The sequence below is a fragment of the Roseiconus lacunae genome (assembly GCF_008312935.1).
GTDB lineage: Bacteria > Planctomycetota > Planctomycetia > Pirellulales > Pirellulaceae > Stieleria > Stieleria lacunae.
The window spans coordinates 1-115,343 of record NZ_VSZO01000012.1 but is presented as its reverse complement, the minus strand read 5'-3'; the positions used below and the strand labels follow the sequence as shown (position 1 = coordinate 115,343).

Annotated in this window: 79 protein-coding genes and 1 pseudogene (1 of these 80 running past the window's edge); 47 read left to right on the top strand and 33 right to left on the bottom strand. The window is 56.2% G+C overall.

Annotated elements, in window-relative coordinates:
• The 3 genes from serC to FYC48_RS16740 form a co-directional block, all read left to right on the top strand.
• Positions 1–541, top strand: the 3' portion of a protein-coding gene (serC, locus tag FYC48_RS16750; RefSeq protein ID WP_149497883.1) for a 3-phosphoserine/phosphohydroxythreonine transaminase. It extends 572 nt beyond the left edge of the window; only the last 541 of its 1,113 coding nucleotides appear in the window; the start codon falls outside the window, past its left edge; it ends in the stop codon at positions 539–541.
• A 127-nt stretch (positions 542–668) separates the two neighbouring features.
• Complete coding sequence (locus FYC48_RS16745) at positions 669–1,847, top strand: phosphoglycerate dehydrogenase (protein WP_149497882.1); 1,179 nt, start codon at positions 669–671, stop codon at positions 1,845–1,847.
• A 10-nt stretch (positions 1,848–1,857) separates the two neighbouring features.
• The gene (locus FYC48_RS16740; protein WP_149497881.1) at positions 1,858–3,039 is read left to right on the top strand and encodes an FG-GAP repeat domain-containing protein; all 1,182 of its coding nucleotides are present in this window, start codon (positions 1,858–1,860) and stop codon (positions 3,037–3,039) included.
• 101 nt (positions 3,040–3,140) lie between these two features.
• Here the strand turns inward: FYC48_RS16740 and FYC48_RS16735 are convergent, their stop codons facing one another.
• Entirely contained in the window at positions 3,141–3,641 is a 501-nt protein-coding gene (locus FYC48_RS16735) for a hypothetical protein (protein WP_149497880.1), read from the bottom strand.
• A 2-nt stretch (positions 3,642–3,643) separates the two neighbouring features.
• On the bottom strand, positions 3,644–4,570 hold the full coding sequence (locus tag FYC48_RS16730; RefSeq protein ID WP_149497879.1) for a hypothetical protein: 927 nt from the start codon (positions 4,568–4,570) through the stop codon (positions 3,644–3,646).
• Between the two features lie 349 nt (positions 4,571–4,919).
• On the opposite strand from FYC48_RS16730, the gene FYC48_RS16725 reads away from it, so the two are divergent.
• Both FYC48_RS16725 and flhF read left to right on the top strand, forming a co-directional pair.
• The gene (locus FYC48_RS16725; protein ID WP_149497878.1) at positions 4,920–6,971 is read left to right on the top strand and encodes a flagellar biosynthesis protein FlhA; all 2,052 of its coding nucleotides are present in this window, start codon (positions 4,920–4,922) and stop codon (positions 6,969–6,971) included.
• A 42-nt stretch (positions 6,972–7,013) separates the two neighbouring features.
• The gene (gene flhF, locus FYC48_RS16720; RefSeq protein ID WP_149497877.1) at positions 7,014–8,300 is read left to right on the top strand and encodes a flagellar biosynthesis protein FlhF; all 1,287 of its coding nucleotides are present in this window, start codon (positions 7,014–7,016) and stop codon (positions 8,298–8,300) included.
• A 92-nt stretch (positions 8,301–8,392) separates the two neighbouring features.
• Here the strand turns inward: flhF and FYC48_RS27835 are convergent, their stop codons facing one another.
• Entirely contained in the window at positions 8,393–8,557 is a 165-nt protein-coding gene (locus FYC48_RS27835; RefSeq protein ID WP_160149579.1) for a hypothetical protein, read from the bottom strand.
• A 76-nt stretch (positions 8,558–8,633) separates the two neighbouring features.
• On the opposite strand from FYC48_RS27835, the gene FYC48_RS16715 reads away from it, so the two are divergent.
• The 5 genes from FYC48_RS16715 (at position 8,634) to FYC48_RS16695 (ending at position 14,915) form a co-directional block, all read left to right on the top strand.
• Positions 8,634–9,434, top strand: coding sequence for a FliA/WhiG family RNA polymerase sigma factor (locus tag FYC48_RS16715; RefSeq protein ID WP_149497876.1), 801 nt, complete (start codon positions 8,634–8,636; stop codon positions 9,432–9,434).
• 383 nt (positions 9,435–9,817) lie between these two features.
• Positions 9,818–11,551, top strand: a complete 1,734-nt coding sequence (locus tag FYC48_RS16710; RefSeq protein WP_149497875.1) for an SMP-30/gluconolactonase/LRE family protein — start codon at positions 9,818–9,820, stop codon at positions 11,549–11,551.
• Between the two features lie 49 nt (positions 11,552–11,600).
• Positions 11,601–12,836, top strand: coding sequence for a glycosyltransferase family 4 protein (locus tag FYC48_RS16705; RefSeq protein ID WP_149497874.1), 1,236 nt, complete (start codon positions 11,601–11,603; stop codon positions 12,834–12,836).
• A gap of 147 nt (positions 12,837–12,983) precedes the next feature.
• A complete protein-coding gene (locus FYC48_RS16700; protein WP_149497873.1) occupies positions 12,984–13,931 on the top strand; it encodes a serine/threonine-protein kinase in 948 nt (315 codons plus the stop codon).
• A gap of 6 nt (positions 13,932–13,937) precedes the next feature.
• The gene (locus FYC48_RS16695; protein ID WP_149497872.1) at positions 13,938–14,915 is read left to right on the top strand and encodes an acetyl-CoA carboxylase carboxyltransferase subunit alpha; all 978 of its coding nucleotides are present in this window, start codon (positions 13,938–13,940) and stop codon (positions 14,913–14,915) included.
• 378 nt (positions 14,916–15,293) lie between these two features.
• Here the strand turns inward: FYC48_RS16695 and FYC48_RS16690 are convergent, their stop codons facing one another.
• Positions 15,294–15,893, bottom strand: coding sequence for a CvpA family protein (locus FYC48_RS16690; protein ID WP_149497871.1), 600 nt, complete (start codon positions 15,891–15,893; stop codon positions 15,294–15,296).
• A gap of 241 nt (positions 15,894–16,134) precedes the next feature.
• Between FYC48_RS16690 and FYC48_RS16685 the strand changes: the two genes are divergently transcribed.
• Positions 16,135–16,878, top strand: coding sequence for a metal-dependent hydrolase (locus FYC48_RS16685; RefSeq protein WP_149497870.1), 744 nt, complete (start codon positions 16,135–16,137; stop codon positions 16,876–16,878).
• Between the two features lie 130 nt (positions 16,879–17,008).
• Here FYC48_RS16685 and dtd read toward each other — a convergent pair whose 3' ends face one another.
• The gene (dtd, locus tag FYC48_RS16680) at positions 17,009–17,452 is read right to left on the bottom strand and encodes a D-aminoacyl-tRNA deacylase (protein WP_315853782.1); all 444 of its coding nucleotides are present in this window, start codon (positions 17,450–17,452) and stop codon (positions 17,009–17,011) included.
• A gap of 155 nt (positions 17,453–17,607) precedes the next feature.
• On the opposite strand from dtd, the gene FYC48_RS16675 reads away from it, so the two are divergent.
• Complete coding sequence (locus tag FYC48_RS16675; RefSeq protein ID WP_149497868.1) at positions 17,608–18,525, top strand: DUF1559 family PulG-like putative transporter; 918 nt, start codon at positions 17,608–17,610, stop codon at positions 18,523–18,525.
• Positions 18,526–18,647: 122 nt separating this feature from the next.
• Here the strand turns inward: FYC48_RS16675 and FYC48_RS16670 are convergent, their stop codons facing one another.
• Entirely contained in the window at positions 18,648–19,868 is a 1,221-nt protein-coding gene (locus FYC48_RS16670) for an argininosuccinate synthase (RefSeq protein WP_149497867.1), read from the bottom strand.
• Positions 19,869–19,981: 113 nt separating this feature from the next.
• Between FYC48_RS16670 and larB the strand changes: the two genes are divergently transcribed.
• The 7 genes from larB (at position 19,982) to FYC48_RS16635 (ending at position 27,987) form a co-directional block, all read left to right on the top strand.
• The gene (gene larB, locus FYC48_RS16665; protein ID WP_149497866.1) at positions 19,982–20,866 is read left to right on the top strand and encodes a nickel pincer cofactor biosynthesis protein LarB; all 885 of its coding nucleotides are present in this window, start codon (positions 19,982–19,984) and stop codon (positions 20,864–20,866) included.
• A 51-nt stretch (positions 20,867–20,917) separates the two neighbouring features.
• A complete protein-coding gene (locus FYC48_RS16660; RefSeq protein ID WP_149497865.1) occupies positions 20,918–21,889 on the top strand; it encodes an NAD(P)H-hydrate dehydratase in 972 nt (323 codons plus the stop codon).
• A gap of 281 nt (positions 21,890–22,170) precedes the next feature.
• A complete protein-coding gene (locus tag FYC48_RS16655) occupies positions 22,171–23,157 on the top strand; it encodes an ABC transporter substrate-binding protein (protein WP_149497864.1) in 987 nt (328 codons plus the stop codon).
• On the top strand, positions 23,154–24,632 hold the full coding sequence (locus FYC48_RS16650) for a sugar ABC transporter ATP-binding protein (RefSeq protein ID WP_149497863.1): 1,479 nt from the start codon (positions 23,154–23,156) through the stop codon (positions 24,630–24,632). The genes FYC48_RS16655 and FYC48_RS16650 overlap by 4 nt, the downstream gene beginning before the upstream one ends.
• Positions 24,633–24,671: 39 nt before the next feature.
• Positions 24,672–25,736 carry an ABC transporter permease gene (locus FYC48_RS16645; protein ID WP_149497862.1) on the top strand — a complete coding sequence of 355 codons (1,065 nt, stop codon included), beginning with the start codon at positions 24,672–24,674 and terminating at the stop codon, positions 25,734–25,736.
• A 299-nt stretch (positions 25,737–26,035) separates the two neighbouring features.
• Positions 26,036–27,001 carry a bifunctional riboflavin kinase/FAD synthetase gene (locus FYC48_RS16640; RefSeq protein ID WP_149497861.1) on the top strand — a complete coding sequence of 322 codons (966 nt, stop codon included), beginning with the start codon at positions 26,036–26,038 and terminating at the stop codon, positions 26,999–27,001.
• On the top strand, positions 26,998–27,987 hold the full coding sequence (locus FYC48_RS16635; protein WP_149497860.1) for a DHH family phosphoesterase: 990 nt from the start codon (positions 26,998–27,000) through the stop codon (positions 27,985–27,987). Before FYC48_RS16640 ends, FYC48_RS16635 begins: the two co-directional genes overlap by 4 nt.
• A gap of 175 nt (positions 27,988–28,162) precedes the next feature.
• Here FYC48_RS16635 and FYC48_RS16630 read toward each other — a convergent pair whose 3' ends face one another.
• On the bottom strand, positions 28,163–30,130 hold the full coding sequence (locus FYC48_RS16630) for a membrane or secreted protein (RefSeq protein ID WP_149497859.1): 1,968 nt from the start codon (positions 30,128–30,130) through the stop codon (positions 28,163–28,165).
• 249 nt (positions 30,131–30,379) lie between these two features.
• On the opposite strand from FYC48_RS16630, the gene purB reads away from it, so the two are divergent.
• Positions 30,380–31,828, top strand: coding sequence for an adenylosuccinate lyase (gene purB / locus FYC48_RS16625; RefSeq protein ID WP_149497858.1), 1,449 nt, complete (start codon positions 30,380–30,382; stop codon positions 31,826–31,828).
• Positions 31,829–31,838: 10 nt separating this feature from the next.
• Here the strand turns inward: purB and ppk1 are convergent, their stop codons facing one another.
• The 3 genes from ppk1 to FYC48_RS16610 all read right to left on the bottom strand — a co-directional run bounded on the left by ppk1 (position 31,839) and on the right by FYC48_RS16610 (position 36,422).
• Positions 31,839–34,103: a polyphosphate kinase 1 gene (gene ppk1, locus FYC48_RS16620; RefSeq protein WP_315853780.1), complete on the bottom strand. Its 2,265-nt coding sequence runs from the start codon at positions 34,101–34,103 to the stop codon at positions 31,839–31,841.
• A 74-nt stretch (positions 34,104–34,177) separates the two neighbouring features.
• Positions 34,178–35,254 (bottom strand): c-type cytochrome domain-containing protein, encoded by a 1,077-nt coding sequence (locus tag FYC48_RS16615; protein ID WP_149497857.1) that lies wholly within the window; start codon positions 35,252–35,254, stop codon positions 34,178–34,180.
• A 571-nt stretch (positions 35,255–35,825) separates the two neighbouring features.
• A complete protein-coding gene (locus tag FYC48_RS16610) occupies positions 35,826–36,422 on the bottom strand; it encodes a hypothetical protein (protein WP_149497856.1) in 597 nt (198 codons plus the stop codon).
• Positions 36,423–36,927: 505 nt separating this feature from the next.
• Here FYC48_RS16610 and FYC48_RS16605 point away from each other — a divergent pair.
• The gene (locus tag FYC48_RS16605; RefSeq protein WP_149497855.1) at positions 36,928–37,890 is read left to right on the top strand and encodes a 3'-5' exoribonuclease YhaM family protein; all 963 of its coding nucleotides are present in this window, start codon (positions 36,928–36,930) and stop codon (positions 37,888–37,890) included.
• Positions 37,875–38,612 carry a 7-cyano-7-deazaguanine synthase QueC gene (gene queC / locus FYC48_RS16600; protein WP_200836628.1) on the top strand — a complete coding sequence of 246 codons (738 nt, stop codon included), beginning with the start codon at positions 37,875–37,877 and terminating at the stop codon, positions 38,610–38,612. Before FYC48_RS16605 ends, queC begins: the two co-directional genes overlap by 16 nt.
• Before the next feature lie 35 nt (positions 38,613–38,647).
• Here queC and FYC48_RS16595 read toward each other — a convergent pair whose 3' ends face one another.
• The 18 genes from FYC48_RS16595 to FYC48_RS16510 all read right to left on the bottom strand — a co-directional run bounded on the left by FYC48_RS16595 (position 38,648) and on the right by FYC48_RS16510 (position 70,225).
• Positions 38,648–40,837 (bottom strand): hypothetical protein, encoded by a 2,190-nt coding sequence (locus tag FYC48_RS16595; RefSeq protein WP_149497853.1) that lies wholly within the window; start codon positions 40,835–40,837, stop codon positions 38,648–38,650.
• Complete coding sequence (locus tag FYC48_RS16590; protein WP_235034292.1) at positions 40,834–41,880, bottom strand: prenyltransferase/squalene oxidase repeat-containing protein; 1,047 nt, start codon at positions 41,878–41,880, stop codon at positions 40,834–40,836. The genes FYC48_RS16595 and FYC48_RS16590 overlap by 4 nt, the downstream gene beginning before the upstream one ends.
• Positions 41,877–45,011 (bottom strand): hypothetical protein, encoded by a 3,135-nt coding sequence (locus tag FYC48_RS16585; protein ID WP_149497852.1) that lies wholly within the window; start codon positions 45,009–45,011, stop codon positions 41,877–41,879. The genes FYC48_RS16590 and FYC48_RS16585 overlap by 4 nt, the downstream gene beginning before the upstream one ends.
• Positions 45,011–47,188: a hypothetical protein gene (locus tag FYC48_RS16580; RefSeq protein ID WP_149497851.1), complete on the bottom strand. Its 2,178-nt coding sequence runs from the start codon at positions 47,186–47,188 to the stop codon at positions 45,011–45,013. The genes FYC48_RS16585 and FYC48_RS16580 overlap by 1 nt, the downstream gene beginning before the upstream one ends.
• A complete protein-coding gene (locus FYC48_RS16575) occupies positions 47,185–49,221 on the bottom strand; it encodes a BatA domain-containing protein (RefSeq protein WP_149497850.1) in 2,037 nt (678 codons plus the stop codon). Before FYC48_RS16575 ends, FYC48_RS16580 begins: the two co-directional genes overlap by 4 nt.
• Positions 49,218–50,096: a DUF58 domain-containing protein gene (locus FYC48_RS16570; RefSeq protein ID WP_149497849.1), complete on the bottom strand. Its 879-nt coding sequence runs from the start codon at positions 50,094–50,096 to the stop codon at positions 49,218–49,220. Before FYC48_RS16570 ends, FYC48_RS16575 begins: the two co-directional genes overlap by 4 nt.
• A 19-nt stretch (positions 50,097–50,115) precedes the next feature.
• Positions 50,116–51,129, bottom strand: a complete 1,014-nt coding sequence (locus FYC48_RS16565) for an AAA family ATPase (RefSeq protein ID WP_149498190.1) — start codon at positions 51,127–51,129, stop codon at positions 50,116–50,118.
• 289 nt (positions 51,130–51,418) lie between these two features.
• Positions 51,419–55,630 carry a hypothetical protein gene (locus tag FYC48_RS16560; protein ID WP_149497848.1) on the bottom strand — a complete coding sequence of 1,404 codons (4,212 nt, stop codon included), beginning with the start codon at positions 55,628–55,630 and terminating at the stop codon, positions 51,419–51,421.
• 48 nt (positions 55,631–55,678) lie between these two features.
• Positions 55,679–56,209, bottom strand: coding sequence for an RNA polymerase sigma factor (locus FYC48_RS16555; RefSeq protein WP_149497847.1), 531 nt, complete (start codon positions 56,207–56,209; stop codon positions 55,679–55,681).
• A 294-nt stretch (positions 56,210–56,503) separates the two neighbouring features.
• Complete coding sequence (locus FYC48_RS16550) at positions 56,504–58,570, bottom strand: arylsulfatase (RefSeq protein WP_315853779.1); 2,067 nt, start codon at positions 58,568–58,570, stop codon at positions 56,504–56,506.
• Positions 58,571–58,707: 137 nt separating this feature from the next.
• Positions 58,708–59,199 (bottom strand): YraN family protein, encoded by a 492-nt coding sequence (locus FYC48_RS16545; protein WP_235034290.1) that lies wholly within the window; start codon positions 59,197–59,199, stop codon positions 58,708–58,710.
• A gap of 243 nt (positions 59,200–59,442) precedes the next feature.
• A complete protein-coding gene (gene rplS / locus FYC48_RS16540) occupies positions 59,443–59,796 on the bottom strand; it encodes a 50S ribosomal protein L19 (RefSeq protein WP_149497845.1) in 354 nt (117 codons plus the stop codon).
• Positions 59,797–59,849: 53 nt separating this feature from the next.
• Entirely contained in the window at positions 59,850–60,539 is a 690-nt protein-coding gene (trmD, locus tag FYC48_RS16535; RefSeq protein WP_149497844.1) for a tRNA (guanosine(37)-N1)-methyltransferase TrmD, read from the bottom strand.
• A gap of 50 nt (positions 60,540–60,589) precedes the next feature.
• Positions 60,590–61,021, bottom strand: coding sequence for a 30S ribosomal protein S16 (gene rpsP, locus FYC48_RS28650; protein ID WP_149497843.1), 432 nt, complete (start codon positions 61,019–61,021; stop codon positions 60,590–60,592).
• A gap of 52 nt (positions 61,022–61,073) precedes the next feature.
• Positions 61,074–62,549: a signal recognition particle protein gene (gene ffh / locus FYC48_RS16525; RefSeq protein WP_149497842.1), complete on the bottom strand. Its 1,476-nt coding sequence runs from the start codon at positions 62,547–62,549 to the stop codon at positions 61,074–61,076.
• A gap of 361 nt (positions 62,550–62,910) precedes the next feature.
• Positions 62,911–66,360: an alpha/beta fold hydrolase gene (locus FYC48_RS16520; protein ID WP_149497841.1), complete on the bottom strand. Its 3,450-nt coding sequence runs from the start codon at positions 66,358–66,360 to the stop codon at positions 62,911–62,913.
• A 114-nt stretch (positions 66,361–66,474) separates the two neighbouring features.
• Positions 66,475–68,733, bottom strand: coding sequence for a ribonuclease R family protein (locus tag FYC48_RS16515; RefSeq protein WP_149497840.1), 2,259 nt, complete (start codon positions 68,731–68,733; stop codon positions 66,475–66,477).
• 19 nt (positions 68,734–68,752) lie between these two features.
• The gene (locus FYC48_RS16510) at positions 68,753–70,225 is read right to left on the bottom strand and encodes an aldehyde dehydrogenase family protein (RefSeq protein ID WP_160149578.1); all 1,473 of its coding nucleotides are present in this window, start codon (positions 70,223–70,225) and stop codon (positions 68,753–68,755) included.
• 353 nt (positions 70,226–70,578) lie between these two features.
• Here FYC48_RS16510 and FYC48_RS16505 point away from each other — a divergent pair, with 353 nt between their 5' ends.
• The 4 genes from FYC48_RS16505 to pnp all read left to right on the top strand — a co-directional run bounded on the left by FYC48_RS16505 (position 70,579) and on the right by pnp (position 76,643).
• A complete protein-coding gene (locus FYC48_RS16505) occupies positions 70,579–72,633 on the top strand; it encodes a protein kinase domain-containing protein (protein WP_149497838.1) in 2,055 nt (684 codons plus the stop codon).
• Between the two features lie 158 nt (positions 72,634–72,791).
• On the top strand, positions 72,792–73,469 hold the full coding sequence (cysC, locus tag FYC48_RS16500) for an adenylyl-sulfate kinase (protein WP_149497837.1): 678 nt from the start codon (positions 72,792–72,794) through the stop codon (positions 73,467–73,469).
• Positions 73,470–73,591: 122 nt separating this feature from the next.
• Positions 73,592–73,861, top strand: a complete 270-nt coding sequence (rpsO, locus tag FYC48_RS16495) for a 30S ribosomal protein S15 (protein WP_094418212.1) — start codon at positions 73,592–73,594, stop codon at positions 73,859–73,861.
• Between the two features lie 541 nt (positions 73,862–74,402).
• Complete coding sequence (pnp, locus tag FYC48_RS16490; RefSeq protein ID WP_149497836.1) at positions 74,403–76,643, top strand: polyribonucleotide nucleotidyltransferase; 2,241 nt, start codon at positions 74,403–74,405, stop codon at positions 76,641–76,643.
• Between the two features lie 259 nt (positions 76,644–76,902).
• Here the strand turns inward: pnp and FYC48_RS16485 are convergent, their stop codons facing one another.
• Both FYC48_RS16485 and FYC48_RS16480 read right to left on the bottom strand, forming a co-directional pair.
• Positions 76,903–77,922: an esterase/lipase family protein gene (locus tag FYC48_RS16485; protein WP_235034289.1), complete on the bottom strand. Its 1,020-nt coding sequence runs from the start codon at positions 77,920–77,922 to the stop codon at positions 76,903–76,905.
• Between the two features lie 222 nt (positions 77,923–78,144).
• Positions 78,145–81,426, bottom strand: a complete 3,282-nt coding sequence (locus FYC48_RS16480) for a DUF11 domain-containing protein (RefSeq protein WP_149497835.1) — start codon at positions 81,424–81,426, stop codon at positions 78,145–78,147.
• A 242-nt stretch (positions 81,427–81,668) separates the two neighbouring features.
• Here FYC48_RS16480 and FYC48_RS16475 point away from each other — a divergent pair, with 242 nt between their 5' ends.
• Entirely contained in the window at positions 81,669–82,766 is a 1,098-nt protein-coding gene (locus FYC48_RS16475; RefSeq protein WP_235034288.1) for a lactonase family protein, read from the top strand.
• Here FYC48_RS16475 and polX read toward each other — a convergent pair.
• Together polX and FYC48_RS16465 are read right to left on the bottom strand one after the other, a co-directional pair.
• Positions 82,763–84,481 carry a DNA polymerase/3'-5' exonuclease PolX gene (gene polX / locus FYC48_RS16470; RefSeq protein WP_149497833.1) on the bottom strand — a complete coding sequence of 573 codons (1,719 nt, stop codon included), beginning with the start codon at positions 84,479–84,481 and terminating at the stop codon, positions 82,763–82,765. The two genes, FYC48_RS16475 and polX, sit on opposite strands and share 4 nt — an antisense overlap.
• Positions 84,482–84,902: 421 nt before the next feature.
• Complete coding sequence (locus FYC48_RS16465) at positions 84,903–86,873, bottom strand: YML083C domain-containing protein (protein ID WP_149497832.1); 1,971 nt, start codon at positions 86,871–86,873, stop codon at positions 84,903–84,905.
• A gap of 616 nt (positions 86,874–87,489) precedes the next feature.
• Between FYC48_RS16465 and groL (FYC48_RS16460) the strand changes: the two genes are divergently transcribed.
• The 18 genes from groL (FYC48_RS16460) to FYC48_RS16375 all read left to right on the top strand — a co-directional run bounded on the left by groL (FYC48_RS16460) (position 87,490) and on the right by FYC48_RS16375 (position 110,151).
• Positions 87,490–89,196, top strand: a complete 1,707-nt coding sequence (gene groL, locus FYC48_RS16460) for a chaperonin GroEL (RefSeq protein ID WP_149497831.1) — start codon at positions 87,490–87,492, stop codon at positions 89,194–89,196.
• Between the two features lie 132 nt (positions 89,197–89,328).
• Complete coding sequence (gene groES / locus FYC48_RS16455; RefSeq protein ID WP_149497830.1) at positions 89,329–89,625, top strand: co-chaperone GroES; 297 nt, start codon at positions 89,329–89,331, stop codon at positions 89,623–89,625.
• 40 nt (positions 89,626–89,665) lie between these two features.
• Positions 89,666–91,285, top strand: a complete 1,620-nt coding sequence (groL, locus tag FYC48_RS16450; RefSeq protein WP_149497829.1) for a chaperonin GroEL — start codon at positions 89,666–89,668, stop codon at positions 91,283–91,285.
• 161 nt (positions 91,286–91,446) lie between these two features.
• The gene (gene dnaJ, locus FYC48_RS16445) at positions 91,447–92,562 is read left to right on the top strand and encodes a molecular chaperone DnaJ (protein WP_149497828.1); all 1,116 of its coding nucleotides are present in this window, start codon (positions 91,447–91,449) and stop codon (positions 92,560–92,562) included.
• 36 nt (positions 92,563–92,598) lie between these two features.
• Positions 92,599–93,198: a nucleotide exchange factor GrpE gene (grpE, locus tag FYC48_RS16440; protein ID WP_149497827.1), complete on the top strand. Its 600-nt coding sequence runs from the start codon at positions 92,599–92,601 to the stop codon at positions 93,196–93,198.
• A gap of 327 nt (positions 93,199–93,525) precedes the next feature.
• The gene (locus tag FYC48_RS16435) at positions 93,526–93,819 is read left to right on the top strand and encodes an FmdB family zinc ribbon protein (RefSeq protein ID WP_149497826.1); all 294 of its coding nucleotides are present in this window, start codon (positions 93,526–93,528) and stop codon (positions 93,817–93,819) included.
• 24 nt (positions 93,820–93,843) lie between these two features.
• The gene (locus tag FYC48_RS16430) at positions 93,844–94,413 is read left to right on the top strand and encodes an isochorismatase family protein (protein WP_149497825.1); all 570 of its coding nucleotides are present in this window, start codon (positions 93,844–93,846) and stop codon (positions 94,411–94,413) included.
• 371 nt (positions 94,414–94,784) lie between these two features.
• On the top strand, positions 94,785–95,390 hold the full coding sequence (locus tag FYC48_RS16425; protein WP_160149577.1) for a zf-TFIIB domain-containing protein: 606 nt from the start codon (positions 94,785–94,787) through the stop codon (positions 95,388–95,390).
• A 108-nt stretch (positions 95,391–95,498) separates the two neighbouring features.
• Positions 95,499–96,701, top strand: a complete 1,203-nt coding sequence (locus FYC48_RS16420; RefSeq protein ID WP_149497823.1) for a TIGR03032 family protein — start codon at positions 95,499–95,501, stop codon at positions 96,699–96,701.
• A 259-nt stretch (positions 96,702–96,960) separates the two neighbouring features.
• Positions 96,961–101,049, top strand: a complete 4,089-nt coding sequence (locus FYC48_RS16415; protein ID WP_149497822.1) for an ELWxxDGT repeat protein — start codon at positions 96,961–96,963, stop codon at positions 101,047–101,049.
• A 72-nt stretch (positions 101,050–101,121) separates the two neighbouring features.
• Positions 101,122–101,616 carry a hypothetical protein gene (locus FYC48_RS16410; protein ID WP_230773177.1) on the top strand — a complete coding sequence of 165 codons (495 nt, stop codon included), beginning with the start codon at positions 101,122–101,124 and terminating at the stop codon, positions 101,614–101,616.
• 288 nt (positions 101,617–101,904) lie between these two features.
• Entirely contained in the window at positions 101,905–102,609 is a 705-nt protein-coding gene (locus FYC48_RS16405) for a hypothetical protein (RefSeq protein ID WP_149497821.1), read from the top strand.
• Between the two features lie 13 nt (positions 102,610–102,622).
• A complete protein-coding gene (locus FYC48_RS16400; RefSeq protein ID WP_149497820.1) occupies positions 102,623–103,468 on the top strand; it encodes a sugar phosphate isomerase/epimerase family protein in 846 nt (281 codons plus the stop codon).
• A complete protein-coding gene (locus FYC48_RS16395) occupies positions 103,465–103,842 on the top strand; it encodes a histidine kinase (RefSeq protein ID WP_149497819.1) in 378 nt (125 codons plus the stop codon). The genes FYC48_RS16400 and FYC48_RS16395 overlap by 4 nt, the downstream gene beginning before the upstream one ends.
• Before the next feature lie 309 nt (positions 103,843–104,151).
• On the top strand, positions 104,152–104,922 hold the full coding sequence (locus FYC48_RS16390; RefSeq protein WP_149497818.1) for a PIG-L deacetylase family protein: 771 nt from the start codon (positions 104,152–104,154) through the stop codon (positions 104,920–104,922).
• A 284-nt stretch (positions 104,923–105,206) separates the two neighbouring features.
• Entirely contained in the window at positions 105,207–107,738 is a 2,532-nt protein-coding gene (locus FYC48_RS16385; RefSeq protein ID WP_235034287.1) for a DUF1592 domain-containing protein, read from the top strand.
• A 2-nt stretch (positions 107,739–107,740) separates the two neighbouring features.
• Positions 107,741–109,060 (top strand): DUF1552 domain-containing protein, encoded by a 1,320-nt coding sequence (locus FYC48_RS16380; RefSeq protein WP_235034286.1) that lies wholly within the window; start codon positions 107,741–107,743, stop codon positions 109,058–109,060.
• Complete coding sequence (locus FYC48_RS16375; RefSeq protein ID WP_149497815.1) at positions 109,057–110,151, top strand: formylglycine-generating enzyme family protein; 1,095 nt, start codon at positions 109,057–109,059, stop codon at positions 110,149–110,151. The genes FYC48_RS16380 and FYC48_RS16375 overlap by 4 nt, the downstream gene beginning before the upstream one ends.
• Before the next feature lie 511 nt (positions 110,152–110,662).
• On the opposite strand, the gene FYC48_RS16370 is transcribed toward FYC48_RS16375, so the two are convergent.
• Complete coding sequence (locus FYC48_RS16370) at positions 110,663–112,834, bottom strand: glycoside hydrolase family protein (protein WP_160149576.1); 2,172 nt, start codon at positions 112,832–112,834, stop codon at positions 110,663–110,665.
• A 479-nt stretch (positions 112,835–113,313) separates the two neighbouring features.
• Between FYC48_RS16370 and FYC48_RS16365 the strand changes: the two genes are divergently transcribed.
• Positions 113,314–114,144 carry an alpha/beta hydrolase gene (locus FYC48_RS16365; protein ID WP_230773184.1) on the top strand — a complete coding sequence of 277 codons (831 nt, stop codon included), beginning with the start codon at positions 113,314–113,316 and terminating at the stop codon, positions 114,142–114,144.
• Positions 114,145–115,047: 903 nt separating this feature from the next.
• Positions 115,048–115,343, top strand: a pseudogene (locus FYC48_RS16360) (hypothetical protein); the annotation flags it as partial.

The following is a 115,343-nucleotide window of genomic DNA, read 5'->3' as shown; positions in this document are numbered from 1 at the left end:
CATCAGTAAATACGGCATGGTGTATGCCTGTGCCCAAAAGAATGCCGGGCCGGCTGGCGTCACCGTGGTTGTGATCCGCAAGGACTTGTTGGAAATCGGTAGTGCCTCGCTGCCGGGTTACCTGCAGTACAAGAATCACGCCGAAGCCGACTCGGAATGGAACACCCCGCCGACGTTTGCGATCTGGGTGCTCGGTAAAGTCGCGCGTTGGTTGACCAACGACATCGGCGGCTTGGAGGCGATGGAAAAGCTGAATCGTGAGAAAGCTGGCTTGCTTTACAACGCGATCGATTCATCCAACGGTTTCTACACCGGCCACGCAAAACCCGAATGCCGTTCGTTGATGAACGCGACCTTTGTTCTGCCAAATGATGATTTGCAATCGAAGTTCTTGAGCGAAGCTGCCGACAACGGTCTGGTTGCTTTGAAAGGTCATCGTAGTGTCGGTGGCATTCGGGCGAGCATCTATAACGCGATGCCCAAGGAAGGTGCTCAAGCGCTGGCCGACTTTATGACTGCGTTCGCCAGCAAGAACGGTTAGTGAACCTGAGTCGTGTTCTTTGCGACTCTTTGCAGTAGAGACAGGATTGTCAAAGCGGCCCCCGACGCTTTGGCAATCGTGAAATGTTTAGACCCCCTTGTTTTGCCACCGAACACCCCAGTACGCGATGTACAAAATCCTCACGCTTAACAATATCTCCGTCAAAGGACTCGAACGACTCCCGCGTGAGAAATACGAGATCAGCAGCGACACGAGTTCACCCGACGCTGTCATGTTGCGTTCGTTCAAGATGCACGACATGGAGATCCCTGAAACTGTCAAGGCGATTGGTCGCGCCGGTGCCGGGGTCAACAACATTCCCGTCGACAAGATGACGAAGCGCGGCGTCCCGGTCTTCAACGCGCCCGGTGCGAATGCCAATGCGGTTAAAGAATTGGTCCTCGCCGGGCTGCTGATTGCGACGCGAAACATCTATCCGGCTATGAAATTTGCCGAGACTCTCGAAGGAAACGACGCCGAAGTTTCGACCGCGGTCGAATCGGGCAAAAAGAATTACGTCGGATCCGAACTGCATTCCAAAACGTTGGGTGTGATCGGTCTGGGAGCGATCGGCATTCGCGTCGCCAATGCGGCGAGCGCTCTGGGCATGAAAGTTGTCGGCTATGATCCGCTGATCTCGGTCGAAAACGCCTGGAAGCTGTCACGTAATATTCAGCAAGCGATGAGCCTCGATCATTTGTTTTCTCAGTGCGACGCCATTTCGGTCCACGTTCCATTGCTTGATGCGACCAAGGGTTTGGTCAGCAAAGAGCGGATTGCGATGATGAACGATGGCGCGATCGTCGTGAACTTGGCCCGTGGCGGAATCTGCGATGACGACGCAGTGCTTGCGGCGCTCGAAAACGGCAAGCTCTCGTCCTACGTTATCGATTTTCCGACCAGCAAACTGCTGCGTCATCCGAATGTGATCGCGTTTCCACACCTGGGCGCTTCGACCGGCGAAGCCGAAGAAAATTGCGCGGTAATGGTTGCCGATCAGGTTCGTGATTTCCTCGAAGACGGCAGCATTCGCAATTCTGTGAACTTCCCCGAGGCCGTCTTGCCACGCGGCGGTTCCGGGTCGCGTGTCACGATTGCCAACGCGAACGTGCCGAACATGGTCGGCCAGATCTCCGCAATCTTGGCAAAAGCGAATTTGAACATCGCTGACCTGCTTAATAAGTCACGCGGTGAATTGGCTTATACTATTATCGACCTTGATGGAACCATCGAAGAATCTGCATTGAACGACCTTCGGGGCATCGAGGGAGTTCTTTCGGTTCGGCATTTGCCTCTGAAAAAATAGTGAGATAATCATGCGTTCGATCACGCTCGGCTTGTTGGCAGTTGTCTGTCTTGTTCAGTCGCCGGCCGAGGGTGAGGATAAAACGCAGGTTAAAACGGCGCGAACGCCCTGGCCTAGGCATACGGTTGATGACCGGTTCCAGGGTGCCGACGGCGTTCGCCTTGGTGACTTCGATGGTGACGGCCACCTCGATGTTGTCACCGGCTGGGAAGAATCCGGAGTGGTTCGTCTTTATCTGAACCCCGGGCCCGATCTGGCTAAGCAGCCCTGGCCGGCGGTCACGGTCGCTGCCGCGGCGTCCCCCGAAGATGCGGTCCCCGTCGATGTCGACGGCGACGGGAACTTGGACATCGTTAGCTGCCACGAAGGCAAGCGACGGCAAGTTTTGGTGCACTTCAGCAACGTCAATGATCCGGCAAACCCAGACGATTGGCTGTCGCAGGATTCCTGGACGACCGAATCGTTTCCATCGCTCGACGGCGTGATGTGGATGTATGCGTTGCCGTTTGAAGACATTGATGGGCGACGGGCAATCATTGTCGGCGGGAAAAGTAAACAAGCGAGTTTGTCGTTGTTGCTATCGCCGACCACGAAGGATTCTCGGGATCTCGGTCGGTGGGAAGTGATTCGCATTCGTGACGTCGCTTGGACGATGTCACTCCACGCGATCGACATGGATCACGATGGCGATCAGGACCTCGTCTTCACCGATCGCAAAGGATCAAAAAGCATGGCAGGCTGGTTGGAGCAGCCGGAGGATCCAAGGCAGACTTGGCGCGAACATCCGATCGCGGGGCAGGGCAGGGAGGTGATGTTTTTGTCCGCGACACGTGATCGTTGGTTGATTCCAACTCGACGAACGGACTCGCTTGATTGCCGTCGCGAAGGAAACCGCTGGATCGTATCGACAATCAAACACCCACCGCAAATTGAGTTTGGCAAAGCGATCGGCGTCTTGCCGAGCGGTCGATTACTGCTTTCTTCAAACACCAAGGCGAGCCGGTACCCCGATCGCCCCGGCCTTTGGCTTCGTGATCTGGATGGTCAGTGGTCAGTGGTCGATCCGACGCGGGGCGTGAAGTTTGATCGGTTTGAGATGATTGACCTCGACGCCGACGGTGACTTGGATGCAATGACTTGCGAAGAGCGTCAAAATTTCGGCGTCGTCTGGTATGAAAACCCAGGCCTCTAAAGACGCTCTTGTGGGTAAAAGGGGAGGGCGTTGAGAAACAACCATCGGGAAGACCATTCGCCGGCGAATGGTCTCTCGGTGGAGTTGAGGCATCGCCGACACTACTTGAACTGTTGTTTGACGTAGTGCAAGAACGAACCGATCAATAGTGAGATGCCCAGTAGAATCGATGCGACCGTGGTGGTGATCAGAAATGACTGAAGTGGCCCGATGGGTTTGCTGTAGTCATCGTCAAACGGAATGCCCGCCAGTTCGAGTGCGATAACCCCAGCGAATACTTGGATGATCGGAAAGAATTGTGAAAACGCAACAATGCTACCGCCAAGTAACACACGCACCGCTAACCCCGGGAGTGCGACGCAGCACCATAGCCCCAGCCCGTAAAGAATCGTGACCGCAGCAAGGATCCCTCCGGTACCGCTCCACGAGACGAGATTGACTGCCATCAGCGCTGGGACAATCATGTTCAGCGGTAGAATGACCGTCCACGTGACCAAACATGTCCGACGAGTGCGTAGTGCTTGTTCCTCGAGTGGCAACGCATCCGCAACCGAGTTTGTTGTCTGTTTAATTTCGGGCGGAGCTTGATAGGGATTTTGCATCGTCACTCAGGATCATGGTCAAGGATCTCTTTCATTTGATCGGTCGTGATCCCTTGATGCAAACGAGTTGAGACGAAGTTGCGTTCCCCAGGATGGTTTAAAAAGTTTGGCAGATGCCAGACTTCACGATCGCGATGCTTTAACCACAACTCTTGAAAGGCCAACGATCCGGGGGCGAACTTCCAGCGCAATCCGTCCGAAGTCTGGTGGCATTCAATCAGCAGGGTAAGTTCCGGATCGGTGCCGAGTTGATTAGTGAAGATAAACAAGGCCCCGTCGATGACATCGGAATCGGACTTCTTTAATGCGTCGCTATCCAAACGAAAAACGGCGTTGGGCAATAGTTTTAGTGGGTGGATCTCACCGGTCTTGGCGGATCGTGTTTGGGCGGTGAATTGTTTCGCGAGTCCTCGCATTTGCAGACCACGTTTTCGAAGTGCGTTCGTGTCGGAGTCGGCGACTGGATTGGGAGCGCCCGGAATCGCTCTCAGTTCTACGCCCGGTGGTGACCACATGACTCCCCAATCCGAACGACTGGAGATCGGTTGGGGCGGTGTTTCAACGAGAGCTTGGAATTCTTGGTAAACCTCGTGTCCATTGGGAAGCGGAAGCGAAAGCACACCGCCGGCAACAATGGCCCGACCTTGATAAGTCCAGACATAGACATCTCCCGAGTTCGGCGCTTCCGTGTTTCGATACCCCTGATAATCCAGCCCAGTCCATGTGAGGACGGGGGATTCAAGTTTCAATCGCTGCTTTCCGTTTGGATCGAGTGCGAATCCAATCTCTTTTGCTCGGTGTCGATAGAACTGCTTCAGTGTCTCGTAATCTTCTTTGGGGCTTTGTCCCCAGGTGATTGAATCCAAGATCATCACAGAAAATAGAACTGCGAGTGATCCAACGACTAATCGAGCACGCTGCGTCATCATTTGTATTCCAAACCGGTGAAGACAATCTGTCTGATCCCGTGGCACTATAGGGTAGCTCAGCAGCGGACGCAAATTCCCCGGGGTGCACGTCGACGAACGCGATCAAACCGAGACTTCGCTGGGGGATGAAGGCAGAGTGGACACACCCATCTGCTGGAAGGTCAAATCCAAGCACTTATCGAAACGGAGCATCAATAAAAAAAGCGTGAAACAGATCGTGAAACTGGGGTGTCGGTGAAAGGCGGATGAATCTTGAATCGAAAGGCAACTTTTTTGTACTTTCGCAGACTCCCTTGTGGAGAGGACCGCCGATCGGTGCCATGCCCCACTCAATCATTGACGTTCCTCCGTGACCGACTTGCAACGTTTTCGTCCACTGCTGCTGCCAGGCTTTTTGATGGCCTGTTTGGTGGTCATTCTGATGCCGCTTCCGGCGGCGGTGATGGACTTGCTACTTGCCGCGAATATTGCTTTAGCTGTGGTCATTTTGTTGACCGCAATCCATGTCAAATCGCCTCTTGAATTCAGCGTGTTTCCCACCGCGCTGTTGGTGACGACGTTGTCGCGGTTGGTACTCAATATCGCCACGACACGGATGATCCTGACGCACGCACCGACGGATAAGGAAGACGCCGCCGGCGGTGTGATCCGCATGTTTGGTCAGTTTGTCGCGGGCGACAGGGTCGAGATCGGCCTGATCATCTTTTTGATCCTCGTGGTCGTTCAGTTTGTCGTGCTTACCAAAGGAGCGACACGAATCAGTGAAGTCGCCGCCCGCTTCGCACTTGATGGGATGCCCGGTCGGCAGTCCGCGATCGAAGCGGACGTAAACGCCGGTGCGATCGATTCAGATGAAGCAGCCCGGCGTCGACAAGCCCTCGTCGCCGAAGCCGATTTTTACTCCGCGATGGATGGAGCAGGGAAGTTTGTTCGGGGGGATGCGATCGCCGGTTTGGTCATCACGGTGATCAATATCGTTGGCGGTCTGTATTTGGGAATCTTTGTTTCTCGGATGGGGCTGGCCGAATCAGCCTCTGTATTCACCAAGTTAACGATCGGTGACGGATTGGTCAGTCAGCTTCCTTCGCTGTTGATTTCCTTAGCCGCCGGCATGTTGGTCACACGGGGCACGCGTTCGGATAACTTGCCAGATCGTTTCGTCAGCCAGATGTTTAGCAACTCGACGGCGATGGCAGTCGGCGGCGGCTTTGTTCTGCTATTGACCATTACGGGATTGCCAATCATCCCGTTGTTATTGCTCGGCGGAGGCCTGTTGTTCGTGGCTTGGACGTTGTACAGCAAGGAAGTCGATGCAGAAAAACAACGTTCGATCGCGAGTGAAACAGAAAACGCATCGACGACGGCGAACCAAAAGCGAGTGGAGGATTTCTTAAACGTTGATCCTTTGGAAGTTGCGATCGGATTGGGATTGCTACCGCTTGCCGATCCGGCACGTGGGGGCGACTTGATGCAGCGAATCTCGGCGTTGCGGAATCAGATGGCGGCCGAAATCGGAATTGTGCTGCCCAAGGTTCGTGTTCGAGACGACGCGACGTTGGGCGAATTGGAGTACGAGATCCGCTTGTTTGGTGACTTTGTTGCTCGCGGACAATTGCGAACCGACAAACTTCTGGCGATTGCGGACGGCAAGATCACCGGTTCCATCGAGGGCGAACCCGCCGAAGGCATGGGGCATCCCCAAAACGTTTGGATTTCACCGACAATCCGAGAGCAAGCGTTGATCTATGGGTACAAGACCCAGACCGCTCCGGTGGTGTTGACCCATCAGTTAGAAAACGTCGCTCGCGTGTATGCGGATGAATTGTTGTCGCACGATGCGACCGGACATTTACTTGACGAATTGCGGCAAATCGCACCCGTTTTGGTCGACGAATTGGTTCCTGATCGGGTCAAAACTGCCGACGTGCAAAAGGTCTTGCAGGGTCTGCTGCGTGAATCAATTCCCATCCGTCAACTTGGGATCATCCTTGAAGCGATTGGGGACGCCGCCGATCGTGACGCGGACACCGATCAGCAAATTGAATCGGTCCGGCGACGGCTGGCACGGACCTTGTGTGTGCCGCTCCGTGACGAAGCGGGCGTCCTGCATGCGATCGGGTTGGGAGAATTGTCCGGCGAATGGAACAAAACGAAAGACGTCACTTGCGACGCGATTCGCAGAGGCGTTATGACGTTAATCGAGCGAGGTCATCCTCCCGTCGTCGTGGTCGCCCCGACCATCCGTCGACGCATCAAGGCAATGCTGGATGCGGCCGGTGTCTGGGCACACGTTTTGTCAACGTCGGAAATCACCGACGACACCCAACTTGATCTGATCGCTATCTCGACCCAGCAACCAAATCAACAACGCCCCGTCACATCGGCCGGGCAAGCTGCGTAAGTCAGCACTGAATCGTTCGTTTCACCTTCCATAGAACCACCGATGGAATCGAAAACCTTTCGAGCCGCGAACTTGCAAGCTGCGTTGGAGGAGATCCGAGAAGAGCTCGGTCCCAACGCATCGGTACTAAGTACGCGCCATTGTCGTGATGGCTGGAGAGGATGGTTAGGACAGAGCTACGTCGAAGTAACGGCATCACGTGACGGCGTCGCACATGATGGGCTGTCGATCGCACAAGATCCGGATTCAGAATTAGACCTGGGGACCCAGCACAGAGTATCGCAGTTTCAGCCGACCATAGGACCGAGAGCAGGGCAGGGGAGTGCGATCCAATCGAGTAGTCTGGAAGAAGTGCAGCGGCAAATCGATTCACGCCAAGTCAACGCACCGTCGGCGAGCGTAACCGGACCACGATTAAGCTTAACGGCACCTACCGATTCGGGCAGGGTATCGCTGCCTGCGTCCGGCACCGAGCGTTCATCCACCATTCATTATCGAACGGAATGGGATCCGCTTTCGGAGTACCGTTTCAAGTTGATTTCGTTGGGCGTCGAACCGAACATTGTCGATCGCTGGATCAACGCGACCGGCGGATTCGTCAGCGGCCTTGGCGGTTCAGGAATGACGTCGTGGCTGGATCAGCTCAAACAAACGGTCAGTCGCGAGATATGCATTAACGGCCCGATCGCGGTTGAATCTGGGGACCGCCGGATCGTTGCCTTGATCGGTCCGACCGGGGTCGGCAAGACAACGACGGTCGCGAAACTGGCCGCCGGGTTTCGAATGAATCACCAGCACCGCGTCGGCCTGTTGACGATCGATACGTTTCGAATTGCGGCGATCCAGCAGCTACAGGCGTATGCCCAGATCATGGACCTGCCGATGCAGGTCGTCGAGAGCGTCGAGCACATGCCGGAGGCGATCGATCGACTCGGTGATGTGGACTTAATCTTGATCGACACGGCGGGACGCAGTCCGTCCGGCGACGTTCACATCGAAGACCTCGCACGTATTTTGAACGTCGCTCAGCCCGACGAAACGCATTTGGTGATTAGCGCTACCAGCACGGCTTCGGTCGTTCGGTCGGTGTTGGATGGATTTTCCATCGCTCAGCCCACCGCAGCGGTCTTGACGAAGCTGGATGAAACCCCGTACACCGCAGGTGTTCTGTCGGCGATCGCTCGCTCGATCGATGGGCCGGGGATTCCGGTCAGCTACATCACCAATGGCCAACACGTCCCCCAGGACATCGCTGCCGCGACGGCAGAGACGTTGGTCGAGCGTTTGTTGCCCTCCCCGATCCAATGGACCCAAATGGAAGCCGCTTAAATGATTTTTTAAGCTCAACATCAACCCAACCGACAACCGATATGGAAAATGTCGAAGGCTGGAAACTCAGAAAACGACTTGAGTGGTTTTTTTCAGAGTCCACCTTCGGCGACTAGGCAGACAGAAACGCGAACTGGGACAAGGAAGTCTCGATAGATCGTCGCCAATCCATGGCCTGTTTGCCCCACCGTGCTGATGGTTCGCAGTCCTTCGCCGTTGTCCCCTGCTGACAAATCCAGCTTGGGAACGCGAGTCACCGGCATACCAACCTAAAAAAGCCTAGCCGCCGTCGATGCACCATCGTCGGCAAAAGAAAAGTTCACGGAGGATTGGATGCCAGCCGCAGTTTCAACGGACGATGAAATCCTTGAGGTTTGGAAACAGTTCAAGCAAACCGAAAAGGATGCGGACCAATACGAACCTCTTCGCAATCGATTGGTCGAACGATACATGCCCTTGGTTCGCTACAACGGCGAGCGAATTTGGCAACGTTTGCCCGACGGAGTCGAACTGGATGACCTGATCAGTGCAGGCATTTTTGGTTTGATGGATGCGATCGACGCCTACGACATGGATCGTGGGGTCAAGTTCGAAACCTATTGCGTGCCTCGGATTCGAGGCGCGATGCTTGACGAACTTCGGACGATGGACTGGGTGCCACGTCTGGTTCGTAGCAAGGCGAGTAAGCTCGCCGTCGCCAAGAAGCAACTGGAAACCAGGTTCGGTCGACCGGCAACGATCATCGAACTTTCCGAGCACATGGAACTTTCCGTTGCCGAAGTCGAAAAAATGGAGTCCGATGCGAACGCCGTCGGTGTCGTTTCTCTCAATAAGAAATGGTACGAAACGGATAGCTACAAAGACGTCCGTGAAATCGACATCCTGGAAGATAAAAAGGGTGAAGACCCAACCCGTCGCGTTCAAAAGAACGACCTGATGCGGTTGGTCACCAAAGGGCTCAACCGAAACGAACGGTTGATCATCATCCTGTACTATTACGAAGAACTGACGATGAAAGAGATCGGCGCCACGCTGGACCTTTCCGAATCACGCGTCAGCCAAATGCATACCTCGATCGTCAATCGGTTGCAAAACCAACTCGGACGTCGGCGTGTCGAATTCGGGACCGCCTAACTCCGGCCGTCGCAAATTCAACGACCAAGGGCTTCGATGTTTCATCGGAGCCTTTTTTCGTTGGTGCCAGACTGTTGCCAATATTTCCGTCTGACATTCGCCGCGCGGTGTCAGTCACGGTGATACTGCGAAACACGTGTTCGCGTCCGGCTGCAGGTCAACCAAGCCGATCGTTCGATGTGGACCGAGCACTCGCTCTGCCGGTGATGGACTATGATGTGGCGAGTGCTGCGTAAAAACTAGAGTCAATCGAATGGCGTGAGTCACGGTTTTTCTGAAATCGCCGGGGTTAACACCGATTGGTCGAAGGGCGGAACTCGAGAGTTCGGTCAAGACGAAGCACTCATGCTGTTGATGCCTCCTTTCCCCACTAAGGTCCATCTATGTCTCGCCTCGCATTGGGCTCAAGCCTCCTAGCCATCTTCGTGGTGGTAAGTTCGGTTGATTCTGTTGCCAATCAGATTCCTGTGATTCCGGCTGATGCCGAATTGAAGTTAGTCGATGATGATTTTGAACTCGCCGACGGTGCAGCTTGGGACGGGGCAGGGCAGTTGTTTGTTCCGGACGTCAAGAAGAAAACACTGCGTCTGTACAACTTGCGAAAGCCAGATCAAAAACCAAAGGTGATGCTCGAAGGCGTGGCGATTTCCGGCACTGCTTTTCAGCTCGGACGGTTGTACCTTTCCGATAATCCAGGTGCCCGCATTGCCTTCCTCGATCGTCCTTTTTCCGGCGGCAAACCGAAAACCCTTGCTCAGTTCAAAGCTGACGAACGGCCCAATGATTTGACCGTCGATGCGCACGGCAACGTTTATGTCACGATGACTCGTCAGGGAACCGTTCGCCACATCTCGGCGGACGGAAAGTTTCAAGATGTGGCTACTGGATTGGTAGCCCCCAACGGGATTGCCTTGTCCCCTTCGGGAAAGACCTTGTATTGCTCTTCGGCCCGGACCGGCGTGATCTATCGCATCGATCTAGACAAGGACGCGCCCGCCGATCAATCCGCACAGCCATGGGCGCAGCTTCCTGAAACGGACGACGGATTCCGTGGTGACGGGATGTGTGTTGATCGCGCCGGCAATGTCTATGTCACCGGTGCCAAGGCGGTTCATGTCTACGACGCGTCCGGCAAATCCATCGGTAGTATTCAGCCTCCACAACGACCGATCAATGCCATTGTTGCGGGTAACACGGGGCAATCGCTTTACCTCAGTACCTTCGGCGGTTTGTATGCCGTGGACGTCGGCGGGATTGCTGTCTCGCCGAACCCACCGATGCATGGAGATCAAGACGCCCCGACGTCGACGGCAATCGATGAAAGTATCAAGACGAGCCTGAATGTCGTTTATCACCGAGATGGGAATCGAGAGTTGTTGATGGACGTGTTCGAGCCCCAATCGGTCGAGGCACCAAGGCCAGCCATCGTGGTCGTCCACGGTGGTGGGTGGCGCAAGGGGGACAAGACCAAGTTCCGGGCGCTCGCACTACGGCTGGCGGAACTCGGCTATGTCACGGCAGCGATTGAGTATCGTTTGGCCGGTGAAGCTCATTTCCCCGCCGCCATCCGAGACTGTAACGCGGCGACGGCCTACCTTCGCAAGCATGCCGATCGGTTTGGAATCGACCCGCTGAAAATTTCCGCGGTCGGCGGGTCAGCCGGAGGCCACTTGGTCGGCCTGATGGCGGCCGGCGACGCCAATGATCAATTAAAGCATCGCGACAATCGCGATGATGACACATCCTTGGCCGCGGCCGTCGTGCTCGCCGGTCCGCTCGAAATCGCAAGCGGATCGGTCGCCGATCGATCGCTTGAGAATCCTGATGCTTCCAATTCGGTAGCCTGGTTGGGAGGCGATGTCAATGAACAGTCCGCGCTATATCATCTCGCCGATGCGTTTGAGCAAGTCGACAAAACGATGCCTCCGACTCTGTTTATTAGCGGAAGCAAAGACAACCCGTCACGAAACGAAAAGACCCGTTCAAAGATGAAGGCTCTCGGCCGTCCGACGGGCTTGGTGATTCACGAAAACGCCGCGCATGGGCATTGGAACCGTCCAGATTGGATTCAAACGGTCGTGACCGACATCGATCAATTCTTGAAACGACATCAATAATGTTCGCGTTATTTGAACGACAGAGACTTCGATTGTTAGAGGCGTTGTCTTGCGCGTAGCTCACGTTATCACACGAATGATCATCGGCGGGGCGCAAGAAAATACTCTTTTGAACTGCTTGGATTTGATTCACGAACATGACGACGAAGTCATGTTAGTGACGGGGCCAGCGCTCGGACCCGAGGGTGACCTGTTGGAGCGTGGCGGATTTGCCAACGCCCGCGATCGATCGCCATCTGGCGTATCGTCAGAATTGCCGCAGGCAGCTTCGTGGGGCAGGGCAGGGGAGTTAGACATTCGACTGCTGCCCGACCTGCGTCGAAACATTCATCCGTCAATGGATTGGTCGGCTTATCGATCGATTCGTAACACGCTTCGTGAGTATCGGCCCGACGTGGTTCATACGCACAGCGCCAAGGCGGGGCTGCTGGGACGCCTCGCCGCGTGGTCACTGAATGTGCCTGCGGTGATTCATACGGTTCATGGGGCCCCGTTTCATGATTTTCAACCCAAGTTAGCGAAGTCTTTTTTCCAACGATGTGAACGGTATGCCGCCCGACGCTGCCATCGCATCGTGTCCGTTGCCGATGCGATGACCGATTTGATGGTCGAGGCCGACGTTGCGCCGCGCGAAAAATTCACGACCGTTTATAGTGGGATGAATGTTGATCCGTTCGTTCATGCCAATGAGCGTCGCGACGCGGTCCGGCAACGCTATGGCATTGACGATGATCACGTGGTGGTCGGAAAAGTTGCGAGACTGTTTCATCTCAAAGGTCACGATGACTTGATCACGTCGGCAAAGCAGGTGATCGAGCAATGTCCGCAAGTTCGTTTTCTGTTGGTCGGAGATGGCATTCTTAAGGAATCGTTGGAGCAGCGGATCGACGAAATTGGTTTAAAGGAGCACTTTATCTTCACGGGGTTGGTTTCCCCCGAAACGGTGCCGGAACTGATCGGGGCGATGGATGTGCTCGTTCACACGTCGTTGCGCGAGGGACTCGCGCGGGCGCTGCCTCAGGCCCTGATCGCCGGAAAGCCGGCCGTCAGTTTCGATGTCGACGGGGCGAGGGAAGTGGTCATCAGCGATGAAACCGGGTACCTAATTCCGCCTCGTGATTGCCGGCAGCTCGCGACATCGTTGATCCGGCTGGCTCAAGATGCTGAACTGCGTCAGCGGCTGGGCAGGGAAGGGCAGTCGCGATTTACCGAGCGGTTTCGGCACCAAGCGATGACCCGCCAGATTCGGGGCATCTATCAAGAAGTCCTCAACCGGCGAAATTAGACTCCCGGCGGCTGGAAATCTCGCGAAATACCGGCTTTTTACAGTTTCACCCTTTCCGCCGTCGTTGTTGCGACCTTTTCCCAGGGCAGGGCGGTGAACTATGATGACGAGCCGGAATCACGCACGAGCTTTTCGCACCGAAATCTAATGACAAAGACCCGAGACTTCTTCGGCCCCTATCGCCTGGCCCGACTCATCCGTTCCGGCTCCACCGCCGAAGTCTGGGAAGCGATCGACGAAAATGACAATCAGCGCTACGCGCTAAAAATCTTGAAGGGATCGGTCGCCAAGGACAAAGGCGAAGTCAACTTGCTCAAGCACGAGTACAACGTCGGGCAAGACCTGCAGAACAGCCCGCGGATCATTCGGATCCTTGACCATCTTTATGCCAACGAGCGACCGTTCTTGGTGCTCGAACTATTCAGCGAATTGAACCTCAAACAGGCGCTGCGCCGCGGCCCGGATTCACTCGCCTACATGCTCAACAAAATTATCGAGCAGGCCGGCGAAGGGTTGTACTACATGCATACCCGAGGTTGGATTCACTTGGACGTCAAGCCGGATAATTTTTTGGTCAGCCGCGACGGCGAGACAAAACTGATTGACTTCACGATCAGCGAGAAAAAGAAAACCGGACTCGGAAAACTGTTCCACCGAGGTGGGCTCGCCAAGGGAACTCGCAGCTACATGGCTCCCGAGCAAATCCGCAGTAAGGTCTGTGACGAGCGAACCGATATCTATTCGTTTGGATGTGTCTTGTTTGAAATGGCGACCGGAAAGCCACCGTTCACCGGAGACACACCGAACGATTTGCTCAACAAACACCTCAACGCCCAAGTACCTAGCCCGATCGCTTACAACAACAACGTCTCAAAAGACTTTGCCGATATTGTCAAGCGAATGATGGCGAAGTCGCCAGGTAGTCGTCCCCAGTCGATGTGGGATGTACTGAAAGAAGTTCGCTCCATGGAGCTTTGGAACAAACGGCCTCGCAAGCCCGAAGTCAGCGTGTTTGACCACTTGCCAGGCATTCGCGGTGCGGACGATATGATCCGCAAACCAACCGCCGATGAACTCGATCCCGAACAGGACTAACAATAAATGGCCGGACCCGGATTAGATTTTGAATTGGAAATTGCGGAAACCGAAAACCGCATCAATGTGCTCGAACGGCAAACCGATCGCAACGAATCTGCCGAGGCAGAGTTGCGATCGCTGCGTTTGGATTTGGTCAAGCAATTGCGCGACGTTTACTCGGGGTTGGATCCCTGGCAAACGGTGCAGGTGGCGCGACACAAGAATCGGCCTTATACGGCAGACTATTTGAATCTGGCATTCGATGACTTTGTCGAATTGCATGGCGACAAGCACTTCGGTGATGACCGCGCGATGTTGTCCGGATTTGCCAAGCTGGATCGCTTCAAGGTCATGGTGCTCGGACACCAGAAAGGTCGAACGTTCAAGGAACGTGCCGCGTGCCACTTCGGCTGCGCCCATCCGGAAGGCTATCGCAAGGCGATGACGAAGATGCGGTTGGCGGAAAAGTACAAACTGCCGTTGATCTGCTTCATCGATACACCCGGAGCCTATCCGGGCGTCGGTGCCGAAGAACGAGGACAGGCTCAGGTGATCGCCGAAAGCATGTTCAAGATGAGCCAGTTGAAGACTCCGATCATCTGCGTCGTCATCGGCGAAGGTGGGTCCGGCGGCGCACTCGGAATTGGCGTCGGTGACCGGATCGCGGTTTTGCAGCACGCCTATTACAGCGTCATCAGTCCCGAAGGCTGCGCGGGCATTTTGTGGAAAAGTCACGAGCACGCACCGCGAGCCGCGACGGCATTGAAATTCACCAGCGACAATCTGAAGCGATTGGGTGTCGTCGATGATGTCATCGAAGAACCGCTCGGTGGGGCACATCGTGACCATCACCAAATGGCGTCGCGTTTGAAGTCGTACCTGGCGAAGACGCTCGCCGATCTGGAGACCAAATCGGTCGACGAGTTGCTCGATTCACGCTACGAAAAATTTCGTCAGATCGGCGTGTTTATGGAAGGGCAAGCTGAGCTTGCCGAGGCGTGATCGTGACGTTTGCTTGGTTGTCGACAACCAAGCAATTGCAGCCCGCGCTTGGTTGTCGACAACCAAGCCGCAGGGGCGGTCGCGTTGTTTTTCGTGATCTGTGTGTCCGGCCGTTTAGCGGCTGAGTATTCATTCCAGTGTGGCGTCTTAGGCCAGCCGAGGTCCATGCGTTTGGCTCGGCAGCGAAGCAACGAACGACCACCGTGGATGGTCGCAGGTCGGTTAGGAATTGGCCAAACCGGTCAAAACCGCCCTATTTGCAACGTCCGATAATCACTCTTATGTTGTATTCGCAGTGCGATTTTTCCCGTATTTGAGCAAGTTCGTGCGCCGATCGCCTGTTCCGCGCCGGTGGATTTTGCTGTGCCCTGCGTCTGTTCATCGCATCGCCGACTGCGTGACGTTTCGCTGAATGGTTGCCGCAGATTGTGCGGCCGACTGTGTCGCGTTGGGTTGCTCGGGAGCGTTTTCGAATTCGGCGTCGAATCGCTCCAAGTACGGTTGCAAAAAGTGATGGACTTCCGGAGGGATCACCGATTCGCTGCGGTCTAGATTCCGAGCGATGAAGCGTCCGCTGTTGCTGGCGACGATTTGTGATCGGATCGCGTCGCCCATTAGCGTGACCGCGAACAGCGTGATCAGCGTGCAGTACAGCGCTCCTTTAATTAGTCCAAACAATGCGCCGATTTGACGATCGAATTCTTTAAGTCGCATTCGGTCGATCGTCTCACGCACCATGTTGAATGCGACCCATATCACCAGCGATGTGCCAATGAACAGAATCAACATCGCCAGGAATAGATCCCAAGGCGGCTCGGCCTCGATCGATTGACTCAGCGGCTCGCGAAATCGATACGCAACGAAGTAGCTGACCACAATCGACGAGATCGATGCTAGTTGCCATGCAAATCCCTTCACGGCGCCAAACAGGCCCGCGCCGACGAGGATTGCTAGCATGACATAGTCGTAGGGTTGCATCGATCAATGGGCTCCTGCCAATGGGCTCCAGGGGGCGGCCTGAAAGCTGGCCCGAGAGAAAGTTGGCTCGAGTGTCGATTTTGTAGCGGTCACGTCGATCCTTATAGTCGATCGCCGAATCGGGGCGAAGATCAATCGCGATATCGCTCTTGGCACAAGCGGCGGCGACGCGTTACATACGATTGCCCAGTTTTAGATTCGTTTCGATCGTTCCCGAATTTGCCAGAATTGATTTGCTAGCGTGGCTGATTTTAAAACGCACATCACCGCCAGCACCGCCGTCGGAGCCGCTTATGGCTACTGGGGCGTGACGAGTCAATCGATGACACTTGAGACGAGTATTTTGGCTGGCGGTCTTTGTTCGGTCAGCGGCATGTTGCCGGACTTGGACAGTGACGGCGGGATTCCGCTTCGCGAGATCAGTATGTTCGCCGCGGCGGTTATCCCGATGATGATGCTCAATCGATTTCGGGACTTAGACTTGTCGCATGAATCGATGGCGCTAGCGGCGATGTTGATTTACGTTGTGATCCGATTTGTCGCCTTTGAATTTTTCAAACGCTTTACCGTCCATCGTGGAATGTGGCATAGCATTCCGGCGGCCGCTTCGGCGGGATTGATCGCCTACTTGGTGATGCCATGTCCTAGTAATGCCGAGCGTGCCTATAAAGCCGTCGCTGTTGTCGTCGGCTTTATGGTTCATCTGATTTTGGACGAGATCTGGGCGGTCGAAGTCGGCGTCGGGCGATTGAGGACGAAGAAGTCGTTCGGAACCGCATTGAAGTTTTTGGGGACCAATCCGCTGGCCAACGTCATCGTTTACGCGATGTTGTTTGCGCTGATCTATATCGCTGCCAGTGACAATCAAATCGCCGGGCGTTTGCGTGAGCGGGCTCGCTATGATTTGACCGAGCAAGATTCATGGTCGGCTCCTGGTTGGCAGCCACCGATGTTTCGTGCGAGTCGACCGCAGGATTATCGTTAGCGATCGGTCAACATCTAAAATTAGGATGAGCTGATTGATGTTCGCCACGGTCTCGGTGCAACAACCGGGGCTAACGTCCGTCGGCTGATGGGGCACGTCCGGATTTGCGAACCGCCCTGCCCTTCTCCGCTTACGCATCCGCTTCGCGGTCGAGCAGCATGGTGACCGGGCCGTCGTTGATCAGTGAGACCTTCATATCGGCGGCGAAGATTCCGGTTTGGACTTCGATGCCATGCTTGCCGATCGCATTGACATAATGTTCGTAAAGCTGTTTGGCGACTTCGGGTGCGGCGGCGGCCGTGAACGCGGGGCGCCGCCCTTTGCGGCAGTCACCGTAAAGAGTGAACTGACTGATCGCGAGTACGCCACCGCTGACATCGGCGAGGGAGCGGTTCATCTTGCCCGCGTCGTCTTCGAATACGCGTAACTGGACGGTTTTGTCTGCCATCCACTCGATGATTTTTTCATCATCGCCGTGGCCGATTCCGACTAAGGCGACGAAGCCATGGTTGATTTGACCGACGATTTCTTCGTCCACTTTGACGGACGCTTCGCTGACTCGCTGCAATACCACTCGCAAGGGTCTGTTCCTCTGTCACGTTGATGTTGGGCGTACGGCCGATCGAACACGAAGTTCCAGCTGGGCCAAAGCACGGCGCTTCAAGAAGGTTATACTGTGAGGCAGAAGAATGGACCCCGGATACACGCCCGTTTTTACTGACGACATCGATGCCTTATCTGTTTACCTGCCCTCATTGCTCCGCCAAAACTCAGGTAGAGGATCGTTACAGCGGGCAGTCGGGCGAGTGTTTTACCTGTGGCGGTGCGATCGAAATCCCGGACTTTACCGGCGCGGCCAAACATTCTGCTACTGACATGCCATTGAGACCGGCGGCGCGATCGATGGGGAAGTTGATCGCGGCAGGCGTGGTGCTGCTGCTGCTTGTTTCACTGGTGTTTGTGATCGTTCAGTTCGGCGGCAGTAGTGTGACACGGTTGGCCGAAGTTCGTAAGCAACGGGCATCGCTCAGTAACCTTGAAACGATCGCGGCGGCGATGAACGCTTATGCGGCGGACTACGGTGTTTATCCACCGCCGATGATACGCAACGCCGCGGGCATGCCGATGCATTCATGGCGAGTACTGCTGTTGCCCTATCTCGGCGAGCAAACGATGTACGACGGATTTGATTTAGGCAAGCCGTGGAATCATCCCACAAATATTGATGCGGCCTACATGATGCCGGAGGTTTATTTGCACCCGGCGGATGATTCCACAATCATCGGGCGGGCAGGTTATTACATGGTCACCGGTAAAGGCACCTTGTTTCCGCCGCAGGGGCCGCTCGGCCCGGAAGATGTCACCGATAAGCCGGCGCAAACGATTCTGTTGATCGCCGGCGCGGCGCCCTCGAATCGGGCCGGCGGTGGTTGGACCGAACCGCTCGACTACGATTTTGCCAAGATGCGAGGCGTGATTAATGGGAACCTGGGCGTCGAACCAGGGGGGATGATCAAGAGCGGGGTGACGGTGGTGACCGTCGACGGGCGTGGGCATTTTTTACCCAACGAGATGCCGCCGGCGACGTTCAACGCGCTGGTGACGCCACGCGGTAACGAGCCGTTGGCCGACGATACGTTGGATTGACACGCCTGCCGGCCTTGTAAGCCTACCGCCTATTAAAAAACGCCGGCAGCTATTCGGCTGCCGGCGGTCGACTCGATCGGATGATGGGCATCGTTTGCCGGATCGCAGCTCAATGCTACCGCTTAATACTGTCGCGGTGTGATGCGACCTTGGACTCGGCTCGGCAGACCTTGGATTCGCAAGAAACCTTCGGCGTCGTCTTGGTTGTACGACCCGCCACCTTCCATGGTTGCGATCTCTTCGTCGTAAAGGCTGTTCGGGCTCTTGCGTGAGTCGACAGAGATGTTGCCTTTGTAGAGCTTGAGCGTTACTTCTCCGGTGACCGGCGTTTGTGCTTGTTGGATGAACGACATCAAGGCGTCCATCTTTGGCGTGTACCAGAATCCGTAATAGACCATCTCGGCGACTTCGGGGGCCAGGCGATCACGCAGGTGCATCAGGTCGCGGTCCATCGCGAGTTGTTCGATGTACATCAGCGCGTCGTAAAGAACGGTCATGCCGGGCGATTCATAAACACCGCGGCTCTTCATTCCGACGAAGCGGTTTTCGACCATGTCGATCCGTCCGACACCATTGCGGCCGGCGATCGTGTTGAGCTGCTCGACCATTTCGAGTGCGGAGACTTCTTTTCCGTCCAGCGTGACCGGAACGCCCGACTTGAAGCCGATCGTGACCGATTCGCTTTTGTCAGGAGCTTCTTGTGGGCTGACGCCCATTCCGAAGTCGACCAGTTCGACACCATTGACGTCCAGTTCTTCCAACTGGCCGGCTTCGTAGCTGATGTGCAAAACGTTTTCGTCGCTGCTGTAGGGTTTGGCGGTCGACGCTTTGACGGGGATGTTTTTCTTTTCGCAGTAATCGATCAATTCCGTTCGGCCGGGGAAGGCTTCACGGAATTCTTTGATCCGCCAGGGGGCAATGATTTCGACGGTCGGGTCGAGGGCTTCGGCGGCCAGTTGGAAGCGACATTGGTCGTTGCCCTTCCCTGTCGCACCATGGGCATATGCTTTCGCACCGACTTCGCGAGCGACTTGCAAGCAGATTTTGCTGATCAGCGGTCGCGCGATCGAGGTGCCGAGCAGATAAATCTGTTCGTACTTGGCTTGCCAAGCGAGTACGGGGAAGGCAAAGTCCCGGCACAATTCCTCGCGGACATCGATTAAACGCGCCGACGCGGCACCACAAGTCCGAGCTTTCTCCATGATTGCGTCGCGGTCTTCACAAGGTTGACCGAGGTCGACGTACACCGCATGGACCTCGTATCCCTGGTCTTGAAGCCAGCCCAGAATGACAGACGTATCCAGTCCGCCGGAGTAAGCGAGGACACACTTTTTGGTCGACATGTACTTTGATCCTTGATCGAAACGATGAAAACGAGCTCGTGGTACGATAATTGCCTCCCTATTGAAGCATCGACGCCGCCGATTGCCAGCCCCCAACGAAGACAACCTGACGAATGCCCCACCGATCCGATGTTTCCACCGACGACTTGGCCGCCCTGCTTGCCGGCGTCGCTACCGGGAAGACGAGCGTCGAAACGGCGGTCTCGCGGTTGACCTCCCCCCCGGGCAACCTCCAGCTTAGCTCGGCGGACACTGAATCGGCGGGCAGCGGAGTCTCGCTCCCGCTGACATTGGACTTGGATCGCCAGCGCCGATGTGGGTTCGCCGAGGTGATCTATGGGGCTGGCAAACCGGCGGAATTGATCGCCGAAATCATGCGTCGGCAGCGACAGGCCGGCCAAGATTCGCTGGCGACCCGAGTGACCGATGAAACCGCAAAGGCGGTCGCCGAGTTTATTCCCGAGGTTCGCTACAATCCTGACGCACGATGCTTATTGGCAGGTGCCGCCGCCAACAAGACGCCGAGTCCTCTGGACATGTCGGCTACACGGTTGGTTCGTCACGTGGCCGTGGTCACCGCCGGTAGCACCGATGCACCGGTGTGTGAAGAAGCAATCGAAACCTTGCACTGGATGGGGATCCCGTTTCGTTCTTTTAACGACATTGGCGTCGCCGGACCGGATCGGTTGCTTGCCGCGGTACCGGAATTACGACAAGCCGCCGCGGTCATCGTTATCGCTGGAATGGAAGGTGCGCTACCGGCCGCGGTGGGAGGACATCTTTCTGTGCCGGTGTTCGCGGTTCCGACCAGCGTCGGTTACGGCGCGACTTTAGGCGGACTGACCCCATTGATGGGCATGCTTAGCTGTTGCTCGTCCAATGTGGCCGTTGTCAATATCGACGCCGGCTTCAAAGCGGCCTATCTGTCAGGCTTGGTCGTGAAAAGTCCTGAATTCAATCGACCCGAGAACCGAAACGCATCTGATGAAGAAGAGTAAGGTGAAACGCGTCGCAGGTCGGTCGTCCATGTCGTTTGTCGTGATTGAATCATGAAAGTCCCCTCCCCTCCTCCGTTCATCGAATCCGCTCCCGCCGATCAGCGATGGCCCTATCGGGCGGCCGATGCCCACAAAGGAAACTTCGGTCGCGTCTTGCTTGTCGGTGGCTCGCGTGGGATGGCCGGTTCCATTTCACTGTCGTCGATGGCGGCACTGGCCACCGGATCGGGATTGGTTTCGGTAGCGATCCCTGATCGTTGTCTGGAGACCGTCGCCGGCTTTCATCCAGGGGTGATGACGATTCCAATTCAAGATGACGGTGTAGGGGCCTTTGGGGCCGACGCCTCGGTCAACACCAAGCCGTATGACGTGGTCGGCTGCGGTCCCGGGATGGGCACCGGGGCTGGGGCGACGGCTTTGGTCGAGCAACTGTTCTGGCAAGCCGATCAACATCGGGTTTTTGATGCCGACGCGATCAACATTATTGCCAAGGAGAATTGGCTGCACTCCCCTGCCCTGCTTCGGAATTCAGAGCACCGCGGCAAGTCAACTTTGCCGCTGGATCAGTCCACGTTAGTGCTGACGCCGCACCCCGGCGAACTCGCACGATTGACCGGCGTTTCCGCTAAAGATCGCGACGCCCAGATCGAAGCGGCGAAGTCTTTGGCGGAACGGTTTGGCATGACGATCGTTGTCAAAGGCGGGCCGACCTGGGTTGTCTCTGGTGAGTTGCTGAAGACCGCGGCCACCGCCGACGTGCCGGCGCAAAATTCACAAGGAGTTCAAGTTTACCGCAATCGCACTGGCAATCCTGGCATGGCGACCGCGGGTAGCGGAGACGTATTGACCGGAGTGGTGACGTCTTTGTTGGGGCAAGGGCTGGGCGCATTCGACGCCGCGACGTTGGCCGTCTATTTGCACGGCTTGGCTGGCGATTTCGCCGCCCAAGCGATCGGGCAAGCATCACTGACTTGCCGTGAAATTCTTGGCCATCTTCCGGCCGCGATCCGAGCAATCGAATGACCGCATCGGTTATCATGAGGGTTTGATGAAGCTCTGTTTTGAACATGCATCCGTGATCTGGGCCAAGGCCTATGCCTTTTTTACTGGTATCGGGATAAGCCGCATGGCGTTAGCTACGGTTGCGTCACAATCACCGGGGCTAACACCCGTCGGCTGACGGTTCACATCCGGATTTTTAGTTTGTAACGGAGTTCTAACGACTGTTGTTTTTAATCCCGTGGCTGCGCCTGGCTGACGATGGACTCTCCCCTGCCCTCCTTCCTTTTCCCTTTTCAATCGTGATGAAGCAATACACTCCGCTGAAACTGATTCTTGCCACGCTGACGATCGTGGTCGCTGGTTGTTCGCCGAAGGCCGGATCCGATAACGCCGACGCCGTTCGCCGGATCGCGGTGATCCCCAAGGGCACTAGCCACGAGTTTTGGAAGTCGGTTCATTTTGGCGCCGAGAAAGCCGCCGATGAAATCGGTGATGTTGAAGTCATTTGGAAAGGACCGGTCGTCGAAAGTGATACCGGTAGCCAGATCGAAGTGGTCAAAGACATGATCACCCGTGGTGTCGACGGCATCGTGTTGGCACCCAATCAAAAAGGTGGATTGGTTGACGCCGTCGAAGAGGCAATCGGCGAAGGCATCCCGGTTGTAATTTTTGACAGTGGACTCGATGAGGGGCCTGCCATTGTCAGCTATGTCGCCACCGATAACTTTAAAGGTGGTCAGATGGCAGCCGACGCAATGGCGAAGGCGCTCGGCGAAGAAGGCGACGTGATCTTGTTGCGATATCTAGCCGGAAGTGAGAGTACGGAACAGCGTGAGAACGGTTTCTTGGATGGCCTCTCAAAGTATCCGGACATCAACGTCCTTTCGAGTGACCAGTATGGCGGTGATACCGCGACATCGGCCAAGGAAAAAGCCGATCAGTTGTTGCAACTCTACGGGGACGAGGTCGACGGGGTCTTTTCGGTTTGCGAACCGAATGCCAACGGGACATTAGAAGCGATTAAGAACGCCGGTCTACAAGGCAAGGTGAAGTTCATTGCCTTCGACCCCAGCGATGCGTTGATCGAAGGGATGCGCGAAGGAAACGTTCATGGAATCGTCCTCCAAGATCCGATTCAAATGGGATACCAAAGTGTGATGTCTCTTATCGGCTCACTTGAAGGAAAATCTGCCGAAGCATTCCAAAGCACCGGTGAGTACCTTGCGACGCCAGACAACATGGACGAAGAGGAAATGAAAAAGCTACTCAAGCCACAGATTGTCGATTGAGTTCGCTGTTAGAAGTCACCGACGTTAGCAAGCGATTTGGCCCAACGATCGCTTTGGATCGTGTCTGCTTGAAAGCACAAGCCGGTCGCGTCTTGGCATTGATCGGCGAGAATGGTGCGGGGAAAAGCACGTTGCTGAAGACTCTCAGCGGTGCTCACCGACCCGACTCCGGGGCGATGCTGCTCGACGGACAACGTTACGCGCCCAGTGGCCCGATCAACGCACGCCAACGTGGAGTCGCGATTGTTTACCAGGAACTCACTTTGGCGCCGGACCTCAGTATCGAAGACAATCTGATGCTTGGGCGGTCCGGGACCGGTCTCGGAACCCTGCTTCGCACTGCCCAGCGAACAATCGTTCGCGACGCTATGGAACGTGTCGGACTGGGGCACCTATCCCCGAAAGCTCGAACCGGTGATCAGTCGATCGCGACATGCCAACTGATCGAGGTCGCCCGGGCGCTCATTAGTGACGCGAAGATTTTGCTGCTCGATGAGCCGACAAGTTCGTTGCCTGCCGCGGACGTCGAGCGATTGTTCGAAATCATCGGGCAGTTGCGTGATCGCGGAATGGCGATCATCTACATCAGCCACTTTCTCGAAGAAGTCCGGCGCGTCGCCGATGACTATGCGGTGCTGCGTGACGGGCACAGCGTCGGTGAGGGGCGACTGGACGAGGTGACCGACGACCAAATCATTTCGATGATGGTCGGTCGCGATGTTGATGACTTGTTCCCACACGTGCCGCACGATGTCGGAATGCCGCATTTGACACTGAAAAACGTGTCTGCCTCCCCTGCCCCGACTGATGTGTCGCTGCGTATTTACGAGGGCGAAATCTTTGGTGTCGCCGGGTTAGTCGGCGCGGGACGGACGGAATTGTTGCGTTGTTTGTATGCTCTTGAGCCGACTTACCAAGGACACGTTCAACTGGAGGGACGCAGTTTACCGCACCGCGTCGGTGCCAGACGTAAGGCCGGGTTTGGACTACTAAGCGAAGACCGGAAAACCGAAGGCTTGGCACAAAACCTTTCGGTGACCGAGAATGTGTGCATGGGGAACCATCACCGATTCAGCTTGTTCGGTTGGATTAATCTGCGATCGCGTCGCAAGGAAACCGAGCGTTTGATCCATCAGGTCGAGATCAAGGCTCATAGTGCGGACCAGTCGGTGTCGGAACTATCCGGCGGTAATCAGCAAAAGGTCGCCTTTGCCCGATTGTTGGCACAGCATGCCGACGTCTATCTTCTTGACGAACCGACCAAGGGAATCGACATCGGGACAAAAGCCGAGATTTACCGCATGATTGGTGAACTTGCCGCGTCGGGACGTACAATCGTCTTCGTCAGCTCTTACTTGCCCGAACTACTCGCCGTTTGTGACCGAATTGGCGTGATGGCACGTGGTCAACTGATCGAAGTTCGGAAGTCGAAGGAATGGACCGAGGAAGATTTGATGGCGGCAGCGGTCAGTTGAAACCTGCCAAACGTGTGAACTGATTCACCTTTACAAACGATGACTGAAAGTAAGCAACGACCCAATTCCATTTGGAAATTCCTCGGGAGACTCGGCCCCACTTACGCACTGTTTGTTGTGATCGGGTTGTTCTCGATCCTGGACTACCAGTACGGCAGTCAGAGTTTCTTCTCGGCACGAAACGCTCGTGTGATCGCCAACTCGGCAGCGTTGGTTGCCGTCCCAGCGCTTGGGATGACGATGATTATCATTGCCGGCGGGATCGATTTGTCAGCCGGCACAGCGCTCACATTGTGCGGGACCGCGCTCGCCGTCGCCTTCCGTGACCATACGGTTCCCATCGGACAAGACGAGGCAACATTTTGGATTGTTTGTGCACTCGCCGCTGGGCTTGGGGTGGGCGTTGTCTGTGGTTTGATCAATGGCTTGATTATCGCGATGGCCGAGATCGTTCCCTTCATCGTGACACTCGGTACGATGACGATCTTTCTCGGCATCGGACAGGTATTGGCGAGCGAGTCGACGGTCTATCCCGAACCTGATCACTTGCCCGATTGGTTGCGGCACTTGTGTTATACGGGAAGCAATTCGGAGTACTACTGGTTTGATTTTCTGCATGTGCCGTCGAGTGCGTTGATCGCCATTGTGTTGGGACTCGCCGTCGCGGCACTGATGCACTTCTCTGTTTTCGGTCGCAACGTCGTCGCGGTGGGATCCAACCCTGCGACGGCCAGGCTATGCGGGATTCGCGTCGGGATGACAACGGTCGCGGTGTACGCGTTTTCGGGCGTGTTTGTTGCTGTCGGTGCCCTGCTCTACTTCGCCAACGTTAAAAATGGCAACCCGTCTGACGGTACCGGAAAAGAACTGGAGATTATCGCAGCCGTGGTCCTCGGGGGCGGCAGTTTAAGTGGCGGTCGAGGCTCGGTATTGGGGACGATTATTGGGGCACTGATCATCAAATCGATCAGTAGCGGATGCACGATGCTTTCGATCCCCAACACTTACACCCATATCATCATCGGGATCATCATCATCATCGCGGTGTTGATCGATGGGCTTCGCAGCGGTAAACCAAAGTGGCTGTTTGACCGAATGCGTTAGTTTTATTCGCTTTTTGTCTCCACCTCCCTTGTGGGCGAGGCCAAACCGGACGCATTACATGCCCCCGGTCTGGTCAATTCAATGCCACCAACGGGGAAGATCCGTAGGCAAGACTTCCGGCGGATTGTCGCAACCGAGAATTCGACTTCGATCAGTGGGCGAGTGCTGTTGCCCGAATTCCAATCCCGGCCAACGACCCTGCCGTTTCGCTTAGGTGGGTGCGGTTTCCCCACTCGCCAGAAGCATCCGTTTCGACCAAACTACGGTTTCTTCCCTTCCCCTATTATTGACCAGCTATTGTGACCGAGATCGTTTCGCTCGCCGATGCTACCGCAGCGACGATCCCCGCTGCGCTTCATGGTTGTGTGGCTTCGATCGGCAACTTTGACGGTGTTCACCTCGGGCACGCTGCCCTGCTCCGTCAGACACGGCAACTCGCCCGGCGATTGGACGCACCAACGGTGGCTTGCGTGTTCGATCCCCATCCAATCGCAATCCTGCGACCCGATGCGGCACCGCGTCGTCTGTCGACGATTTCCGAACGAGCCCGTCGGATGGAACGACTGGGGATCGACTATTTGGTGGTGATCGAAACCACCAAGGACCTGCTGGATCTGACGGCGGAAGCGTTCTTTGATGCGTTAATGATCAATAACCTGCGTGCCGCAGGGATGGTCGAAGGTGCCAACTTTTGTTTCGGTAAGGGGCGGCAAGGTAACGTCGACTTATTGACGCGACTTTGTCAGCAGCACGGTATCGAATTCGTCGCCGCCGAACTACGTAGCGAAGGCAGCGAAATCATCAGCAGTACGCGAATTCGGCAGTGTCTTGCCGACGGCGATGTCGCGGCGGCGCATGCGATGATGGATGTTCCACATCGGGTAATCGGCGAAGTGATTCGCGGCGATGGTCGAGGGCGAACGATTGGGTTTCCGACCGCCAACATCAAGGTCTCCGACGTCGTCATGCCTGCGACGGGTGTATATGCCGGAACTGCCTGGATCGATGATCGAGCGCACCCCGCGGCGATCCATCTCGGCGAAAGCCCGACGTTCGGTTCCGGCGTTCCCGAACAAGTCGAAGTCCATGTGATGGATTACAAGGCTGACCTTTACGGAAAGTCGATCGCTGTCGACTTTGTCGCCCGTGTTCGAGGCATCGAACGCTTTGAATCGGCGGATGCCCTGGTCGCCCAGTTGCAGCGGGACATTCGATCATGCCGCCAATGTTTGCAAACAGCCTCTCTCGCTAAAGAATCATCATGAGTGTTCATTGGAAACGTTTTGCCGACCAAATCAGTCATTACCAATCCTTCGTGTTAGTCAGTCATGTGCGGCCGGACTGCGACGCGATCGGCAGTGAACTAGGGATGGCGGGAATTCTGCGAAAGCTCGGCAAAGACGTACGAATCATCAATGCCCACCGCGTCCCGCCTTCACTGGAATTCCTCGACCCCGCGGGCACCATCGAAGTCCTCGGCGATCATGTCGAAGCCGACGAGATTTCGTGTGACTGCATCATGATTTTGGACACTAGCGCTTGGGGACAGCTTGGCGATATGGCCGACGTCGTTCGCAATGCGACCTGTGACAAAATGGTGCTCGACCACCACGTCGGCGAAGAAGACCTGGGGGCGACGATGTACAAGGACTACCAGGCAGAAGCAACGGGAACGTTGGTCGTCGCGGCGGCGGATGCCTTAGGCGTGTCGATCGATCGCAAGATGGCGACGGCTTTGTTTGGGGCAATCGCAACCGATACCGGATGGTTCCGGTTCAGCAGCGTTTCGTCGGATACCTATCGCGTGATCGCACGGTTGATCGATTGCGGGGTTGTCCCGGCGGAAATTTACGGAGACCTCTACGAGCGAGACACGCTGGAGCGGCTTAAACTTCGCGGTCTGATTCTTTCACGAACGTCAACCGAACTCGACGGCGCCTTGGTTCACACCTACGTTGAAAATCGAGACTTCGAAGCGGTCGGTGCCCTGCATAGTGACACCGAGGATTCGATTAACCTGACCCTGGCGGTTCGTAACACCAAGGCCGCGGTAATCTTTATCGAACAGCGACGTGGCGGGTTCAAAATTTCGTTTCGTAGCCGATGTGATCTCGACTGCAACGAAGTCGCATCACGGTTCGGCGGTGGCGGCCACAAAGCAGCCGCCGGCGCGTTCCAGCAAGGCAGTCTGGATGATGTCCGTTCGCGAGTCCTCGCGGCAATGCTAGAAGAACTCGAACGCGTGCTGTAGGAAACAACGTCGCGCCGGCTGCTACCGAGCCAAAGGCTAGGTAACCTCGAAAAGGGGTCAGGACTCAATAGCCGGAACGGCCCTACGGGTGCTTCACTATTGAGTCCTGACCCCTTTTCGATCGTAGGGCTTGAGAGGTCCGACTTCACACGTTCGGATCGTCAACGTTGGTGTGTCATTCCTTGAGCAGGAAACCGGTCATGTCCCAGCCGCTTTCCGAGCGATTCCAGAAGACGCCGCCGCCTTTGAGGTAGTCTTCGATTTGGGCGAACGGCGGCAGCAATGAAGCTTTCAAGGGATCGTTTTGATTGATCCGTTCTTCGTCCTCGGCAAACCGCCGGATCAGGTTGGCCAATACCGAATCGCTGTCCTTCAGTTTTCCCTGACGGAGCAACTCATACCGTGCCCGTAGTGAGACATGGGGCTGGTAGACACCGTCCAAGAAGACCTCTTTGGCGCCAAGGTCCTTGATCGCCTCAATGACCGTTTCGCAGGTCTTGGTTTCCGCGAGCCCATCGCCTGTCTCCGCACTGCGGAAACGTTTTCCCATTTTGACCAGTAGCTCTGCGTGGCTGGAAAACATCAGGTAGGCTTCTTCCTCGTGGCGGACGACCGCGATGGCCCAGTGATTTAGTAGTGGTTCGACGTCGTCTTCGATGTCGCCACCAAACCCAAGTTCGGCCAAGTCTGCGTCCAAGTCATCATCGCTGGTACCGCTCCCAGGTTTGACTTGCCAAACATCGAACTCTTCGACGTCTAGTTTCTCAGCGTCTGGTTCGACTTCCATCCACTTGCGGATCACTTCGGCGACAACATCGGCGTTGACGATTCGCACCGCGATTAACATCCGATCCGATTCCAAGCTGACGGGGGTCGTATTGTCGGTGATCAACAGGATTTGATCCGCCAGGTTCGGGATGAAGTCTTTGGCAAAGTCGATTTGCGGTCCGGCCGGATCGTCGCGGATGCCTTCGAGCATCGGACGAAATAGGTCATCACCGAATGCAGCATTGACCAACGACTCGGCGGACCAAAACGCAGTTTCCAAATCCCATTGGATGCGATAGAACGCGCCGCAGTCAGATGTTGGCCAAGCCGGCACCGGTTCCAGTGGCTGATTGATCGGTTGCAGCATCCGCGCGCCCTTGGTCAGTTTGCCAGATGTCAACACGACGCCTCGGTGCAGGATATCGAACCGGTCGCCGTTGACAGCGCCGACGCCGCCGAGTGCTTCGATCACGCCAAACCCTTGACCTTCGAGCAGGTTGATGATGTCTAGGTCGTCGTGGCGGTCGTATTCAAAGACTTCACGCAAGATGCGGCCCATCGAAAACGGCTCGGCGTACCACTCCCAGCACACCTTCGCGGCGTCGTCTTTGGACTGGGCGATCGCATCGCTCGATTGCTTCATCGCGTCGACGTATGTCTCGCGTTTGGAGAATGCTTTTCGAGCGTCTTCGTCGCGGACTGCCTCGAGCAAGTTTCTGATAACGATTTCGCGGTCGGCCGCGACGAATCGATCATCGTTCCATGACAAGGCGATCTCTTCGACTTTGAGCTGTCCCGGTTTTGGCTTGGTTCGATAAACGCGAATCGTCTCCTCGCCCACGGAGATGTCTTCCCGAGTCGCGCCGCCAGCCTTTAGGTCGGTGTCGATCTGTTTCGCCACCGCGTCGGCGTCCTTCCGCATGCCGCGGGTATCGGCGATCACGCAAAACGAAAAAGGACGTTTCTCATTGGGGAACGCCATCCAGGCGAATACGACTTCGCCGGAAGCGATCTCATAGAGGTCTTTGGCTTTGAGGCCGATTTTGCGATCGAGGGTGTCGAAGTAGCTCATCGCCCGCTCACGCTGCGCTTCGATGAATGGCTGCATTTCCTTCGAAGCAAACATCTGTCCCAGATTGGTTTGCTGCCAGGCGTTGCAGAAATCAGGAAGTCGGGGGATACGAACGACACCGGCGGTCGATTCTGGGAGCAAGTCGACTGCGTTGACGTAGGAATCGCCTGCATTCGCCAAGTCAGACTTTGTGGCTGGCTGGTTTTCTTGTGCTGCCACTCGTTTGGTCAGTGCGGGGGTCACTAACACGGCGAGGAGGCAAACCGACAGAAGATTTTGGCTGTATCGGAGAAAAGATTTCATATCGTTGTCTTTCGGCAGATTCCGCCTCGCGTGGTGGCTGGAACCTCTGGAAAAAGTTGTTTCTGCGGGAATTCTTCGCAAATGCAACCACGCTATCGTCATTCCCCGGCCCTTCGGCCACTCAGATCCCATTCTGTCCGGTGCGAATGGGGTGAATGACGAATTGCCAGTCTTGGGATCAACAGTATGTTATCGAACTCATTTTAGCGGCGAAACGCCGTATTTTCCGACACTTCGCAATTCTCCAAAATGACCCAGACTGCCTCGCTATCCGCCGACACCCCCTACCAGAACCCTCTGATCGAGCGATACGCCTCGCGCGAGATGGCCACCCTGTGGGGGCCTCAACGCCGTTTTCGCACCTGGCGGGACATGTGGATCGCCCTGGCTGAAAGCGAACAGGAGCTAGGAATCGACATCAGTGACGCCCAGTTGGACGAGCTACGCAAATTTCGCACCGAATTGAATCTCGATGTCGCGAAGGAATATGAGCGAATCCGCCGCCACGACGTCATGGCCCACGTGGAAGCGTACGGGGATCAGTGCCCGAACGCCAAAAAGATTATTCACCTCGGGGCAACCAGCTGTTTTATTACCGACAATGCTGATGTCATTTTGATCCGTGACGCGCTGCAATTGGTGGCGCGTCGCCTGGCGGCGACGATCGACGCAATGGCTCGTTTCGCGGTCGAGTATCGTGCCCTGCCCTGCCTCGGTTTCACTCACCTGCAACCGGCCCAGCCGACCACGATCGGCAAGCGATGCTGTCTATGGACCTATGATCTAATTTTGGATCTCCAAGAGGTCGAGCATCGCCTTCAAACGCTTTGCGCTCGCAGCGCCAAAGGTACCACGGGAACTCAGGCCAGCTTCTTGCAGCTCTTCGGCGGCGACCACGACAAGGTTCGAAGCTTGGAACGCAAGATCGCAGAAAAGATGGGTTTCGAGAAGGTTTACTCCGTCACCGGGCAGACCTACCCACGTAAAGTCGACGCGCAATTACTGGATGCCTTAAGCGGAGTCGCACAAAGTTTGCATAAGATCGCGACCGATGTGCGTTTGCTCGCCAACCGGAAGGAAGTCGAGGAGCCGATCGAGAAGAACCAAATCGGTTCATCGGCGATGCCGTATAAGCGAAATCCGATGCGGAGCGAACGAATTTGCGCGTTGACTCGCTACGTCATCAGCTTGCAGAGCAGCCCTGCGATGACCGCGGCGACTCAGTGGATGGAGCGAACGTTGGATGACAGTGCGAACCGCCGTTTGGTCATCCCGCAAGCGTTTTTGGCGATCGACGCCTCGTTGGTCTTGATGCAAAACATCGCCGGCGGCTTTGAGGTCTATCCCAAGACGGTCGCCCACAACTTGGCCAAAGAACTGCCGTACATGGAAACGGAAAACATCATGATGCGGGCGGTCGAAGCCGGCGGTGATCGGCAGGATTTGCACGAACGCATTCGGGTCCACAGCCGCGAAGTCGCCGAACGTGTCAATGCGCAGGGGTTGCCGAACGACATGATCGACCGACTAAAGAATGATCCCGCATTCTCGGCAGTAGAGTTTAGTACGGAGATTAACCCGTTGGACTTTGTCGGCCGTGCCCCCGAGCAGGTCGACGAGTTTATCGCCGAGCAGGTCGAACCGATCCGCAAGCGTTATGCCGAGGGCGAATCGTTAAGTGTCGAAGTGACGGTCTAGCCGAACAGCTTCATTCACCGGCTCGAATGGGCCGGAACGTGGATCGGCGACTCGCGTCCGCTTTTTGCCACTGGGCGACCACGTCTTCGTAAAGCACCCGCTGTGATCGCACGGCGGCGTGCTTGCCGGGCTTGGCTAGGCGGTATTCGCCATTCGATTTCATCTGCCACGCGTTGGTGTTGTCTTTGAAGTAAGTTGCCAACACGTCCTTCAGTCGGTCGCTGCACGCCGCGTCGCTGACCGGGATCAGCAGTTCGACACGTCGATCGAGGTTGCGCGGCATCCAGTCGGCACTACTGATGAACAGCTTTTCGTCGCCGCCTTGATAGAACTTCATGATCCGCGCGTGCTCAAGAAAACGGTCGACGATAGAGACCACTTTGATGGTCTCGCTAAGCCCCTTCACGCCAGGGCGTAGACAACATTGTCCACGCACGTTCAACCGGATTTCGACGCCCGCGCGGCTGGCTCGATAAAGGGCATCGATCACTTCGGTGTCCACCAGCGCGTTGACCTTTGCGGAGATTTTACCGCGGCCGCCTTGAAGACATCGTTGTGTTTCGCCTTCGATAAGATCAAGGATCTTTTTGCGAATCCCGATCGGGGCGGCGGCGATCTCTTCCATCGACCTCGGTTGACTGGCACCGGTGATCGCGTTGAAAAAATTGGTCGCGTCACGGCCAAGGACTTCGTCACTGGTTAGCAGTGAGATGTCGCCGTAGAGTTTGGCCGTCACCTCGTTGTAGTTCCCGGTGCCGAAGTGCATGTAGCGTACGACCCCGGTTTGTTCCCGACGGACGATGATGCAAATTTTGGCATGCGTTTTGAGGCCATGGATCCCGTAGATCACTTGAACGCCGGCGCGTTCCATTTCACGAGCCCATTCGATATTGCGGGCTTCGTCAAAGCGAGCCTTTAGTTCGACGATCGCGGTGACGTACTTGCCGTGCTCGGCCGCCCGTTCGAGCGCCGCCACCACGGGGCTGTTTTTACTTGTCCGGTACAGCACTTGTTTGATCGCCAAGACATCCGGATCGACCGCGGCTTCTTCGATCAAGCGAACGACGGAATCGAATCGTTCGTAAGGATGCACCATGAGCAAGTCGCCTTCGGCGATCGTCGAGAACATCTTTTCCTCGGGGTCGATCCGGTGATGTGGCTTGGCAGGCCACGGTTCGTCACGCAAGTGATCAAACCCTTCGACGCCGTGGAGTGCGAAAAGGAAACTCAAATCGACGGGGCCATCGATCGCGTACAAATCTTCCTGATGAAGCTGATGGGCGTGTCTTAAAAACTCGACCGCTTCTTCGCTTGCCGTGTCCCAGTATTCCAGCCGCACGGGCCGTGAGTAGCGGCGGCTTTCGAGGACTTCTTCCATGCCGCCAAGCAGATCGCTTGCCTCGTCTTCACGAAGTTCAATGTCGGCATTTCGAGTCAGGCGGAACGCGAAGCATTCTTCGACGTGACGACCGGGAAAGAAGTCGCTGACGAAATGGGCCACTAGCTTTTCGAGCAAGATATATCCGTGGCGGCTTTCTCCGCTAATCGACATCACCCGGGGCAATGCCTTGCCGATCGGGATCAATGCATATTCAAACGGCTCGCCCACTCCGTTTTCCGATTTTTGCGGTGTCGACCGAACATTCGCCGCACCCAATCGGGAGTCGGGGTTTTTGGTCAGTCGTACCAAGACATTCAGTCCCAAACCAGGGAGCAACGGGAACCGATCGAGCGTGACCGCTTGTGGGGAGAGGACCGGAAAAACGTCGTCTTGAAAACGCGTCAACGCCGCATGGAAAGCCGTCTCGCCTTCGCGATCTAAATCGACTTGGTGGATTCCCGCCGCCTCCATCTTGGGAAGCACTGAATCACGAAACAACGCGTACTGCCGGGTAACAATTTCTTGTCCTTTTTCTGCGACGGCTTGCAATTGTTCGACGGCAACCATCCCGGCGGGGTCACGATAACCTGGGTTGCGTTGGTGAAGGATTTTTAGCCCGCCGACACGCACCATCATGAACTCGTCCAGGTTCGAACTGGTGATCGCCAGGAACTTGGCTCGTTCGAGAATCGGTAGCGAATCGTCGGCGGCTTGTGCCAAGACACGTTCGTTGAACGCGAGCCAGCTTAATTCACGGTTGAGAAAACGATCTTTCGGCAGTGGCTGGTCGATCGCGTGATCACTTTTACTTCCGGAGGCTGCGGCTTTGCGGTTCGATTTCTTAGCCAATGATTTACTCTCGGGCTTACCGCTGGAATCTTCACTCTTTGGCACTCGTTCCCCTCCACCGACCGCGGGGCGATTGCACTGCCCTTGCGGTTGATCTCTCGCGATATGGTTGGACGCTGTTACGACTCGGTGCTATCGGCGTCATCGGCGGCAACGTCGTCGGCCTCGCCTTCGACGGGCAACTCCGCGGATGCGTCGGCAACTTCACCCTCGGTCCCGAACAAAATTCGGAAGGCTTTCGGATAGAAATCCGCACCGTAGCTCAATTCGCCGCCTTGGTGTCCGACCAGTCCGACGAGGAGTGCGAGCACGAGTAACCCACCTTTCCAAACCTTGCCGGAGGAATCTTGGTGGCGAATACTGCGCAGCGCGATCAGTGCAAACACGACCGATAGCACCGTCACGATAACGCCACTCCAGCGATGCCAGAAGACCTCGTTGTCAAAATCGACTTTGGTCCAGGATCCGTAACCTTCTTCGACCGCAAAGGACCAGCCCATTGCGGTCGAAGCGACAGCCGTGAGGGCGCCGATCAGCAAGCAAGCCAGCGGGATTTGCGTGCCAAGAGCCGGCCACTTCCAGCTTAAAACCACAAAGAATCCGCCCACCAGAAACAAGGCTACCGGAAAGTGCACCGTAGCCGGGTGCAAAAAACCTTGGAAGGACCACACTCGGTCAAACAGCGAACGGGGGCCGGCGTCAGCGGGGATCGATTCGGCGATCACTTCGGTATCGGAAGCCTCCGGCTGAAGCGACAGCGTGACCCCCTCCGGCCAGTCGGCTCCTTCGTTGATCCAAACACGTACCATTGCCAATTCGGCTGGCGTCAAAGGGCCGCCTTTCGACGGTGGCGGCATCATCATGTCCGGATCTTCGGAAAGCATGTAGTCGTAGAACATCGTGCTCGCCTCGGCGTCTTCCGGCTCGATGTACCCTAGCACCGTGTCGGGATCGTCAATCCGGAAATCCGCTTTGGCATCGTCTTCGTTATGACAGGCGTAGCACCTTGCCATAAAAATCGGGCGGATGTCGCGTTCAAAGTCGATCATCTTTCCGTCTTCATTCAGCGGGCTACGTTCTTGGCCCGTGACGAACGATGTGTTCAAAAGCAGTCCGACCAGAAGCAAGCCGAGACGAAATCCGCTTCGATCGGGGAAAGCAAATGGATTAGTTTTCACAAAAGTTCTCGCTGACATCGTTAGTCTCCGACATCGAAATCAAGGCGCAATCGGTTCTGTGTGATCTGGCGAGCGATCAAGCAGAAAATTAGGCGGCCTGGCTGCTTTCCAGGTCGACTCACGATTCCACGTTGACTCCGTCATTCTCATACAAGGAGGCGGGAGCAAAGTTGCCTTTGCCGTTTCAAAAGGTGGGAGCGATTCCGGATAAGGCGATCGGGGATTGCTGTAGAATGCTGGATCACAAGCCGTTATCGCAGACCGGCCTTCGCAAAAGCAGTCAGGGCAACGCCCGAGGCTAGCGCCTACCAACCACTCGTCGGCGCGCTTTGCCATTCCGTAATCGCTGTCCCATTATGACATAGATAGCGTTTGAAAAAACGCGATCGACGCAGGAAGTCGGTGAAGAAAACCGCCAAAGACGGCTTTCGTGTCGTTCATGATGACCGGAATCTGCCAATTTGGGTCGCAATCGATCGTGCCCCAACAATTACAGTTCACCCGTGGCCAGCGCTGTGTGGATAAATCTTGGACTCGGAACGCAAACTGACGTCCATCGATTTTCGATCGGTTCGGACGATCACGGTGTTCAAGCCGGCTCTTTGGCTTCGACATTCAGGCCATGAAATGCGCTGCCGATCCCTAGCTTGTTAATCTCGTTTTTGACGGAGACCTTGTCTGCCTTTTCAAGGGTCTCGACCACTTCGTCGGCCAGCAATTGTGCGAAGGCGGCTTTGGCTTCGTGTTTGAACTGTTGCACTTGGGGTCCTTCTGGACGTGTTCCCGTTCGTGCTTCGGCTTTGTCCGCCAGTTCGTCGAGAGTACTCTTGGGCTCGACTGTGCTCGTCCAAAGAATCGTGTAAAGCGGACGTGTGCGGTCTTGATGTTCCAAACGTTCTAGGGCTCGCCAAGCACGATCGAGTAAACAGTCGCGCCACAAGATCAGCCAACGTTTCGATTCCGGAATCAACTCGGCGCATCGTTGTTTGATCGCTTCTTCGTCAAGGCCACCCTGTTCGGCGAGTCGCGCCTTGGCGCACGACCGCACCGCTTTGGCCAAGTAGTCGCGGAGGTGACCCTTGCGGTGTTCGCCGAATCCCGCCGAGACTAGGTGCGTAAGGAGAATCTTGAGCGCGAGGTCGGCCTCCTGTTCCGATCCCAATTGCTTGATCAGCAATCGTCGCATGGGTGTAAGATACCGAAGCACAAAACCGGCGGCGCTTTCGGCTTCCGTCCAGCTATGGCTCGATCGAATCAGGTTGACGCTGCTACGCGCCGCTGGGAGAGAGGAGGTCTGGCTCGACATACCCCCAGTATAGCCAGCGTCGCGGGAAAACGTATAGCCTGTACGGGTAGGAAACGAAGCCTACGGTCAGATTTCGCCTGACCGATCGGGAGACTTCCGGTGTCCACTCCCCTGCCCTGCCGCCCTTTGGCGTATTGATGCGGTTTGACTCGAACACTGATGTGACCGGTATCGCTCTGGAAGGGACAATTGACCTCGGGGCAGATTGTCGGGATGCTGTTGGGGACCGATTCCTGTTTCCGTGCGCCCGTTCGCTTTGCCCCGATTGCTTTCGATCGGCCGCATGACGCTTGTCTTGGTTGTTCAGTCCATTACCGGGCCAATCGGGCGACTTTGGCGGAGGCTCCCGATTGTTCCTATTCCTTGACGTCCCGAAAAAGTGCCCGTGTCACGCACCCCAATTAATGAACTAAGCGACAGTGTGTCCGTCGATCAAACGTTTCGTTTGGCCGACAAGCAACTTCGCGTCAACCGCCAAGGCGGAAAGTATCTATTGTTGAAATTGGCCGATCGAACGGGAACCATCGTGGCGATGATGTGGAACGTCGAAGACGCCGACTACGAAGAGATCGAACGGGGCGGGTACATTCACGGTCGCGGTCGGACGCAGGTCCACCAAGGTGCGCTTCAAGTCATACTGACCGAGATCGAGGCGGTCGAAGAACACGACGTTGACCTTCAAGACTTTGAGCAGTTCGACGCCGCCGCCTCCGATCAAGCGCTTCAGGAACTGCGGGCAATGATTGACGGTTTGACCGATGTGTACCTAAGAGGCCTTGGGCAATCATGGTTGGCCGATGACAGCTTTGTAGCCCAACTGAAAACCGCGACCGCGGCGGTTTCCAACCACCACGCCTACCCTGGTGGGTTGTTGCGACATACCGTCGACTTGATGCAGTTGTGTCAGTTCGTCGGCCCGCGCTACGAACGTGTGAATACTGACTTGTTGACTTTCGGTGCGTTTTTGCATGACTTGGGGAAAATCGAAGAAATCTCGTCCAGTGGCGAACTGTCCTACACCGATCGCGGACAACTGGTCGGTCATATCGTCATTGGGGTCCAAATGCTCGGCGCCGCGATCGAACGGTTTGAAGATGAATCGGACGAAGAGTTTCCCGACGACTTAAAAGTCCAGCTCGAACACTTGATCGTTTCTCATCACGGACAGCTTGAATATGGCAGTCCGCGTCTGCCATCGACTCTGGAAGCGATCACGCTTCATCATCTCGACAATATGGATGCCAAGATCACATCGTTTACCAGCTTGATCGAAGCGGATCTAACCAATAACGAAAACTGGACCAACTATCACCCATCGATCGGCCGCAAACTTTGGAAGAAACAGTGAGCGGGAAAACAGTGAGTCGGAATACAGTGAGCGGCAAACGACCCGCGGTCGTCCTCTTATCCGGCGGACTTGATAGTGCGACCTGTCTAGCGATCGCGAACGACGAAGGCTACGCGGTTCATGCGATCAGCTTTCGTTATGGCCAGCGTCACGAGTATGAACTTGGACGTGCCCAGCGATTAGCGGAACACTTCGGTGTCGCGTCGCATCAAGTCGTCGATATCAATCTGTCACAATTTGGCGGTTCGGCACTGACGGATGAGTCCATCGGGGTCCCAAAATCGGACTCGGTCGAACAAATCGGTGATCAAATCCCCGTGACTTACGTCCCTGCACGTAACACCGTCTTTCTTTCGCTGGGACTGGCGATGGCGGAGACGATCGAAGCGATGGATGTGTTTATTGGTGTGAATGCTTTGGATTACAGCGGCTATCCCGATTGTCGACCAGAGTACATTCAGGCATTTGAAACGATGGCGAATCTGGCGACGAAGGCGGGTGTCGAAGGGCGGGCATTAAAAATTCACACCCCGCTGATCAATCTGACCAAGGCGGAAATCATTGCCAAGGGTATCGCATTGGGCGTCGACTATTCGATGACGTTGTCATGCTATGACCCCGGTGAAGGCGGAATTCCGTGTGGGCGCTGCGACGCCTGTTTATTGCGGCTGAAAGGCTTCCGAGAGAACGGGATGTCCGATCCGTCGCTCGCGGTTGAGTGATCGGCGTCCATCCCAATACGTTCGGTAACCATTCGTTATTCCGACGGCGACGGTTCTGGTTCGTCGTAGGACCGTGGTGTTTTGACATCGATCAGCTTCCACGATTGCGACGCATCCGAGGGCTGCGGACCAAGCCAAAGTTCCGTCACTTGCTCGATCGGTGTGGTGCAGCGACCAAATGAATCGTGGTCGCCCGTCAACGTGACGCCATCAAAACTGACATTTCGAAGCGAGAGTCGCGATTGGTCCCCGGTAACGATCACGGCATCAATCAATGATTCAAAGTCACGCTCGAACCGCGGCTTCGTAGCATCGGTGACTGGAGCGTCTAGCCGAATGATCTGGCCGATCGCGTCACGCGGAATGGTCCGCTGGATTTGACGGACTTCGATGGTCGCGGCCGCACGACCGAGTGATTCCAATCGCCCACGAAGGAGATCACCGTTGGGAGCGATCAACAAGTGTGTCGGAGGTGTCGACTTTTTCATCCGTGGTAAACTCAATGGATAACGTAGCGCCGCCGGATCTAGATCGGTGATCGACTGAAGTTCGATCGCGCGGATGGCGGATTCTTCGATCGAGCATGCGGCACAGTACTTTCCTTGAAACGCTACCGAACTCGCTTCGACGGCCACCGTTTCGCCTTGCATCCGATCACCGTCATGCAAACGTAAACTAGGTTGAAACGTGCCGGATGGATTTGTCATCGGAAATGCGATTCGTGTCAATGAATTTGCCGCGACACCCAGTGGTTCGGCCAGCATCGGACTTGACCAAGCGACGAACGCCGTGTCGCTACCGCTGCGGACGGGCGTTCCAAACAGTCGTTGGTCACGGTTGCGAAGCCGTGAGGCATTGCTTGAAGGTTGTGAAGTACCAAGCCCGATGACTTGTCGAACCGACTGGGGATCTACACGGTAGGTTTGACCCGTGGCAGAGCGTACTTGAATCGTTTTTTCGCCGTTATCGAAGTCTTGGTTGACGGTGACGATACCTCGCACGCGAGTCCGGTCATCAAGCGTGAACTCGCAACCCGGTGACGGCGAGAGTGGTGTTGCAAATCCGACGCTACGGACGCGTTCGAGATTAATTTCCCCGGCGGCGATCACGTGATCGATCGTGGTTCCGTCAGTGAGCGTCGTCGCGGCGGTCGCAATTTCGGCGGGCAGATCGGACTGACCATCCCACTGAAAGACTTCGAGACGCCTAAGTCGGATCGAATCACCACGATTGGTCAACGTGAGTTGCCGACGAATCGATGGCACCGAATCAGTGAGTTCGGCACGAGCGACTTCTTCACCTTTAACCAACGCAACGAGACGTCCGGCAGGTTGATCGATGCGAAGCTCAATCTTAAGCGTCCGCGTGTCTTGCCAAGGAACTACCGCGACATCGGCGACGCTGGCATTGGCACGGACCAGTGACAAGCTGTCGCCATACCACTCGACATCAGTGACGAGTTGCTCTTCGGGCGAACGAGACACCGATCCACCACGACGAACGCGACTCCCCTGCCCTACCCCGGCTTCGGCGCGATCGCCCAGCGTGATCTGAACATTGGAATTCCCATCGCATTGGATTTCGACCAGCAGACGGAACCGATCGGGTAGGTCCAATCGTCCGACCATTGCTCCCGGTTGGTCGGCGATCACTTCGCCGTTGTCACTGCGCCAAGTACGGGGGCGTTGAAATCGATGCGGTAGCGAAACCAATGAAGCGACACGTGCTGGTACATCATCGATCCTGCGCAAGCTGAACAGTTGGTCGGTGGCGATCGAAACGGTCCCCAAAGTCGGGCTGGCGATTTGAATACGGTCCCCTTCCCAACTGACCACGTCGCCAACGATTTGACTATCATCGATTAAACGAGCGGCAAATTGCTCGTCGGTGAATCGTTCGCTGGTATCGGGGCGTCGATTTTCTTCGCTGACGTCACTCGCTTCACTCAGCGTCGTCGCTTCAAGTAAATGCCGCAGCGGAATCTCACCCGCATCTGTGAATAAGTCGCTCTTGATCGCGATCGATTGCTCTGAATTTGCGGCAGACAGGTGGCCCCGTAGTTCGCTCCCATCGGCGAATCGAAAAGTGAGTGGTGAAGCATCCTGGCAAGATGCCGTCGGTAGATGGATCAACACCGGTATCAAAACCAAGATCAAGCAACACCAAGCTTGGTGAAGTGACGGGTAGAAAACACTGATTGTCCGTTTGCCGATCGCTTTCATCATCGTTCGTAAATCGGCAAAAATCTAAAGTTGACGCCCAACGCCAATAAGGTCATCGAAGTGCTGTTGGTCACACCCAATTCACCGTCGAAACTACCGTCTGTTTTTTGTTGGCTTTTCAATTTGCGGATTAAATCTTCGTTCCATCGGTTCCAAACGTCGAGGTCCCATTGGAAGAGCGCTTGAGCTTGATAGTACCGTGCGTACTCGGGCCAGCCCGGATCGTCGCCTTCGTGTTCGACCAAGTACTGCGCGGTTTGTTGGTAGGCCGGCAGGTCTTTGCGACGTGCGATGGCCATGACTAAGTTGACAATGCCACTTCTTGCGACAGATTCTAGTCCGCCTTGGCTGGCCGTAGTGTATCCGACCGTTCCGTCGTTGGCTGTCATCGCGGCGAAGTAGTCGATCGCGGCATTGATCGCCTCGTCAGGCACTTCGATACCGGCGTTTCGAGCCGCAAGCAGTCCCATCAGCACCGCTCCGGAAACCGACGTGTCGGCATCACTGGCACCGGGTGAATAACGCCACGCACGTTGTTGATTTCGCTTTTGTGACGTCAGTGCCGCTCGTACAGCGAGTTCGACTGCTTGTCCCAGCGATCGCGACTGGGACGTACCAGGTGTAAACAAATCGCTGTCGTCCACCATTCCGTACGCTTCGCTTAGTGCCAACAACGCAAATCCATGATGGTACATACTGGGACCCATGTACCCTGTCTTCTCGTTTTGGCTGGCGATGATATGACGCAAGGCTTGGCGAATGGTGTCGCGATAAGGACCCAGGTTTGGGTCTTCGCCCGAGGCCAAGAATGCGAGAAGGGCCAGCGATGTCGTGCCCGGCCCCGCCGCTTCGCCGGCGGGCCAAGTTCCCCGATCGTCCTGAGTACGTTTTAAAAACGCTAATCCATTATGATAGATCTCGTGCACTTCTCGAGGGACTTCTTGACCGATCGCGGCTTGTCCCGGCAAGTTCGTTTGCGCGATGACCAGTTGCGGTTGATTCGCCATCGATAGGAAGGCAATCAGGACTATGGTGTTGAATTTCATTTCGCAGTCCCTCGCAGTCGCTGCTCCAAGCGGAAGAAGTATCGATCCAGGTCAGCACGCATCCGTTCGGGAACTTCGAAGGATGCGGCGCCGGTCGAGGTGCGAACTTCCCCGCTGCGAATCTCGGCCAACTCATTGAGCGCGTCACCGACCAGCTTCAAGGCAGCTTGATCGGTATCACCGCCGGCAGAGGACGCGGAATTTGAGCCACCGCCGGTGCTCGGATCAACCTTTCGACTTCGCAGCAATAGTTCGATCGCCTCGGTTTGGGCCGCGATGACTGCCGGTCCGGTATCGGGCTGAACCAACGTTTCTGCGGCGTCGACCATCGCCGCCCTCGCGGAACTCAAGACTTCGGCCTCGGCGGCGAATTGGATCGCAGAATCCCGGTCGGTCTGAAGTCGATCGATCACCTGATCAAGACGGTCTCGGATGCCATCTTGTGATTCACTCAACTGGATTGCTTCGCTGGCATAGTCGTCGGGCTTCATCGCCTTGCGACCTTGTTCGGCTTGGCGGGTCAGTTCACGTAAGTCGACTTCTGATTTCAGGATCCGGAGGACTTCCAAGACCACCTCGGGGTCCAGTGATTTCTTAGGCTTTCCGTTGTCGGGTTCTTGTTCGTCGTCGTTTGTCGGCGGTTCGATCAAATCGTCTGCCAATCGATCAAAGTTATCCGACCAGAATTCTGCCGCCGCGATCGAAGCCCCCGGTGATGATGGCAGATTACGTTTGAGCAAACGGAGTTGATCGAGAACACCGTCATTTCGCATTTCTTCAAAGACGACTTTAAAGGACCGTATTTCGCGGCGTTTGAGAAAGGCTTGTAGGTCATCCATCACGCGCTGAAGCCGTGAGATGGTTTCTTCGGTGTCGTCAATGCTCGCTTGAAAGTCTGTCGGTTGTGCCGGTTGTGAACGACCGAAACGATCGCCAATCGTCTTTGCCAATCGCCCCGCCACCCGGTCTTGGATGCGGCTGATTGCTTTCATGCGTTTGACAAGAGTGCTGCCGTCCATCTGTCCGAGCAATTCCTTCAATTGGTCGGCGATGGCGTCGAACTTCGCGACCAACTCGGCTTGGTCTTCGACCGCTTCGGCCAGCTTCTTTTTGTTTGAACCTGGACTTTTCTCTTCGTCATCGGTTTTTCGACCTGATGTTGAAGTGTCGATCACCGTTGTGTCGGCAAGTCCAAGTCGCTCGGGGCTAGCCGGCGTCTCGCCGTCGGGATCCTGGTCGGAGCTGGTTTGTTCTTGATCGGGAAGTTCACCTTGTGTGGTTTCCAGGTTCGCCATCGCTCCGAACTTGGATTCTTCTTGTGCGGCGTCGTTCAACAGCTTGGCAACTCGCGGCATCCGACCCTCGGCCAAGTCCGTCAGTGCGCCGATAGATTGAGCAAGGCCTTCGAGTTGGCCCGACGGAATTTGATCATTGGCTGCTGCTTGAGAAAGGATCGCCTTGCCATCCTCGACGATGCGTTTCAGTCGCCGCGAATTTTCTGCTTCGGCGGCGGCTTGTGTTGCCAATCGGCGTCGCCACTCGACGTCACGATCAGACTCCGGGACGGTCATCAGTTCTTGATTGATTGACAATAACTGCAGTTCACGATCGCGAACTTCGATCGCGGTTTGGCGCCACCGTGCAAGGCTGTCACCGATCCAGACGGCATGATCCTCAGCCGAAAGCACCGTTAGTGCGTAAGCATCGGTGTAGATACGCGGGCGTTCTGGTAAATCATCTTCGACCCAAAATCGAATCAGTACGTCGCCTTCTTCGACGCCGTACGCCGTGGGGTTAAAGAACGCCGTGGTGTTCTTGCCGTCGGGGCCCGGACCAACGATTCGCTCGCCCGTTTCGTCTTCGCGACTCCACTGAATGCCGACACGCCGCACTGCGTAGTCATCTTCGGCGGTCAACCGGAAACGTAGTTGTTGTTGATTGAGAACCCGGGCGGGGATATTGGTTTCGTCGACGATGAGTGTGGGGGGCTGATCGACGGTGCGTTCGATTTCAATCGTAATCGGTCGGTCAGCGGTCAAACCATCTTGGTCTTGCCAATCGAGCGTTACCGAAGTGGCGTCGCCACCGAGTGAAACAGTAAAGCTGGTGCCCGCCGCATTGATCTGCCGGCCGTCGACGGTCGCGTCAAACAGGTCAGTTGAAGTGTTGACTTGGAGTGTTAACGCGGCACCTTCGAGAGCTTCGATCACATTGCCGGAAGGCTCGGTCGCGAGCTTCGGTTGGCTGACTTGTAGATACGAGGGCAACTCGATCGTCGCGTTGATCGAGTTAACTTGGGGACGCTCCTTGGGAATTAGATGGAGCGTTGCGGTGGCATCGCCGATTCGCAGTGTCGCGTCGATCGGGGCATTTAACGGAGGAAATTCAAATGAGTAACCGTCGGCGGATCGATCTGAGTTGATCGTGCCTAGGCTACCGAGACGTAGACTGGCCGAATCAGGCTGCCAGCGACTTTCGGGGGCTGATGTGGCAACCCATCGAATCGCTTCGCCACGAGGGACGACAATGTTTGGATCAAGGTGTGAAAGTTGAACTAGCGTTTGACGCTTGATTGCTGCGAACGGAGCGATCACACGGTGCATCGAGTTCGTGACAACGTGAGGGAAGAACAGCGTGAAGACAATCAGCACCGCGGCCGATGCGAACAACAGTCGTCGACTGATCGAAAGAGATTGACGAGGCAGCAATCGGGTAAGGTCTCGTTTGGCTGCTTCGTCTGCGACCTGTTGTAGTGCCGCCGAACACAGTCGCATTGACCGCCGTTGTTCGCTCGCACTGTCCGCCAATTCGATCGCCCCTTGAAGGTGGTCGCCAAATAAGGTGTCACGCTGGCTAATCGATCGAGCAATGTGGATCGGTGATCGAAGTCGCATCACCGCGCGTATCAGTCTGACAGTCCCCAGAACCAGCGTGACGGCACAGGTCACCCAGAAGATTCCACGGAGGAGCGGCGGCAACGCGACGACACGATCCATGGCAACCAAAACCAACATTGACACCGAAATCGACGCGAGCGAATGGAACCATGATCGGCGTAGCGATTGACGCAACGTTTGATTGCGATAGCGACGCAACTTGTCGGTCAAGACGGCAGGCAGTTCTAAATGCATCAGAGAGCCCCCGCCCATTTTCGTAAGACCCAAAATAGACTCAATCCGGCGACCATCCCTAGCAAGATCAACGGATGTTGCCAAAGCCGGATCGTTTGCGTTTGTTGATTCTGATTGAGTTGCGAATTCAGAAGTTCTACCAGCGAGTCTACTTGGTTTGGCTGAAACGCTTGCCCATGACCGAGTCTTGCCAAGTCATTCATCACATCGATCCGGGCCGGCCGACCGATCGCCTCCACTGCCCTGCCCTGCACTAGGATTTGGGTCTTCAGGGTTTCGTTTTCGATCGGGTGTTGCAAGGTCACTCCATGGAGCCCAGTTTGTGAAAACGAAGTCTCGCCGACAAACGTGCCCCAGTCGCCGGGGCTAGAAGTCAGTCGAATGATCTGACGTGACTGATCGGGGGCTTCGATGGTCAATTCAACACTTTCTTCGCTGGACGGTTCACCCGAAGATGTCATCACACTTGCCCGTAACGACAAACTGCTGGCGACCGTCGGTGTTTCCGGTTGATAAATCAATCGCATCGATTCGCCGATCGCCATGTTGCGTCCGTATGCCATCCAGCGAATGACTTGCCCCCAGAAGCGATAGTGGTATTTGTCTTCGACACCCATTCGCCAACGCCACGCCGAATCGGTAGCCATCCACAACACTTTACCCGCACCATAACGTCGCGTAACCAGTAGTGGCAAACGTCCAAACTGGTTGGCCGCGTCGGCATGAACGGCCAAAACCTCGCTGCCTGTTTTTCCTCGCGTGGCCGAGGCAAACCACTGGAAGCCGGGAAGCGATTGCCAGAGTTTCCAATTGTCAGCTGGCTGGTCAGAAAGCTGGGTCAATAAACTCGAACGCCCCGATTCAGTCAACGCAAACTTACCGGTGCTTTCCGCCAATGATGCGGCACCCGCCGATGAACGGCTCGAATCGTCAAACACAACCGGCGTCAATGATTCGATCTTCGTCGCCGATAATTCTGATTGCCGACCATCGGGGCCTGGCATCAGAACAATTCCGGTGGCTTGTTCGGCGACCGTTCCTGCCAGCAATTGACAATGGGCCTCGCTCAATCCGTGTTCGCCGGTTCCGACGTCGCCGAGAAAGATAACGTCGTACTCGGCCAGTTCGGCAACACTGTTCGGGAACGATTCTAAATAATCGCTTCCGCCGCCCCCAACGGTTTCCAGTGTCGGATGGAATAGCAGTGTCGAGACCTCGATTCCTGGATCGCGAATCAAGGCATTACGAAGATAGCGGAACTCCCAACGCGGTTTAGATTCAACAATCAAAACACGTAGGCTTTCCGGACGGACGTCGACTTGATGGGCGGATTGATTGTTGGTGGCGTCGCTTTCACCCTCGGCGACGACTACCGAAATCTCGATTGAATGTTGGCCTTCGCCCGTGGCCGTCCACTGCATTGATCCATCAAATCGCTTTCCCGATGCGATGGTGACTTGTTGTTCTTGTTCGACCGCACCATCGACCCGCATCTGTACCATCGCCGTTCGGCTTTCGGGGAACCAATTGGCAACTGTGAAAGGCAATCGCAATGGTTTGTCTTCGACCGCGATCGTCGGACAGGACACACCGTAGAGTTCCAGGTCCGGCAGACGCGTCGGACGACCGATGGCGACTGACTGAAGCGAAAAACGTCGGCCTTCTTGAATCGCCAGATCTTGAACCACCCCCAAAGGCGACGCGCCGGAATTCCAGTCTCCGTCGGACAGTAAAACACACGCTGTCACGTCTTCGTTGGAGATCACTCGGTCGATCGCACCGCCCAAGTCGCTTTCGCTGGGATGTTTTTCGAACAATTTTTTTATCGTCAGTTCCCATCGGCGATCGAGCTGTTTCCAGCGAGGGTCTTCCGTGATTCTTTGAGCGGTTTCTAAACGACTGATTCGTTCGGGGGGTTGGTGACCGGTATTCGAATCGCTGTCAACGGTTGACATGCTTTGTGAGTGATCGACCATGACCACAAGCCGTCGCGGCCGACGATCGTCCCTGTTCAGGGTCGATTCGGGACGCCAAAACAAAATGATCGCGGCGAAGATCAACAGGCATCGGACAATTTCGCAGACCAAGGTTTTACCGCGTCGGTGGCTGCGGCGAACGTTCAAGGTCGCAATCGTCAGGGCGCCGATTCCGGCGAGTATCGAAGTCAACCAAATCATGTCCGATCGTCCCCACTTGTTCGGGCGGTCGGACGAGAACTAAGCGAGAGCCAGCCTTCGGCCAGCAGGCCAACGATTAACGCGAACCAAAGGCCCCCCCACAGCTCGCGGGCGGCTCCCGACGTCGGTCGCGTCGTTGAGGCACCGATCGAAACAACGTTGACGTAATCACCGGGGAGGACGGCCTCGATCTGTTCGTCACTGAGCCTTGTCGTGGTGACGTCTGAGCGGTTGATCGCGATGTAGTGGCGTTTGCCTTCGTGTTCACCCACCACATACACGCCACGGTGATAACCCCGGCGGGATGCGGTTTCTTCATCGGATGACATCACCGCCTTGATCGAAGCATTCAGGTCCCGGAGTTGTTTGGCGGTCTCATGACCGGCCTGATAATCATGGAGGCGGATCGAAGCGGCGTCGGATTGCTCGACGGTCGCGGCAAGCACCGAAAACAATCCCAAACCTTGGCGAACGAACAGGCTTTGATGATCGGCGACGTTTGCACCACAGAACCACGTGGTCCCGCGATCGGATTGACGTTGGGCCAGCCAGTTTGTCCCATCAGCAGTCGAGCATTCGGTGATCGCCTGACCGGCGACCGAACAAACCGATTCGATGATGAACTTGATGCCAAGGTAACTCGTTTCTTCGGGATCCAGCGTGACCCACTCGTTCCAACGAGTCCCCTGGAACTGCAGTTTGGGATCTGGCTGCATTGGGGGAAAGAACACAATGTTCCCGCCGGAGCTAGAAAACGACTCCAGTTGTTCGGCGGCGTTTCCCGTAGGAAGCGGACCCTGCCACCACAGGCAATCGATCCCGTCGAGTGGTAGGTCGCCCCGCTCTGTTGATCCGTCTTGCGTTTTTAGTGTGCCCTGCCCTGCCCCGCCGGCCTGATCAAAGGCGACCCGTCCCAGCACCTCGCCCATGGCAATCAAGGCGTCACAAGGTTGAGTGCTGATGATTCCGATCGAGGGTTGCAGTGGTGGCGAAAGCGTAAAGTACCACTGGTCATCGGCCGGGTTACTATCCGTCGGGATTGAAACGGATCCATAAAGGTCGTCTTGACGGTTGACGTCAACTGGGACGTTATCCAGCGTTCCCACACCACCACGAAGTGTGACGTCAAATGTTCGTGTTGTGGTTCCCACGGTGATGTCGACCGGGATCGTACGCTTTTTCGATCCAGTAGCCGAAGCGGCGTTCAGATTCTGATCCTCCATCACAACGACTGAGAACAACAACGTCGCGCCGGTCTGGGGGCTCGTTTCGCGATTGAGATTTTCGGACGACCATCTCAGGTCCGCTAGACGTACCGATGCGTTGACTTGGTCCGATGATTGAGGAAAGGAGAAACGATGAATGCGCAAACCATCACCCAATGAATCGGCTTGTCGCGCGATCGATTCCCATCGCGACGATTGCAGGTTCCAAGACGACGACGCGTGATCGCTGACGATCCAAATGTCCGATAGCGTCGACTCATGTTCTTGCAAGTAGTCGAGAGCACTCGCGAGCATCGTTTCGATCGAAGCGGGCGCGTCGGCTGACTTTAGCAGCGTACCGTCATTGAACGATTCCAAGCTCGCCAATTCGATCGGTTGTGCGTCGACGCTATCGATCACGACAGGCGTTTGTACCCCAAGTGTGCGCAGTGTTTCGGCAACCGTTTCGAGTCCTCGTTGTTGTCGTGAACGCCCAAAGGCATCACGACGTTGCATTCCGGTGGAGCGATCAATCAAGACGACCGTGGTCCCCGTGTCCGCGATGCGTCCGGCGGCCATCCCAAAGACACCTTGGGAAAGCGGACGAGCGAGTGCGAGCACAATCAGCGCGACACTGGCCACGCGAATCGCCAGCACGATCCAACGGCGCAGCTTTGCCGGACCACGCCGCATCTTGGTCGCCTGATAGAGAAACATCATCGCCGGCCACTGCATCGTCGGATGGCGGCGTCGATGAAGCCAATGAATGATCAACGGGACGACGATCAGCGGGATCGCCCACAGTGCTTCGATTCGCAGAAAGCTCATCGCGAGACGTCTCCCAGCCGTGCCGAAAGAAACCTCGAAAGCGTCTCCTCGACCGTGCCGTCGGTCAGCATGCGGTGGTAGTCGACGGCGGACCGATGCATCAACTGTTCGATTGACTCCAGGTACTCACGAACCGCATCCTCATAGCCGGCGCGGATTTCCTCGGGATCGACCAACATCGATTCGTCACCTTCCATGTCCAGCAAACGCGTGGGGCGATCCCAACCTGGATTCAGTTCTTGGGGGCTTAAGACATGAAAGGCAACAACGTCATGTTTGCGGAACGTGAGGTGGTCGATCGCGGTTCGAAGTTGGTCGAACTCGAAGAGAAAATCTGAAACCAAGACGACCATCGCACGTTCACGGGACGACTCGGCGAGCTGGCTGATCGCTTGGCACATCGAATTCGTACCGACCGGTGTCAAGTGTTCCAGACGTTTGAACAGCTGTTCGACCTGACCGGCGATTCGGCGCGGTGGCAAGTGCTCGTGGGATCCTGCCGACGCGGTGACCAAGCCGGCCGCGTCGCCTTGACCGATGGCAAGGTAGGCGAGCGTTGCGGCGAGCTGCCGAGCGACTTCGAGTTTCTGCTCGAACCCCATCGAGCCGCTTCCGTCGACCACCAGGACCAAACGTAGATTGGTGTCCGCTTCGAACTCTTTGACGTAGTATCGATCGCTGCGACCGTAGGCACGCCAATCGAGTCGCCGTAGATCGTCGCCGGCTTGGTAACGACGGTATTCGGCGAACTCGACACTGCTGCCGCGGTGTGGGCTTTGATGGCGTCCGGAAACGCTGCCCAGCATCGCCGACCGTGCGACCAGAGGTAACGCGGCGAGACGTTCAGCGATTCGTCCGTCGAAGAATGAAGGCATGGCAAGCGATCGCGGATAGCTAGTTCGATTCGACCAATCGCGTCACAATCTCGCGTGCCGATATGCGTTCGGCTTGGGCGGCAAAGGTCAGGACCAAGCGATGCGCGAGCACTGACGGGGCGACCGCGACGATGTCCTCACGTCGGACCATGTAACTGCCATACAAAGCGGCGCGGCTCTTCGCGCCTAGGATCAAACTTTGTACCGCTCGTGGTCCCGCGCCCCAGCCGACCAATGGGATCAACCAGTCCGGTGCGGTGCCGCCGGTCGGACGAGTTTGCCGGACCAGTTTGGCGGCGAATTCGTACAGGTGATCGGGTACCGGGACGCGGCGGACCAAGTCTTGGTGGTCGAGGATTTGTGAGATGTCTAACAACGATTGGAGGACCGGTTGGCTCGTACCGGTCGTCAATCGTGCGATCTCGATCTCTTCGGCTTCGCTGGGATAGCCGAGTTCGATGAGCGCCATGAAGCGATCGAGCTGCGCTTCCGGAAGCGGATACGTGCCTTCTTGTTCGACCGGGTTTTGCGTCGCCAATACCATGAAGGGTGACGGGAGTGCAAACTCTTTGCCCAACACCGTCACGTTGCTTTCTTGCATCGCTTCGAGTAGCGCCGCTTGTGTTTTCGGTGGGGCGCGGTTGATCTCATCGGCCAAAACAACGTTGGCGAAGACCGGACCCCGAACGAACTGAAATTCGCGGCGACCTTCCGAATTGTCTTGCAGGATGTCTGTCCCGGTGATGTCCATCGGCATCAAGTCCGGCGTAAACTGAATGCGGCTGAACGAGAGCGAAAGCGTTTCGGCAAACTTGCTGACCAAGAGCGTCTTGGCGAGTCCCGGGACGCCGACAAGCAACGCATGACGGCGGGCGAAAAAACAGATCGCCAGTTGTTCGATGGCATCGATTTGGCCGACGATGACGCGGCCAATTTCTGCTTTCAGTGTGCCATAGGCTGTACGGAGGGCATCGATCGCGGCAACATCGTCATCGCTTAAGGTTTCGCTGGGAACGTCTAGCTGGCGGGACATAAAGGCGGGGTCGGTGAGTCGAGCGATCTCGCTGGCGTGTGCGTTTTTAATTCCGCACCAATAGCGAACGTCGTTTCGGTCGTTGGGTGGGTTGCGGTCATCGTGAAGCACGGCAGGCGATTCGATTAAGCCTGTCAGACCGGCATGGATGTACCGAAACAGTTTAACCAAAAATTAGGATCTGGCGAGCGTGGTCAATCCCCCCTCGCCCGGGCAGTCAACGCCGGGGCGATGATCCCTCGCCGGCTTCGGCGTTGGTTTGGATTCAGGTTTTCGCGCAGACGCCGTGCTACCGTGCCTTCCGATCAAACTGAAATTCATCACCGGCCGAAATCACCCGGCGAGTGACGGCGGGTGGGCCCGGTTGCGGATTGTCTCCGACGCGAGTCTCGGTGATCGTGATCAATGCCTCCGACGGGGCTTCGGTACGGTTGCGGTCCTGGCTGCGAAGATCCGCTCGGATCCGATATATTCCGGCCGGGGCGGTCGTCTGGGTGTACAGTTCCGGACCCAACCCTTGCGTGATATTGAACCACATCCGTCCCCCGCTGGGCGTCTGATTTTGGCGATGGTCACAGCGATCACCGTTCGGTTCGGTTACCCATAGATCGACGTCGCTTCGATCTGTATTCCAGTCCATCGTGATTGCCAGTGGCGAAGGTGAGATTGATTCCAATCCGAGTTGTCGCGATCTTGCGTTCGCATAGCCCGCCATCACGGAGTCCGGTTTGATTCGCAACAGAACGCTACTGAGTTCTTCCTGGGCGATCCGTTTGATCGCGGACCACCGGTCATTCCAATTCCCTCTGAGAACCAGTTCGTAGCAAACGAGGGCTTCTTCGAGATGGTCCTGGTCGGCCAGCGATCTGGCCAGCAGCAATAGGCATTGCGGTTGGTAAGGCCTGGCTTTGGCAAGCCGGAAAAACAGCGGCGCGGCTTGGTCGGGACGTTTCCATGCGATCGCGCGAAACGCGACACTGCGGATCGATTCGGGATCATTGGGTTTGATCTCGATCAACGTACTCGCAGTCTTCAACGCGTCGTCGCTACCGTGGTCGACGAGAACATCATCGGCAGTGGCGAGTAGCTGCGAAAAACTCGGGTCAGCTTGGCGTAGTTCATCGAGATGGTTGACCGCGAATTGATCTCGACGAATTCCACGACAGACCAACGGTTGGGGACGCATCGAAAACGCTTCGTCAGGAAGCCTAGCCATCGATAACCGAAGTGCGGTTGGGACGTTGACCAACGATGCCGACCGCAGCGATTCCACCCAAGTGACAAATCGATCACGCGGCGAAGCGAGCGGTTCAGCGTCTCGATGAGACCGCAGGATCGAGTCGATTGAGTTGCTGGCGATGACCAAGGCGTCTTCTTGCAAGGATTCGTTAACGTTGAAACGTTTGTAATCTCGCTCGTTTTCGAGCATCACCATCGAGCAAGTTTGACCAGGCACGCGAAAGTAACGTGCGAAAGCGACCGTGATCGCTTCGGTATCGCCACCGATGCTTTCCAACCGATCGACCGCGATCGATCCATACAAGCGAGCAGCCATCGAAGAGTCGATCGTCAACTTGGGAGCGATCGTTCGTGTGATGGTTTCGTCGCCTCTCCGAAAGGTTATCTCGATCGGGCCTTGCGGGACGCCACGGCCGACAACGGTCAACGATTGACCCGGATAGATCGATTCAGAGCCGCCCAGCACGAGGAGTTCCTCGGCATTGACCGCGTTCGTTCTTTCAATCCGCCATGGTCGACTTCGGTGCGCGGTCGCGAGTGACGATTGGTCCGTTTGATCGGAAACTTCAAAGATCGCACCTCCGCTTTGATCGGCGATCTCACGTAGCATCGAACGATCATGCGCGGCCCCAGCGACCACGTAACCAAAGATCGGCGAATCCGATTGGCCGAGTGATTCGGTGATGGAGCTGGCATCGATTCGACCCCAGGTCGCGACCGCGTCACTTAGTAGGAATAGGTTGGTTGCATCGAGTGATGATCCGCCAAGCCAGTGAGGTTGGACTGCTTCGGCGATTGCGCCGGCGAGGTCTGTCGCACCTTCCAGTACAAGCTGTTCGGCGAAGTCCTGTAAAGCGGTTCGCTGTTCGGCGTCGTTGGCAACAAACTTGTCTTGCCACCATGTCTGGTGCACTCCAAACGTCAGGACCGCGAATTGCTTGACCGAGTCTTTGTTTTGCCGCAGGATTTCTTGCATTAGCGCGACCCGTTTGGCGAAGACCGCGGGGCGATCACTGTAGGACGTGTCGAGCAACACGATCGCCTGGCTGGTTTTGATCGGCGCAGCGTGACCGGGAAGATTCGCCGTGGTCTGCATTGCGAAATAGTTCGTGCCAAGGTTGGAATCCTGATGCCGAAGCATTGCCGATTGGTAGCCTTTCAACCGAACGATGTAGTCGCGTGGTTCGCCATTGTCGTCACGGTAGTACGCCCGTCCGCCAGACATGAATGCGGTCATCGGCGGGGAGAGTTCTGCGGACGCTCCGGGCGCGGCATAAATGTCGAATTCGACTCGTCCGCCCGCATCCTTTTCGGGCAGTTTAAGGTTGAATTCTTGCTCGCCATCGCTGTCGGTCAAACTGACGTCATAGCCGATGACAATCCGATGAAGCTTCGATGGCAAAAGCGGAAAAACCTTGGTTTGGAAAACGCCCTGCCCGGCCCACTCCACCAACGCAGGGTCGACTCGGCGGCGAACGGTTTCCTCATAAGCTAACGCCGCTTTTTGACGGGGGACCACACGCGCCGGTTTGACCGATGCAAACACCGAATTTGAATCGGCTTGGTAATCGGGATTGATGGCCCTGCGTGCGAGATCGGATCCCGTCGCCTGAATCTGTTCGCGAAGCGATGTGAGTAATTGATTCGCCGGATCGATTTCCGGCGACAGCGCTTGGGCCGGTTTGGGATTGCGACTGGTTCGTGGTGTCTTGATAGGAGCGGGTAAATTCGTTGGCCCAAAGGCAACGTAATGCAGTGATGCGTCTTCGGGTAAACGCAGCATGAACTGACCTTCCAACCGGCTGTTTCGATCGTTGTAGAAATACAAGTCAAACATCACTCGAGCACGGAACCCGTCGATTCTGACGTAGGTGTCGCGGGCGACCAGCAACAAATCATCTTGATGTCCAACACTTAACCTCGCCCGATTCGTCGATGCCGTCGCGGGTTTCCAGGTCTTTGCCGATCCGTCTTGTTCAAACGGGGCGTTTGTCGCTGTGATCTCAGAATCTGGGGTGATCGAATCCAGACGGCTCGTCCCTGGAATGTTCGACGCGGTGTTTCCGAATGGGTTGTCGCCCCCAGAAGATTCTCCGCTGAATGGGTCGCCACCAAACGGATCGACTTGCGGCTGTGAATCACGGAACGCACTGCGGGCTCTTCGGTTAGGATCGGGCGTTGGCCCAAAGGGGACGTCGTCAATGTTGTCCCCAGCGGTGATGTCAGTAGCTGTAGGCGGGGTGTTCGGCGGCGGTGGAGCCACCGGCGGCACCGCCAAAGTAGCTTCCCGTTGGGGAAACGCACTGGAAATCGTTGGCGCGGTTGTCGATGGCGCGGCCTGAAGTGTCATCGGCGCGGGAGCGGTTGTCGATGGCATCGGCACGCGGGCAGACTCGGTCGCCGGGGTTGCGGTGGCGCCCCCCATGCCGCCGGCTCCTGTGGCGCGACCACTCTTTAGCATGATGCCTGCTGATTCCGTTTCTGCGATCGCCGGGACAGGCATGGTTGCATCGCTGTGTTCGGTCATTTGACGCCGCATCTTGACGTTTGACCGTGACATCGCAGGAACGTCTGGTCCCGACATGCCTTGCATCGAAAGGGCGACGTCGCCCTGTGGCTTCTCTCGGATTGCCAATCCGTCCGATTCGGCCGCGATCACATCCGCAGAGGATAAGTCTGCCGCCAGTGGAGCGACCAAGGAATTCGCAGAGGGTTCAGTCATCGCATCGGCGATCATGGGGGCCAGCTCCGACGACTCGGTGGGGATCGCTTCGCCCGATGCGAGCGGTCGGGAATCGGCAACGGTCGCATCCTTAATCTCGGCAGTGTCCGCAGAGTTCTCAGAGCGAGGCTTGATCTCTCGTAGGTCTGCGACGGACACGCTAGGCATGTCGCGAAATGCGAACCAGGAAACCCCAACGGCATACAAGGCCAATGCGGCGACGGCCAGCCGTACGACGGTGCGACGCTTCGGCGATCCTGTGTCGGTCAACGTTACCGCGGGGGAGAAACCTGATTCGGAGAGTTGTGCGGCTTCCACCGAGGCGGCGTCGATGGCCGCGAGTTGTTCGTCCGAGAGGACGTCCGAACCTGGATTCAAGTTGACCGCGGAGGTAACCGCATCGATGGTCTGTCGCAATTCTTCGACATACTGACGCAAGCTTGCATCATCGGCCAAGGCGTGTTGAATGTCGCGGTGTGATGCTTCATCCAGCTCGCCCAGCAGATAAGCAGTCAATCGTGGATCGTCTTTCTCGATCATCGTTTGTTACTCGTTCTATTGCCCAACGGTTTGCGATTTCCCACTGGCTTACGCATCCAACTGTTGCATTTGTTGCCGTAACTTGCCCAAGGCGGTGTGCAACAAATAGCCGACATTGCTGACCGTCAAACCAGTCGCCTCGCTGATTTCGCGATACGCCAAACCGCTGTGAAAACGTAGCCGGATGACCTTTTGTTGATTGGAAGGCAGTTGATCGATTAACCGCACGACGGCTTTGTTATCCTGGGCATTTTCGACCGCCTTTGTCGCGTTTTCAGGCGATTCGAGGGCGCCCATGTGTTCGCTGTTGTGTGACATCCGCCGCTCCTTTCGCAAGCGATTTAATGCGTTGTTGTGACACACACGAAACAGCCAAGCGACTTCATGTCCGGCGAGGTCACCGGGGGCTTGTTTGCACAGCGACAAGAAGGTTTCCTGGACGATGTCACGAGCGGCATGTTCATCTTTGACGATCGAACGCGCATAACGAATCAGCGGCGATTGATGCTGCCGCACCATCTCCCGGACCCAGCCCTGGCGATCCCAGTGCTGCTGATTGTGAGCGTCACTTTCCGTCATCGTCGTCCGTCTTCAACGTGTGTGTCTGGGGAGCTAACACGAGACACCGGCCGTTTCTTAGGAACGTACCAAAAATTTTTTTGGGAAGTGATCCGCACTGTCTGACGAGGGATCGTGCCTTCGCGGAAATTGCGAGGGCTTTCGGTCGCGCTGTTTAGAGGCGTCAACCCGGCGGCCGAAACGCTCGGCGCGTTCCGCTACTGTGGACATATGAACCAATCGTAGCGGAAGCCGCGAAGGCTTTCGGCACTGCGTTTTGAGAACAAAAAACACTCTGCTCCCCTCGGCGAGCCGTTATTCTTTGCCACCGCTGCCGACGTACTTCCAGTTCAACTCAACCTTGGCAGTGCCCTCGGCGAGCGTCGTGATTGTGACGGGATGATTGCCTTTGGCCAATCGGATTTTGGTTTGGTAGGTCGTTCCCGATTGAAATCCAAAGTCGGCGTCGATCAATGCCGCATCGTGGATACGTGCAAACGTCGGGGTGTCGCAGCGAAGCGTTGCCTCGTACCAGCCGGTTTGGTCGGCGTGAAACACTCCTTCGAACTTCACCGCACCATCGACCGAACTCACTTCCATCTTTTCCACGATTCCTAAATCGCCGGCCTCCAGGTCGTCCACATCGGGGACGAAGGGGAACTTGCCGGCAAACGTCGAGTAGTGCCACCCGTCGATGGCTTTTGTTTCACTCGCCGGGATCGGTTCGTTGTCGTAAGGTCGCGGCGCCGATGCGTTGGTTCGGCGTATTTGTAGAACGCGATCACGCATACGTTTTTCGATCGCATCGAATTCATCAGACGTACCGGCGAGGTTCTTCAATTCCTTGGGATCGTTGGCCAAGTCGTAGATCGCGAAGGCATCCTGATGATCTTGAATGTCGACACGAACGCCTTTGTAGCCATCGACGAACACGACTTGCATTTGACGACGGCGTTGATTGCGTTTGCGTTTTTCGAAGTCGCCGTAGCTGGTTGTTCGTCCGCCTTGGAAGTACTCGATGTAGATCTGGCTGGGTTGTTGGACACCATTTCCGGTCAGTGTGGGTAACAGTGAGACGCCATCGGTTCTTGCCGGAGGTGCGATCCCCGCGACACGTGCGAACGTAGGCATCCAATCATGGAACTGCGAAGGTTGGTCAGACTTTGATCCAGACGCGATTTTCCCAGGCCACCACGCAAGTGTGCCGACGCGGATGCCGCCTTCCCAGACATCTCGTTTTGTTCCGTCAAATGGTCCGTACGACTGAAACGACTCCGGCGTGTAGTTGACTCGTTTGCCATCGAGCGTTTGCAAGTACGATTCGTGGTGTGGGCCGTTATCACAACTGATCACGACCATGGTGTTGTCGTCGATAGAAAGATCTTTCAGGGTTTGTAGCAAGTCACCGACCGCGTTGTCGATTCGGCGGACCATTGTGGCAAACCGTTCTTCGGCATCCGACCAGCCTTGTCCGGTGTATTCCGGGTGGCGATAGCTATCGATAGTGCCTTTGGCGGTGTTGATCATTTCGCCTGGCTTGCCGGTCCACTGCAGACCACCTTCGACGCCGTAGCCTTTGGGAAACTCGACCGATGGAAGTTGCAGTGCCGCGTGTGGGGTGTCAAAGGCGAGGTACAGGAAGAACGGTTTGTCGCTGTTGCCCTTGGCGTGATTGATGATCCAGTCTTTGCTGCGGGCGGCGAACAAGTCGGTCGTGTAGCACTTCGATAGGTCCGAGCTGACTTCTTGATCGTTGAACCAAACTTGTTTGGGCGATCGATGGCTTTCACTGTCGCCGAGATTCCATTCGTCTGCCGGGTAATGCACGTGTCCGTCACGGTGCCGAACATAGCCGTAAAACTGATCGAAACCACGTTTAGTGGGGTAGGCCTCCCACTGATCCGGCGTCGCGGTGTCGTCGCCTTTGCGTTCGGCGCCACCCTGCAGACCGTACTTACCGACCAACCAGGTTTCATACCCCGCGGCCTTCATGACCGACGCGAGCGTGTGGTTGTCGGCGAGTGCCTTGTCGAATTGGTTGTCACGGACTTCGGTATGGCCTTGATGGACACCACTGAGCAGTGACGATCGGCTGGGTGCACAGACCGGCGCCGGACAGTAGTGGGCACGCAACTGCATCCCTTCGGAAGCCATTTGATCGAGCATCGGTGTTCGATGCCGCTTGTGATCGCTCAGTCCGTTTTGATGCAGAACGCCAAAGTCGCCCCAACCCATGTCGTCGAGCAAGATAAAGATAACGTTGGGCCGATCGCTCGACCCGGCATCTGTTTCCGCTCCAACGCGGTGTGGTCGAATCAGTTGGCTGGCGAGCAAGATCACCATCACGGTGGTGAACTTCAAAAGACGGCGCGACGGGGTCATGGGGAGGTCCGTTGACGGGAAAGCAGAAGACAGGAGGCGCGGCGACGAGAGCACAAACGGTTGCCGCCGAGTGTTACCGATTGTAGCTCAAAGACCGGGTGTCGAGAGCGGTTCCCCGCGCAGATGCCAACGCGTCTTTAAGCCCAGAGCTGGTTTTCGCCGACCGCTTCAAAGGCGGCTTCGTAGTGCTCGATGCGATCCGGGGGGCCGTCAGGGTCAGGCCACCAAATCGCGATGACATCGAATCGGCAAGGCGTGCCGAGCAGCTGGCGACGTTTAAGAAAACGTAGTGCGGCATGTGTAATACGCCGCTGCTTGTTTTCGTCGACACGTTCGGCCGGGTGACCCGGCTTGGTCGTCTGAAGTGTCTTGACTTCGACAAAAATGATCGACCGGGATTTGCGATCGGCAGCGATCAAGTCAATTTCGCCAGCCCGGTCAGATTCGTTCGCTGCGACGATCAGCAAGCCCTTTTGGCGAAGCAGTCGAGCGGCCGCCTGCTCGCCGCGATGCCCAATCGGTCCCTTGGCATCGACCTTGCCATAACGCCAGTCGAAGTAATGTTCGACTTGGCGATGAAGCCAACGTCGGATTGAATTCAGAGTCGCGTCACTCGTCGATTCATTCATAGTCGCCATTGACGCCGTGAAAGCCGCGTATTCAATCGCTGCTCTTGCGGAACAAAAGGCGACCATGCTCGCCGCAGTTCTGAACCAACCGAAGGCCTCGTGCTATGTCGAGACCAAATGTTTGCGGGCGACACATCAGCCCACGGGCATTCGCCAGGGTTTGCGCCGACGAACCGCACGCTATCGCGATTGCGGCTGATTGAATCAACAACCGCGTCGGCGGCTTCCGCTAAGGCCGGAGCTCTAGGTGCGGCGGCGTTCTTTCAGGCGAACTGCCTTACCGACTCGTTCCCGAAGGAAGTAGAGCTTGGCACGGCGGACGACGCTGCTGCGTTTGACATCGACCTTTTCGATTCGTGGGCTGTGGATTGGGAACTTCCGTTCCACACCTTCGCCGGCCACGATGCGTCGGACGGTGAACATCTCCTTCGAGCCGCTTCCACTGATCGCGATAACGACTCCGGTGAAAACCTGGATACGCTCTTTGTTACCTTCGAGAATCCGCAGGTGAACATCGACGGTGTCGCCGATTTCAAACTGAGGCGGATTCTCCTTCATCGCGGTCTGTTCGACTTTTTCAAGAATCGCTTGGCTCATCGCTGAAAGCCCTTACTAAATCAGGTGATTGGTTTGATGAACTATTGGTTGACTCAGTCGCTCAGGAGATCCGAGCGTCGCTGTTGCGTGCGGATTTGGCTCTGCTCACTTCTCCACTTGGCGATCGCTTCGTGGTTACCGCTAAGCAAGACCTCGGGGACGTGGTGTCCTCGGTAATCTCTGGGTCGGGTGTATTGTGGAAATTCGAGCAGGCGGTTTCCGCGGCTGAACGAATCGTCGATATTGCTATTTTCATCGCCGAGGACGCCTGGCAGCAGCCGGACGACGCCGTCGATGATTGTCATCGCGGCGACTTCGCCTCCGTTGAGGACAAAGTCACCGATGCTGACTTCCTCGGGTTCGAGGATGTCGATGACCCGTTGGTCGAAACCTTCATAGCGACCGCAAAGCAACATCAGTCGTTCGTCGGTGGCGAAGTCTTCGGCCATCCGTTGATCGAACCGCTTGCCTTGGGGCGTCAGCAGGATCTTTCGAGCCGGCTTATCCGCCATGCGTTGGACGTCTTCGACGCAGGGGACGGTGACGTCAACTTGCAGCAGCATCCCGGGGCCACCTCCGAACGGTCGATCGTCGACCTTTCGGTGAGGCGTGTCGGCGGCCCAGTCACGGAGGTCATGGCGGTGGATTTGGACGATCTGTTTTTGGATCGCCTTTTCCAGCAGACTCTGTGTCAGGTAGCCGTCGAAGATCGCCGGGAACAGGGTGACGATGTCAAATCGCATCGATCAAACCTCTTTCAACGATCAGCGACACACCAAGCGGCCCGGACCGATCACTCGGCCGCCGCTTCGGTCTCGGCAGCAGCTTCGCCTTCGGCGGGCTTCTCTTCGGCGGCAGCCTCTTCGGCCGGTGCTTCTTCTTTGGCAGCCGGTTTCGGAGGTTCTGGCGGAGCCGGGGTGTATTCTTTGCGTTTTCCCAATCGCTCGAGCGCTTCTTTTTGAGCATCGAGGTGGGTGCCGTTGGTGCCATACTTCTTGATCAGGACGGCAACCTTTTCGCTCGGCTGGGCACCGACACTGATCCAATGATCAACTCGGTCAGACTTTAGCTGAACGCGGGCATCGGTTTCGGGGCACATGGGATCGTAAAAACCCAACTCTTCGATCACCCGTCCGTCACGTGGCGAACGTTGATCCATCGCGCAAACGCGGAAGAACGGTCGGTGGGTGCGACCCATCTTTTTCAGACGGATTCGAACTGCCATTGCTAACTCACTAACTAGGAAAAAAGGTGTATTTAATGGTCGGACTGAAACGCTATCGTTTCTTGCGTTTCATTTTTCGTTTCAGCTTATCGCGTTCCTTCTTCAGCTTGGCCTTTTCGGCATTGGACAATCGCTTGCCCGTGCTTTTTTTGACCCGCATTCCGTCCAGCGAGCCGTTGCCGCTGGTCATCGCCCCTTGCAATTGTTGCATCATTTTGGCGCGATCCATGACGGAGCCGCCGGCCATGTTTTGCATCAGGGGTTTCATGATTTCGAATTGCTTGATCAGTTGGCTGATCAAAGGCGTTTGAACTCCGGCACCCTTGGCGATCCGAGTCCGCCGGGCGGCATCGATCAACTTGGGGTTGCGTCGTTCTTCGGCGGTCATACTGTTGATCGCACCGATCGTTTGCCGGATTCCGCCGGCAGCTTCGTCGCTTTCTAACGCTTCCTTGAACTGGCCCATACCGGGCATCAAGCTCATCATCCGACCCATCAATCCCGGTCGGGCGACTTTCTCCATCATGTTTTTGAAATCGTCGAGCGTGAAATCACCGGAGGCCATCTTGGCTTCCAGTTCTTCGCGTTCTTTGTCGTCGACGATTCGGTGGGCTTCGGCAGCGGCTGCGACGATGTCGCCCATCTGCAAGATTCGGCCCGCCATGCCTTCCGGACGGAAGGGTTCTAAGGCGTCGAGGTGTTCGCCAGTCCCGATGAACTTGATCGGAACACCGGTGACGTGTTTGACCGACAGCAACGCCCCGCCTCGGGCATCGCCGTCAAGTTTGGTCATGATCACACCGTCTAGCTCGAGTGCCTTATTAAAGGCATCGGCGCTATTGACGGCATCCTGGCCGGTCATGCCGTCGACGACTAGGTACACCTGGTCGGGGCCAACCTTGTTGTCGATTCGTTGTAATTCGCCCATCAACTCTTCGTTGATGGCGAGACGACCGGCGGTGTCCAAAATCACGACCCGCGATCCATCGGCTTTCGCTTTCGCGACGCCGTTTTTGCAGACCTCAACGGGATTCTTGTTGTCCGGCTCGGTGTAAACCGGGACGCCGACTTGTTCCCCAACCACCTTGAGCTGCTCGATCGCCGCTGGACGCTGCAAGTCGGCTGCGACAAGCGTTGGGGTGATGTTTTGTTCTTTCAGTAGCTGCGAGAGCTTACCACAGGTCGTCGTTTTACCGCTCCCCTGCAACCCGCACAGCATGATGATCGTCGGGCCTTCCTTCTTCAGGTGGATCGAAGGATCGACCGGGCCCAAGATCGAGACCAATTCGCTGTGGACAATGCGAACAAGCTCTTCTTCGGGGCGAAGGCTGAGCAGGACCTTCTTCCCCATCGCACGCTCGTTGACGTGCCCCATAAACTCCTGGACGACCGGATAGCTGACATCCGCCTCCAGCAATGACCGCTGAACGATGTCCAACCCTTCGCGCATATTGCCTTCGGTCAGCTTGCCTTTGCCACGCAAGCTTTTAAACGCCGACTGCAGTCCTTCGGAAAGGGAATCAAACACGCTAAATCTGGGGTTAAACTAAGTCTTTTGGGTTAGACGGGGAGTCACAAACGTCGGAAACAACGGTTTCAGACGCCGGTCAGGCAGACCGGGACTGGATTGCCGCGAGGTTCGGCAATCTCGATAGCTCCGCGACCCGTGCGAGCACACCGATAGCGGTCGCGGGAAAGCCCGGCAGTGTAAGACGGATACCGGCAAGTTGTAAATGGAGAAAGCGGCCCTTTGAGTGCGAAAATTGGGCCAAAGTGCCATCAATGCTTCGAAATCAGAGCTCTCGCTTGCCCACAATGAGCCTCGGCGAGGTCGCGATTGCTTTTTGTCGGCAAATCACCACTGACAAGATCACTGCGATTTTTCCCGGTCACGGTTCGTCCAGTCCCGCCGTTTGTAGGACCCAACGCAGCGCCGATAGGTCACTGACCAGCCCGGTGTGTGTCAGCGGAAATCTGACGCGATTGTCCGGATCAGGCAGTTTGCTTGCGCTTTCGATCGTCACCGCCCCATCGCCCATGCCGTCGTCTAGCTCGTCTGACTCCAGCAGCGCCTCGATTCGTGCGGCGTAGCGGGGGTCGATTCGCAGTCGCCGCAGCTCTGCCGGGACGGATTCCATCAATCGTTCGCGACGGTCATCGCTGAGGAAGCTCTTCGTCCCCGCGGCGACGTGGAAACGTGTCGTCGTCGGCCTAGGACGGGCAAGGAGTTCGCGGAGGAATTCGCTGTCCGGTTTTAGGGCCCGCGCCGCTTCCCCGCGACCGTCGGCGATCGTGTTAAACGCACCGGGGGTCACCGTCGCGATTCGGAAAAACACGTCAAAGAGTTCTAGTTCGTCGTGAAACGAGGCCAAGGCGGAGCCACCGAAAGGGGTGCCCAGGGTGAAAACGTTGTCGACAATGGGTTCGGCGGGATCTTCGGTGACCGCCGCGAGTGACACCAGCCCGCCGAGCGAGTGTGCGACCAGATGCAATCGACTGCGTGGGCTTTCGCGTTTGAAGTCGGCGAGTTGCTGAGCGAGCATTCGCCCGATTTCGTCCGGCGGCCCGTCATTGGGGTACTCGAACCGCAGCCAAGCTAGTTCGCGGCGGTCAAGTTCGTTTTGGGCAGACGCGAAAGTCGACGCGCCTCCTTCGAGCCCGTGGACAAAGACGATCACATCGCGACGGCCCCTTGCGTCATCTTTGCCGACCAAGCGAGGAGGCGCCAGGTGTCGCATCAGTTCCCATTTTGGTGTTTCCAATCGCTCAATCTGAAGCAATTTGTCGGTCAGCGTGAAGCGAATCTTTCCGACCAATTCGAGCGCGACCAACCCCAGTCGATCTTGGCCGTCGAGTGCACGCATCTTGGGTGGTCCGTCGGCTCGTCCGCCGAAGGCCCGGAGCACTGCATTCTCGTCGTACCGACCATCACTGATTTCGATTCGGATGACATCTGGTGCCGGCGAGCCTTCTTGGGCATGTGCCAATTGATGGCCGGCGCCGGACGAGAATGCACCGCCAAAGCTTACGGCGACCATCAGGCTCGTGATCACGCCGGTCGGCGATCGTTTGTGGACCACCGAGCGGATTTTTCCAAGTCGCGTCGCCTGAAGTTTCAATACCCCCCAGGCAAACACAAAGCATCCGGCCGAAATGCCCAGCAGTGTTGCCAGCGATTGGAATTGGATCTTTGACGCGTTTTCCGGCGTCTCTTCGGTGACGGCGAAGGATCGCAACCAGATGTCTCCATAACGTGAGAGTGTGGCGTAAGAAATCAACGTGGTGGCCCGGAGTGGTTTCGCGTCCACGTCGTCTTCCCAAGCAAATGAGTCATCGAAGTCATCGGTGGCATCGGACTCGTCCGCCGGGGCATCGGATGCGTCGATCAGTTGCAATCGCTGGTAGTCGGCGAGTGGTTCGTAGCCATCGGGATCCGAAACGGCGAACGCTGCGCTGAACAAGATTTGGATCACCATCACGACGGGCAAAATTGCCGTGGCAACCAACGGGTTTCTCCCGGCGACCGAAGAGATTAGCAATCCTAACATCGTCGCCGCCACGGAAACGGTAACTAAGCATGCCATCACGCCGAGGAGCTGGGTGGGCGTTTCATCCAAAAAGTAGGATCGATCAAGCCATCGGTAGCGGATCAGGTCGAGCAAGACGGCAAAGACGATCGTTTGCAGCGCAGCGGCGACCGTTAGTATTACCGACTTTGCAAACAGCAGTGACGCCATTCCAATCCCATGCGATTTTTCGTGATCGATCAATTCGCGATCGCGTGTGATCGATAGGTGGCTGGCGCTGGCCGACATCCAGATCACCGCGATGACGGCCATGAAACCCAATCGGACGATCGGTGCCATCTCACCCCGTAGTCCGTCAGTCATGTCGCGATCTGGATCTGATGGCACGCTGATCGACACGGCGATTGCAAACAGCATCGGTACCAATAGCATCGCAATGGATAACTGCGGCAATCGCCAGTGACCGACACCAAGCCATCCTAACCGAGGTGACGTTAACTTACGTTGTTCGCGCCGAATCAGCACCGCCAATCGCCGAGCGCGTTGCCACGTCGATTGGGATGATTGATGATGGTCTTTGGGCGCGTCTGGTGCGTCGGGTGACGACGACGACCAACGGCGAGGCTGGGTCGATTCGGTAGCTTGGTTAGTGACAATGCCGCCATCGGGACTTGGTTTCATCTCGATGACGCGGTCAAACTGTTCGAGCACATGTCGATGATGGGTGACGGCTACGATCGTAGCGCCACAGACCGCCAGTGATCGCAAGAGCCGGATGATCTCGTCGGCGGTTTCATGATCCAAACCACTGTCGGGCTCGTCGAGGACGATCACGCCGGCGCCGCTGATTAAAGCACCGGCGATCCGGAATCGTCGCAACTGGCCCCCGCTAAGCTGCTGCGGAAAGCGATGTTTTGCTTCGACAGGCAAACCGACCGCGTCGAGGGCCTCGTCGATTTCGTAAGGCAGCACCTCACGCCCATAGAGCTGCCCGATCGATTCCAAGGCGTCACCGAGCTTGAGGTCATGATGGACGAGATCTTTCTGGGGGACGAAGTAAATCTGTTCGGCTTGATCGAGTTCGCCAACGAGACCACTGCCATCGCGAATCGTTTCTAGGAGCGTCGACTTTCCACAGCCACTCGGGCCGACCACTGCGGTCATCTGTCCGCGGTTGATCGTCAACATTGATCGTCGCAATCGGCCAGGGACTTCTGAATCAATCGCTAAATCGAATCCGGCGATTGCTCGCACCGGATGGAGGTACGTTTCCGTGTGGTCAAGTCGCCACGCGAGCGGACCCAGTTGCAGTACGTTGCCAAGGTTGATCTGGCCAGCAGCCGCGGCCCGACCGTCGAGAAAAATGTCCGCCTGGGCGTCGAGCCTAACAAACCAGATTCGTCCCTCGATGTCACGCGAGATCGCGACATGCCGTTGCTGAAGTTGGCGATGTCGGATGACGCGCGAGCTGATGCCATTGAGTTCGGGTTCGATCGCTTCCCGGCCGACGACGGTGACCGGGGTGACGACCGGCGAAATGGCAATGGTTTGACTGGCGTTTTGATACTCGATCGCCGGTCGTTGCGAGGTTCCCGTTCGTTGTAAGTCTAGCGGGGCGTCGAGTAAAAGACGCTGACGAAGCTGCCGAGCGTGTTGCCAAGGGAAGCAACATTTCGGGCAGGTTCCGCTGGATTGAACATGTACCACCGGGTTGGTGTTCTGCGGCCCTGCCCTGCCCTGCCCCGCCTGGCCGCTGGCGTTGTCGTCGGCCTCGGCGGCAAGATTGACGTTGCAGCAAGGACAGGTATTCACAAAGAAAATTCCGACTGGTGGTGGCTGATCAGTGTGGATGGGTGACGTGATTGCCGCCAGATTCTAAACGCGGCTGATCATGTTGCTGTTGCGGTTGCATTGCCAAGCGATGTTCTAGCGTCGTTTGCCGCGTTTAGATTTCTTGCTCCGGCCTCGGGGTTGGTGTTTTTGGCGTTTTGACTTTGAGGATTTACTTTGCCGCTCATTCGGCTTGCCCGCGCCGACGGAATGATTCTTTTCGGGATGCAGGAAAAGCTGCCGGCCGATCAAATCGACCTTGGTAATCTTGACCGTCAGTTGATCACCCAGTCGGTAGCGCTGATGGGCTTTAAAGCCGACTAGCATTTGTCCGCGACGTTCGAATCGGTATTGGTCGTTGGGCAATTGGTCAATGCCGACATAGCCATCGATCGGTAGTTTCGTACAGCGTGCCAAAAAGCCATCGGAGAAGACACGGGTGATCACCGCTGGCATTGATTGACCGATGTGCTTCTTCATGAAGTGAAGCAGTTTCAGTTCTGTCAATTCGCGTTCGGCTTGGGCGGCGTTGCGTTCTTGGTCGCTGCAGTGATGGCCAAGGTTCACCAGCGTTCCCATCGAATCATCCGGAGTCTTCTCGCCTTTTCGCAGTCGATCGATCAGGCGGTGGACGGTCAGGTCCGGATAGCGACGGATGGGACTGGTGAAGTGACAGTAGTGCTCCATGTCGAGGGCGTAGTGGCCTTCGGTCTGCGGCCCATAGATCGCTTTGCTCATACTTCGCAGCACGGCAAAATTGACGGCGTCTTCCAGCGGCGTTTGGGCAACCTGATCGATCACGTGTTGGATTTCAAAGCGGCTTTCGACCGAGTCGACCCCGATGCCCAGGTCGCGAATGAACATCGACAATTGGCGAAGCTTGCGGCGGTCTGGAGGCGGGTGAATGCGATGCAAAAAGTTGTAGCCTTGGTCGTCTAGCCAAGTCGCGACCGCTTGGTTGGCCGCCAGCATGAACTCTTCGATCACTTGATGGCTTTCGGTGTTGACCGTCCGGTGGGCGCCTTTGACTTTGCCGTTGCGGTCGAGGTCAAGTTTGACGTCGGGCATGTCCATCGTGATCGCACCGCCCTTCAAGCGACGTTGGCGCAGCGTCATCGCCAGCGAATGCATGTCCGCCAGCATATCGCAAACCGCGTCACCCCAGGGTTCGCGATAACGCTGGGGATCTTCCAGGAACTGATCAACGATCCCGTAGTGCAACCGTTTGTCGCTTCGGATCACCGCGTTGTGAACTTCGCTGTGAACGACGACGCCGGCATCGGTCATTTCGATTTCGACGGTTTTTGCCAAGCGAACCTGATCGGGCTGCAAACTTGCTAAGTGATTGCTGATGATTTCCGGGATCATCGGGATCACCCGGTCGGGCAGATAAACGCTCGTCGCGCGGCGGCGAGCCTCTTCGTCAATTTTTCCGCCCGGATGAACGAAGTAGCCGACGTCAGCGATATGGATTAGCAGACGCCAATGGCCTTTCTCGTTGCGTGAGAGTGAGATCGCGTCGTCGAAGTCTCGCGCATCGTAGGGATCGATCGTCAGGGTCAGTTGATCGGTGAAGTCGACGCGGTCGTCGGGGATCGCACCACCGTTAAACTCGTCGGCCCGTTGTCGTGCCTCGTCGATGATGTCTTCTGCGAAGTGATCCGGCAACGCGTATTGACGCATGATGGTCAGGGTATCGATGTTGGGATTCTTATTGCTTCCCAAGCGTTCGAGCAGCACCGCTTCCCCGCCCTTCCCCGCTTCGCCCGGAAAACGGACGACTTCGACGAAGACCTTGTCGTTGGCTTCGAGCGGCAACCCTTGGATATCGCCGATATAAACCGGGTCTTCGTGGGGCGTACCGTCCAGGTAGACGGCCGGTTTGTTGCCATCGAAGACGAACGTGCCGGTGAACTGACGGCGAGCCCGTTCAAGGATTTGGTGTACCGATCCTTCGTTTTCGCCACGGCGTCCCGGGCGGACTTTGACTTCCACCAAGTCGCCTTCGAGGGCGCCGCCGGTCTTGCCCGGCGGGATAAACAGGTCATCGGTTGCCGCCCCGTCACCGGAGTCCCCGGGACGAACGAATCCGAACGCACCGCCGGCAGCCATCCGAAAGACACCGCGAATTCGATCTTGGGGGCCGCCGATCGCACCGGTGCTGATCACCAAGTGATTCGAACCATAGATCAGCCGGCCTTCGAGAACGAGTTGTTTGATCGTGCGGCGAAGTTCTCGGTACTCGTCCGGCGGCAGGTCCAAAGCGGCCGCGATTTGTTTGGGTTTGCTGGGGCGATAGTCCGGTGATACGACCAGACGCATCACGCGATCGACGAGCTCTTGAGAGATTTCCATTATTTGATTCGCTGAGAACTTATTGAGTTTTATTGTGCGAAGGCGATCCCGCGAGCGTGATCCACTTCCATTTGGTGAAGTCGTCCACGCCGGTTTCCATGCCTTCGCGTCCGAAGCCCGCTTCACCGTCGCTGCCGAACGGGACTTCGGGTTCTTGTTGGATGGTCATGTCATTGAGATGGACCATCCCGGTATTCAGAGAGCGAGCGAGCGTGAAGGCTCGGTCGACATCGCGCGTGAAGACGGCAGCGGAGAGCATCGCCGGGCCGGAATTGGCTAGCCGGATCGCATCGCTTTCCGTCTCGACCGTTTCGATGGTGACCACCGGGCCGAAGATCTCTTCGCGAGCGATTCGCATCTGTTCGGTGACACACCCGAGCACGGTTGGGTTCAGTCGGTTATCGGTCCATTGATTGCCACACAAGACTTCCGCACCCAGTCGGCGCGCGTCCGCGATCGTCGCGCTGATTCGTCGTCGTGAAGCGTCATCGATGACCGGGCCGATCACGGTGGATCGATCACGGAGGTCGCCCATCGGAAGTGACTTCGCCGCGCCCACGAACGCTGCGATGAAGGCGTCCGCGATCGAACGTTGGACGATCACTCGGCTGGACGCCATGCAGATCTGTCCCTGATAAATGAAGCCACCCTTCAAGGCCGCAGGGATCGCCTTTTCCAAATCGGCGTCGTCAAGAATCACGATTGGATTCTTACCACCGAGTTCCAGAGTGACCCGCTTTTGGAACTGCCCGCAGTCCGCGTGGACTTGTTTGCCGACGGCGGCCGACCCGGTAAAGCTAACGGCGCTGATAAGCGGGTGCCGAATCAATGCCGGGCCGATTTCGGCACCCAAGCCATAAACAAGGTTGAAAGCGCCGTCGGGTAACCCGGCTTCGGCGTAGAGCGTAGCCAAGCGATCGGCGATCTGCGGTGCCCGGCGCGAGGGCAGCCCGACGAAACTGTTTCCCAGCGCCAGCGGCAGGCTGCTGTGTTTGACGCCCTTAATCAAGGGGACGTTAAACGGCGTGATCCCCGCGACGACGCCGAGTGGTTCGCGGATCGCGATGCTCATCCGACCCGGTACGTCACTGGGATAGGTGCGACCGGTCATCCGTCGCACCATCGACGCGTTGGCTCTCAGGACACGTGTTGCGATGTCGATTTCCATCATCGCTTTTGTGATCGGCGAGCCGATTTCCTGGATCAACAATTCGGCCCAGGCGTCGCGGTCTCGCTGCAGGATTTCAGCGGCACGCAGTAGAATGCCCTCCCGCGAACTCGGGCCGAGTGCGGCCAGACCGGGTTGCACATTGGCGGCGGACTGGACGGCGGCATCGACATCGGCAGCGGTCCCACGGGCGACGATCGATAGTCGTTCGTCCGTTTCAGGATTCGTATTGATAAGCGTTGCCGAGCACGAAGAGTGCCGATGTTTTCCTCCGATCCAATGGAGGACTTCGCAAAGGCCGCCGTGCTGATTCGTTTCTTTCACGCTGATCGATACTCAGAAGGTGGGTGGGTGCGTCCTGATGGTGGGCGGTTCCAGCCGTGACAGTTACGCACAATCTTAGCGGCTATCGGAAAGTTGATGCACCGGGCAAGTGTCCCGGAACCGTTCGCCGCGGGGACGGCATGTTGGACAGACGGGGGGCGTTGGTCGGACGGTTGTGATTTGGCGTTTATTCTCGCGTGGGCATCGGATCGCGTCGCAATTTCTTCGTCATCGGCGGTCGGGGAGGTTGTCGTGACTGGACTCATCCCCTTGGAGTTCCGTCCCGTGTTGAATTCCGCTTTGCGGGGACCTAGTATCCCTAAGTCGAGAGGTGCCTCCTGGATTAGTGCTGTATGAATGATCGATCGAAGCAGACAGATAAGCTAGGAGACGAACCGACTCCGCATGATGTTTCTGACAAGACTAGCGGTAGCTTGGGCGACGCGTCCACGCACGTGACTCGGATCGACGAAACCCCTGCCAGGACACATCGCGTTGCCGGTTGGATTCCCAGCGTGATCGATCGTTTTCAGATCATCGAGCAAGTCGGGATGGGCGGTTTCGGAACGGTTTATCGCGCCAACGATCCGAAGCTCAATCGCGAGGTAGCGATCAAGGTCGTTCGCCCCGATGTCGCCGCCAACCATAAAAGTGTCCAGCGGTTTCGTCGTGAGGCCGAGACCGCCGCTTCGATGCAGCATCCCGGGATCATGCCGGTCTACGAAGCAGGCGAGTTCGACGGTCTGCCGTTCTACGTGATGCCGTTCTGTGACGGACTGGATTTGTCACAGTACCTCCGTCGCCAGGGGGGGCTTGTCGATTCGGAGTGGTCGGCACGCTTGATCGCCTCCGTGGCTGCCGCGGTTGGCTATGGTCATCGCAATGGAGTCGTACATCGCGATTTGAAGCCCGGCAACATCATGCTGTCGCGTCAATCAGACGACTCGGACCGGAACGGCGGAGCCAGACCCATGGTGGTTGATTTCGGGTTGGCCGGAGCACTCACAGGAAGCTTGCACCAAACACGCACCAGCATGGTGATCGGGACACCGCTTTACATGTCTCCCGAGCAGGCGAGGTTGATCGATCGCACGATCGGTCCGCCATCGGATGTTTTTTCGCTCGGCGCGATCCTGTATCGCTTGCTGACCGGGGTGTCGCCGATCGATACCGATCGCTATGTCCAAGTGATCGATGAACTTCGTGAATGTGGCTTTCCCAGCGTTCGTTCCAAGCGGGCGGGAGTCGATCGTACGCTGGATACAATCTGCATGAAGTGTTTGCGGTTATATCCGGAGGATCGCTATCGCTCGGCGAATGAGCTGGCCGAAGACCTGATGCGTTACCTCGAAGGTCAGCCGATCAAGGCGGCGCGGGCGACTTGGGTAGATCGATGGCGGTGGTTCGCACGGAAGCCCCAGCGCTTGACCGAAGCCGGCTTGGTTTCGTTGTTCGCCAATTTGTTGGTCGCGGGAATCGCATTGCTGTCGATCTTGCCATCGATCCCCGGGGTGCAGTTGAACCTTGGGGTGGAGGCATCATTCGAGTTTTTAATGACGCAATTGGGAATCGCCGTGGGGCATTCGTTCTTTGCCGGGATTGCTTTCGGCGTGATCCGACGAAACCGCACCGCGTTTATCGCCGGAATGGTGACGTCGATATTCAGTTTTGGGCTAGTAACGGGCTTGCTAGCTGGGTTGGTGGAGCCGCTTTTCTATTACCAAGACCGGCCGACCGCGATGTGGATCATGCACGTGTTCCTGTTTTTAATCTTCGCCTTTCAACTGGTGTTTTTCGTGAATTCCGTGCCCGCCTTTCTGCAAAGTGTGGCGTCGTCACGGCGATCGAAAACTCTTCATGACGACAACGCGTCTGCCGGTCCGTCTGAAGGCGAGGAGGATATCGCCAGAGATGTCGCCGACGGGAAAACTCGGCCGCTAAGCGATAGCGATCTCGGATCCTTGCCGGTGGAGTGGCCGATGACGGTCCAGGAGCAACGGATCGAAGGTCTGGTACGAGAGTGGTTTGACCAGATTTTCAATCATCGCAACGTCGAGGTCATCGATCGGATCGCCGCCCCGGATATCGCATTGTTTGCCGAAGGTGAAACAAGACGGGGACGTGAAGTGATTCATCATAGAATCGCGACCCTTTTGGCTGCATTCGACCCGATGCATCTGACGATTGAAGAGATCTACGTCAGTGGAACGACCGTTGTCGCTTTCTGGCATGTTCGCAAGCGTCATGTCGGCGAGTTCTTAGGGATCGCACCGACGCATCGGTGGGTGGACCTTCGCGGATCATCAAAGGCGACATTTCACGGCGAGCAAATGGTTTCCAGTCGTGATCACTGGGACGTCCAGGATCTGATACGGAAATTGCAAGGCGAATCGTCGGCGCCGATTTAGTGATTCGCGATGAATGATCGACGGTCCGCCGAATTCGCTGATGACTGCTCGCCCGTTTGCGATGGCGACTCGTTAGTGGCCCGCTTGCCAATTTGTCCTGGTGGGACCATCCTGACAGCCGAATACTTTCGTCGATCGAATCGTTTCCAACGCTTTATATGTCTGAATCCTCCTCCGATATTTCCGACGACATCGTTTGGCATGAACACAGTGTCGACCGGGCGCTGCGTGAAAAAGTGCTCGGTCAACGAGGATGCGTGGTTTGGTTCACGGGGCTGAGCGGTTGCGGCAAAAGCACGGTCGCCAATGCGCTCGACGTGATGCTCAATCGTCAGGGGCGAGCGACGACGCTATTGGACGGTGACAATGTTCGTCACGGACTGTGTGCCCCGCCGGCGGTGTTGGCGAGCGAGCATGGTGAGGAGTTTTCGCAGCGTTTTGGGTTGGGCTTTGGGGCGGTCGATCGCGAAGAAAACATCCGCCGAATCGGTAGCGTCGCCGCATTGATGGCCGGTGCCGGGCTGATCACCCTGACGGCGTTCGTCAGTCCTTACCGTAAAGACCGCGACCGGGTACGGGCGATCGTCAACGAAACCGGCGGCGATGATTTTATTGAGGTGTTCGTTGATACTCCGTTGGAGATTTGCGAATCCCGCGACCCGAAAGGCCTGTACAAAAAGGCCCGCGCCGGTGAGATCAAAAACTTTACCGGTATTAGCGATCCTTATGAGTCACCGGAGTCCCCTGAGATCCGTCTCGATGGGGGGGCTGGTCGGTCGGTAGTGGAGATGGCGACGGAAGTTGCCGAGTACTTAAAACAGCACAATCGGATCTGATTTTTGGCGTTGCGGTATTGTCCGATGCCGGTACACTACCCCACCGAATGCAAAAAGCGCCTCGGTGCCAAAAGCGAGAAGAGTTAAAGAAGTTTATCGTAGGAAATAAGAAGTAGAGTCGAATGACGATTTCGAAAGAACGTAAAGCTGAGGTCATCAAGGAGCACGGTTCGCAGGAAGGTGACTCGGGTTCGCCAGAAGTTCAGATTGCGATTCTGACCGAGCGAATCAATGGCTTGACCGAACACATGAGGACACATCACAAGGATTACGCTTCGCGGCGTGGTTTGTTGGGATTGGTCAGCAAGCGTCGTCGCTTGTTGGACTACGTCCGTGGTGAGGACCCGCAGCGGTACCTCGATATCATCGGAAAGCTGGGCATCCGAAAGTAGCCCAGCCATCGGCCGCCAATCGGCATGACACGGCTTCGGCCGGTGGTCGCCATGGCGGTGGCCAACAAAGATTCTTTTCGCGATCTTTTCTATTCATGCGGACCCGGCGGTTACATTGACCATCGCCGGGCGGGGTTCGCGCAGGTATTGTCGCCTGCCACTGCACTGGCTGATTTTGCGGTTGACCACCGACCCCGAAGGAGCAGCTTCCGGTTGGTCTATCTGTGGCGTTCTTTTCCACAGGGTTGTTTGCGGCCAGTGCCGCCTTCGGCCATTCGAAGTCCAGTCCGGATATGTCTTTGTGCTCGAGTTTCTCGGATCGCTCGGGTGCTTCGGTCTGAAGCTAGATTCCCACCTCTGATCAATCCCAATGATCGGCCGTCGTTGTTGACTTTGCCGTGGGAGCCTTCAGTGTTCTGTGAATCTGGGAAGTTGTTGTTGTGATCCGAAATTATTTCTGACTTTGTTCAGCCGGCCGGCAATGGGGCCGGGAAGGCTTGCAAGGTCGTTGTTGTTGAGTGTTGTTGTTAAGGAAAGAAAAGTGACTGTCAATAAAATTCGCGTTGAGAAGAAGATCGGCAGCCAAGTCCTGTCGTTCGAGACCGGGCAACTGGCTAAGCAAGCGTCCGGATCGGTTCTCGTGCAGTACGGCGAAACAGTCGTATTGGTTGCCGCAACGAGCAGTTCGCCACGGCCCGGGATCGACTTTTTCCCGTTGACCTGCGATTACCGTGAGCGTTTTGCCGCGGCCGGTAAATTCCCCGGCGGTTTTTTGAAGCGTGAAGGACGTCCGTCGACCAAAGAGATCTTGAGCTCGCGTTTGATCGACCGACCGATTCGTCCCCTGTGGCCGGAAGGCTTCATGGACGAAGTTCAAGTTCAAGCCATGGTCGTCGCGAGCGATCAAGAGAATGACGGCGACGTGTTGGCCATGAATGGTGCCGCCGCCGCGCTGTCGGTTAGTTCGTTGCCCTTCCTGGGCCCGGTCGCATCGGTGCGTGTCGGAAAGGTCAACGGCGAACTGGTGGCCTTCCCAACCAATTCGGAACTTGAAGAAAGCGAATTGGACATGATTGTCAGCGGCTCGAAAGAGCAAGTCGCGATGATCGAGGGTTTTGCCAATGAGATGCCCGAAGATCAAATGATGGAAGCGATTCAGTTCGCTCATGGTGTGATCCGTGACATCATCGATCTGCAGCAGGAGCTGGTCGATCAGGTCAAGCCGCAAAAGGACGAGTACGTTGCTCCCGAAGACGACGGATTGCTCGAGAAATTGCGTTCGGCGTACTACGACGCCTTCAAGACCGCGATGCAAACATCCGGTAAGCATGATCGCGCCGCCGCGTGCTCGGAACTGCGTGACAAAGCAATTGCCGAGATGATTCCGGATCCGGAAGCCGAAGGCGCGATCTGCGTCAAACGCTTCAAGTCGGTCTGGCATGATCTGGAAGGAATCGTCGCCCGTGACCTGATTGTTTCGGGGACCCGCCCCGACGGTCGCGATACGACCAGCTTACGTCACATCCACTGTGAAACCGACGTCCTGCCTCGCGTTCACGGTTCGGCAATTTTCCAGCGTGGCGAAACCCAAGCGTTGATCACCGTCACGCTTGGCACCGCCCGCGACGAACAACGCGTCGACGGTTTGCATGACGAGTTCAGCAAAAAGTTCATGCTCGATTACAACTTTCCACCGTTCTCGGTGGGTGAGTGCCGCCCGATTCGTGGCCCCGGCCGTCGTGAAATCGGTCACGGTTGCCTGGCCGAACGAAGTGTCGCCCCGGTTCTGCCAACCGCCGACGATTTCCCCTACACCGTTCGTGTGATCAGCGACATCACCGAATCGAACGGCAGTAGCTCGATGGCTTCGGTCTGTGGTGCGACCTTGGCCCTGATGGCCTCCGGGGTCCCGATTAGCAACCCCGTCGCAGGGATTTCGGTCGGACTGGTTCGTAAGTCCGAAGATGACTTTGTGTTGTTGACCGACATTTTGGGCTCTGAAGATCACTTCGGTGACATGGACTTCAAAATCGCCGGAACCCAGAACGGGATCACCGGTATTCAGTTGGACTTGAAGGTCACTGGCATCAGCGACGAAATCATTCGTGCGACGCTCAAACAATCGCGTGAAGCCCGCATCGAAATCCTTCGCAAGATGTTGACCACCATCCCACGGCCGCGTCGCGAAATCGCTCCGACCGCACCGCGTTTGTTACGAACTCGAATTTCACCCGATAAGATCGGTGCGTTGATCGGCCCCGGCGGAAAGAACATTCGTGGCATCCAGGAAACGACCGGCTGCGTGATCGAAGTCGAAGACGACGGAACAGTTTTGGTCGCCGGCAACAACAAGGACTCGGCCGCCGAAGCGATGAAGCAAGTCGAAGCCTGCACCGCGACCGTTCAGATCGGAAAGATCTACGACGGAATCGTCAGCAGCATCAAAGACTTCGGTGCCTTCGTTGAGATCCTTCCCGGCCGTGACGGTCTGTGTCACATCAGCGAATTGAGCAGCGGCTACATCAGCAGCATCGACAAGGTCGTTCGCGTCGGTGATGCGATGAAGGTCCTCGTCATCGATGTCGACGAACATGACCGCGTAAAACTCAGCCGTCGCCAGGCGCTCGAAGAGCTTGGCGAGCCCGATGAGATCGCCGCAATGGTCGGTGAAGACGAAGAATCGGGCGATCGCGGTGGAGACGACGGTGACCGTCCTCGACGCCGTGGTGGCAGCGGACGTCGACGCGGCGGCAACGGCGGCGGACGCTCGCGTCGCGACTGATCCGAGATCGCATTGAATGGTTCATCATTAAAACAGCCGGCCGTGGAAACGCAGCCGGCTGTTTTCTTTGGTTGCCGATCGCTGATCGGTGAGATGTGCTCCAGCTATCGTACCCAATTCGACACTGATTTCTTGGGACGCTAAACAGGATCGACGCTAATGGTTTCGGCTCACGGAATACGCTTTGGTGACGAACGAAAGCATGGGCGGATTCCGCGACGCACTGATGCACGAAACTGAACGTTCGGGCATGACAGTTTTAATGACGACTCGCTTGAACAAGTAGCTCTGCGGTTTTCTGCATCACGTCTGGGGCGTTCATTAGAAAGCTGTGCAGTACGGGAACCGTTTGAAAGCTGCTCGCACCGTTGAGTTTGGCTTCTTCGACGCTCACCACAAAGTCGCCATCGCCGGAGGTCAGCGGGTTGCCAATCGGCGGATCGATATCACCGGCGATGATGTGAAACGGAAACGGTGGCGTCGCAAGGTTCGATTCGAATTGTTCCCAGCGAGCCCCCAGTTCGGTGCCGCCTTGGCCGGTGACCCATTCGAATAACTTGGTTTTCCCCAGCCGGCGTGCGATCAAGGCGCCTTGGTTGGGCGGGCCGAGCATGACCATTGATTGGCAGCGGCCGAGGATATTGGTGGGGTCTCCCTCGCGTTGCAGGTCACCGACCAAGTGACGGACGACGATGTTACCCATGCTGTGCCCGACGAAGCTGAACGTCGAGTCGGCCGGAAGGTCTTCGATGATTTCTCGGAGGGCCGCGGCATGTTGTCCGATCGATTGGCGGGTGCTGGCGTAAGAGAAGCGGATGCAGTTCGTCATTCCGGCTTCGGCGAGAACCGGTTCGAGAGTTTTCATGCTGCCGGAGGTCCGCATCAATCCATGAAGCAATACGACGTAGTGTTGTCCGCCGGAGACCTGCGATTTAGGGCTCAGCCGTTCGAGTTCGCTTTCGCATTGGGGGCGACTTCCCCAAGCTCGGCGAATGTTGTCACGATCGAGAAGCCGCCAATGCCCGGTCAATGCGTTTCGTTGAACGCGATAGCCGTCGCGCCAAAGATGGTCGGTCCACAGTTGCGTTCCGCCTGCCGTTTTCAGCGGCAGATTGAAGTTGAACCGTTCGGGCATCGTCCCAGTCTCGGCCTGTCGTTGCTCTGTGTGGTGGCTTTCAGATTGCCTGTGTCCGTTGACCGAATCTCCGGCGGCAACGCGGTTTCGTCCGCACTGAATACTGAGGGTCACGGCAAGGCACAGTAGCATTATCTTTCGCATCAGGCTGGTCAAATCGTACGGAGAATGGAATGAATCGGGCCGCGACAATTGAGACGATCATTTAGTAACGATGACACGTTTGCGTCGACCGGGGCGTTGATTGTCGTGCCTAGGAAAGACAGAGCCTGACGGGTTGTGTTACTTCGTTGAATTGGAAACAAAAAACGTCAGCCCGATTTATTGAACCGGGCTGACGATGTGTTTGGTTAGATTCGCTAGCGTTTATCGCATGTGGGTGCTGCGGCGACTGACCCGTTCGCTTTTGCGACTCATGTAGTGCGTCGCTTCCTCGGCAACCAACACTGTTTCGCCGGATCGAATCTCGGTTCGGAAGCGATGGTGCCCATCGGTTTCTGCTTCGGCAGCGATTTGAATCCGAACTTCTTCGCCGGGGCGAATCGTTTTGATCGGATCAAGCAGCACTTGACCGGTCATGACCTGACCGCTGTGACCTTCGATGCGGCGAGGTTCGATGCCTTTGCTGAACTGGGCAACGGCTCGGACATCGTTCGCTTGGCGGCTTCCACGGTTCTTAATCACAATTTCATAGGTGACTTCCGATCCGACCGGGGCGGGGGCCGGTGGGTCGTTGATGCTTAGCACCAAGTCGGCAATCGATTCGACTTGGGTTTCCAACTCGACCGAGGTTCTGCCGGCGGCAGAGCCGGTTGCTAGGAAGTCAAAGTTATGGACTCCTTGGGCGACCATGTTGCAGGTGAACTCGTACTCGCGAGTTTCACCGGGAGCGAGCGTGTCGATTTCCCAAGTCAATTTCGACCCGCGTCGGCGGGCTTCATCAAGTCCACTGACGTAGCGGGTGCCCGGTGGCAATCCCAGGCTTGCCTGGACATTGTTGCTCGCGGTGGTTCCGTTGTTTGTCAGCTGCAGCTGATAAACTGCATCGGTGTTTTGGTACTTCAGTTCGGGGCCGCTCAAGACCGCTTCGAGTTCAGCCGCGAGTACTTTGATCGTTTTTTCCGCTTCGGTTTTCAATCCGAGTTCACCGGTGGCGAAGCCGTGGATCTTCAAGTCACCGAGATCTTGTGCGGTTAGCTCCACCTCAAACTGGGCTTCCTTGCCGCTGGGGATGTTGCCGATCCGTTGCGTTTGCGGTGTGGGCGAATTGGGCGACAGAGTGAACACGACGTTCGGGGCGATCCCGTCGCCGGGGTTCAGGACGCGAACTTTGTAAGTTTGCGATTCCCCGTAGATTACGTCTTCGGGGCCTTCGATTACGAGGTCCAGCTTGGGCTCGCGAACTTCGACCTTGGCGATACTTTTCTGAGGCACTAACGTCCAGTCGACGTCCAGTTCATGTGTCCCGCTTTGCAACGCTTGTAAGCGTACGAACAACGTTTCTCTGCTTCCCGCCGGCAAGCGGTCGAGGGCCCAGACCATTCGCTTTTGGGTATCGCCATTGGGTGGATTGATTTGGCCACGCGAAGCCGATTGGCCTTTGATTTCGGCCCAAGCAGGGAGAAGCGTGCGAACCATCACTCCTTCGGCGTCGATCGAGCCACGGTTTTCGACCCGGATTTCAAACACTTCGGTTTGACGAATCACGAGGTGACGCGGGCCTTGGGTGATCACACGAATTCCAGGCAGTTCAGACGCGACCGAGATCTCGTCGGGTGACACTTCGCTTTCCACCTGCGCGGCCGGCGCCCGGCGTTCAGTGCTGGCCGCAAACGGAGTCGTCGGAGCTGTCGCCGGGGTGGGGTTCGCAGCGATTCGGTGTTGCGGAGCAGAGGCATGGCCACGGTGAGCTGCAACGGGAGGAATCTGCGAGGGTTGGGGGGCGCCCAGCGCCGATGTCGGTGGGGTGACTGCGATCGGTGCTGCCGAGGGCATTGCGATTCCAGACCCAATCGGTGCGGGATTGACCGATGCGGTTTCGGGGCGAAGTGGAGCGTCAGCTGGCTTTAACGCCGCACCGCGAGGTTGGTATGGTCCGTACTGCGAAGGATCAAACGGGGCTCGCGCTACGTCTTGAGGCGTCGACGCAGTTGGGTTTTCGGGGAGTTGGAACGCGTCTGCTGACGGTCCGATCCGTCCCGAAGCAACTTGCCCCTGGGCGCCGAACGAAGGAGTCGCCGGAGCCGTCATCGCCGGAGCTGGCATCGCCGGAGTCGTCGTCGTTGTAGCTGTCGAGGGCGCCGCTTGCGGAACCGTTGCCACCTGAGCTGGCGTCTGGTCGACTTGCGATTGGGTGATCGATGGCTCGGGGCGTACGACCTGCGGGGCGACGTTGGCGGTTTGCGTCTCGGCCGGTTCGTTGGTGACTTGTTGAGGCGTTCTTGCCGGTGGCTGGATAGCTTTGGGGGCGGTCACCGCAATTTCAGCCGACGGCGTTTTCTTGGCCGCTGGCTTGGCCGCCGAGGGGACTTCCTTGCGGGGAATCGATGGGACTGAGCCGACCGTCGCCCCGTCCGCAACTTTCGCGTCGGTGCTCGGCTGGATGGTCGCCTTTTTCTTAGCCGGCTGAGGTGGCGAATCGCTGGATGCGATTTGCTCGTCTGGTCGATCGGTCAAGCGTGCTTGGGCACCAGAGGGCGACTTTGACGAAGTGGACTTCGCCGTTTCGGTGGTATCAGGTTTGATACGACGGCGAGAAATTTTCGGGACGAGGTCGTCCTCTTCGATCTTGGCGGCCTTGGCGGCGGCGATCTCAGACGCATCGAGTGTCGGCAAATCGCGGCGTCCGCTTCGTCGGCTACTCGAAAGAGGCGATAGGCTCGACGGAGAAACCGAGTTGGTCTTCGAGGAAGCAACTTGACTGGGCACCGATGCCGTTCGGCGGCTGCTCGTCGGTGGTCGACCGGCATCCGAGTCAACGCGTTGTGCGGTGTCGAGTGACGGCGCCTTGGGTAGCGTTGGTGCATTCAACTGCGCCGCGTTGGATAACGGTGTCAGACGCGAAGTGGCGACGCGTTGTGTGGTCGACAGGCGTGCTTCACCTGGTTGGGGATCACGAATCGGTTTGGGAGCTGATGACCGCGGTTGCGACTTCGCTTGGTGGTAGGGAATGCCCTGCCAGTCAACCGGCGGCGCCGGTTGACTGGGCGACCGATTTGCTTGAACGGTCGTTTGCGGTGCGGAAGTCGAACTGCTGCCTGCGGTTCCGAACAGATCGTTCAGGATGCCGCGTGCTTGGGGGGCTCCGGACGATTGACGATTCGACGACTGACGATTCGGTTGATGTCGCTGGGCCGCTTGCGATGACGACTGGTTATCCGATCCGCCGAACAATCGCGGTAGAAACGACAGTGAGCGTCCGGAGTCCACCGCCGGTGCGGTGGGCTGCTTGCCTACGACTTGGCGAATCTTCGATGCCTGATTCGCTGTTTGAACGCCGTGAGCCGTTTGGACCGGTTCGCCGTTCGATCCGGTTTGACGATGAAGGAGACGCGAAGCCCCACCGGGAGTTGCCGACCAAGCGGGGCCGCCGGCGATGATCCCGATAAGTGAGTAAATTGCAAATGTTTTGAAGCGTCCGCGAAGCATGCGTCCATCTCATATTGTGCGTAAATACAGCCTGACTCTCTCGATATCGGAACCAAGATTGATTCAGTTGAGTAGAATTTGCGGGTTGTTCGGATTGTCGGATCAAGGAAGCTTGTTTCCCGCAGTCAATGTTTCACGCGTTCGGGTCGCTCACCCGAGTTCAATGTCCGTTTTGCCGAGTCACCGAGGTGGGGATTCTTTTGATGCGTTCTTTTTGTTGCTGGTTCTTAGGAGTGTTATTCGTGGCCACTGCCTGTCAGCCTGCTGCCGCCGAAGTCGTCGATGTTTGGTTCGGTACGTCCACCCCGCGTGGTGGATTGAGCAAAGGGATTTATCACGGCGCGTTTGACACTGACGCGGGTAAGCTTCGCAATGTCGAACTCGCCGCAGAGATCAGCGGTCCCGGATTTTTGGCTAAGCATCCGAACGGCAAAATGCTCTACGCCGTCGCGACAAAAGATGGCACGCCGTCGGTCGTCGCTTATCGGATCGACGGCGAGCAGGGTAAGCAGACGTTGGCCGAAGACAGTGCGGTGGCGATTGGTGACGGAGGCGCCGCGCACGTCTCAGTTAGCCGCGACGGAAAAGTGGTCTTGACGGCTCAGTACGGAGGCGGTTCGACGGCTTGCTTTCGGCTTGACGAATCCGGCAGTCTGATCGAACGGTCGGACTTGCAAGAACATCCCGCTGGTTCGGGAGTAGTGCCCGGACGCCAGGAAACCGCTCACGCACACTGGACCGGGACCTCGCCCGATGATCGCTTCGTCTTCGTTCCTGATTTGGGGATGGACAAGGTTGTGATTTATCAGTTGAACTCGTCGGCGGGGACCTTGAAACCGCACGGCTATGGCGTCTGCCCTCCCGGCGGTGGACCGCGTCACATGAAGTTCAGCCCCGATGGCAAACGAGCGTACGTGCTCAACGAATTGGCTTTGTCGGTCACCGTGTTTGATTACGACGCCGAAGCTGGCAAGATGACTCCCGTGCAAACGATCGAGACACTTCCCGAGAGCGTGAAGGCAAACGAAGTGTTTAATAGCGCTTCGGAAATTCGTGTGCATCCCTCCGGACGCTTTGTTTACTCAGCCAATCGTGGCAATGATTCGATCACTGCCTACTCGGTCGACGAAGCCACGGGGCGTTTAAGCTTGATCGAGGTCGAGCCGATTCACGGGGCTTGGCCCAGAAACTTTAATATCGATCCGAGCGGACGTTACTTGTTGGCGGCCGGGAAGAACACCAACTCCGTTTCCGTTTTCACCATCGATCAGAACACGGGGAGCTTGCAATTCACTCGCGATGCCGTCTTTGTCCCGCAATCAATTTGCGTGATGTTTTAAAGCAATTTTTGGAACTGGTTCCAAGTCTTGGTATTGGCGACGTCGACTTTGGTCAGGCCGCCGCGTCGGGCCTGTTTAATCCCGTACCGCATCACATCCAGACCTGCCGTTTGGTGGGCGTCGGTACTGATAACGATCGGGATCCCCAGTTTTTTCGCCGCGGCAAGATGGATCTCATTGAGGTCCAGTCGCGCCGGGTTCGCGTTCAATTCCATCATCGTTCCCGATTCAGCGGCCGCCTGTAACACGGCGTCCATGTCGACCTCGTAGGGCGGACGCCGATTGAGCAGTCGTCCGGTCGGATGGGCGATGCAGTCAACATGTTCGTTTTTGATCGCACCAATGATGCGATCGGTGATTTGTTCGCGTGATTGACGCTGCCCATAATGAACACTGGCGAGCACCCAGTCGGCTTCGGCGAGCACATCATCGGGTAAATCCATGCCGCCCGATTCCAAGATATCGCACTCGATGCCTTTAAGGATCACGAGTTTGCCTTCGTATTCCGGGCGGACCTCATCGATCTGCTTCCACTGTTCACGTAGCCGTTCCGGATCGAGCCCCATCGCCATCGTGACGCGTTGACTGTGATCGGTGATGGCGATGTACTTCAACCCACGCTCGATCGCCGCATCGGCCATTTCTCGGATTGTGTTCTGTCCATCCGTCGCGGTGGTGTGCATGTGCAAGTCACCGCGAACGTCGGGTGTTTCGATCAATTCGGGCAACTGCCCTTTTTCGGCAAGTTTGAATTCCACGCGATCTTCGCGCAATTCCGGTGGAATCCAAGGCAGTCCGATCGCGGCGTAAACGTCTTGCTCCGTTTCACCGGCGACTTGGGATTCGTCGTCGATGTTAAAAACACCGTACTCGCTGATTTTCAGACCTTGCTCCTTAGCGATTCGGCGCGTGCGAATGTTGTGTGCTTGCGAACCGGTAAAGTACTGCAGCGCCGATCCAAACTGATTGGCGTCGACGCATCGCATGTCGACTTGGAACGCTTTGCCGACTCGGATGGAGATTTTGGTATCGCCGCGTCCGATCGTTTGACTTCGCTCTGGATAGGACTCCAGATGGTCCATCGCAGCGTCGCGATCCTTCGCGACGACTAGCAGATCGAGGTCACCGATCGTGTCACGTCCGCGACGATACGAACCCGCCCATTCCATTTTCTCGATCGAATCGCACCCTTGCATGTGCTCGCCGATCGATCGAGCCAAATCATCTCCGGCTGACCAATAGATTCGCTCGGCGGCTTGTTCGGCAATCGAAAGTCCGTCGAGAATGGAATCGGCCGTCTTTTTGCCAAAGCCTTTGAGCTTCGCCACCGAACCGTCTTCGCATGCTTTGCGGAGGTCATCGAGGGATCCGATCTCGAGTTCCTTCTGTAACGTCGCTGCCTTCTTGGCACCCAGGCCCGGGATCCGCGAGATCTGGATCATGACTTCGGGGATTTCGCCACGCAGTTTTTCAAGCTGCGGCAGCTCACCGGTTTCCAATAAGACCTTGGTTTTGTCCGCTAGCGTTTTACCAATCCCCGAGAGGTCGGAAAGTTTTCGATCGGGATCGGCAACGATCTCGGCAACCGATTCATCGAGATCACGAATGGCTTTTGCGCCTTGCTTGTAGGCACGGATGCGAAATGGATTTTCGCCTTTGAACTCAAGGAGTTCGGCAAGTTCTTCAAAGACGGCTGCGATGCCGGAGTTATCCATCGATCGATTGATCCTTCGTTTCGCCTGAGCGGATGTTGGTTCGAAAGAAACTTCGCTTCGGATCCGAAGAAGCTGTTGTGAAGCGAGAAACCGTGGCTAACGCCATTCGGCTAATTCTAAACCGTGGCTAATGCCATTCGGCTAATTCTAAAATGAAGCGAAGGTAGCGGACTAGTGATGCGGGATCGAATTGCCCCTTGCTCGATAGCCTGGCATGTCAGCATCGGATTTGTGACGACGGCATCGACCTTTTACTTGGCGGTCGTGCGGCTTCGAAGGCCGACTCACTTCCGTAAGCCAAACGCAAGCTTCGAGCCTGCTTCGCGGAAAGCAAGGACTCGCGGTCGGCGCCGTCGGCTTACAGGTCGGCACACATCACGTTAGTCGACGTTCCTGCGGTGAAGAAGTCGCGGCGGCGGGCCTAGTTGGCGGGCAACCATCCGGCGCTACTTCGCTGCTTTCGCGGTGCCGGCTGGGTCATCGTCGGTTGCTGGGTACCCGACGCTCGGTCGATCGTTATCGCTCGTTGGGCGGTTTCGTCCGCGCGGCGATGATCGATTCGAGGCAGGGAATCAAGCTCCTCCCACGCGGCGACCTGGCGAACCGCGGTCTCACGTAGTTTGACTTCACGCACTGGGGTGCGAGTACCCGTGGAGTTAGTTTGGAAACGATCGTCGTAGTTCTTGCTCGGCGGCGGCAGCATCGGCGGTTGTTCGATCGATCCGCCGCGTTGGCCGGTGTAGCCGGTCGGAGTCTGCGTGAATGGTGGGACCGAATTGATCGTATCGCTGGCGGACTGGGGCGGCTGGCTTGTGGGAGGCACTCCGATCGGTCGCACCGAACTGTAGGTCGGCGCGATCGGTGCGGGAGTTTGCCCCGAAGTTGCTTGACCGGAGAGCGATGGAGGCGTCTGCGCCGTGATCCGGTCGCCACTGCGGAACAGTCCGTCGGGGCTTGATCCGCGCATCCGTCCGGTGACTGGCGGATCGAGTTGGATTCCAGATTCGCCATCGTTCGGCGAAGGACCAGCGGGATCGGCTTGGTTTGTATCCGGTTCAGTCAACGGAGCGTTGCCGTTCGAATCACCACGGCCGTTGTAGCGGTAATAGTCGTCGTACGGGTTCTGGTAATCGTCTTGCAAGGGTGCTGATTGTGGCTGCGATTCCGGTGCGGGACGCTGAGCTTCCAACTGCGGTTGTCCGGTGTCCTGTTGGTCAGCCGGGTCGGTCCCGGGGGCCGAGGATTGGCCGGTCAGCGGCGAGGCGTTGAGGTTGGATCCTTGAGGGAACTGACCTTGCGAATATTGGTTGGGAGGGATCGTGGTCGGGATCGGACTGACACCTGATACCCCTGGGATCGATTCACCACCGACTTGATTAATCGTCGATGGAGTGGAGAACGTACCCGGAGTCGAAGTGGGGGGCAGGACATTCGTTTGGGCGTAGCTACTGCCGAGCGGGTTGGCCGCGTACGGGGTCGCACAAGGATCAAGAGGACTCGGGCCCAGCGTTTGGATCTGAGTCGGCGGGATCGTCGACGGCATCAGAGTGTTGTACGGCACCCGTTGCAGTTGTTGGACATAGGAACTGCACGATTGCTGAACCGTCGAGGTTGTGCCGGTGATCGGGTCGACCGTTGTGACAGGGCGATAGTAGGTGACCGGCGCCCGGTAGTAGGACGTGACGTAGTCGGTGTTTCGACCGAGCAGTGAGTTGAAAAAACGTGCCAGTCCGGAACCCAGTCGCCATCGTCGCGGTTCGTAAGCGAGCGGAACGGTGGTCGGGACCGTTGACAGTGCCGGGGCCGCGTAGGACGTCGGGGCGACAGATCCATAGCCAGCGGTGTAGCTGGTCGACGGAAGGATGGGGTTGGCGGTTCCGCGAAGCGTTTGCGAGATCGGCACCCGCGAAGCCTGGTAGGGCGTCACATTGGCAGGCGAACCAATCGGCAAGCGATAGGAGGTGGCTGCGGAACTGTCGACCGGAAGTCCCGTATAGACCGACGGATTATTGAATGACTGAACCGGCGTGTAGCTTTGCACCGCAGTCGTGCCACCTTGGTAGACCGCGTTGCTTTGGTACAAGGCGTTGCCCTGATAAATACTTCCGGCTGCGTAGGCGGGACGCTGGGCGGCGATGACGCCGCTGCTGGCCGCGGGAACGCTGGGCTGGAAGCTTTGTGAATAGCCCGGCATCGTGACGGCTTGCGAACCTCCGGGAACAATCCCCATCGGTGCACTGACAGGCGCGTAGGGATAGTTTGCCGTGTAGACCGGCGAACGGCCGAAGAGCCAGTCCAAGCAGCCAGCCTGAGCTTCATTGCCGAGGCATCCGAAGGCGGATACCGCGATGAAGGTGGCAGCGAGTTGGGTTGTCAGCCGGCAAATGGTCATCGAAAAATTCCGTCACAGCGGTAAAAGGGCAATCGCGATCCTCTCGGGGGGGCTGTGGTGGTGGAAAGTCCACAGTTCTCCCGCAGAAGTGGACGCCGCAGAAAGGGTTTGGTCAATGATTTCGCCAGTTGGATCATTGCGTTGGAAAGCGATTTCGACACCTAATTGCCGGTCGTATCGATATTTTTGACTCTGCCGCCGAGATGGCAGACAGTTGTGTCGCCGGGGTCCGTCCTTCCGTCCCGGCTGCCATCGTGACACGTGCCCGGAGCGGGCTGTCACGCGTTAAACCAGGGAAAAAGACTTGTCGGCGGTCGACGCCGCCGCTTCCACGATTCGGGCGACCATTCCTTGAAAACGTGGCCCCTGAAACGACGAAAATTTTCCAGTACGGTCGGGTTGGCACAAGTGTTGCTTTGAGGCGGGTTCGATCAGTGGGACTGTCATTTCGTCGACAATCTGGTTCGCGGAGAGGTAGGAGCGATCGACCGGCAGGTCCCCATCGAAATTTCCCCTAACAAGCTGCAACGCCGCCGAGTCGCGGTGGTCCCCCAAGTGGAATCACCGGACCTGCTCGTCGGTTTGCCTATTGAAACCTCACAGGAGAGACAACGTCGTGGCAAAGCAAATCGTTTTCGACGACGACGCCCGAGCGCCACTGCTGGCCGGCGTCAGCAAATTGGCGCGAGCCGTCAAGAGCACGCTTGGCCCACGCGGCCGCAACGCCGTGCTGGACAAGGGCTGGGGCTCACCCAAAGTCACCAAAGACGGCGTGACGGTTGCCGAAGATATCGAATTGGATGATCCGTTCGAAAATCTCGGCGCCCAACTCGTGAAAGAGGCTGCCAGCAAGACCAATGAGGTCGCCGGCGACGGCACCACCTCGGCAACCCTGCTCGCCGAAGCGATCTATCGCGAAGGCCTGAAAATGGTTGCCTCCGGTGCGGACCCAATGGCACTGACACGCGGCGTGAACAAAGCTGTCGACGCAGTGGCTGGACAGATCCAAAAGTTGGCTAAGCCCGTCAGCGAGAAAAGCAAGTCTGAAATCAAGCAAGTCGCGACGATCGCCGGGAACAATGACCCCTCGATCGGTGACGTCTTGGCGAACGCCTTCACGAAGGTCGGCAAGAACGGTGTCATCACCGTCGAAGAAGGCCGCTCGAACGAAACCTATGTCGACGTCGTCGAAGGGATGCAGTTCGATCGCGGTTTTCTCTCGCCTCACTTTGTCACCGACCAGGACAACGTGACGGTCGAGTTGGAAGATTGCTACATCTTGTTGTTCGAAGAAAAGATCAGCAACAACAAGAAGATGATTCCCTTGCTCGAAGCGATCAGCAAAGAGAAGAAGCCTTTGTTGGTGATCGCCGAAGACGTCGAAGGCGAGGCCTTGGCGACCCTGGTTGTCAATAAAATGCGTGGCATCATCTCAGCCGCTGCCGTGAAGGCACCCGGTTACGGTGACCGTCGCAAAGCGATCCTCGGTGACATCGCAACCTTGACCGGTGGCGAAGCGATCTTCAAAGATTTGGGCATCGACCTGGAAAGCGTCAAGCTGAAGGATCTCGGCCGCGCGAAGAAGGTTCGCATCACCAGCGACACGACCACCATCGTCGGCGGCGCCGGAAAGAAAGCGGCGATCGATGGACGCGTTGAGCAAATTCGTCGCGAAATCGATATGACCGATAGCGACTACGATCGCGAGAAATTGCAAGAGCGTTTGGCTAAACTGGCCGGCGGTGTCGCTCAGATCAATGTCGGTGCGGCGACCGAAACGGAAATGAAAGAGCGTAAGGCTCTGATCGATGACGCCCGCGCGGCGACCCAAGCTGCTTTGGAAGAAGGCATTGTCCCAGGCGGCGGAACGACGTTGTTGCGTTGCCGCCCCGCCGTCGAAAAACTCGCCAAGGAACTCAGTGGCGACGAACAACTCGGCGCCCACATCATTCGCAATGTTCTTGATCAACCACTGCGAACGATCGCCGGCAACGCCGGTCTTGATGGGGCCGTTGTCGTCAATCGCGTCAACCAACTTAAAGGCAAGACCGAAGGTTACGACGCGAACGCAGACAAGTACTGCGACCTGTTGGCCGCCGGAATCGTCGACCCCGCAAAGGTCGTCCGAACCTCGCTGACCAACGCTGCTAGCGTCGCGACGTTGTTGCTGACGACCGAGTCCTTGGTCACCGAAATTCCCGTCGAAGAAGACGACGCGGGCGGCGACCACCACCATGACCACGGCATGGGTGGAATGGGTGGTATGCCAGGCATGGGAGGAATGGGTGGCATGGGCGGCATGGGGATGCCCGGCATGATGTAAGCCATTGCCGTTCCCCTTCTCTTCCCTGCTCTGTTTGCAGGTTTTAAGAATCGATCGCTCGCGAAAGGCCGCGAGCGATCGACTAAGCAACCCTTCAAAATCAATCATTAATAAAACGGAATAGATCGCATCATGGCTAAAGTAAAACTGCGTCCACTGGATGACCGAGTTGTTGTTCAACCTGTTGAAGCGGAAACCACCACCGCCGGCGGTATCGTGCTTCCCGATTCGGCGAAGGAAAAGCCACAGCGTGGCACCATCGTCGCAGTCGGTCCCGGCAAACTGCTCGAAAGCGGCAACCGTGGCGAACTGAGCGTCGCCATCGGTGACACCGTGATCTACGGCAAGTACGGCGGAAGCGACATCGAAGTCGACGGCCAAGAAATGAAGATCCTTCGCGAAAGTGACATCTTGGCGAAAGTTCTGTAGTCGATTCAGTCCGCGTTTTCACTGACAGAGGAAAACTCTCGTGGCAAAACAACTTCTTTTTGACGATCACGCCCGCGCACGAATGCTGGCCGGGATCGACAAGTTGGCCGACGCCGTCGCTGTGACGATGGGACCGACCGGCCGTAACGTCATCATTGACAAATCCTTCGGCGGACCGACTGTCACCAAAGACGGTGTGACGGTTGCCAAGGAAGTCGAATTGGAAGACCGATTCGAGAACATGGGTGCCAAGTTGGTCATCGAAGTCGCCCAGAAGACCAGCGATTTGGCTGGCGATGGGACGACGACTGCGACCGTCCTTGCCCGCGCAATCTTCAAAGAAGGGTTGCGAAACATCGTTGCCGGTAGCAATCCGACCGCCGTTCGCCGCGGGATCGACAAAGCGGTCAACGCCGCTTGCGATCACTTGGTCGAAATGGGCCGCCCGGTCGAAGACAAGAAAGAAGTCGAGCACGTCGGTGCGATCAGTGCGAATAATGACCCGAAAATCGGTGAGTTGTTGGCCGAAGCACTTGAGCGTGTCGGCAAAGACGGCGTGATCACGGTCGAAGAGGGCAAGACCCGCGAGACCTCGGTCGATTACGTCGACGGAATGCAGTTCGACAAAGGCTACATCTCTCCGTATTTCATCACCGACGCCGGCTCGATGGAAGCGAACCTTGAGAACGCCTTGGTGTTGTTGTACGAAAAGAAGATTAGCAACATTCGCGACCTGGTTCCACTTTTGGAAAAATCGGCTCAGACCGGTCAGCCTTTGTTGATCATCGCCGAAGACGTTGATGCCGAGGCATTGACGTTGTTGGTCGTCAACAAGCTTCGTGGGACGTTAAATGTCTGTGCCGTGAAGGCACCTGGATTTGGCGATCGCCGCAAGGCAATGTTGGGTGACATCGCGACGTTGACCGGCGGTACGCTGATCAGCGAAGACTTGGGGATCCAACTCGAAAACGTCACGCTCGATCAGCTCGGCCGCGCCAAGAACGTCACTGTCGACAAGAGCAGCACGACGATCGTCGAAGGCGGCGGGAAGCGTGAAGACATCGATCAACGGGTCGCGCAAATCCGTGCCCAGATCGAACAAACCGATAGCGACTACGACAAAGAGAAATACCAGGAACGCTTGGCCAAGCTGGCCGGTGGCGTTGCGGTCATCAGCGTCGGTGCGGAAACCGAAGCCGAAATGAAGCAAACCAAGGCTCGCCTCGAAGACGCACTGCACGCGACCCGTGCGGCCGTCGAAGAAGGCATTCTGCCCGGTGGCGGTGTCGCCTTGGTTCGTTGTATCGAAGCAGTCGAAGCGGCTAAGAAATCGGCTCGCGGCGACGAAAAGATCGGTGTCGAAATCGTCTTGGGTGCCCTGGCAGCTCCGATGAAGCAAATCGCTGACAACGGTGGAATCGATGGCAGTGTCGTCGTCGACGAAGTCCGTCAGATGGATGCCCACATCGGCTACAACGCTCACAGTGGCGAGTACGGCGATATGTTCAAAGCAGGTGTGATCGATCCGGTCAAAGTTGTGCGAACCGCACTGACCAATGCCGGTAGTATCGCCGGGTTGTTGCTGACGACCGAAGCGATGGTCACCAACTTTGAAAAGGAAGACAAAGAACGCGTTCCCGCCGAAGGCGTCGTTGCTTAATGACGCTGCGATGAACGTGTCGCAACCACATCGACGGGCCGCTGCCTTTCATTCGGCAGACGGCCCGTTTTTGTGTGCGACGTTCTGGCTGGCAACCCAGGCGTGACGGATCGTAGGGTTGCCGTTTTATCCAAACACGTACACGACGATCGTCAGTGTCGATGAGCAATAAGCGAGATTACTACGAAGTCCTGTCTGTCGAACGCACGGCAACGAAAGTCCAGATTGATCGTGCGTATCGAAAGCTAGCGATCAAGTACCACCCCGATAGCAGCAAGGCCGAGGACGCCGTCGAACGCTTTAAGGAAGCGTCCGAAGCGTACGAGGTGCTCAGCGATACCGACAAACGCGCTCGGTATGATCGTTATGGGCATGCCGGTGTGGGCGGTGGCGGCAGTCAGTTCAATGACGTCGAAGACATTTTCGAAGCTTTCGGGGAGATGTTTGGCGGCGGCGGCATGTTCGGTGACTTGTTCGGCGGGCGCAGCGGTCGTTCGCGGCGAGCCCGTCGCGGTGCCGACATTCGCTGTGACGTCACGCTGACCCTTGAAGAAGCCGCCAAAGGCGTCAGCAAAGAGATCACCTTCCGCCGAAACGTTAGTTGTGGCACTTGCGAAGGAAGCGGCGCCGCACCGGGCAGCCAGCCAGAGGTCTGTGCGACCTGCGGTGGACGCGGCCAAGTCGTCCAGTCGGCCGGGATCCTACGAGTGCAAACCGCCTGCCCGCATTGTGGCGGCAGTGGCAAGCAAATCAGCCAGCCTTGCACCGATTGCCGTGGCAGCGGAATGCAAACCGAAAAGGCTGAATTGACCGTTGAGATTCCAGCCGGTGTCGACGATGGCATGCGAGTTCGCGTGCAAGGTGAAGGTGAAGCGAGTGCCAACGGTGGGCCACCGGGTGATTGCTACTGTTTTATCACCGTTCAGCCGCACGAGCTTTTCCGCCGTGACGGCAGCAACCTGATTTTGCAACTACCGATCTCCTACAGCCAAGCGGCGCTCGGTGCCGAACTGGATGTGCCGACACTCGATGGCCCCGAGTCCCTGCGGATCGATGCCGGTACACAGAACGGGGAGGTCTTCACGCTATCAGGCAAAGGCGTCGTCGACCCGCGAGGGGGACGCGCCGGGGATCTGCTCGTCCAGGTCTTTATCGAAGTTCCCAAAAAACTCAGCACCGAACAAGAAGACTTGCTGCGCAAGCTCGCCGAACTCGATCATGAATCCGTGCTGCCGCACCGAAAAACATTTCTTGAAAAGGTCGCCGACCTGTTCTAGTGCATTACCGAATTAAGTGATCTTAAGAAGACTATCATGAGCGAACCGATCGATCCTGAATTGGAAGAAAACAACAACGTCGACTCCGAAGCTGGCAACGATCAGACAGTTGACCAAGCCTTCTCCGATGACGAATCGCTTGATCCTTCGGCGGCCGGGCAACCGGAATCACGCGACGAAGAGATGGAACGTTTGCGGCGGACCGCTGCCGAAGCCGACAAGCGTGTCCTGCAGGCACAGGCCGAAGCCGAGAACTTTCGCAAACGGATGCGACGCGATTTTGAATCGCAAATTAAATTCGCATCAACCGATCTGGTCATCGACTTGCTGCAAGTGCGTGATAATTTGAATCGAGCGATCGAGGCGGCCGAAAACAGCGGCCAAACCGATGCGCTCAAAGAAGGCGTTGCGATTGTCGCTAAGCAAATGGATGACGTCTTTGGCAAGCACGGCGTGACAGAGATTCCGGCCGCAGGCGAAACGTTCGATCCGAATCTGCACGAAGCGATTTCTCAAATGCCCAGTCCTGACGTCGAAAGCGGAAAAGTCGCTCATGTTGCCCAGTCGGGCTTCAGGCTTCACGACCGGGTCATTCGCCCCAGTCAAGTTGTTGTCAGTACCGGTCCAGCTAGCTAACGCTCGTCGGTGCCGTGTCAACCTCTGAAACGAGGATCGGCCGAATGGCGTTAGCCACGGTGTCGTTGCAAAAGCAGTTTTGCTGCAAAAGCTGGGGCCAAGGTCCGTCAGCTGATCAATCAATCCCGTCAACGCAACGCCCTCGGCTAACACCGTTTCCGCACGGGATAGAGAACTGCATTCCATTTCGGACCAGTTTTTAAACTGACTTTGGTTCAATCTAAGCGTAACGCCGGACGCCTCGGGTTCGTTGATCCCTGCGTCCGGTATCAAACATTCTCCTGATAACTTTCGATTTAGCTGCCCTCAATAAAGTGTTGTTTGTCCATGCCAACGTATGATTACGAATGCGATGCCTGTGGGTACAAGATGGAACTGTTCCAAGGGATCAACGATCCGGTCAAGAAAAAGTGTCCGGAGTGCGGCAAGCAGAAACTGCGACGGTTGTTTGGCAGTGGCGCCGCGATCGTGTTCAAGGGAAGCGGTTTCTACCAAACCGACTATCGAAGTGAGAGCTACAAGAAGGCCGCCAAAGCGGATTCGAGTAGCAAGTCGGAGTCGAAATCGAGTTCTAAAAAAAGTGATTCCAAGCCCGCGAAGAAATCCAAAGGCACTGACTAACACTTTTCGATCACTCGAGATTCGATGCCATATCAAGCGTCTTCCCAGCGACTTTCGGTGAGCCGATCGGCTATCCTTGTGATCGACTTACAAGAAAAGTTGGTCCCGGTGATTCCATCGGCTGACCATGTCGTTCAATCAACCGAAGCGCTATTGATGGTCGCCGAATTGCTTGAGATTCCCTCGGCCGCGACGGTGCAGTATCCCAAAGGGCTCGGTGGTCTGGTAGAGCCTCTTGACGAGTGGTTTCCTGAGCCGGAAGAAAAACTTGACTTTTCGGCGTCTGTCTGTCGACGCGAACTCGATCGCTGGATCGATGCCGGTCGCGATCAGATCTTGATTTGCGGGATCGAAACTCACATTTGTGTCTTGCAAACGGTGATGGATTTACTGCAAGAAAGCTTGCAGCCCGTCATTGTCGCCGAGGCCGTTGCCGCTTACGGAGGTTGGGAGCATGAATTGGCGATCGACCAAATGAAGGCACTCGGTGTGACGATCACCAGTGCCGAATCGATCATCTATCAATGGCTCGGCACCGCGGGGCATCCACAGTTCAAAGCGATCAGCAAGATTGTGAAGTCATACTTCCGCTAACGTCGCCGCCTGCGATTCGATTGGCACTCGACAACAAAGAAACGTTCAACCCCCAGAGTGAAAATCGTGAGCCGATCGCGCCAGCGTCGGGCCTCTGTCACGAAAACGACGTAAACGGCGGGGGGACAGCTGGCGCCGTCGACTGACAATGTGTCAGATAGGATAGCCGCCCAGGCTTTCAGAGACTTAAATGCGGCACAAGCCACTGCCGCGTTTCTTAACCGCGACCTTAACCAGGCGTTTGTTCTTACCGTATCGATGTCCAATGGCATGCTACGTTTAGGAACATTCGATCCGGATGAATGATTGGTTGTCCCTCGGTTCTCATGCGTGACCGATGTGGATGTTTGTCTCACTTAGGTCACGTTTCGATGCAGTGCTTGGATTGTCAGCAGGAAATGCGGTGGAACCCTCATCGCAACCATCACCGTTGTTTGTCATGCAACAAGTTTGGATTTGAAACCGCGGTCGATGATCCGGCAGAGCCGTTCGAGGTAAGCGACGGATCACCCGGCGTCGCCTGTCCTCGTTGTCATGTCGGATTGCAGTTTGCAAACTTGCACGGCAAGTGGCGCGTTTGTTTCTGTGATGAATGTCGTGGCTATGTCATTGAAAAAGGTTGCTTGGCGACGGTCATTCACGAAAAGCGGATGACGTATCAAGGCGAAGACGCTGTGCCGACACCGATGAATCAAGTCGAGCTGAAAGATCGTTTGCAATGCCCGGCGTGTTTGGAAACGATGGAAACTCATCCTTATCACGGACCGGGGACGGTGGTGATCAATAGCTGCAATGGTTGCGGAGTTGCTTGGCTCGACTATTGGGAGTTGGCGGCGATTATACGAGCGCCCGGTCGGCGCCCACCACGAGGTTCTTCGCCGATCGTTCCGGCGCGACCGGTGGTTGACTTCGGCGGACGAGAACGCGACCCATTAATGCGGAACGGACTGTCGCTGTTAAATCTCTTGCTCGGTTGACCCAAACGGCAGAGGGGCCTGGAGAAACAGACCCGCGATGCGAGTGACCGATTCGCTACATTAGACAGTCAACTACTTTTCTGTCTCGTCTCTTGTCACGGTGATCGGATGACCGGAACGCCCCGACCGGCTTCGCGGCCAACCTCTCAGTCTGCTTCTCGCCCGCTTCCGGCTCGCACGATCGACTATCGGCATAGCGCGCAATTTGTTCCGATTCTCGAACACCTCGGATGTTCATTGCTGGTGTCGACCTATGCCGCCGGAAAGGTTGTCAGTGTGGGAGCAATAGACGGTCAGTTGCATTTGGGATTTTCTAATTTTCAACAAGCGATGGGGATCGCGCCTCCTCAATCGGGAACCTTCGCCAACGCACATTCCCAGACGCAACCGAGCACGCAGGGAGACATTATCGCGGTCGGCGGACCAAACTTGATCTGGTTCCTCAAAGACGCCGGACCACTGGCCAATCAAGTCGATCCGGCGGGCACCTATGATCGAGCGTTCTTGGTCCGTGAATCATTCGTGACCGGAAACATTAGCATTCATGAAATGGGCTGGGGGCAAGAACAAGAGCTTTGGGTCGTCAACACACTGTTCTCTTGTTTGGCGACGTTGCACGAAGATTTCAATTTTGTTCCTCGTTGGCAACCATCGTTCATCGACCGATTGGCTCCCGAGGATCGGTGTCACCTCAACGGAATGGCAATGGTTGACGGCCTCCCACGCTATGTCTCCTGCTTGGGGCTTTCCAACGCACCCCGAGGCTGGCGGGAAAACAAGGCCGACGGCGGATCGCTGATCGATGTTCAATCCGGCGAACTGATCGCGGGAGGATTTTGTATGCCGCACTCTCCACGGATGCATCAAGGAAAGCTGTTCATGCTCGACAGTGGCAAAGGTTTGTTGGTCACGGTCGATCCGGCCGATGGCACCGTTGATGAAGTCGCCAGCTATCCAGGTTATGGACGCGGGTTGGCATTTGCCGGGCAGTTTGCATTTGTCGGGATGAGTCGCGCCCGCGAGCGATCCGTTTTTGGAGGAGTGCCGATTTGCGAAAGCTCAAACGAGATGCGATGCGGTGTCGTCGCGATCGATCTTGTTTCAGGTCGCAGTGTCGCATTCATCGAATTTGAAAGCGGTGTGGATGAATTGTTTGACATACAAGTCATTGTCGGTTCACGTCGCACAGTGTTGTGCGGTCCCTATCCTCGGGAAGACCAACAGAAACCGGTTTGGGTGGTGCCTCCGCCGAACGTCGTGTCGAATTTGAGTTCCCAGCATCAAGCCGGATCAGTGAAGCGGCGGCGATAAGTTTTGCGATGCGAAAAACGAAAGGCCGACGTCAGGATCGCGACGGTTCGATCGGGCGTAAATCGGTACGGAGCGGAATTGCGCGAATTTAGCGATTCTGTCGCGCAGTTTGGCTATACTACGAACCTTGTCCGCACCTGGTGTGGGTTTCGGGACCACTGCGAAGCTAGCAGGGGACGCCTGTTCCGCTGTTTTTATGGTCGATCGTGGTTCCGTTGACCTCGTCTGTTTCTCCGCCTGACTTTTCTTGAGATGCTCAATGGACGGTTCGCGATCGCGTCTATCGAAAGTTTACAGCCTTGCAAATTCGGTTCGGTCACAGGCTCGGGAGCGAAATTCCAAACGCAATCGCTTGGCGAATGTGCGTCGGCGTCGCTTGTCCGCTTCGATCGAGACACTTGAGTCGCGGCATTTGTTGACGTTCGCGATCGACCTGTTCGCGGACATCAACGAGATCGGTCGATCGTCCAACGCCGGTGTGGACACGCGTGTCGATCAATTGGTTGACGTCGCTGTGCTGAACGGGGAGATGTTCTTTGCCGCAGACGACGGGGCCAACGGTGCGGAACTTTGGAAGACCGATGGCACAGAGCCGGGGACGGTGTTGGTCAAGGATATTTTGGCGGGCCCGGATGGTTCGGCGCCGTTTGATTTGACGATCAAGGACAACGAGCTGTTTTTCATGGCCGAGGATGAAAATGGTGAGCTTGATCTTTGGAAGACCGATGGGACCGAAGCCGGGACGGTGGTCGCGTTTGATGCCCAGCTTGCTAATGACGTTTTCGTCGACATTCAGCCACAGCTGACGCAGTCCGGCGACAAGCTGTTTTTCGTCGGATACGACTCGAATTTCAACTACGAATTGTGGGCCAGCGATGGAACTCAAGCGGGCACGCAGTTGGTGTATGACTTCGGTTATGGGATCCCCTTCGAGCTAACTGATGTCAACGGCACACTTTTCTTTTCAGCCTATGACAGCCATCAGGCGACCGATTCGGGCTATGAGTTATGGAAGAGTGACGGGACAACCGGCGGAACGATGATGGTCGCCGACTTGGGTGTCGACCCCGGCTTGGACGGAACATTAGGCACCGCCGATGATGACCCATCGTTGTCATCGAATCCGACCGAGTTGACCGAACTTGATGGGGTGTTGTATTTCGTCGCCGAAGACGCGCAGGCTGGCTACGAACTGTTCCGCACCGATGGAACCGAAGCCGGGACGATGATCGTGGATGACATCACCCCAGGCAGTTCGTCATATCCCGAGGAACTGACCCCGTTCGGGAGCGAGCTATTTTTCTCTGCCGTCGCGGCGACCGGTGAAAGGCACCTCTTTAAATCCGACGGCTCGACGATTTCACAGGTTGCCGACACGACCAACGGCACTGGATCGACGAATCCGCTGGATTTGGAAGTGGTCGGCAACGAGTTGTTCTTCAGCGCACATGGTGTAGTACCTGCGACAACCATCTCGGCAACATCTCCCACGTTGACGGCGGATAACTCACTTGCCGTTGGTGGTTCCTTCGCAGGAGTCTTCGCCGAAATTGAATCGGCATTTAGGGGACAGCTTACGGTTTTCGGTAACGTCGTGAATGTCAGTACGACCACTCAAGGGTCGGCTGATTCCAGCGGCGAACCGCCAGGCTGGGTCAGCAGTTCTGCGCGGATCGGAACTGCGAATGTTGGGTTGACGACAATCGCAACCGGTGATTTGTATGTCGAAGACATCGACGACGGCGACCTCGCAGATGATTTTTGGGAATGGACGATCGCCGACCCGGCAGGTCTAAATAACATCTCCTTTTCTGGGTTTGCGTCGGGAAACGAATTCGAGGAGCCGGGTGAAGGGCTGTTATTCGAACTGTTTCTCAACGGTGCTCTGGCGACCAGTCAATCGATTTCAGGAAACGAACTCGATAACTGGGTGACACCGCGCGACGCCAATAATGTTTCACTATCCGACCCCGGCGGTGCCGCGGTGACATCGGCAACCGTCCGACTATCGATCGACAATGCAACGTTTCCGAATCTTCCCAGTGGCGGTACCGAAGCATTCTTGGTCAACGCCACATTGACCGCAGATTTGAATTCCGCGACCACACTGCTACAGGACGCCGGGCGTGAACTTCATAAGACCGATGGCACGACGGTCGGGACCGGAATGGTGAAAGACATTGTGCCGATCGGAAGTTCCGGACCAAGCCAATTGACTAGTCTGGGCAATCAATTGCTGTTTGTCGCCGATGACGTGACCGGTGATGGCGAAGAACTTTGGGTCAGTGATGGCACCGAAGGAGGAACCTTGCGTGTGTTCGATACCCGTCCTGGAACGGATCTTTACGGCGCTCCGCTGGACGGTTTGCCGCGGATTCTGGGGGAACTCGATGGCGAGATGTTGTTCACCAGTTTGGATGCCAACGCAGACCGTGAATTATGGATCAGTAACGGAACCGAATTCGGGACTTCGTTGCTGAAAAATATCAATCCCTTCACCGAAGATGCCGGCGTAGACGAATTGATCGTCGCCGGAAGCGACATTTTCTTTGCCGCCGACGATGGCATTCATGGCGAAGCGATTTGGAAAGCCGATACACAACTCGGTACCGTTGAGATGGTCGCCGATGTGTCACCGTCAAGCGTCGATCAAGTGTCGGGGCTAACGTTGTTTTCCGATGAAAGCCAAGAGATCGTGTTCTACAACAACACCGGTGGCATGGACGGTGGGGTTTATATCACCGATGGTTCAAATGCACCGATTCAGTTGTTCGATCGGATGCCACAGCCCATCGATGACGAGGGCAATCTGTTTGCCGTCGCTGGAAACCGAATCTTCTTTGTCGCTAACGATGGGACGACCGGGAACGAATTGTGGTGGTCCGACGGGGCGAGCGTTGCCACCTTGGTGAGTGACATGATTCCGGGGTCACAAGGTAGCGATCCGACAGGGTTGGTGCCGTTCCAGGGAAGTTTGTATTTTGCCGCAACTTCCGACTCGACTTCAGCTTTCGGTGACATCGGACGAGAGTTGTTCGTCCTTAACCCCAGCAACTTGGTGATTCAATTAAGCAACGATTTGAATGCAGGTTCAGGATCATCTAGTCCAGAACAATTCACGCTATCGGGGAACAACCTGTTCTTTGTTGCCGACAATGGGGTCGACGGACGCGAGTTGTTTAATCGTAACTTCACGTCTGCGTTTCAAGTGGCGGATTTGAACACAGCTGGCGATTCAAATCCAAGCGATTTGACCAACATCAATAACATCCTTTATTTCACCGCCGATGACGGAACCAGTGGACGTGAGCCATATCGTTCCCGTGGGGTGCAAGCGAATACATTCCAAATCGCGGACATCAATCCAGGTTCCGGTAGCTCTGACGCGAGCGGCTATTTCGAAGCGCTCGGCGAGATCTACTTTGCCGCTGACAATGGGACCATTGGAAGCGAATTGTATCGGACGACCGGCGCGGCCGGTAATTTCACCCTGGTCGAAGACGTGCTTTCCGGACCACTGGGAAGCGACCCCATCCCTCTGCTGACCACACCGACGCGATTGTTCTTCAGTGCTGCCGGAACCACCACGGACGATCAAGAACTTTGGATCACCAACGGCACCACAACGACGGTTCAGGTCGACGATTTGAATCGAGGTGAAAACGTTGGAAGCTATCCGCGTGAATTGGTTGAGGTTAACGGATCGATCTATTTCTCGGCCGATAATGGGATCAACGGCCGTGAACTATTTGTCATCGGCGAGTTGCCAGTGACGGTCTCCGACGTCTTGATCGGTGGCGAGCCCGGGGCACCCGAGGAGACGTCGCAGCGGTCGGTAGTCGACCTGGTCACGGTCGTTTTCGATGGTCCGGTAGATGTCCCCGCGGCGGCGATCAGCGTTCGCAATACGAGCCAAGGAATTGATCTGACCAGCGTCCAAGTCAATTCTCGATACGAGTTCGGTCAAACGTTCGTTGAATTAACCTTCGCCAGCGGTCCTTCGGTCGTTGACCGCGACATACTGGGGACCAGCGGATTGGGCAATAGCTTGGCGACGGGGTATTACCAGTTGACGATCGATAGTTCGCAAGTCACGTCGCTGTCGAGTGGGCAGGGGATGCCGGCCGACTTTGTGTTCGGGAATGATCCCGTCGATGGGTTTTTCCGATTGTTGGGTGATGCGACCGGCGACGGAACCGTCAACGCGGCGGACTTGCGGATCTTTGGCTCGTCACTGAACACGACCAGCGGCTCGTCCGGTTATCGCTCCGGAATGGATTTTGACGGCGACGGCGATGTTGACAACGCGGATTTATCTCAATTCAGACGCCAACTGCTGCGACGTTAAGCTTCAGTAGTACGGACGCTTTCGTGATCGGCGTCGAGAGTTCTTTCGTGTCGCCAGCCATCCTTCAACGTCGTGATTAGCCAGACCGTACGTCCCGCGGCGATTCGCAATCCTCTTGAGCAAGCAACGCAGATCCGCCGCTGGCGCTGTGCCCGGATCACGATGCGATCCGGCAAACTCGTCGGCATTGAACGCCGATGGTTTGTCGGCAGCGTCTCGATGGCTCAGGTCTGGTGGCAGAGTCGTTACGGACGACCGGACGACGATTACTGTTGGTTGGACTATCACACGCCGCTCGGCATGCCAGCGTTCTTAACGCTCGACTACATTCACAGTGGTCGAACGGCCGGGTACAAAACGTTCGTCGGTGCCTGCCATGTGCTCGATGAAGTCGCCAGGATTCGCAATGCCTGCGCGATCGTCGCCCACGTTTCGACGTCGGCGATCACTGACCGTCTATTGCTGCGCTTGGGCTGGGAGCGGCATCTAGAAAACCGATCCGGGCGACACTGGATTAAACGCTTCTACGATGGCTATCCTGAATCGTCGCTCGACCGTTATCTTTGAATACTTGAAGCGACACCTTCATGCGAACGTAATCCAAACGGACTAGTGCGTCGTCAATTTTTGATTTTAGGATTAGCCGCATGGCATTAGCCACGGTTTCGGTGCAACAACCGGGGACGATGCTCGTTGACTGATGACTCAAACCCGTATTCCTAAATGGAAGTGCGGACGAGCGTCGGGCAGTCTCGTTTAGTTCAGCACACCGCAGGGACATCGGCTGGCGCCGTTGGCTCGGATAAGAAACGCTTCTTTTCGGAACCCATTTTCGGTTTAACCAAATCTGACTCGATGAATTTTCTCTCGCATGCGATTCCGTATCTCGATCAGCCGCTGGTGGCAGTCGCGACGGGAGTACCCGATTGGTTGAGTGTGATCGATCGAAAAATTCGCGCCCGTGAGCGGATGGCGTTGGTAGCGATCCAGTCGGAAGCTGAGGTTGAAAATGGTCGTGAGGACCGCGCGGTGATTGAAATAGCGACGGGGATCCTGCACCACATCCGTGATGATCGCTGGTTCCATGAGACGGCTGCCTTTGTCGAACTGAATCTTGCGTTAGCCGTCTCGCTGCGGGATCTGTTGCCCGGTGACCGTGGATTTCGACCGATGTTCGTCGGTCACATCTTGATCGAGATCTACCTTGACGCATTCTGGATTCGCGATGACCCTGCGATCGCCAAACGGTATTACGAAACGATCGGTCGTTGTTCGTCGCGGTTGATCGAAGCCGGCGTCAATCGGATTACCGGCAAGCCCACCGACCGGATGGTGGCGACGATCGATCGTTTTTGCGAAGTTCAGTTCCTGTACGACTATCTGGATGATGATCGTTTATTGATGCGACTCAATCAGGTCATGCGGCGTGTCGGTTTATCGGACCTACCGCGGTCGATTGTCCCCTGGCTGCACGACGCACGTGACTTGGTAGAATCTCGGCGAACGAGTTTGTTGACTCGGCCCGATGGCTCGACGCCCTACCCTTCCCTCCCCCGCTAGGATTTGACGATCGATGAAATATGGAATGAATTTGCTGCTGTGGTCCGGCGAAGTGACCGAGGAATTGTTTCCGGTCTGCGAGCAGCTAAAAGAAATCGGATATGACGGCGTCGAATTGCCGATGTTCAATCTAGATCTCGACTACGGGGCGATCGGAAAGCACCTTGATTCTTTGGGCCTGCGCAGGACCGGAGTCACGATTCGCATCGAAGAGGACAACCCGATTTCGCCCGATCCGGCTGTCCGCAAAAAAGGCGTCGAACTGACTAAGAAAACGCTGGACCTGGCCGCCGAAGCGGGAATCGAGACTCTCGTCGGCCCGTACCATTCCGCGATCGGGCTATTCAGCGGAGCGGGGCCAACGGATGACGAATGGAAATGGGGCGTCGAAAGCATGCGCGAATGTGCCGAGCATGCCGGCAAGGTCGGCGTCAAAATCGGCGTCGAAGCTCTGAACCGGTTTGAGTGCTACCTACTCAACGCCCACGCCGATTCGGCTCGCTTTGTGCGTGACGTCGATCACCCAGCTTGTGGGATGATGTACGACACGTTCCACTCCAACATCGAAGAAAAAAGCATCACCGAAGCGATCAGCGTCGGCGGTGACAAGTTGATCCACATCCATATCAGCGAAAACGATCGCAGTACGCCGGGCAAAGGCGGCGTCAACTGGAAAGAAAACTTTGACGCGATTGTCAACAGCGGTTACGACGGATGGTTGGTCATTGAAGCGTTCGGGTTAGCGCTTCCCGAAATCGCCGCCGCCACCAAGATCTGGCGCAAAATGTTTGACACCGAAATCAAGTTGGCTAAGGAAGGTTTTGAATTTATGAAGGCCGAAGTGGAAAAACGTCAGTGAGCGATCAAACAGTCACTTCATCGAACGAATCGCCGGATAAGACTCCCACGGTTGTTTTCTTGTCCGGCGATCTTATTTTTGCTTCACGAGTCCGGGCGGCGGCCCAACAAGCGGGCTATGTGTTCCGCTTGTCCGGATCGTTGCCAGAGGCTGATGCGATCGAGTTCGTCATCGTCGATTTGTCGACCCGCAGTGGTGTGCTAGAGACACTCGCCGATAACTGTTCTCGCGTGTGCCCGACGGCAACGACGATCGCATACGGGCCCCACGTTCAGGAAGAGCAACTTAATCGAGCCCGCGACGTCGGTATCGACCAAGTCATGACGCGAGGCCAATTCGATCGGTCTCTTGCAACACTTTTTCGCAAGACGTAAGAAAACGCTTTGAAATTGCGGATTCAGCTTCACCGAGCTTTTCGTTCGACTTGCCTAGTGCTCCCTCTACACCAAAGGTTCGGGTTCGGCTCATCAGTCGACGGACGTTAGCCCCGGTGATTGCACCGAAACCGTGGCAAACGCCATGCGGCTAATCCTAAGTTCAAATGTTGACGAAGCACTAGACGGACCGTGATGTTAAGACACGTTCAAAGTCAATGCGGATCATCGATTGGATTCATCGCGGCGTATTGCCTTGTTAAACCTGTTTGTTTTGTTTTGCCGTTTCATGTTTGTGGAGCTTCACTGATGCCCTCTGTACTTGCCATTGCCGCACATCCCGACGACATCGAATACATGATGGCCGGAACGATGCTACATCTGGCGAAGGCCGGTTGGGATTTGCACTACGTCAATCTTTGCGATGGTTCACGCGGCAGCACCGTGCTGTCACGCGAGGAATGTGCTGCGACACGACTGGAGGAAGCGAAACAAGCATGCAAACTGCTGAACGCCAGTTTTTATGAACCGATTTTTCCTGATATGGAAGCGGTTTACAACATCGAGAATGTTGCCAAGGTCACCGCGATCATTCGGCAAGCCAAGCCCAGCGCCATCTTGACTCAGCCTCCGATTGATTACATGGAGGACCACCAAAATACGTGCCGACTGGCGGTCAGCGCCGCGTTTTCGCATGGCATGCCGAATCTGATCAGCGACCCACCGGTCGAGCCTTACTACGAACCGGTCACCGTTTATCATGCCCAGCCGGTTGGGAACCGGACGCAACTTGGTGATCTCGTAACACCGCATTTTTATGTGGATGTCACCGACGTTGTCGAGCAAAAAGTCGACTTGCTGGCCTGTCATCAAAGCCAAAAGCAGTGGCTCGACCAAAGCCAGGGGATGGACAGTTACTTGCAAGCCCTACGCGATACCAACGCAGAAACCGGGCAAATGAGTGGCAAATTTAAGTATGCCGAGGGCTGGCGCAAACACTTGCATTGGGGATTTTGTGGCCCCGACGATGACCCCCTACGTGCTGTTTTGGCGGGTCACCTTTGCGAAGCAGTTGATTGACGATGGATTGGCATGCCGAACGATGGCAGACCCGAACGTGATGGATTGTTTTTAAATCGTTCTTGTGGTCCTCTGCCGGCCGTCTTATCTGAGAACACGGGGCATTCAGCCAGAATTAGCCGGGGGGATCGACTACAATACTTGTCGCGAGGTTGACGTCGATTTTGCTCATCAAGGCGTCCGCTAATGTCGTGACTTGCCGCCCTTCCCTCTCCTGCCCCGCTCGGTGTGATCTCTCCATGCTGGTTCCGAACGTGACCATTCGGTGTGCTGCATTCATCGGGATGGCATTTACAATTGTCTCCGCTTCGCTTGCCCAAAATTCCTACCAGGCGGGAAGCGGATTGATAGCGGGCAATCAGCTAATCAATCGTGACGTGATCACCGCTATTCTTGAACGCCATTGCGTTGATTGCCATGGTCCTGATGACCAGCAAGCCGACCTTCGCTTCGATCAGTTGGGCGATGACTTCAGCGACCGTGAAACGGCGGCACGCTGGTTAGAAGTTCGAACGCAGATCAATCTCGGACAGATGCCACCTGAAGGCGACCAGCGATTGTCCGCCGAAGAGTCTTCGCTGATCACACGCTGGGTTACGTCCGGGGTTCGTGCTGCCGAACGACTCCACCGAAGCTCCCAAGACAACGTCTTAATGCGTCGGTTGAATCGCCATGAATACACCCAAACGATTTCCGACCTGCTTTCGATGAAATTCCCAACTGGTGAAAGCCCGTTGGATGTCCTGCCTCCCGATGGAACCGCCGAGGGGTTTGATAAGGTCAGCACCGCATTGCAGCTTGATCCATCGTTGATGGAATCGTATTACCGCGTGGCGAAACGGATCGCTGACCGCGCGATTGTCGATGGGCCGCCGGAGTATCCGACCGAAACGATGCGGTTGGAGTTTGAAGAAATCGCGGATAGTCATGCGATCGGCTATCTACTAACACGTCTGGGCATGGAAGTCGTTCCCGGAGGAATCCGTTTATCCGAAGGAAGCACGCGTTCATTCGGAATGCTTCGTTACCCCGGCAGACGCGACAACAACGTCGCTCCGGTCAATGGATTCTATCGCTTCACACTCAAGGTTGGAGGTACCGCCGGTGCCGACGGGCAAGTCCCACGATTGCAAGTCACGAACAGCCACCCCGACGAAACAATGCGGGTGATCATGGAGTTCGACGTTGACGCACCGTGGCATCAGCCCAAGGAATACTCGGTTGTCATTCCACGTGACACACTCGGCGGCGAGGTTCAAGTGCGATTGCTGAACGAGACCAGTCTGTACATGAGCCAACGCCCCGGTGAAAACTTCATGCGGCGAAACGGTCAACTTGGTAAGGACGGCCAGTTTGCCGAAACAATACGATTGGCCGGACGCCAAATCGCCGAAGGCTGGGGCGGTGATCGATCGACGCCGGATCCGGACAAGCTTGACTGGAAACAGTTTCCACACGTCTTCCTCGATTACCTGGAAGTCGAGGGCCCGCTGTATGACGCATGGCCTCCGCTCAGTCATCAGGCGATCTTGTTTGCCGGCGAAGATGCGAAGCAAGACGATGACTACGTGCAAAAAATCTTCGCGAGGTTGCTTCCCAGGGCATGGCGTCGGCCGGTCAGCGAAGCCGAAGCGAAGCCAATCTTGAACGTCGTGCGCTCAGAATTGAAGGCCGGTGAATCTTTCCGTGAAGCGATTCGCGTGGGCGTGGTCGCAACGCTCTGTTCGCCAAAGTTCTTGTATCTCGTCGAGCCAAACGCTGGCGGCAAAGAAACGGATGATCGGGTTCGGCTGAATTATGCGATCGCGTCGAGACTGTCTTACTTGATTTGGAATTCGATGCCGGACGAGACACTGTTTCAACTCGCCGAGGAAAGCAAGTTACTCGACCGCAAAACGCTTGTTCGGCAAGTCGATCGGATGTTGGATGATCCGAAGGTCGATCGGTTGGTCGACAGCTTTGCCCGCCAGTGGTTTCGCACGGAAACGTTCACCGCATTCACCCCGGATCGCCATCTTTATCGTTCGTACGACGATGCGTTGGCAAAATCGGTGATACGGGAACCGCTCGAATTCTTTCGCTATCTGATGAAGCATGACGAAAGCTTGCTGAATCTGCTTGATTCAGATTTCTTGGTCCTCGACGAACGATTGGCAAAGCACTATGGGATCGATGGCGTCGAAGGCGCCGAGTTTCGACGGGTCGATCGTCCCACAAGTTCGCCACGTGGCGGCTTATTAGGAATGGCCGGCGTCCACCAAGCCGGCTCCGACGGGGTGCGAACCAAGCCGGTTTCACGAGCGGTTTATGTTCGAGAAGTCTTGTTCAATGATCCGCCCGACCCGCCGCCACCGAACGCCGGCGAAATCGAGCCGAACGTCCAAGGCGAACGTCTGACGGTTCGCGAGCGATTGCTGGCTCATCAGCAGATCGCTGCTTGCGCCGCATGTCATCGCAGTCTGGATCCCTACGGGTTGGCACTCGAAAACTTTAACGTCATCGGACGATGGCGGACCGAACAGGATGGCGAAAACTTCCGAGGTCGCAACGTTCCTGCGATCGATCCCAGCGGTCGGTTACCCGACGGTAGTGACTTCGAAAGCTTTGCCGAATTCAAACAATTGCTCACCGCGCAGGCCAATCGTTTTCGCCGCGGTCTTGCCGAACGTGCTCTGGTTTATGCACTCGGACGTCCGGTGATGCCCAGCGATGATGATGACTTAGAACACATCGTGACGACAATGACCGAAGGCGGCGATACGTTGCGGCATTTGTTTTATGGACTCGTGACCAGCCCGATCTTTTTGGAGAGATGACGATGAGGTTTGACGGACCGTTTCGACGTCGGACATTTTTACGTGGTCTGGGAACGACGATCGCCCTGCCCTGGCTCGAATCGCGAGCATCTGCGACGGAGCTTGCCGGTCAAAGCATTCCTCGGATGGGCATGTTTTACTTCGGGACCGGGATGAACATGCGGCAATTTTATCCGGAGGGTTTCGGGCGTCAGGCAAATCTATCTCGGATTCTAGAGCCGCTTGAGAAGCATCGCGACCAATTCACTGTCCTCAGCGGAACATATCTTGAACACGGCGGTGGGCATGACGGTGCGTATCCATTTGCGACCGGAATCGCTCGTGGTGAGAAACAAATCGCGTCCCCGGATCAGCTGGCCGCCGCGGTCCACGGCTCTCAGACTCGGTTTCCATCGTTGCAGCTTTCGGTCAAACGTGGGACAGGATTTGGAAGCCAGGCCTTGGCGACGATTTCTTGGAACCAGCAAGGCGTTCCCTTAGCCGCCGAGAATGATCCCAAGACAATTTTCAATCGCCTGTTCAAAGCGGACAGTGCCGACGACCAGCTAGCCAAGGCAGATGATTTTCGTCAACGACGAAGTGTGCTTGATGCCGTACTCGAAGACGCTCGCGACATCCAACCGAAGATCAGCCGCGACGATCGACGACAGCTTGATCAGTACCTGCATGCGATCCGTGAAGTCGAGATCGGCCTGAGTCGCGAGATCGATTGGTCTGATCGTCCCAAGCCACAGCCGAAACTCGATCACCTCGGCGACTACGAAAACGCAGTCAGTCCGGAGGGCAATGGCAAGTTCCTTTACGATGACTATGCCAAGCTGATGTATGACCTGATCGCACTCGCTTTTCAAACCGACTCGACTCGCGTGGTCACCTATGTCGTTCGGACAGAGTTGGCTGGCGGTGTATATCCGGAGTTTGGTGTCAGCAAAGGCTACCACGAACTGACCCACCACGGGAACGATCCGTCTAATCTGGAACAACTCGCAAAAGTCGACACGATCTACATGAAGCATTGGAGCTACTTTCTTGATCGTCTCGCATCGATCCGCGAAGGGCAAGGGAATTTGCTGGATCAAACGATGTTAGGTTTCTCCAGCGGCATGGGCATCGGACACAGCAAGGCGATTTTGCCGACCGTGTTGTCAGGTGGTCGTGGATTGGGGATCAACCATCAAACGCATTTGCAATTGTCAGAAAACACACCGCTGTCGACGCTTTGGCAAACAATGGCCGATCGCATGGGAGTCGATACCGACGGGCCAGGCAATCAAGAGACTTTTCAGGATAGTCCGGGCATCATCAACGAGTTGATCACATGAAACGTTGGGTTGTTGCGCTTTTAATTACGGCTAGTCTTGTCGACATTTCAGTTACCATTGCCGATGAGTCGCCACGGTCGGAAACGGCTAATTCCGAGTCGCACGCGAATCTGGTGCACTGGATTCGGATCCCGGCGGGAACCTATCGACGCGGCTTTGCGTCGAACGATCGCAATGAAAACCGATTCCACTTCGATCATCCTTATAGCAATCGACAGAACTTCAAGTTTGAAAAACCGGCTCATCAAGTTGAGATTTCACACGCTTTCGAGATCGCAGAAACCGAAATCACGGTGGCTCAATTTCGTGAATTTGTCACCGCGACTGGATACCAGACCGATGCGGAGCGAGGGGACGGAGCATTAGGATTCTTTCCCGATCAAGATGACTATGTCGATCGATTTCAGACTGCCTCCGAAATCACTTGGCGAAAACCGGGGTTCGAGCAATCGGATCGTTGTCCCGTCGTCGCGGTCAGTTGGAATGATGCCCAGGCGTTTTGTCGTTGGCTGTCCGAACAACAAGGCGTCCGCTGTCGTCTGCCGACCGAAGCGGAATGGGAGTATGCCTGTCGCGGTGGCACGCAGACTTGGTACTCCTGGGGCGATCAACCTGACGATGCCTATCAGTTTGCCAATGTTGCCGATGGTGCGCTCGAAGCAGCCTATCCAAACACAACCCGCTACGCGCGAGCGGTCAAGTTAAACGCCGATCAGGGCGACGGCCATGTCTTCACGGCGCCAGTCAAGACTTTCGAAGCGAACTCCTGGGGGTTGTACGACATGCACGGCAACGTTTGGGAATGGTGCCAGGATCGGTGGGCTGAAGACACCTACGACCGTTACCTCCGAGATATCAGCCGTCGTGATCGTGCGGACTTTGTCTTAAAAGATCCGTTGTTCGAGGAAAAAACGGACCTTCATCAGTATGGGGATTGGAGGGTATTGCGAGGCGGAGCATGGACCTGCACTCCGGCCGTCACACGAGCCTCCAATAGAACCTTCGCCGAGAAATCAGGCGCGAGCGTTTACACAGGTTTCCGTGTCGTTCGCGAAGTCGCACCGGCCACGTCTCGGAAGGATGCCTCTTAGAAACTACGTGTGACTCGTTGTTTTCTCATTGAGCCGACGGCGCTAGCCGCGGGCCCTACACATTCCCTGTTTGGCAACGCATGGGCAAAGCGAACCCATGCAGATCAAACGTTTGGCGTCGGTTCATAGTCCCGAAGGGACGGCATGCAATAGCCACGGGTGCGTGTTGTGTTTTCATTGAGCCGACGGCGCAAACCGCGGGGGCTGCATCTTCCCTGTTTGACAACGCATGGCCAAAGCGAACCCATTCGGATCAAACGTTTAGCATCGGTTAATAGTCCCGAAGGGACGGCATGCAATAGCCACGGGTGCAAACCCGTGGGTGTGAATTCCCATTCGCCAGCAAACCCCGAAGGGGTGACAGGAGTCCTTCTTCAAATCCGCTCCAACCCCAGAGTAGCTTTACCGGCGGATTGACACGACGATTACCCTTCGATGGTACTGGCATATCGAACTGTCAAAATCCCGGTTACACCCCTTGGAAATTGAATTGTTACCGGTGCGATGAAAATCAATTGACCGGTCGCGTGACGTAGATAGGAAATTCCGACAACTGAATGTCACGCTCAACTGTCATTGGATGGCCGAACGCATCAATCACTCGGGATTGGTCAAGGTTGATCAGTTCTCTGAGATCAATCGTCACCGGCTCGCCCAACGCCCAGGCGACCGTGAGCGTTTTCGTTGCTGTCGACCATTGATAAAGCCAGACGTTCGGATTGGGATGGGGCAGGCGCCGAGCTTTGCCGGTGACACCTGAGAGTTGTCGAGTCGCGGTCGCGACGGTAAACCACGAAGGCCGTAAGGTGCCTTCGTCGCGAACGAGACCAGCCCCCGCGTGTTGGGATGCTTTTGAACCGCTTTCTCGATAAAGAAACACTTTGTCGACGCCACGCGCCCGCAGCAGCAGAATGGTGCGTGGTAGTTTTGCGGCTTGCTTTCGCTCAGATAGTCCGATCGGTCCACCAACGTCGTTGCCGGTTTCGGTGACCCAAATTTGGGCGGTCGGTTTTAGCTCGTCCCGCCAGCGAATCAGTTCGTCGACCTGCTGCATCAACGTTGGAAAGTTCTCGTCGGCAATGCCATGGCGGGCATTCGGATCTTCGCGTGCGAATTCCGGTTCTTGTCGGCCGGAATACAGGTGGACATTGATCACATCGACTAGGTCTAGCGGTGTCTTGCCGTCAGGGTAGCGATACGTTGACATTTGCTGGACCGTTTCTGCTGCGACGCCAGCCCAACCGCAGGAAGTGACAAGCAAGTCGGGATCGGCAGCGCGAGCTCCCTCGACTCCCTCACGCATCAACAGAAAGTACTCTTCGATGCTGCCGACAAAGGGAGCCCACGAGGGACCAACAAGATTGGGTTCGTTCCACAGTTCGATCGCATTGATGAGGTCGAGTCCACTTTGTTGATCTTTCGTTTTCAAAACGTCGGCGGGGTGGTGCTTGCTTCCGAACCGAGCGACAAACTGAAAGATCGCTTCTCGGTAATCGGACCGATTCTTCGGAGGGTAGCCCGCTCGATTTTTCTGCACCGATTCGGGAGCGGATGTCGCCCATTCCGGAGTCTGAAACACATACGGAAAAACTTGCATGTCGGCTTTGGCGTAGCGGCGGTAGATCGCATCTTGGTTGACATGCCATGGGCCGACACCGCCGCTGAAGTCATATCGTCCGCGAGCATCCGAGGACATTTGCCATTTCCCGTTTTCAAATCGCACCGATCCGAACCCACATTCTGCCATCAGCGGAATCAAATCGACGGACGAAGAATTGATCCCCAGGTGTCGAACGGTGGACTTGATTGGCGGCGGACCCGGTTTGACGAACAACGGAGCCCATTGAGCAATTTCGCCATCGACTTGCCAAGTCAGCAGATAACTACCCGCCGGGATTTTTGCGGGAGCTGCGATGGAGAGATCTTGCTTGCCGGATGCGGGAATATTGAAATTCAATTCGCCACGAAACATTTCGGGGCCGACGGTAGGTTTCACAATCGTGTCATTCTGAATGCCATCGTAAATCTGTATTTCTGACGGAAGGTCAACGACGTTCATGAATTCGCCATTGCGATGAAATCGAAATCGCAGTTCACTCGCGTCAAATTCATTGTTGATGGGAAAATCGTTCGTTCCCCATTTGCGATGCAAGTCGAAGTTCTGTAGTTGAGCGATCGGGCGAAAGTCTTCGCCATTCACCCTTGCCGAAACGTCCACCTGCCAAATCCAGTTGGCATCTCCGGACCGCCACCGCAGTTTTTTGATTCGTCGTTTTTGGTCGAGCTTGACCGTGACGACGGCTTCTTTGTGCTCGCGCCAGCCCGAACGAAATGAAACATAGGGACTCGAGCCCACCATCAAAGCATTGCCTCGGTCCTCCCCGTCGATGACAACCCGGGACTGTGCTTTCACGCCATGGTCGAATCCAAAAATCGGGTCGGGTTGGGCGGGAATGTCGAACATCGAGTTGCGTTGCAACTGATACGTCAACGAGCCGCTGATTGGACGGTCGGCCAAGTTATGCATGACCAACGACGCAATACTTTCGGTCGGGGCGGAAACGACACCGTCACCTTCTAACGTCACATCGAGCGAGCTTTGTCCCTTCGCAATGTTCGGCATAGAGAAATGGAAGAGCGCTGCAAGAAGCGAGCTGGCGATCAGCAAAGAGGTATTCTTCATCGGACACGGTGACATGGTTTGAAGCGATTGAATCCGCTACTGCACTTATAATTCGAATTTGGTTCCAAAGCCGAGGAGACTTGGCTGGTAGAACTTACCCGAAATTCGCGAGCCAAACGGCAGAATGCTCCGTCTAGATTTTTCGTTTGGGTTCAGTCTATCAGTCGCTGGGCGTCATCCCCGGTTATTGCGTCGAAAGGGTGGCCAACGCCATTCGGCTAATTCTAATCTTAGATGCTGACGAAACACCGGCGTCGCCATCACCGCGGCGTCGGTCGGCATACATCGGTTTCAAGAGGTTTCCTAAACTTCGGATACACGCAGAAGCGACGTCGCAGTCACGACTAAACGGTTAGTCTATTTTTGTGATGGGGCACGCCTTTCAGCAACAGGTGCCGACGGGGTTACGCTACCCTTGTGATAATCTGCTTTCACGCTTCCGGCTGGTGTGCTTCCCCGTTTGACCAAAGGTTATCGCGATGATTGAAAGGCAACTTGGACTGGCAATGGTGTTTGTGCTTGCTACAACTTCAACGCTCCTGGCTCAGCAATCTCGAAAAGAACCACGTTGGGTGAACCCTTACGAAGGGAGCTTTCCGGGGCTCAAGCACCACGTTCTCGACAGCAAATCGGTTGGGCAGGGTGTCGGCTATGTCGTCTGGACACCACCTGATTACGATGCCGAAGACGACGTTCGCTATCCGGTGGTCTATTTCCTTCATGGTGCAGGAGGTTCTGAGACTTCTGACGCAGAAGGCTTTGCACATCGCATCCTGACCCAAATCGAGAAGAAGAAGTTCCCGCCCGTCATCTGCGTTTTTCCCAACGGCGTGAGGAGCGGTTACAGGGGCGAAGTCGAGTCGATGATAGTCAGCGAATTGATCCCGCTAATTGACAACAACTACGCGACACAGTCGAACGCTTCTGGTCGCGCAATCGCCGGGTTTTCAATGGGCGGAGCTGGCTCGGTGAGACTGTCGATCCTGCACCCTGAATTGTTTTGTGGTGCGGGAAGTTGGGGCGGAGCACTTTCTTGGCGAGGAAATCCAGAAGAAAGTCCATTGTTGCCCGCTGCCGAAAAAGCCGCGGAGGAGCTGAAGTCAAATAACTTTTCGTTGCTAACGATCAATGGTGACAAAGATCATCCAGATGGCTTTGCACCACTCAAGCGAGTTCTGAATTCCGCAGGGATTCCTCATGAAGTCGTAACGTTGCCTGACACCAACCATAATCTCGGAAAATACTACACATTATCAAGCGAAACGATGCTGGATTTCTTGGCATCTTGTTTGAATCGAAAGCAAGAGTGAACGAAGCACTGATGAGAGTTCTTGACGGCGAACGCAAATCGCATGGACGACGGACAGAGCGGTGCTGGGGACTGTCCCCATTTCAAGTCCGCTGGCAGACCATTGCAAAATGATCATTTCAAAAGGCAACTTGCGGCAGGGACCATGGGGCGACCTCGATGCGTCCGAGCGTTCGCGGCAAACCGATTGTCACAACCCAAATTCATCATTGTGCTGATCAATAACCAATTTGCATTGTTCATTTTGCATTTTGCAATCCACTGCCCTAGTGCGCGAAGCACTTGCCACTCAGGGACAGAGCACTTGCCACTCAGGGACAGGGATTTCCCTGGGGACATAGCAGGGTAACCGTTCATCAGGGGTAGAGTTGGGGACATGGCAGGAGACCTTGCGGCGTCATGGGGTGGCGCTCGAAGACAGAGCACCAGCAGCATGCGGCATTCGGAAGAATCGGAGATAGAGCACTGACGTCAGATCTGGCTGACTCCCTTACCGGAGGACCGGCACGCTAAAGCCACCGGTGCCAACTTGCGGTCTAGGTCTGAGTTAATAAGTGCCAAGAAGTCCCAGTCGGGATCTCAGTTTCTAAGAGGACTTGCAGGCGGAATCGCAGGAGTTGTATTCCGGTTGTAGTCGTCGTCGTTGTTTTCCGCTTGTAAATTCTTGACATAGTGGAAATCTCATTTCTAATCCTCTGGCGTCTCATGAATAAGGGATTTCCTGGGGACATAGCATCTCATCTCTTATGGCTATGCACTGCACAAACGTTCGTGTTGACATTGGTTTCCGCAACGGGTTCAATCAAACTCAATCGCTTTCCACCGGTTGTTATGGAGTGACGGCTGTCTAAATCGCCATCAGATTTGATGGTGTATGGTTTCCTTTGATAGGAGGTCAGATCTGATGGCGCGTCTGTCTCGACAAGAGATCATCGACCCAAACGAACCCACGGTTGTCCATGTGATCAATCGCACGGTTCGCCGTTGTTTTTTAATGGGTGATGATCCGCTCACTGGCCAAAATTTCGACCACCGTAAGCAATGGATTGAAGCGTTGCTTGAACGCTTCGCCGCCTACTTTGGGATCGAATTGCTCTGTTACAGCGTTCTCTCGAACCACTATCATTTGATCCTTCGGACGCAGCCACAACTCGTCGCCGATTGGGATGATCGCGAAATTGCTTTGCGATGGCTGATGAT

Coding starts and splice junctions, on each gene's coding strand:
- FYC48_RS16655 (WP_149497864.1), top strand. CDS start 22,171: ATGAAGCAATACACTCCGCTGAAACTGATTCTTGCCACGCTGACGATC.
- FYC48_RS16425 (WP_160149577.1), top strand. CDS start 94,785: ATGCAGTGCTTGGATTGTCAGCAGGAAATGCGGTGGAACCCTCATCGC.
- FYC48_RS16405 (WP_149497821.1), top strand. CDS start 101,905: ATGAATTTTCTCTCGCATGCGATTCCGTATCTCGATCAGCCGCTGGTG.
- FYC48_RS16730 (WP_149497879.1), bottom strand. CDS start 4,570: ATGATGACGCAGCGTGCTCGATTAGTCGTTGGATCACTCGCAGTTCTA.
- FYC48_RS16710 (WP_149497875.1), top strand. CDS start 9,818: ATGTCTCGCCTCGCATTGGGCTCAAGCCTCCTAGCCATCTTCGTGGTG.
- FYC48_RS16415 (WP_149497822.1), top strand. CDS start 96,961: ATGGACGGTTCGCGATCGCGTCTATCGAAAGTTTACAGCCTTGCAAAT.
- FYC48_RS16370 (WP_160149576.1), bottom strand. CDS start 112,834: ATGAAGAATACCTCTTTGCTGATCGCCAGCTCGCTTCTTGCAGCGCTC.
- FYC48_RS16575 (WP_149497850.1), bottom strand. CDS start 49,221: ATGAGCTTTCTGCGAATCGAAGCACTGTGGGCGATCCCGCTGATCGTC.
- FYC48_RS16645 (WP_149497862.1), top strand. CDS start 24,672: ATGACTGAAAGTAAGCAACGACCCAATTCCATTTGGAAATTCCTCGGG.
- FYC48_RS16740 (WP_149497881.1), top strand. CDS start 1,858: ATGCGTTCGATCACGCTCGGCTTGTTGGCAGTTGTCTGTCTTGTTCAG.
- FYC48_RS16515 (WP_149497840.1), bottom strand. CDS start 68,733: ATGGAAATCTCTCAAGAGCTCGTCGATCGCGTGATGCGTCTGGTCGTA.
- FYC48_RS16610 (WP_149497856.1), bottom strand. CDS start 36,422: ATGCGACGATTGCTGATCAAGCAATTGGGATCGGAACAGGAGGCCGAC.
- FYC48_RS16365 (WP_230773184.1), top strand. CDS start 113,314: ATGATTGAAAGGCAACTTGGACTGGCAATGGTGTTTGTGCTTGCTACA.
- larB (WP_149497866.1), top strand. CDS start 19,982: ATGCCCCACCGATCCGATGTTTCCACCGACGACTTGGCCGCCCTGCTT.
- FYC48_RS16660 (WP_149497865.1), top strand. CDS start 20,918: ATGAAAGTCCCCTCCCCTCCTCCGTTCATCGAATCCGCTCCCGCCGAT.
- trmD (WP_149497844.1), bottom strand. CDS start 60,539: ATGCGATTTGACATCGTCACCCTGTTCCCGGCGATCTTCGACGGCTAC.
- FYC48_RS16430 (WP_149497825.1), top strand. CDS start 93,844: ATGCCATATCAAGCGTCTTCCCAGCGACTTTCGGTGAGCCGATCGGCT.
- FYC48_RS16630 (WP_149497859.1), bottom strand. CDS start 30,130: ATGAAATCTTTTCTCCGATACAGCCAAAATCTTCTGTCGGTTTGCCTC.
- FYC48_RS16485 (WP_235034289.1), bottom strand. CDS start 77,922: ATGCGAAAGATAATGCTACTGTGCCTTGCCGTGACCCTCAGTATTCAG.
- FYC48_RS16420 (WP_149497823.1), top strand. CDS start 95,499: ATGACCGGAACGCCCCGACCGGCTTCGCGGCCAACCTCTCAGTCTGCT.
- FYC48_RS16385 (WP_235034287.1), top strand. CDS start 105,207: ATGGCATTTACAATTGTCTCCGCTTCGCTTGCCCAAAATTCCTACCAG.
- FYC48_RS16480 (WP_149497835.1), bottom strand. CDS start 81,426: ATGCTTCGCGGACGCTTCAAAACATTTGCAATTTACTCACTTATCGGG.
- groES (WP_149497830.1), top strand. CDS start 89,329: ATGGCTAAAGTAAAACTGCGTCCACTGGATGACCGAGTTGTTGTTCAA.
- FYC48_RS16700 (WP_149497873.1), top strand. CDS start 12,984: ATGACAAAGACCCGAGACTTCTTCGGCCCCTATCGCCTGGCCCGACTC.
- FYC48_RS16715 (WP_149497876.1), top strand. CDS start 8,634: ATGCCAGCCGCAGTTTCAACGGACGATGAAATCCTTGAGGTTTGGAAA.
- flhF (WP_149497877.1), top strand. CDS start 7,014: ATGGAATCGAAAACCTTTCGAGCCGCGAACTTGCAAGCTGCGTTGGAG.
- FYC48_RS16390 (WP_149497818.1), top strand. CDS start 104,152: ATGCCCTCTGTACTTGCCATTGCCGCACATCCCGACGACATCGAATAC.
- rplS (WP_149497845.1), bottom strand. CDS start 59,796: ATGAGCCAAGCGATTCTTGAAAAAGTCGAACAGACCGCGATGAAGGAG.
- FYC48_RS16375 (WP_149497815.1), top strand. CDS start 109,057: ATGAAACGTTGGGTTGTTGCGCTTTTAATTACGGCTAGTCTTGTCGAC.
- FYC48_RS16550 (WP_315853779.1), bottom strand. CDS start 58,570: ATGACCCCGTCGCGCCGTCTTTTGAAGTTCACCACCGTGATGGTGATC.
- FYC48_RS16560 (WP_149497848.1), bottom strand. CDS start 55,630: ATGATCGAGAAAGACGATCCACGATTGACTGCTTATCTGCTGGGCGAG.
- FYC48_RS16555 (WP_149497847.1), bottom strand. CDS start 56,209: ATGACGGAAAGTGACGCTCACAATCAGCAGCACTGGGATCGCCAGGGC.
- rpsP (WP_149497843.1), bottom strand. CDS start 61,021: ATGGCAGTTCGAATCCGTCTGAAAAAGATGGGTCGCACCCACCGACCG.
- FYC48_RS16595 (WP_149497853.1), bottom strand. CDS start 40,837: ATGATGAAAGCGATCGGCAAACGGACAATCAGTGTTTTCTACCCGTCA.
- FYC48_RS16465 (WP_149497832.1), bottom strand. CDS start 86,873: ATGACCATTTGCCGGCTGACAACCCAACTCGCTGCCACCTTCATCGCG.
- polX (WP_149497833.1), bottom strand. CDS start 84,481: ATGGATAACTCCGGCATCGCAGCCGTCTTTGAAGAACTTGCCGAACTC.
- FYC48_RS16545 (WP_235034290.1), bottom strand. CDS start 59,199: ATGAATGAATCGACGAGTGACGCGACTCTGAATTCAATCCGACGTTGG.
- FYC48_RS16400 (WP_149497820.1), top strand. CDS start 102,623: ATGAAATATGGAATGAATTTGCTGCTGTGGTCCGGCGAAGTGACCGAG.
- FYC48_RS16695 (WP_149497872.1), top strand. CDS start 13,938: ATGGCCGGACCCGGATTAGATTTTGAATTGGAAATTGCGGAAACCGAA.
- FYC48_RS16615 (WP_149497857.1), bottom strand. CDS start 35,254: ATGTCAGCGAGAACTTTTGTGAAAACTAATCCATTTGCTTTCCCCGAT.
- FYC48_RS16570 (WP_149497849.1), bottom strand. CDS start 50,096: ATGCCTTCATTCTTCGACGGACGAATCGCTGAACGTCTCGCCGCGTTA.
- FYC48_RS16580 (WP_149497851.1), bottom strand. CDS start 47,188: ATGATTTGGTTGACTTCGATACTCGCCGGAATCGGCGCCCTGACGATT.
- FYC48_RS16635 (WP_149497860.1), top strand. CDS start 26,998: ATGAGTGTTCATTGGAAACGTTTTGCCGACCAAATCAGTCATTACCAA.
- FYC48_RS16505 (WP_149497838.1), top strand. CDS start 70,579: ATGAATGATCGATCGAAGCAGACAGATAAGCTAGGAGACGAACCGACT.
- FYC48_RS16590 (WP_235034292.1), bottom strand. CDS start 41,880: ATGAAATTCAACACCATAGTCCTGATTGCCTTCCTATCGATGGCGAAT.
- grpE (WP_149497827.1), top strand. CDS start 92,599: ATGAGCGAACCGATCGATCCTGAATTGGAAGAAAACAACAACGTCGAC.
- FYC48_RS16435 (WP_149497826.1), top strand. CDS start 93,526: ATGCCAACGTATGATTACGAATGCGATGCCTGTGGGTACAAGATGGAA.
- cysC (WP_149497837.1), top strand. CDS start 72,792: ATGTCTGAATCCTCCTCCGATATTTCCGACGACATCGTTTGGCATGAA.
- FYC48_RS16670 (WP_149497867.1), bottom strand. CDS start 19,868: ATGTCGACCAAAAAGTGTGTCCTCGCTTACTCCGGCGGACTGGATACG.
- FYC48_RS16565 (WP_149498190.1), bottom strand. CDS start 51,129: ATGTCCCGCCAGCTAGACGTTCCCAGCGAAACCTTAAGCGATGACGAT.
- purB (WP_149497858.1), top strand. CDS start 30,380: ATGACCCAGACTGCCTCGCTATCCGCCGACACCCCCTACCAGAACCCT.
- FYC48_RS16675 (WP_149497868.1), top strand. CDS start 17,608: ATGCCTTATCTGTTTACCTGCCCTCATTGCTCCGCCAAAACTCAGGTA.
- FYC48_RS16690 (WP_149497871.1), bottom strand. CDS start 15,893: ATGCAACCCTACGACTATGTCATGCTAGCAATCCTCGTCGGCGCGGGC.
- FYC48_RS16735 (WP_149497880.1), bottom strand. CDS start 3,641: ATGCAAAATCCCTATCAAGCTCCGCCCGAAATTAAACAGACAACAAAC.
- rpsO (WP_094418212.1), top strand. CDS start 73,592: ATGACGATTTCGAAAGAACGTAAAGCTGAGGTCATCAAGGAGCACGGT.
- FYC48_RS16585 (WP_149497852.1), bottom strand. CDS start 45,011: ATGCATTTAGAACTGCCTGCCGTCTTGACCGACAAGTTGCGTCGCTAT.
- FYC48_RS16745 (WP_149497882.1), top strand. CDS start 669: ATGTACAAAATCCTCACGCTTAACAATATCTCCGTCAAAGGACTCGAA.
- dnaJ (WP_149497828.1), top strand. CDS start 91,447: ATGAGCAATAAGCGAGATTACTACGAAGTCCTGTCTGTCGAACGCACG.
- FYC48_RS16380 (WP_235034286.1), top strand. CDS start 107,741: ATGAGGTTTGACGGACCGTTTCGACGTCGGACATTTTTACGTGGTCTG.